Origin of the sequence: Mucilaginibacter xinganensis, assembly GCF_002257585.1 — a bacterium.
GTDB classification, from domain to species: Bacteria; Bacteroidota; Bacteroidia; order Sphingobacteriales; family Sphingobacteriaceae; genus Mucilaginibacter; species Mucilaginibacter xinganensis.
The window spans coordinates 230,687-346,029 of the sequence record NZ_CP022743.1 but is presented as its reverse complement, the minus strand read 5'-3'; the positions used below and the strand labels follow the sequence as shown (position 1 = coordinate 346,029).

Genomic DNA, 115,343 nt, shown 5'->3' with positions numbered 1-115,343 from the left:
AAAAAAAGCCGTGTGTTATTGTAGTTCATGGCGGATCGTGGAGCAGCGGCGACAGCAAGCAATTGCCCGAACTAAACAGCTACCTGGCCGAAAAGGGGTATAACGTTGCGGCTATAAATTACCGGATGGCGCCAAAATATCAAACGCCGGCCCCTGTTGAGGACATTAAAGCCGCTATGATTTACCTTAAAAAAAACGCGGACGCGCTGCACATTGATACGAATAGTTTCTTTTTACTGGGCCGCTCCGCGGGTGCGCAAATAGCCTTGCTTGCAGCTTATACCCTTAAGGAGCCGGCAATAAAAGGCGTAATTGATTTTTATGGCCCGGCAGATATGGTATGGGGCTATTCAATTCCTTCAAACCCATTGATAATGGATTCGCGGAAAGTTATGGATAATTATATTGGCGGCCCTTACAGCAAGGTGCCTCAAAAATACGTTGCCTGTTCGCCATTGGAGTTTGTGGATAAACAATCGCCGCCAACCCTTATTATTCACGGCACAAATGATGTGCTGGTATCGTCTGAACATAGCCGCCGCCTTGATTTAAAACTACAGCAAAACGGCATTGAGCATTACTGGCTTAAGCTGCCATGGGCAACCCATGGCTTTGATTATAATTTGAATGGCCCGGGCGGCCAATTGTCAACCTACGCGGTAGAGACTTTTTTAAATGCCATAAGTTCTCAAGCCCAATTAAAGGAGAACAAAAAAGAAAAAATGATAGTCACTCAATGATGAATACCCATAAAACTGCGATAATAGGCACAGGCATAGCCGGGATGGGATGCGGGCATTTTTTGCATAAAAGTACCGACTTAACCATTTACGAGCAAAATGATTACGTTGGCGGCCATACCAATACCGTAACTGTTGATGAAGAAGGAAAGCCTGTGTATGTTGACACCGGGTTTATGGTTTTTAACTTTGAAACCTACCCGAATTTATGCAAGTTGTTTGATGAAATAAAGGCGCCGATAAAGAAAACGGATATGTCGTTCAGTGTGCAGCACATGCCAAGCGGGCTGGAATATAGCGGATCGAGCGTTAACCACTTATTTGCGCAGCGAAAAAATATATTCAACCTGAAATATATTAAGATGCTGAAACAGATTGGCCGGTTTAATAAGGAAAGCATGAAGATTCTGGATGATCCGAAGTATGCGGATTATTCGATAGGCAGATATATTAAGGAGTTTGGGTTTGGCGAAGAGATGCTTTGGAAATACCTGGTGCCCATGAGCTCGGCGGTATGGTCCACCCCGATGAAACAAATGTTGGATTTCCCTGCGGTGACCCTGATCCGTTTTTTCCTGAACCATGGTTTTTTAGGTTTGGATACCCAGCACCAGTGGTACACCCTTCAAAACGGGAGCCAGTCATACCGCGAGATCCTCATCAAGCCATTTAAAGATAAGATAAAAGTAAACCGCAAGGCCCTGAAAGTGGTACGCGAGAATGGGAAAGTCACGATCCACGCATCGGACGGCTCGCAGAAAACTTTTGACAGGGTGATTATTGCAGCACATGGCGACCAGGCATTGAGGATGCTGGAAACGCCAACCGCCGCTGAACAGCGGCTGCTGGCCAATTTTAAATACCAGTATAATAAAGCCGTTTTACATACCGATAAAAGCATAATGCCAAAAGCTAAACTCGCATGGAGCAGCTGGAACTACAGCATTAAGATGCAGGAAGGGGAACCTACACCCACCACCATTTACTGGATGAACAGACTGCAGGGCGTATCCGAAAAAAAGGATTATTTCGTTTCTATCAACCCGCATGATGGCCTCGACCCAAAAAAAATAATCAGGGAGCTGGATTATGACCACCCCTTGTTTGACGTGCCTGCAATAAATGCCCAGGCCGAACTGCATCAGCTGAATGAAAATGGGCCGGTATATTTTTGCGGCAGCTATTTTAAATATGGCTTTCATGAAGATGCATTTGCCAGCGCGGTTCAGCTCTGTTCGCAACTTTTGGGGAAGAAAATTTATCAGTAATACGTCAGCCACATAGGTAACTACACCTCAAAATATATATTTTTCCGTAAATTACATCATGAATTCCTGTCTCTATAAAGCCCGCGTAATGCATAACCGGTTGGCGCCAAAAGCACACCGGTTTCACTATGACGTGTTTATGTTTTACCTGGATTTGGATGAGATTGATGTATTGAGTAAACGGTTAAAATTTATGAGCCGTAACAGGTTCAATCTTTTTAACTTTAGGGATCAGGATCATCTGCAGTTACCCCGGGAAAACCCGGATAAATCAAAAAATACCAGGCAGCACCTCACAACGTACCTGCAAAGCAATGGGGTTGACATTGGGAATGGCCGAATAATGGTTTTAACCAATCTTTGTACACTGGGCTACCAATTTAACCCGGTATCGTTTTATTTTTGTTATAACGAGCAAAACCAACCGGTGTGCGCTGTTGTTGAGGTTTGCAATACCTTTTTGGAGCTGAAACCGTATTTTTTAGGCGCAGAAGCAAAACAGGATGAGGGTTTCCAATTGAATACGGGAAAGTATTTTTATGTTTCGCCGTTTATTGAAATGGATACTAATTTTGATTTTAACCTTCAGATTCCCGGCGAAAAGCTGCAGGTGAGGATAGATGATTATGATAAAGAGGGAAAACGCTTTTTTATCAGTACGTTAAACGGCGTTCGTAAGCCGCTGACCGATTCAACTTTGCTGCGATACTTTTTAAGCTTCCCGCTTATTACACTAAAAGTGATTGGGCTTATCCATTGGCAGGCGTTGAAACTATGGTTAAAGAAAATTCCATATCATAAAAAAGATGATGACCTGCATCTTCAAAAAGAAGTGTACAGGCCTTATAATTGACATCAAATTTGTACCTTAATAAAACTTTTAACCGATTAGTTTACGTAATTATTACAATAGCAAATTTGCAGACACTTTAAACCATGGCTAATACTATTTCAATCGTTAAAAAAAGCGGCTTTTACCAGGACCTTGTTTTAAAATTCCTGTGTAAAATGGATAAAGGAACTTTATACCTTACCTTGCCCGGTGGCGAAGAAATTATAATTGGCAACGGAGAAGGGAACATCAGCGCAAACATTGTGGTTAATGATGACGCGTTTTATAAACGTATAATTTTATTTGGCGATATAGGTTTCGGCGAAGCTTATGTTGAGGGCCTTTGGGATACTGATAATATTACCCATGTTATAAATTGGGTGTTGCTTAACATTGATAATGCACCCGGCGTTTCCGGCAGTAAGGTACAGGCGCTATCGCTCAACCTGCTCAAACTATATAACAGGCTTTCGCATTTTAAACGGGCCAATACGGTTGAAGGATCGCGCAAAAACATTTCAGAACATTATGATCTGAATAATGATTTTTTTGCCAGCTTTCTTGATCCTACCATGACTTACTCCAGCGCATATTTCTATAAAGATGGGCTAAGCCTTGAAGAGGCCCAATTGGCCAAGTACGACCGTTTATGCCGCCAGCTTCATTTAAAGCCAGCCGACCATGTGCTTGAAATTGGCAGCGGCTGGGGTGGCAATGCCATATATATGGCAAAAACTTACGGGTGCAAAGTAACTTCGTTAACAATTTCTGAAGAGCAGCACAAACTTGCAGTTGAACGTGTTGAGGCCGCCGGATTAAGCCATAAAGTAAACATCCTGCTAAAAGACTACCGGTTGATGGACGGCACTTTTGATAAGATTGTATCTGTTGAAATGCTGGAAGCGGTCGGGTATGATTTTATGGACGTTTACTTCAAGAAATGCCACGAATTGCTGAAGAAGAACGGCATTTTGGCGATCCAGGTGATTACCTCGCCCGATTCAAGGTTCGAGAGCCTTAGAAAAGGGGTGGATTGGATCCAGAAGCATATTTTCCCAGGGTCGTTATTGCCCTCTGTGGGAGCCATCAACAAATCAATCAACCGCACCGGCGATCTTACCCTGGTTGACCTGAAAGATATTGGCCTTGATTATGCAAAAACCCTTAAGTTGTGGTACGAAGCCTTTAACGCTAACCTGGGTAAAGTAAAAGCACTGGGTTTTGATGAAACTTTTATCCGTAAATGGAATTATTACCTGTGCTATTGCGAAGCAGCATTTGCCATGCGTAACATAAATGTAATGCATTTGGTGTACGCAAGGCCTAATAATACAAGCCGGTAAACGTTGCCGTGGGTAAATTAAAACGTGTTGCAGCTTACTTTCCGCCCGCCGGTTCTTTATCCGGCTTCTCCTTAAAGCGTGTAAAAAATAAAAACGCGATCATGCAAAGGGCAAAGCCGCATACGCCGTTAAGGCGCAGGCCATAGTCATGCCCCGGATCTTTTCCATAAACAGTAAGGAAAGCAAATAAGGCAATACCCAGGGTTTGCCCCATTTTTACAAACAGGTATTTAACCGCAAAAAACATCCCCTCGCGGTTCTCGCCTGTTTCAATGGCATCTTTTTCGGCAATTTCGGCAAGTATGGCATTTGGCAAAATCCCCAGTGAAGCCAGCGGAAAAGCAGCTAAAAGCACCAGGGTAAAAACCTGTACTTTTGGTGATAGCGGCAGTTTTCCCAGGAAGTAGATCATCGCAAATATCAGGCTTAACAGGGCAAATGAAAACAACACAATAGGTTTCTTCCCTATTTTTTTCGACAAATAATTAATCAAAGGATAAAAGACCAGCGATACCAGCACCATTACCCCCATTAATAAACCGCCCATTGATTCGGGCAAGGGGAGTAATACCGTAATAAAGAATAACAGCCCGCTTGATATGATGCTTAACGCCATGTAAAACGAAAAGTCAGAAATCAGGTAGTATTTAAAATTGGGCTGGCTAAACGTTTTGCGGATAGCAGGCAGTATAGGCAGGTGCGAGGGCTTGCTTTCAGAGTACTTTTTCTCATCAATAGCAAAAACAGGCACCAGCATTATTAACCCCGCAAAAACACAAAGCCCCCATATGGTATATTGAACAGCCGTGTCGCGGTTGGCTACATGAAATCCGGACTGTACAAGGTCAGCAAAATTATTTACCAGGGCGCTTATAATAATGCCAATAACAAACCCAACCTGTTGGAAAGACGACAGCTTAACCTTTTCGGCGGCTGTGCTGGTAAGTTCGGGTAGCAGCGCATTGTAAGGAATTATGTAAGTGGTTACACTCATGAAAAAAAAGATGAGTGTAAACGTTAACCAAATTGCATTATCAATACTTTCTGTTTTTACCAGCGGGCAAAAGGTAAGGGCACAAAAAAGAATAGCAGGTAAGATGGCCCATTTCATAAATGGAATGCGACGCCCGTTTTTGTTATTGCTTTTATCACTTAAAGAAGCAATAAACGGATCAAAAACAGCATCGACAAGTCGCCCCGAAGCTGCAATAAGCGACATAATATTAAGCACTCCGAATAGCAAAAGCTGTGGTACAAAGGGAGTAAGTCCTGAGCTTGATGGTGGCAGGTAAAAATAGGGCAGCATCACAATAATGATATTGGTCATGATACTCCAGCCAATCATCCCGCAGGCGTAGGCTAGCTGTTTAGAAAAAGGCAGTTTTTCACCCGGCATATATCAATTAAATACAATAATAACATAAATATTGAGTGAATGCCTAAATACTATTTCACACCGCAACACTTTTGTTAACATACATTTATGGATGTAGCCAAAAACACCGCAACCCGGCACCTAATTGATGCCGGGTTACGTAAAGTGGTTTAATTGTATGCTGATCTGTTACCTATTTGTTAGCTGCTAATTATAATCCCGAATAATAATCATATCCTGCTTCGGCCCAGTAATCGCGCGGGCGGGTATTACTGAAGGTCATATTGCCAATGCGTTTAAGATTTTTTATGCCGTATTTAACGGGAATGATGAGGCGTAATGGCGCTCCATGCTCCAGGGGCAATAGTTTATCATTCATCTCGTAGGCCAGCAGGGTTTGCGGGTGCATGGCACTTGGCATATCCAAACCAACGTAGTAGGTTTTATCAGGCGTTTCCATCCCCACGTATTCCATTTTAGCATAATCATCCAGCTGATAGTGCTTTATAAAATCGCTGAATTTTACACCGCCCCAGTGCGAGATCTGGTCCCATCCCTCCACACATTTAAAGTCATAAATAATTTCGGTTTTCGGCAGGGCCATTATCTCCTGTAAACTAAGGTTCAGTACCTCTCCGCCTTTTTTAACCACGTTTAAAGTCCATGTTGCAGGGTCGAATTTTTTGGCGGCTTCAATGCCAATATCGCTGTTAACGCGAATATGCCTGGCCGCCATTGATTTCGGATAGGTTTTAACGAGGTGATTGTTGCTGAACACCCTTCTGAAAATCAGCTCGGTTTTGTTCAATGCCCTGCGCAGCGGTTTGTGCGCACCTGCCGTAATGCCACCTGCTGCTTCCTGGGGCGATTTATACAACCACCGCCAGCCGCCATAAGCGCCACCAGCCAATACGGTAAAACTGGCAAACGAGATAAAGTTGCGCCTGTTAATTTTTTGCTGAACGGTAAGTTCCTTCTTTTTTTGGTTTTTATTTGGATTGCTCATCGTTGTTTGTTTTTTCAATAGCGGGGATTGGTGTTTCATTAACTACTTCAAAGCCGGAGATAACAGACCGGAAATTATTCCATCCTGCCAGCACAACCTGCACAATATGAATCACAAAAAAGAAAACATAACCCAGGGTTAAAGCAAAATGCAGGATTCTGGCAAAATGATAACCTCCGCAAAGCCACGTTAAATAATAAAATTGTACCGGCTTATAGATGGCCAGGCCGGTAACCAGCGAGCCAAGGCCCATAACTATGATTGCGGAATAAGCTATCCGCTGCGCGGCATTGTATTTTTTTTGAGGGGGTGCCATTTTGCGGATATGCAGGTCATGCAATAAAACCTGCCAGGCCTCTTTGAAGGAATTCTTTTTAGGCACCAGCTCCCGCCAGTCGCCGGATATGATGGTATATAAAATATAAAAAACCCCGTTCAGCGTAAAAAACCACATAAACAGGAAATGGAACGCCATCCCTTCTGCCAGGCGGTGCGGGATTTTTAAATAGCTGTAAAACCATTCGGGAAAAAAACGAAAAAAGGTATGGCCAAACAGGGTAAAACTGTATTCGTCATTTCCCCAATAGATGAGCATGCCGCTCCAGATCATAATGGTGAGGATGGGAAAGTTTACCCAATGGCACCACCGCATGGCTAATGAGTGTTTTTCTTTTATGGCTTTCATGATTTCAATTGTGACGGGATGATTTATAAGCACTTTTGGTTAGTTTGCATGCAAACCAACCAAAAGTAAAGATACTTAAATAATACTATTTCATTTCTTTTACCGCTGCCGAAGCAATGGCGTTAGCCGAAAACGAGGCTCTTGCAGCGCCTGTAATGGCACCTGTTGTCCTGTTTTGTAGAAAGCCGATAACTTCCCAGTTTTTTGAATCAAAGCCATGTGGCAATTCTATATTGGCTGTGCCGTTGTTTGCGGCCAGTGCTACCTGCTGTAATTCGCGCACAATTTGAACATGCGATAACGTGCGGCCGTCATTTTCGCCGCGCGTTACTTTTGATGTTGCTGCTTTTTCCAAAACGGCCACCTGTAAAACGGTGTTTTTATCCGCACCTTCAACAGTATAATTAAGGCTTGCCTGTTTTTGATCAATCGCCGAAATGTTCAATTCAACCTGTGCCGATGATAATTTTTCCAGATTGGTACGGATAGCATTACGCAGGGTTCCTTCTTCCGAACCAACAAACTCTGTTTTACCGTTTACAACTATTTGCGGAGTATAAACGCCCTGCAGGTTTAAATACCTTGAATATTCACTTTGGCGTTTTGAAAAATCGGCTGAGCTGAACTGGTCCTTCCAGCCCAAGCGGTTCCAGTAATCAACGTGGAACGATAAAATATAAACAGGCTTGTCTTTACTCTCTTTTTCAATTCTGGCAACCAATGCATCAGCGGGCGGACAGCTGGAACAGCCTTCGGAAGTAAACAGTTCAATAACCGCAAAGCCCTTGTTTGCGGCGGCAGCTTTTTTTAATGGCTTAAAATTTATAAAAGCTGTTGAGGCCAAAGCTGCGGCTATAAGTACGGCAACCAGGCTAAATGTTTTAATCGGTTTCATATATTATAATTTGATTTACGTTTTTGCTGGTTAGTCGGATGACTTTTGTTTTCCTTACAATAAATTTTGTTTTATTTATTTTTTATAAAATGCGGGGAATTAATTGGAATAGGCGCGGCTATGAAATAATAGCTTGGCTAAGTGAGGGAGACGATATTTTCGGCGGGTTTAATTATATCCGGATCGGGCAAGTTGGATATAAGTTGGCTGAGCACAGAATATTTTGCGCAACAGCAGTTTTCAAAACTCTTAGGCGTTTCGCAAGATCTTCTCCATCTTTCTCCCCTTCGCCAGTTCATCCACCAGCTTATCTAAATATCTAACCTGTTGCGTCAACGGATTTTCAATTTCTTCTACACGGTACCCACAGATTACCCCGGTGATGAGGCCTGCATTAGGATTGAGCGATGCCCCTTGAAAGAATGTTTCAAAAGTTGCTTTTTCTTCAATTAGTTCTTCCAGTTTCTCATTATTGAAGCCGGTTAGCCATTCTATCACCTGTTGCAGCTCCTCTTTTGTTCTTCCTTTCCTCTCAACTTTTGCAAGGTACAAGGGATAAACCGAGGCGAAGGTCATTTTTGCAATACGTTCATCATGTGTGTTGGTGTTGTTCATAGCTGATAGTACGACTTGATCCACTTACCAAAAATACCTATAAAAGAGTTGATGATCAAAATATTCACCAAAGAAGAAATAACGAAGGATGGCAGCATCTAACTTCTTTTCCGTCATTTGAATTGTTTGATGGGTTACCGGGTTTAAGACTCAATATCCTGCTTTATTAAGATAGATTATTCAAATACGATACGGTCTCAAATTTTCTTATTTATCTGTAAGGTTTTAGCTACCTTAACGACTAAGTGTAAACAACTATAATACAGTTTTGGTAATAAATAAAATACAGCGAAATTCAATTTGTGAAATCCGGATTAATCCGGGAAAATTACATGCTATTTAATTTTTATGGATCATCAACTTAATCCGCATCACTGGGTGGCGGCACATGCCGATTACCTGTTTGGCTTCGCTATTACCCGTATTAATGATGAAGAGCTCGCAAAGGACCTGGTGCAGGAAACCTTTTTAGCCGCGTTACAGCGTGCAACGCATTTTGAAGGTAAAAGCTCGGAGCGAACCTGGCTTACCGCTATCCTAAAAAATAAAATAATTGATGTGTACCGTAAAAGATCGTCGGGGCTACAAAACAAAACAGTAGCGGAAGCAGAAAAGGAGCAAAGTGATTTTTTTAATGCGGATGACGGGCACTGGACCAGGGAAAGCGGGCCTAAAGAGTTTGGGATAGAGGAGAAGGACAGTTTGGAGAGCAAGGAGTTTGAGCAGATAATGAAAAAATGTCTTCAAAAGCTTCCGGCTTTATGGATGGCCGTATTTACCATGAAGCATATTGATGAAGAAGCGACAGAATTTATTTGTACAGAGTTAAAAGTAACAGCAGCAAACTTTTGGGTGATCATTCATCGCGCCAAAATCAATTTAAGGGCTTGCCTTCAGCGTAACTGGATTTAAAACGTAAAACTATGAGCTATTTTAAAAGGGTTATATATAACTGTAAACAGGCTACTTTACTGATAGAAAAAAAGTCAGCGGGAAGGTTAAGCCTCAGGGAGTCCTTTGAACTGCGTGTTCATTTATTGGGCTGCTCATTTTGCCGCATCTACAAAAAACAAAGCGGGGTTATCAATGAGATGGTGCAGCAACTTTTCCGCAGTTCCATGCAGGCAGACAAAAAGCTTGATGATAATTTTAAAAAAGATCTGCAACTGAAAATTGAAGAGGAATTGAACAAGAATTAATCATTTGTCACTAATTATTACTGTCCCTGATTCATAAAATTCGAATAAATCACTGCAATTAGCATTTCTTTAAAAATACTTTGTAAGGTTAATGAGTTATGCCCGACTAAGGGGGAAATAACACTTAAAAAAACTAAAAAAAACAAAGTATGAAATCAATTATTTCCAGCGCAGTTTTAGCAACTGCCATTGTAGCTTGTCTTGCATTAAACACGCTTGCTACCCCGGTAACGCATTCATCTTCAAGCCATCCTGTTGCTATTAGCGATACCGGCAAAATGGAAAAGAAGATGGATAAAATGGGAAAAATGGACAAAAAGATGGATAAGATGGAGAAAAAGAAGATGGACAAAATGTCAAAGGGTAAGATGAAAATGGACAAGAAGATGGATAAAATGAAGAAAGATACTTCAGGTAAAATGTGAGTTGTTTTTGTTTGATAGGCGCGGGGAATGTTTCCCCCGCCTTACTTTAGTACTAAATAACGTGAATTCTAAATAAATATTGATGAAACGTGTTTATTATCAATAACTTACATCTCCTTATTGCTTAATAAAAAGCAAATGTGCTGATAATCAGCATGTTTCACAGCGTTCCGGGTGTTCCGCATGCGAAAATGGAACGCTCCGGCGGCGGGAACACACAAATTAACCTCATCTAAAACTACAATTGCACGCGGCTGCAGAGAGGTTTAGTTGTCAGAGGACCTTTTGCTTATATCGAACTCCCATTAAATATTAAAACAATGAAAAAATATATACTTATTGCCTTAGTTCTGGGCTTTTGTTTACCGGGAATGGCGCAAACCGCCCTTAAAAGCGGCACTCAGGCGCCTGCATTTACAGCTAAAGATAACACCGGAAAAAATTTGGATCTGAAGGCATTGCTTAAGAGCCACAAATCGGTGGTGTTATTTTTTTACCGTGGCCAGTGGTGCCCCTATTGTAATAAACACATCCAGCAATTGCAGGATTCGTTGCAGCTATTAACCGCAAAGGGAGCTTATGTAATTGGCGTGACCCCCGAAACAGGTGAAAATATTAATAAGACCATCGAAAAAACGCACGCCTCGTTTTCAATCATCCAGGACAAGGATAATTCTATTATGAAAGCGTATAATGTAAACTATACGGTTGATGCCAACTTGTATGCAAAATTAAAGGGTTATGGCGTTGATCTTGAAAAAGGCAACGGCAATACAGACCATGTGCTGCCTGTGCCGGCTACCTATATTATTAACAGCGCCGGAAAAATTATATTTATGCACTTTGACAAGGATTATACGCAAAGGCCATCTGTTAGCCAAATAGCAAAAAATTTATAATAGATATGGATTTTACGGATTGAGTTAAATTAACACTAACTCAATTCGTAAAAGTCCGGCCTCACTACAAACAAAACAGGGATTTACCGCGTCTTTAATTTTAGCGTATCTTCAACTCCCGGGTTGTTAACTCGTCAAGCTCCTGTGGGTTATGGGTTACTATCAGCACGGTTGTACCCAACCCGGCAAAAAGTACTTTCAGATCAGCAATCAGCGCCATTTTATTTTGAGGGTCAAGCGCCGAAAAGGGCTCATCCATCAGCAAGAGTTTTGGCTTATTGGCCAATGCCCTTAAGATAGCCAGGCGCTGCTGTTGTCCGCCTGAGAGGTATTCAGGTTTATGATCAACAAAGGGCTCCAGCTTCCCAAGCAGAAGTAGCCGGTTTATCCAGGTGTCATCGCCGGTGGCATATTCCAGGTGCTGTATAACGGTCATATTCGGGAACAAGGCATAATCCTGGAAAACAAATCCGGGCATTCGTTTTTGCGGCGGCAGGCTTATTTTTTGTTCGGTGTCCAGCCAGGTTGTGCCTTCAACTACAATTTTACCTTTTTCGGGATTGGTGAAGCCGGCAATAGTTTTTAAAAAGGTTGTTTTACCCACACCAGAGGGTCCATATATTTTAATGATACTGCCGGATGGAAAAATTTCTTTTACCTGCAATACCTGCTGCCCTTTATAAGCCTTTAGTTTTTTTTCTATCTCAATACTGATCATTCCAAAGGGCTTTTTAACTGGTATTTATTGAAGATGAATACCGTTATCACCAAAACAAAGGTAATGGCGAACAGAATAAGCGAATAAACGTTGGCGGTGTGGTAATCCATTTGCTCAACAGCATCATATACGGCGATAGAAGCAACCCTTGTAACGCCGGGGATATTGCCTCCTATCATCAATACCACACCAAACTCGCCAAGCGTGTGGGCAAATGTTAGTACAATAGCTGTTAATAATGGTGGTTTTATATTGGGCAAAAGCACCCGAATAAAGGTTTGCCACCGGCTTTTACCCAGGCTATAAGAGGCCTGCGACAGGGAAACAGGCAACTGCTGCAGGGCGGATTTTATAGGCCCTATCATAAAAGGCATACTGTAAATTACGGATGCCAGTACCAACCCCTTAAATGAAAACACAAACTGCACGTTAAAGGTTTCTTCCAGCCACTTACCCAGTCCCTGCTGCGGACTGAACGCCAGCAGCAAATAAAACCCCAGTACGGACGGCGGCAAAACAAGCGGCATGGTTATGATAGCTTCTAACATGATCTTGAAAAACGACCGCCCTCTTGAAAGCCACCAGGCAACCGGCAAACCGATAATCAGCAGTAGCAGGGTTGTTACACCCGCTAATTTTAGGGTAAGGTATATGGGGGTCAGATCCATTCAGAATTACAAAACAGTTATTTGATTAATTTAAATGGTACCCATACTTTTCAAAAATAGTTTTTGCTGCCGGGCTTAAAATGTAATGGTAAAATTTTTCGGCAGCGGGGTTAGCTGCTCCGTGTTTCAATATTACCATGCCCTGTTCAATAGGCGCATATAGTTTTGGGTCGATGATCTTCCAGTACAAGGGTTTTTTATTGGCCGGATCTTTAACCAGTGCCTGCGTTGTAAAGCCAACATCAACCACCCCGGTAATAATGTAAGTGTTTATTTGTGCTATGCTTTCGCCGGTCACAATCTTCTGTTTAATATCGTCTAAAATTCCTTTTTTCTTCAGCGCTTCTTCAGCTGCTTTACCGTAGGGGGCTATAGCCGGGTTGGCTATGGCTATTTTTTTTATCCTTTCGGTCAGCAGTACGCGTTCCCAGTTCTCAAACCCAATATCCTGGCTGCTGCAAATAACAAGGCTGCCTTGTGCGTACACGGCCGGTTTTTTGGCGCTGAACCCTTCCTTGAAAAGTAATTCGGGAAACGACATGTCGGCAGATAAAAACACATCATAGGGTGCTCCGTTTTTTACCTGGTTGGCCAGGTTGCCTGATGAGCCTGAAATTGCATCGATAGTGATACCCGTTTTGCTTTTAAAATCGCTTTGCAATACTTTAATAACAGCCTGCAGGTTGGCCGCAACGGCTACTTTTAAATTCTGCGCAAAAACCGGCGACACCAGGAACAGGCAGGCCGCTAATAAAATTTTCACCCTTTTCATGGTATTGGTATTTAGTTGTTTGCTTTGTGTTTAGCTTAACCGGCGTCAATATTCATTTTTATTAAAAGGCACTCAAAAAATCAGGCGTCAATTTAAATTTAAGAAATATTGGCCAAATGTATGTATTTGATAATAGTTAATAATACTATATTAGCAATATCCCGAATTTCAGGAGACAAAATTACCTGTAAATTACCCGGGCAAAACCAATTTATAACGCAGACTTCTGCTTTCGCATCATGCTCCAAAACATCAAACTAATTGCTTTCGCATTGCTGGCCCTGGCTGCATTTTCGGGCTGCAGTAAAAAGGCTACATTACAAACCGCGACCGTCCCTATAGCGCCGGTAACCCCGCCTTTAAGTGTAAAATCAGACGTAGCCATGTGGTTAACCAGAGCCGACCAAGCGGCGTTGTTAGCAAAGCAAAACGCTGTGCTTGATTTTAACAGCACCATCAACTCTAACCCCACCATTAGCATTGACAGCGCAATAACCTACCAGGGTATTGATGGATTTGGCTTTACTTTAACAGGGGGCAGTGCCGATGTTATAAATACCCTTCCTGCAGATAAAAAAGACGACCTGTTAAAAGAACTGTTTTTAACTGACAGTACGCATATCGGGATCAGCTACCTCCGCATTTCTATAGGTGCGTCAGACATGAGTGCTACAGATTTTACTTATGATGACCTTGCTGCGGGAACGGATGTAAACCTTGCTCAATTTAGTATCGATAAAGAAAAAGGAGCATTGATTCCCTTATTAAAAAGCATTCTTGCTTTAAACCCGAAGATCAGGATCCTGGCCTGCCCGTGGACCGCGCCGGTATGGATGAAAATAAATACGATTGGCAATAATGGATTTACCGGCGGCAGTTTAAACCCGGTTTATTACGATGCATATGCCACTTACTTTGTAAAATATATTCAGGCGATGAAGGCTGAAGGGATTACAATAGATGCCGTAACCCCGCAAAACGAACCCTTAAACCCAAACAATAATCCTGCTATGGTAATGCAGGCTAATGAGGAAGCCGCTTTTATAAAAAACAGCTTAGGCCCACAGTTTAAGGCGGCAAATATAGCAGCTAAAATTATTGTATATGACCATAACACCGACCGTACTGACTACCCGATAGCCGTTCTGGGCGACGCTGCCGCTAGTGCGTATATTGACGGTTCAGCTTTTCACTTATATGCTGGCAGCATCAACGGGCTAACAACGGTGCATACGGCATATCCCGGTAAAAACATTTATTTTACAGAACAATACACCCCTTCGACAGGTGCTTTTGCGGGCGACCTTTCATGGCATGTTACCAATTTAATAATTGGTGCCACAAAAAACTGGAGCCGCAACGTGCTGGAATGGAACCTGGCCACTGACGCCGCTTATGGCCCGCACACCAACGGCGGCTGCTCCACCTGCCTGGGCGCAATAAGCATTAGCGGGGGCAGCGTGTTATCACGCAACGTGTCTTACTATATTATTGCGCATGCTTCCAAATTTGTACGGCCAGGTGCAGTACGCATCGCCTCGTCCGACCTTTCATCGTTACCTAATGTGGCCTTTGAAAACACGGATGGCTCAAAAGTGCTTATCGTATTTAATACCACAGCCGGCAACCAGATTTTTAATATCGCATTTAACCAAAAAAACGTTACCAGCACATTACCGGGCGGCGCTGTCGCAACGTACGTGTTTAAGTAATTCATTATGAAAAAATTAATTTTAATTGCTTTTATCGGGCTGTTCATTACGCCAGCTACGCTTAATGCGCAAATCCGCAAGTTTATTACCGTTAAAGGGAAAGAGGTAATAGGAACCAACAACAAGCCCTTTTTAATGCGCGGTACTAACCTGGGCAACTGGCTTGTGCCTGAGGGCTATATGTTTAAGTTCAAGAATGTAAGTTCGCCAAGGCTTATTAACCAGGCACTTACCGAAATACTGGGGCCTGATGATATAAAGGCCTTCTGGAAAAAATACCAGGATAGCTATATAACTGCTGCTGACATTCATTTTTTAAAGGAAGCAGGCATGAACTCTATTCGCATTCCGTTTAATTACCGCCTGTTTACAGCCGAAAGTTATATGGGACAAAACAACCCTAACCGGGGCTTTGAGCTGCTGGACAGGGTGATAGGCTGGTGCAAAAAAGAAGGGCTATTTGTTATTTTAGATATGCATTGCGCTCCAGGTGGACAAACCGGCGATAATATTGATGATGGCGATGGGTATCCTTTTCTGTTCAAAAGTAAAGCCAGCCAGCTCTTAACTATTAATATTTGGCACCGCATAGCCGCGCATTATGCCGGCGAAACTACCGTAATGGGTTACGATTTGTTGAATGAGCCTATCGCGACCTATTTTAAGGCAGAGGATTTTAACCCGTACCTTGAACCGCTTTATAAGGAAATTACCCGCTCAATCCGGATGGTTGATAAAAACCATATCCTGTTTTTGGGTGGCGCACAGTGGGATAGTAATTTTAAGGTGTTCGGCAAGCCTTTTGATTCAAAACTGGTGTACCAGTTCCATAAATACTGGACAGAGCCAACCCAAAAGGTTATCCAGGATTATATTGATTTCAGGGACAAGTACAATGTGCCCATTTACTGCGGCGAGACCGGTGAGAACAAAGACGAATGGATAAAAACGTTTAAAGATCTGCTTGAAAAAAATAATATTGGCTGGCATTACTGGCCGTACAAAAAGCTGGATAACACCGCTGGTATTATCACCTTTGATGTGCCCGCCGGGTACGATAAAGTAATTGAGTATACCGAAAAACCCCGCTCAACATTCGAGGAAATCCGTAAGGCGGCACCCGAAGAGAGGGAGCAACTGGTAAAGGCGTTATACGCATTTATAAATAACAGCAGGTTTGAAAACTGCCATCCCAATAAAGGATACGTGGAGGCGCTGGGCTTCAAGGTGAAGTAGAAACTGGTTAACCCAAAAGAGTGCGGCTGATGCAAGAGGATCTCGCATCAGGCGGAAATACGCCGGTGCTGCTGTTAATCAGGAAATTGCCCCCTGGTCCAATAATAAGAAGTAATTGTAATGGGCGCTATTGCGCTTTATACACCCGAACATAGTCAACGTACATTTTTGCCGGCAGTTTACCCTGGTCAACTGTTTGTCCGGGGAAGTCGCCCGCAACGGCAAGGTTTAACAGGATAAAAAAAGGAAGGTGGAATGCGCCGGTATTATTAATGTTTGCAGCAATGTTGGCGGTCACAAATTGTTTATCGTCAACATACCACCGGATTTCTTTTTCATTCCATTCTACCGCATACAGGTGGTAGTCGCCCGGCGTTGCGGTAGTGGTTTTATCTCCATACTGTACGTGGCCGCCGCCGCCGTTCCAGTGTATGGTGCCATATATTAAATCATCGGCATTTATATGTTCCATAATATCAATCTCGCCGCAGTTGGGCCATGATAATGCTTTTATATTTGATCCCATCATCCAAAACGCAGGCCACAGACCATTTCCAAGCGGTAGTTTTATCCTGGCTTCTATCCTTCCATATTTAGCCGAAACTTTGTTGAGTGTATTCATCCTGGCCGAGGTGTATGATGCTCCGCCAACAAATTCCTGTTTTGCGGTTATAACCAGGTTCCCGTTTTCAACGGTTGCGTTGGCGGCCTGGTAATATTCTTTTTCGTTATTTACGCCGGTGCCGGTTTCCATGTTCCATTGGGAGGTATCAACGGCCGTTCCGCTAAACTCATCTGACCATACAAGCTTGTAAATTACCGGGGTATCAGGCGTAACGGGTTTTTTATCGGGCGGCATTGCGGTAATAGGGCCCGTTGTGTCACTGTTTTTTTGGCAGGATGATGCAAACAGCACCAGTATAACGCCAGCTAATGCCAGGGCATTACAAAATCTTTTAAGCATAAATAATAATTGGTTCAATAAAGCTAACAAATAAGATCAGGATAAGGAAGATAATGGATCAGAAAAGTATATAAAATACCTGACAGACCCCTAACGCTTAACACCGCGCGCTAATTCTCCTGCTTTTTCTTAACGGTTAATAAAATGATCCCGTCCGAAAGCCTGGCCCCCGGGATGCCGTTAATTGCGTTTTAGCTGGTGACGCACTTCGTTTTAATCCTCGTCTTGCGAAAAGTGTTTTTGATCCAATCGTTTAGTCGCTTTTGCACCAAGGCTTTTTATCTTTTCTGCCGTGCGGGTTAAATTGCCGTTTCCTTCTACAAGCTTATTGAGTGCACTGTCATAAGCAGATTGGCTCAGTTTAATGTTTTTGCCTATTCCTTCCATATCCCCAACAAACCCCACAAACTTATCATACATCACACCGCTTAAGCGGGCAATCTCCAGCACGTTTCGGTTTTGCCGCTCCTGTTTCCAAATGCTGGCTATGGTACGCAAAGTGGCAAGCAGGGTAGAAGGGCTTACAATAACTACGCGTTTATCCCAGGCATCGCTAAAAAGTTCGGCATCTACCTGTACCGCAAAACTGAACGACGATTCTATCGGCACAAAAAGCAGTACAAAATCGGGCGAGTTGATTTGATACAGGGCATGATAATTTTTTGCTGACAACCCATTTACATGCGCCCGGATCGACTCCACATGTGCTCTTGAGTGGATTTTTCGTTCTTCGTCCGTTTCAGCATTTACCAGCCGCTCATAAGCTGTTAGTGACACTTTCGAATCAATAACCAGGTGTTTGTCATCGGGCAGGTCAATAATGGCGTCAGGCTGCAGTCGTGTGCCGTCCGCAGTGGTGATGCTGGCCTGCAGGCGGTATTCCTGCCCTCTCACCAGCCCCGATCGTTCCAGCACTTTTTCCAAAATAACCTCACCCCAGTTGCCCTGCTTTTTGTTATCGCCTTTTAAGGCGCGGGTTAAATTTTGCGCCTCACTGCTGATGAGCTTATTCAGGTCCATTAGTTGGGTGATCACGCCTTTCAGTGTATTGCGCTCGGCCGCCTCCATGTTGTAAACCTTCTCTACCTTATCCTCAAAAGCTTTAATGTTTTCTTTAAGCGGGTTTAAAAGGATATCGAGGTTGCTGCGGTTGGTTTCAATAAATTTTTGTGATTTTTCATCCAGCAGCTTGTTGGCGATGTTTTGAAACTCCAGCTGGAAATCTTTCCTGATCTGGTCCACTTCTATTTTTTGTTCCTGGATCTTTTCCTGCTGCGATTTATAATACGCGCGTGCGCTCTCTAACGATTGATTGGCGGCCGCCAGTTGTGACCGTTCATCTATCAATTCATCCAAAAGGCGGTTCTTTTCTTCTTTTAAGAGGTGTGTGATACTTTCTTTTTCAACAATTAAACCTGCAGCATATTGTTCAGCGCGGGCCAGCTCAATTTGTAGCGATTGGTTGTCGGTTTTTAAGCGCAGTAGCTCCTCCGCCGAGACAAGAGCGGTGGAACCGGGGCGCTTTAAAAATAAAACAACCGCAATTACAAGGATTATAAGAGCAGCAATTAAGATATACACGTCCATTTGATAAAAATATTAGCAAAAATAAACTAAGATCTTTAGGATTAAAAGACTTTAGTTTAATATCGGCTAAATATCTTTTAGTCTTATGGAAGTCCACGTTTGTCCGAATAAATTTGCCTCGCCGGTTTATGGAGTAGCCTTTTCTACACGTAAGCCAACATCGCTTACCTCGCGCAACGGATTATCGCGCATGTTTTGTTCGATAACAAAAGTATAAGTTCCCTTAGCCGGGAATTTGTAATTGATTAGAAAAGGAACCAGGTAGCTGTATAAATTGCCGGATCCTTTGCCCAGCCATTCACCATCCTTGTTCGCCAGCTTCATTTCGTAACGCCTGGGTTCAGTGGTTTTTTTATCAGGCCCGGTTTGCGAAATCAGCACAAAAAGGTTTGAGTATTTATAGTCGCCGGTTACCCTTAGGTTCATATAAACGGTGTACGCCTGCTGCGTGTCTTCAATCTTAACAGCAAAGCCGAAACGGTTAAGGTACGTCCAATTGTGGTCTGGCACCTCGGTGTTTTGGTCAATAATGCGGTTTGGGTCAGTACAGCCTGCAAACATCAGCAGGCTGGTGATAAGTGCGCAATAAAAGAAAATTAACCCCTTTTTCATTACTCTTTACCTGGCTGATTCCCCTGGTTATTGTCAGGGCGGTTTTGATTATTTCTGTTTGGATTTGGGCGGAATTTTTTATGCCTGTTTGGATTACTCCCTTCCGGACGGGCACCTTCCGGGCGATTACCTTCCGGACGGTTTTGAGGCGGACGATTAGCCTCGTTGCGGTTGCCTTCCGGGCGGCCTTCGTGCACACGTGGCGGCCTCTGGCCCTGTGGCTGTCCGGCACCTGCATCCTGGCGCGGTGTATTATTGCCGCCCTCCGTTTGCCCGCCGGGGCGCTGCCCCTTGTTCCGGCTTTTGTTTTTCTTTTTATTCCCCTGATTCTGATTGCGGCGTTCGTCAAGGCGGGTTAAGCTATCCTGGCCCACTACGTTCTCGTAATCTAAAACCTTAACCGGTTTGGTCTCCAGCTCAACAACTTCACCTAAATCAGGCGGGATAACCCCTTCGCGGTTCATTTGCTGGATTTCTTTAACGCGGGCAATTGGCAGCGGGATCCATGATTCTTCTCTCGGGTAGCTAAACCACATCAGTTTTTTAAAGATATCCGTTTTTTGTAAACGGGCATCGCCTCTTTCTGTCTTTAATACGTTCACGTTATCGGGGATGTGTTTTAACGCATCCATGTAAGTGTCCAACTCGTAGTTAAGGCAGCATTTAAGCTTACCGCACTGGCCGGCCAGTTTTAGGGTATTAAGCGAAAGGTTTTGATACCTGGCAGCAGAGGTTGATACCGTTTTAAAATCAGTAAGCCAGGTGGAGCAGCAAAGCTCACGCCCGCATGATCCGATTCCCCCCAGGCGGCTTGCTTCCTGGCGCATTCCTATCTGGCGCATTTCTATACGGATCCGGAAGGTTTCAGCCATTTTTTTGATCAGTTCCCTAAAATCAACGCGTCCTTCGGCGGTATAATAAAAAGTTGCTTTGGTTTTATCGCCCTGGTAATCTACGTCGCTCAGCTTCATGCTCAGGTTTAGCTCCAGCGCCAGCGTACGCGATTTGTGCATGGTTTCCCATTCCAGGTCCTTGGCCGCTTTCCATTTATCAACATCGGTAACAGTAGCCTTGCGATAGATTTTTTTTACTACATCTTCTTCCCTTACGCGGCGCTTCACCATCTGCATCCTTACCAGCTCGCCGGTAATAGAAACGTGGCCCACGTCATAGCCACCGGTAGCAGCTTCAACCACCACCAATTCGCCGGCCTCCAGGTATATGTTGTCAGAATTAAGAAAAAACTCTTTTCTTGAACCTTTAAATTTAACCTCGATAACGCCAAAAGGCTTATAATTTGTCGGCATGTCCATGTGCGACAGCCAATCGTAAACATCTAACTTGCTGCAACCGTTAGTAAGGCATGAGCCATTACTTTTGCAGCCGGCGGGTGAGCATCCGCCCCCCGTTGAACAACTTCCGCATCCCATAATTAATTCGGTATATATTGTGTCCGCTCAGCACGGATCGTTTTAAAGCTAAGTATTTTTATAATCTGTAAAGATACATCTAAAAATAAAATTTTAGGGTTCCCATTTCTTTCCACATGATAATGAGCTTTTTCCAGTTCTGCAACTATCGCCTGCGCCTCTTCAACTATCATCACATTCGTCATTTTTTGTGCAGTTTCCAGCTCGTGGGCGGGTAAATGCACCAGGCTGCCCGCGCCGGATAAAAGCAGGCAGCACTCCCGTAAAAAGTTTACACCGTAGCGTAAAAAATTCTTCTGGTTTTCGCGTCCCATCTTCGCTGCCTGGTCTACAAAGCTCATTACTTCCAGTCCTTTATTGGCAAAACAAAGCCTCAGCCACTGCACAAACTGCACGTGGTAACCCTTGTTATCGTATTGTAACATAGTTAGGGCCTCTGTTAAGCTGCCGTTGCTTAAATAAGCAATTTCAGTAGCTGCATCCCCGGTTTGATTATGATGTTCAATAAGGTATTCTTTTATCTCATCAAATCCTAAAGGCGGAATTTTTATCAGTTGTGTACGGCTTAAAATGGTATTTAAAATCTGGTCCTGGTTTTGTGCAACTAATAAAAATAGTGTATTGGGTTGCGGCTCCTCTATAATTTTAAGCAGGGCATTACCCTCCTTATCCAAGTATTCCGGAAGCCAAAGGATTAGTATTTTATATGGCGATTCAAATGGTTTAAAGCTCAGCTTTTTGATGATCTGGTGGCACTCGGCTATATTGATGTTGGCCTGTTTGTTTTCAGCATCCAAATATCCGCGCCACGTGTCAAGGCTTAAATAGGGGTTAGCTATAAATGCGTCCCTCCATTGTTCAATAAAGGAAATGGCCGTATCGTCTTTATGTTTAGCAAAAAAGGGATAGGAGAAATGCAGGTCGGGATGCATCAGTTTCTGATACTTGCGGCATGATGAGCATTCGCCGCATGAATCTGTCTCCAGCTTATTTTCGCACGATAGATATTGTGCGTAAGCTACCGCCAGTGGCAGGCTGCCCGATCCGCCCGGCCCCAAAAACAGTTGCGCATGACTAACCCGGTTCTCCTTTACCGAGGTGATCAAGCGTTGCTTTATGGCATCCTGTCCAACTATTTGCTTAAATTGCATTGGTGCAAAATAGGGAATAGATACGAGATGTAGGATAAGTGAGGCATAATTTTCTGGATCGGCGCCGGGATTTATACAGGCAACAGGAAGTTGGGCCCCGATTTAAAAAGGTAAATTCAACAAATAATTAAGATCAGATGATATGATGAAAGGCGTTTAAAGCTTCTTTTTTCCAGGTTAAAATATCTGATGAATTCAACTTATCTTTGTCGTATGCACTCCGTAATCCCCAATATCCAACCTCTAATATCTGTACCCCAATGCGGATAATGGCTTTCGATTATGGCACCAAACGCATCGGGATTGCCGTTACCGACCCGATGCAGATCATAGCTACAGGGCTTGACACCATTCACCCCCTGCAGATCATTGACTACCTGAAAAAATATTTTCAAACCGAGCAGGTGGAACGCTTTATTGTTGGCGAACCGAAACAGATGGATAATACCCCTTCCCAATCGGCTATTCACGTTAAGGGCTTTGTAAGTCTCCTTAAAAAAACGTTTCCGGAAATTCCTGTCGAAATGCTGGATGAACGCTTTACCTCTAAAATGGCGTCGGCAACCATAGCCCAAAGCGGCATGAACAAAAAGCACCGGCAAAATAAGGAGCTGGTAGATACCATATCGGCAGTGATCCTGCTGCAATCCTTTATGGAAAAGGACAGCTTTTTTTAGGCTAAGCAGTTTTTCGGGAATCGGCGTTATTTTTCACCGGCAATTTGTGGCCACATTGCTGCATTTTAAGGTAAAAATGCCTATTTTCACAAATCACACTCAATCCTGCAAAATGAAAAAAACTTTTACCCTCGCTTTTCTCGTTCTATCAGCAGCAGCAATTGCACAGCAAAAAACAATTTCAGGTTTTACCGAAGCTTCGGCCGTCAAAGAGCTGCAGGCCGAACAGGCCTTTGACGCTTCTTTAAGCGCACCCCGAATTGGTGCAACCATTAAGGAACTTTCCGCAATTCCGCACAACATTGGGTCGCCGGGCAGTAAGGCTGTCGCCGAAAAGATCCTGCAGAAATACAAAAGTTACGGGCTTGATGCCCATATTGAAACTTATACGGTGCTGTTTCCTACACCAAAAACACGGTTGCTTGAACTTACTGGCCCCACTAAATACAGCGCGCTGTTAAAAGAGCCTGCACTAAATGAAGATGCTACCTCTAACCAGACCGGTCAATTACCAACGTATAACGCCTGGAGTGCTGACGGCGACGTTACAGCGCCGCTGGTGTTTGTAAACTATGGCCTGCCTGATGATTACGAAACACTTGCCAAACTGGGCGTTGATGTTAAAGGCAAAATTGTGATAGCTAAATACGGCCGCTCATGGCGCGGTATAAAGCCCAAGGTAGCCTATGAACATGGTGCGGTTGGCTGTATTATTTATTCAGACCCGAAGGACGATGGCTATACCGCAGGCGATGTGTATCCTAAGGGCGCCTATAAAAACGAATATGGTGTACAGCGTGGATCGGTAATGGATATGGTTATTTATCCCGGCGATCCGCTTACGCCGGGTGTGGGTGCCACAAAGGATGCCAAGCGACTGGACAGGAAAGACGCTCCGACGATATTAAAGATCCCCGTGTTGCCAATAAGCTATCATGATGCACAGCCTTTGCTGGCAGCACTGGACGGCATCGTTGCCCCGCAGCCATGGCAGGGCGGCCTTCCTATCACTTATCATCTGGGTGCAGGAAAGGCCACAGTGCATTTGAAGATGGAATTTAGCTGGGATATGGTTCCTGCCTACGATGTTATTGCAAAAATAAAAGGCACTAAATGGCCTGATGAATGGGTGATGCGCGGTAACCACCATGATGCATGGGTGAACGGAGCGAGCGATCCTATCAGCGGCCAGTCTGCTATGCTGGATGAAGCCAAGGCGCTGGGCGACCTGTTAAAAACCGGCTGGAAACCAAAACGCAGTATTGTTTACTGTTCATGGGACGGGGAAGAACCGGGGTTACTGGGCTCAACAGAATATGTTGAAGGGCATGACAAAGAATTACAGGAAAAAGCGGTTGTTTATATCAACTCTGATGGTAACGGACGTGGTTTCCTTGGCGCAGGCGGTTCGCAGGCATTAGAGCCATTTATGGACGAAATTACCCAAAATGTAAATGATCCGCAAACGAATGTAAGTATCTATGATCGCAAAAAAGCGCATGAACTGGTTAGCGCGGCCTCAGTAAAAGATAAAAAAGAAATACTGGACAGGAAGGGTGGCAAACTGGAATCATTAGGTTCGGGTTCTGATTATTCCTCATTTTTGCAGCACCTTGGCATCCCGACGTTAGACCTGGGCTTTGGCGGCGAAGACGGCGGTGGCGAATATCACTCTATTTATGATTCGTTTGACGACTATCGCCGGTTCAAAGATTCGTCATTTAACTACGGTGTTGCGCTGTCAAAAACAGCTGGTCACGCGGTAATGCGGATGGCCAACGCCGAGTTGCTGCCGTTTGATTTTCGCAACCTGCAAACTACCGTGAGCAAATATGTTACTGAGCTGGGTGAACTGGTTGATAAAACGCGCGAAAACACTGCAATGGATAATCAGCTGATAAAATCAAACGACTTTGCCCTGGCTGCCGATCCAACCCAGCACGAAAAATTACCGGTTGCAAAAGACAGTGTACCCAAACTGGATTTTACCGCCTTAAAAACTGCTGTTGACACGCTAAAGAAGGTGGCTGATAAGCTGGCGGCCAGCTGGACAACAGCATCACAAGCCAAAGGCAATAATGATAAGTTGAACAAATTACTTTACCATGCCGAGCAGCAATTACTGTCTGCCGACGGCTTGCCACGCCGGCCATGGTACAAGCACACTATTTATGCGCCGGGCTTTTATACCGGATATGGCGTTAAAACCCTGCCGGGCATCCGTGAGGCCATAGAGCAGCGCAACTGGAAAGAAGCGCAGGATCAGATAGGTGTAGTGGCCAATAGTATAAACAACCTGGTGGGATATTTGAGCGCCGGCATTTAATGTAAACTATTAAGGGAGCGCTGGTAAATACAGGGCTCCCTTAATTATTAGCTTAAGTCAGAAATCTTCCGTATTAACCGGTGAAGGCTGCCAGTGCTTTTTCAATCCTTTCAACGGTTTCTTCCCTGCCCAGCAGTACCGCAATATCAAATACATGCGGGCCAAATTTACCCCCAACCAGCATAATGCGGAAAGGTAACATTAGTTCACCGGGTTTAATCCCTTTCTCTTCGGCTAAAGCTTTAAATGCAGCTTCCAGTTCAACCGGCTCAAATACCGCAGTAGTAGTTACCGTGGTTATGAAAGTATTAAAGAAATCCGTTTTGGCATCTGTCCATTTGGGTTTTACGGAGTTTATATCATATGCTTTAGGCTGCTCAAAAAAGTATCCGGACTGCTGGTAAAAATCAGGCAGTAAAACACAGCGATCTTTTACTTTATCAATAATTTGCAGCAGGTATTCATCATCAGTAACCACAATTCCCTTTTCTTCTAAAACCTCTTTTACTATCGCCTTTAATCTTTCGCCTTTAACCTTTTTTATCCACTCCGCATTAAACCACTTTGCTTTCTCGAAATCAAACTTCGCCCCGGCTTTGCTTACGCGGTCAATAGAGAATTTTTCTATCAGTTCATCCATCGTAAAGATCTCCTGGTCTGTGCCATCGTTCCAGCCAAGGGTAGCCAGTAAGTTTAAAAAAGCTTCGGGTAAAAAGCCCAACTCGCGAAAGCCTGGAGTAAGCTCACCCGTTTTGGCATCAAACCAATTCATGGCATAAACCGGGAAACCCAGTCGTGCACCATCGCGTTTGCTGAGTTTGCCGTGGCCGTCAGGTTTTAAAATCAGCGGTAAATGTGCCCATTGCGGCATGTCGGCCTTCCATCCCAAATACTCCCACAGCAGCAAATGTACCGGAGCAGAGGGCAGCCATTCCTCTCCGCGTAAAGCATGTGTAATTTTCATCAGGTAATCATCAACCACAACAGCCAAATGATAGGTAGGCATGCCATCGGCCTTTAACAATACCTTGTCATCAACCGTATTGGTTTCAAAACTAACATGGCCGCGAATCATATCATTAAAGCTCACCCGTTCATCAGCGGGCATTTTTATACGGATAACATGGGGGGTATGCGCATTAAGCAATTGATCAACCTCATGTTCCGTTAGTGATAATGAATTGCGCAGCCCACTACGATAGGCCTGCCCGTATTGAAAGTTAGGGATCTCCCTGCGGTTTTGTTCCAGTTCTTCAGTCGTATCAAAAGCATAATAGGCGTGGCCTTCCCGTACCAGTTTTTCAGCATATTCGCGGTATAACGATTTGCGTTCGCTTTGGCGGTAGGGTGCAAAAGGCCCTCCAACAACCGGACTTTCGTCCGGGGTTAGGCCGCACCATTGCAGGCAATCTAAAATATATTGTTCAGCACCTTCCACATACCGGCTTTGGTCGGTGTCTTCAATCCTTAAAACAAAATCGCCGCCATGTTTTTTGGCAAAAAGATAATTAAACAACACGGTGCGTACACCCCCCAGGTGCAGGCCCCCGGTAGGGCTTGGTGCAAACCTAACTCTAACTTTTTTATCAGACATAGTGGGGCAAAGATAGGGTTATAGTCCGAAACACAGAAAATACCGAAGCCGGAAAGTGCTTAACTGCTGAAAGTTGATGGTGGGTGATGGAGGGGGCGTGATTAAACATTGAAATAGGGATACATTTTCTCTTTTTCCGACTATCGTACTAAATACGTATTTTGGGGCCCATATAAGAAAGCTGTTTTCCAAACGTTCCATCTTGCGGACATTCGGATATCTCATCTTTCGGACTTCTTACACCCATGAATCCATATCAACAAAAAAGACGCTGGAAATACTCATTGCTCACCTTTGCAGTAGTTATTGCCAGCGGGTCATTATTATATACCAGCTATCTTGTGCGCAATATCGCCAAATCAGAACGTACACGGGCAGAAGTGTGGGCACTAAGCATGAAACACTTGCTGATAGCGGACGATGACGATTTCTTAGGTTATGTAATGTCAGTTCGGGATAGCCTAAGTGTACCTGCTATTGTTACCAATAACAAAGGCGATGTGCAGTTTACCCGCGGGCTTGACCCTACTAAAACACATCTTAAATTAGAGGCCGAAAATAATAAAGCGAAAACGTACGACCCTGAATATTTTAAGCGTGAGCTGGCCTATATGCAGGATCAGCACAGGCCCATAAAGTATAAAGTTTATGGCGAGCAATGGCTGGTTTATTATAAAGATTCTCCATTGTTAACCCAGCTTAAGTTTTTCCCCTATGTGCAGCTCTCGGTGATAGCCATATTTTTATTGCTGGCTTACACGGCGTTCAGCTCGTCGCGAAAGTCTGAACAAAACCAGGTTTGGGTGGGGCTTGCAAAAGAGACTGCCCACCAGTTGGGCACGCCTATCTCTTCCTTAATGGCATGGATTGAGCTGATGAAAGAAAAATTTAATGCAGAAGACGATTCACTGATTGCCGAAATGGAGAATGATGTGAAGCGGCTTGAAATTGTTGCTGATCGTTTTTCAAAGATAGGATCTACACCCAAGCTGGAAGAACACCGGGTTTATGAAGTGGTAAAGGATTTTGTTGATTATTTTAAGGTTAGGATAAGTAAAAATATAACCATTGAGCTGTTGGGGAACCCGCATTTACAGGCCGGCTTAAATGTGCCGTTATTTGATTGGGTGTTGGAGAACCTGCTTAAAAATGCGGTTAATGCAATTGAGGGCAAAGGGTCAATAATTGTAGAGATATCTGGCAACAAAATTAAAAAGCAGGTTTTTATTGACGTAACCGATACCGGGAAAGGCATCCCCAGGTCAAAGTTTGATACGGTATTTCAACCGGGTTATACCACCCGCAAAAGAGGCTGGGGATTGGGGCTTTCGCTAACCAAGCGAATGATTGAGGTGTACCACAACGGACAGATCTTTGTGCGCGATTCGGAACTGGGCAAAGGCACCACCTTTAGAATTGTATTAAAAAACACACGATATGATAAAGAGACCAAATCCTGATGAGTATTCGGAATTTGCGGCGCGGTATGTAAACCTGGTAGGGGATGGCCCGATACTGGAAATTTTGGAACGCCAAAAAGAAGAAAGCCATAATTTATTTACCAGCTTAAGCGCTGAAAAGGCAGCTTACGCTTATGCCGATGGCAAATGGACCATTAAACAGATTGTGGGCCATATGGCTGATACAGAAAGGGTTTTTGCTTACCGTGCACTTGTTTTCTCGCGCGAATCGATAACTCTGCCGGGGTTTGACCAGGATGTTTATATGGAGCAGGCGACTTTTAACAGCCGCCCGCTTGAAGACCTTGCAAATGAATTGAAAACCGTTCGCGAGTCAAGCCTGTATCTTTTACGCTCATTAACAGAACAGCAATCAACGCAGAAAGGGATTGCCAGCGGCAGTCCGTTTTCTGTAAGAGCGTATGCTTATATGTTAGCAGGGCACGAGCTGCATCATATTAACATTTTGAAAGAGCGGTATTTGTAAAGAATATAAGGCGGTGAAAACCGGAGACGTATATGTTAAACAAGCTTTCCTGGCCCCCTCCCTTTTTTCCCGGTTCTTATTCTTCCAGCTTATTCTTACCATCTTTCTCCGCTTCTTTTTTCTCAATATGATAAGAAAGGAATAAGCCAATGCCGCCAAATATGGCAATTAATGAAAAGTATATCGCAGCGTTATCATCGTTGTCAAATTCGCCGGCCATGTGTTTAAATACCGTATGATCCAACAGGTAAGCTAAAAACAAACCCGCGCCCGCGCCGATAAGTAATAAGCCCCATTTTAAATTTTGAAAAGGTGCTGATTGGGGCTTGTAACGGCGGGGGTCCATGCCGCGTTCAATCATTGCCATTCTTTCCCGTTTGGCAAGGTAAACAATGCCAAAAATCATTGCAAACAGGGCTAGCGGTACTATAATTGCCACCATTACTCCAAGTTCTTTTGCGTGATCTTCCATGATATTTAATTTTTTAAAAGTTAATAAATGTTTTTGTTTTAAGCACCAATGCGGTGTATTTGTGAGCTATGACCACATTGTTTTTGAAGAGGTTACAGTCTTGTGAGAAAAAGTTTGCAGTGGGTAGTAAAAATAAGAGTAACATCGTTAGGGGCAGTGGTACTCTTATCGGATTAGTATTTAAGGCGTTAAGAAATTCACCTCGAACTGCAACAGGAAAAATGGTGCTACCTGAACTCCTGTCGTGTGTATTAATAAAACCATAACCGCTACTGAATACTGCATCTATTAACTAATTTTACGCAAGGGTGTAACCTCCATCAAAAATACATCGTCAGAGAGCTATAATAAATGCAGAGCAAGCTTTCAGATATAGAGTTGATAGACCAGGTACTGGCGGGAAACCAGTCGGCATACGCTGATTTGGTTAAGCGGCACCAGCGCTTTGTGTTTACCCTTGCCTTGCGTTTTGCAAAAGGAAGGGAAGATGCTGAGGAGATTGCGCAGGATTGCTTTATAAAAGCCTACCGTTCCCTGGCCTCTTTTCAGCGGCAATCAAAATTCAGTACATGGCTTTACAGTATAGTATATACAACCGCCATGACGTTTTTACGAAAGAAAAGAGTGGATACCGATTCAATAGATGACGAAAACACTTATATACAGGTAGAAAGCCGATCATCTGCGTACGATGTCAACAATGCAGAAAACAGGTCAAGGTCGTTTTACCTGAACCAGGCCATTGAACAGCTTTTGCCGGACGATGCCGCTATAATTACCCTGTTTTATAAAGGCGAACAATCGCTGGAGGAAATTGGGCAGGCATTGGGGATGGAAACCAATACGGTAAAGGTGAAATTATTCAGGGCGCGCCAGCGTTTAAAAGAGAAACTGGAGCGCAATTTAAAACATGAAGCTAAAGAACTGATATGAATAGCATAGAAGAAACACTTTGGAACTATATTGATGGCTTTTGCACAGCGGATGAGTACGAAGCGGTCACTAAACTTATTGCCGCCGACGAGGCATACCGGCTTAAATACCACGAACTGCTCGCGCTTAATAAAGCGTTTGACGCCATTGAACTTGATGAGCCGCCAATGGCCTTTACTTACAACGTTATAGAGGCCATCCGTACGGAGCAGGCGCAGGTGCCGCTTAAGGCAGCTATTAATAAGCGCATAATTATGGGCATTGCTTTGTTTTTTGTGTTCACACTTACGGGATTTATTATTTATGCAATTACCAGCATGGATTGGTCAGCTCAAAACATACCCGATATTGCTGCTAAAGTGCCGGCCGGGTTTAAGATGCCTGAATTAAGTGCCCATATCTCGAAACCGCTGGTTGAGGGTTTTATGTTTTTTGATGTTGTGCTGGCCCTGTTCCTGTTCGATACTTATCTGCGGCGCAAAAATGTTTCCAAACAGGTAAATTAGTGTACCAAATAGGCAACAGGTTTTTTACAGTTCTGTACACTATGTATAAACAAAGGGAATCAGCGCGATCAAACTTTACGTTTGTTTTTCGTTAAATTGTCATAAACAAATTGGTCGCGCATTATTGGTACAGTAATTGATAAATAGTGTTCAGACTGGCACTCGCCAGTTCAATTGTGATAAGGTTTAGGTTGAAAGTCCCCTGCAGCAAGTGCGGGGGGCTTTTATTTTTTATACACTTTACTTTTTCAATTATTTTCAGTCTGATACTTTATCAGAGTCAACTACAATTAATAACTTAGTACAAAAATTCAAAGATGAAAAAATGTTACATATATGTACTTGCTATACTTTTAGCAGGAATAACTTTTAAAACCAAGGCACAGGCACCCCGCATTCCTGAAGCAAGCCCAACTCAAACCATCATCCAGGATTTCGGCTTAGGGAAAGTTACCATAACTTATTCAAGACCCAGTGTTAAAGGACGAGTGATTTTTGGCGGAATAAATCCGTACGGGGAAGTATGGCGGACAGGTGCGAATGCAGCAACCACCATTACTTTTACCGAAAACGTTATTATAGAAGGCAACCATGTACCAGCCGGGACTTATGCCTTGTTTAGTATTCCAAATAAGGACGAGTGGACAATTATACTTAACAAAACAGCCAAACAATGGGGCGCGTATAGCTATAAAGAAGCGGATGACCTTTTACGGTTTAAAGTAAAACCTATTTACATGGCCGAGAAACGCGAGAGTTTCACCATTCAGTTCGCGAATGAAACCACACACTCTTCAGATCTATACCTGGTTTGGGATCACACGGCTGTTGCCATCAAGTTAAACACAGATGACGATGCCAAAATAACAGCTAATATTGATGAACTGATGAAGGGTAACCGCAAGCCTTACTACTTTAACGCCATACAGTATTATTACGAAAATAATAAGGACATGAATAAGGCACTTGCCTGGGCATTGGAAGCTGAAAAAGTTGAACCAACAGGTCCCTGGTTCAAATTATGGGAAGCCCGGATCCGCCTTAAAATGGGCGACAAAAAGGCAGCAATCCTGGCGGCTCAACAGGGCGTTGACCTCGCAAAAGCAACTAACGATGACGAATATGTAAGGTTAAACCAGGCGGTGATTGAGCAGGCTAAGAAATCAAAACTATAAAGAAATTTCCGGGCAACGGAATTGTTTGATAGTTTAAAAGTGAAAGGTAAAACGCCTTTCACTTTTTTTTTGGCGCATTTGTTAAAAAACAACATGAGCATTATAAGATCATTAGGAATATTTTTACTGGCCGGGATTTGCGAAATTGGCGGCGGATATTTAACCTGGCTTTGGCTAAAATCAGATAAGCCAATATGGTATGGAGTTTTAGGAGGGATAATCCTGGTGCTTTACGGCGTTGGTGCAACGTGGCAAACAGCAAACTTCGGCCGGGTTTACGCAACCTACGGGGGAATATTTATCGTTATGGCACTGCTTTGGGCCTGGAAGGTTGAGGGTTTTAAGCCTGACAAATATGATATTATTGGTACTGCTATAGCTTTAATTGGCGCCTGTATAATTATTTATATGCCAGGAAAGTAGTTCGGCTATAATAATAGCATTATTGCGTTTTTACTGTGAAACTGCCGGGGCTTGTTTATCCGGGAATAGCGGGTTGATTACCAGCGCTATTGCGATCACTAAAATACAGCCGATTGCGTTTAGCCATAAATAGGCCACCTTGTCAAAATATCCCAGCGTACATACCAGCAATTCGGTAATTACTGCAGCTATAAAAACCGCATTGCCTCTTACCTTTTTTAAATAGAAAGCGACAACAAAAACACCCAGGATGGTGCCATAAATATAGGAGCCAAGTTTGTTAACAAATTCAAGTAAATTACCTACTTTACTTGCATACAAAGCCATTAACACGCAAATAACACCCCAAAATATGGTGGCGAGCCTTGATGCAAGTAAATAGTTTTTATCGGTAGCCCCCGGGTTAATGATCCTTTTGTAGATATCAACCACGCTGGTTGACGCCAGGGAATTTAACGCACTGGCCGTTGAGCCCATTGAAGCCAAGAAAACAATGGCTACCAGCAAACCAATCAGGCCCCTTGGCAAAAAATGGGTTACAAAATTCAGGAAAACATAATTTGTGTCGTCCTCATTGGCTTTTGCATTATTTTTCTTCATAACGGCGATGGCCTCCTTTCGGATATCTGCCGATTGCTTATCTGCAATTTTTAAAGCTGCCTGGGCGTTGTTTATTTGCGCGTTGTTTTTACTATCCAGTGCCTTTATCAGATCATCTGCTTTGTTTTTTCGCTGTTCAAATACTGCGGTATATTGGTCCTCCAGCTTATTATACTGCCCGGAATAGCGGCTTTTTTTAACCTGCTCAACTTCGTAGCGATTGAAGAACATTGGTGCGCGGTTAAATTGGTAAAATGCGAAAACCAGGATGCCGATCAGCAAAATCAAAAATTGCATCGGAATTTTCAGCAATCCGTTCATAATTAACCCCATTCGGCTTTGCCCTACTGAACTGCCGGTTAAATACCGGCCAACCTGGCTTTGGTCTGTGCCGAAATAGGAGAGCTGTAAAAAGAAGCCGCCAATAAGGCCACTCCAGATGTTGTATCTGTTATTGACATCAAATTTCCAGTCTATTACATTCATGCGGCCAAGTTTGCCGGCAAGTTTAATAGCCTTTGCAAAACCAACTTCGTGAGGTAATAGATGCACAACCATAGCACCGGCAAAAAACATCCCTAAAAATATAATGCTCATTTGTAGCAGCTGCGTGTATGATACAGCTTTTGTACCCCCATAAACTGTATAAAAAATAACGAGGCTGCCAATAAAAAGGGTGGTGTAAACCGTGTTGATGTTTAATATGGTTGATAGGATAATAGATGGCGCATAGATAGTGATGCCGGTTGAAAGGCCGCGTTGTATTAGAAAAAGAAAAGCAGTAAGTGCCCTTGTTTTAAGGTCGAAGCGGTTTTCTAAAAATTCGTAAGCGGTATAAACCTTAAGCCTGTGAAATATGGGGACAAATGTAACGCATAGCACAATCATTGCCAGCGGTAGCCCAAGGTAAAACTGAACAAAGCGCATCCCGTCTGAATAGGCCTGCCCGGGTGCTGATAAAAAAGTAATAGCGCTGGCTTGTGTAGCCATTACAGAAAGCCCTACATGGTACCATCGCAATGTGCGGCCACCCATAAGGTATTGGTCGATATTTTTGTTAGCTCCGCTTTTCCATATACCATAAATTACGATGGTGAGCAGCGTAACGCAAAGAACGATCCAATCAACTAAGCTCATTCAAAAAGGAAGGTAATGAGCCAGAAAATAAAAATTAGCAGAACCAGCCAGCCGGCGACAATGCCGTAAAACTGGTTCCAGCTACGAATAAATGAGGGCAGTTCCGGATCACGCGTTGCCACGGCCCCTAACGAAAACGTTCAGGAAAAAACCGGCAAATAATAAACCAACAATTCCTAAAATAGGGATCAATATAAAAGTTGTATCAATAACTACTGCAGTAAAAATACCGGTAAGCAAGCCAACAAGGTAATATATGTAGTCGTAGCTTTTTTCTTCTTCTTCGTGGTGTGCCATAATGCTTTGTATGTTATGGGGCAAAAATAGCTGATTAATTGATGGATAACAATAGTGTGATATTATATTTTACTGTTCCCGCAGCCATTTAACCATGTGCGGAAAGCCGGGCGTATTCAACTCAACGGCTTTTTTTTTCTCATAGGCCATGCCGGCGTATTGCAGCAGCGGTAGGCCCACATCATAGCCGTCAGTAAAGTTTTTAATAATATGAGCGCCTCCCCCCTTATAGCCATTTTCGTGAAATACGATTGTTGGGTCTATTTTAAGGTGCACACATGCTGCATATGACCAAGCCTGCGCCATAATTTCGCCTCCCTGGTGCAGGTCGTTTTGAGGCAACGTGTCGTCCATTTCATTGCGGACATCCGGTGTCATAGTCGCAAGGTGTCCGGCCTCATGCAATATATCGCCGGGATATAAAAGTTTCTTTACGTCAACCACCAGGCTGCCTTTTTCTATTTTTAGCCCCGGTAAAAACGTAGGGCCTTCTATCGGCTTAACGATAACAGACAAGCCAATTTCTTTTAGAAAATTAAGAATGATATCAAGGTAATCGGGATCCATTATAAATAATGCTGTTAAGGAATAGCCTGCGCTTTTGGTTTGCTCAGTAAGTTTATAAATAGTCTGTATGCGCCCGGAACCCCCGCCGGCAATTGCCTGAAAAATGCGAGTGAAGTATAAATAAAACGCCCTTCGCCATAAGCTCCTGTTATCAGTGCGCCATTGTTTGGCGCTTCGCCCGGGTCGTTCATTTGTAATACCTGTTTATAGTTGGGGGCAATATCATTTACAAAATACAGTCCACGTTCCTGGATCCAGCCATTAAAATCATCCTGGGTTATTTTATTGGGATAGTTTAAAACCGGATTTTGTTCATCGAGAATTGTGATCTTTGCATTTTCGTCGGTAACACGCTGGTTTACCGGCTTAAAGGGATAAGGGCCAATTTGCTTGGTAACCAGGCCGCTATTGTTATTGTACTGGATCAGTAGGTTTCCGCCATTTTTAACATATTCCAGCAGCTTCGGCTGCTCAACAGCGAGGCGCTCATTTACATTGTAAGCCCGCACTCCGGTAACTATTGCATCGTAACCGGAAAGGTCGCCGTTCATGATCTCTTTTTCAGTCAGCTCATGCACATCATAACCTACCTGCCGCAATGCCTCGGGCACAAGGTCGCCGGCGCCGCTAATGTAGCCTATTTTTTTACCTGCTATTTTTAGGTTTATATCTATCAGTTTGGCTTGCGACGGCGGGAATAAGGTAATATTAGGGATATGATCATATTTTATATGCTGAACGCCCATTGAAAAAGCTTTCCCGTTAACGGTTGCAACTGCTTCCAAAACCGACGTTACAGGGCGGTGCTCTGTTGGGCTAACTGTAAAAGCCACCGTCCACTCATCACCTTTGGTTTTGCCCGAAAAATCAAATTTTTCAGGAACGATTTTCCAGCCCGCCAGCGATTTTAAGCTTATGCTGCCGTTGCTGTTTGTGTAGCTCCTTAGTTTTATGGTTACTGTTTGCGGATAGCTATTATTAAAAATATAATCCTGGCTGGCAATGTTGGCGGTTACCGGAGGAGCTATTTCAACAGGCTGATAGATCTCGCCGTTAACCGGTGTTACATATTTGTACGCCAGCCGGCGCTCAAACCGAATAGCTTTACCTTCAATAATAAATTCAAAAGTAGCGGCAGGCAAGTCTGGATTTTCCGGGTTGCCGACATATAGCTGCCCCGGAATATTATAAGTGCCAATGCTATGTGCAGTTTCAAGCCAGTAAGGCTGTGTAATTTTATCAGCTAATACTGTGCTGTTATAAGTTTGCAACTGGTTTGCCGGGATCACCAGGCTGTTAAATTTAGTTTCGGTTTGGTTTACACTAATGCTGTTTAACTTAACCTTATTGCTGTAACGATCAATTACCTGTGAACGCACATGAATACTATCGCCCAAAGCATAGGCAGGTTCGGCAACATAGCTTTCAAACCATAAGCCGGCACAGGATGCAATAAGGTTATCAAGCTCTTTTGCTTTTTGTGCACGCCAGTACACATCGCCAATTTTCTCTATTTTCCCAAGTAACTTCACCAAAGCAGGCACCGATTGTTCGGGATTATCGGCATCAAAACTTTTACTGATAATGTTTATTGCAGCATCAATGCTTTCGCCATCCTTTACCCTTTTCCAGGTAGTGTTTACGCCGTCCATTAAATCATTTTGCGGCGCATCGCCCAAAATGGTTTTAAAATACTCAAATGATTCGCCGCGCTGCCTTGCCGAACCAAAGCCCTGGGTTTTATGGTTACTGCGGCTCTCGGCAGCCAGCTCGCCATAGCCTTTACCCAGTGAAGGGTTATAAACGCCAACGTCAATCTTAAACTGGTCGGGGCTGGTGGTATTTGTGGTGCCAAAATTAAAGGTGTTCCAAAGTAAACGCCTGGCCTGCCACGGTTGCACATATTGCAATTGTTCAGGAAAACGTTTCGGATCGGCTGCAGCTGTAAAAGCTTCCTGCGCCAGTATCGCCGATGAGGTATGATGCCCGTGGCCTCCCTCGCCTGTAGTTGGGAACCGGCAGATAATTACATCGGGCCTGAACTTGCGGATCACCCAAACCACATCACTTAAAACCTTTTCCTTATTCCAGATCTTTAAAGTTTCTTCCGGCCCTTTCGAAAAGCCGAAATCGTTTGCCCGGGTAAAAAACTGCTCGGCACCGTCAACTTTCCGGGCTGCTAAAAGTTCCTGTGTTCGGATCAGCCCTAGCAACTCGCTTTGCTCGTTGCCTAACAGGTTTTGCCCGCCATCGCCGTGCGTCATAGAAAGATACCCCGTGCGGTAATGTTTTTCCTGCGCCAGGTAAGCCAGCAGCCGTGTATTTTCATCATCAGGGTGAGCTGCTACGTACAACACGCTGCCCAAAACATCCAGCTTTTTAAAATTCTGACGAAGGGTGGCGATATCAGCAGGCGGAGCAGTTTGGGCAAAAGAAAAAGAAGTAACAAACAATAAGGCGGCAATAAGTTTAAAGCGGTTCATATAAACAAATATATTGAAAGAAGTGGAAATACTTCGAAGCAGGAAAAGACCACAAGTCAGAAAAATAAGATTGTTACGAACGTCTGACTATTGCATGCTTAAATCATCGTTTTACCGGCGGCGCTAATTGCCGGATAATACCTTTATTGGTATGCTGAATATTATATCACCAGTAAAACAATATTTATTTGTTTTTTGTTAATCAAACGATTAATTATTTAACATTGATTATCAGTTGTTTACACAAACATTACATAAATATGATACTATCAATCAATCGTTTGATTAATTTTGCTCAACGAAAGAAATGGATAAAGAAAAGATAGATAAGAAAGACCACATTCTCGATGTTGCTGAAAAGGTTTTTTCAGAACACGGTTTTGATGGCGCTTCTACCCGGTTAATATCCGGAGAAGCAAATGTCAATATGGCAATGCTTAACTACTATTTTGGCTCGAAAGAGGGGTTATTTATTGCCGTTGTAGAGCGTAAAATAACTTCTTTTCAGGACATTTTACAAAATATAGGCAATGCCAGTGACATGAGCCCGTGGGATAAAATAGAGCGCTATATTGAAATATATGGAGAGAAAGTTGTTAATAACAACTGCTTCCAAAAGCTATTATACCGCGAAATGGGCATAAACCGACGGACGGACCTTTCTGATAAGCTGCGCAGTATTCTGATGGTAAATGTGGGTGAGCTTACTAAAATACTGGATGAAGGTGTAAGACAGGGTGATTTTAACGCGGATGTTGATGCCGCAATGGTGATTGCCACGCTTTACGGGACAAAAAACTATTTGCTAAATACACCCCTGATGGCAACTACGATGCTTGGTTTTGATATACAAGACGACAAATTAATGGAGGAAAAGCTAAAGCCACGGATAAAAACGTATATGAAACGACTTTTAAAAGCTTACTTAATGACTGACAATGACAACACAAAATAATAACACCGACCTACAACCCTTAAAAAGCACGTTGAAAAACTTCGTGCGGATCCTTATTCCTGCCATACTGCTCACGTTGTTGCTTGGCGCAGCTGCAAAAGCGCAGGACAGGGTGATTACACTTGACGAAGCCATTAAGCTGGGACTTGATAACAGCAAGGTTTTGAAGCTGTCAAAAAGTAAAATAGACCGTGCTGTTTCGCAGTTTAACCAGGCAAAAGACCAGGCGTTGCCCACCGGCAGTGCCAGCTTTGATTATAATAGGGCTCAGATCCCGGCAAATAAACTGGTTTTGGGCGATCAAAGTCTGTCGTTGCCTAAAAGTGCAAATGCCTACCTGGGAATAGTATCGCTTAATGAAACCATTTTTGGCGGTAATAAGCTAAAGTATGCAAGGCAATCAACAACGCTTCTTACCGAAGTTGCGCGTTTAGATGCCGACAATGATAAAGACCAGATCACGTATGATATTATAAATGCGTACTATAACTTATATAAAGTTTTGCAGAGCAAAAAAGTTGTTGAGCAAAATTTGAGTTCAATTGATCAGCAAATCAAGCAATCGCAACGTTTTTTTGACCAGGGTTTGGTTACCAAAAACGATGTGTTGCGTTTTCAATTGCAGCGTTCAAATGTTGAGTTGAACGGGATTGATCTTGAAACCAACCGTAAGATCATAAACTATAACCTCAATGTTCTATTGGGTTTAAATGAGGGTACCCAGTTAACAATAGCGCAAATAAATGAAGCGGACAGACAGGTTGCTCCGCTTGCTAATTACCTTGACACCGCAATGAGTAACCGTGTTGAGTTTAAACAGCTTGATTTGCGTACAAAGGTGGCTGAAACCAGCATCAAGAACATTCAGGCTAATACCCTGCCAACATTAGGTGCATCCGTAAGTGGCTATTATGTGGATGTTTCAGCAAACCCGCTGCCCAAAAGCGGCAGCTATATAACACCTATCACCTTGGGCCTGGGATTGAAATGGAATTTCTCTTCACTATGGACGAACAAAAACAAGGTGGCTGAGGCTAAGATTGACCGCGAGGAAACCATCATCAATAAAAGTATTGAACTTGATAACGTAAAAAAAGAAGTTAACCAGGACTATCAGAACTATACGATGGCTTTGGATAAGGTAAAGCTTTTACAAACCTCAATTGACCAGGCCGGCGAGAATAACAAGATACTGGAATCAAAATATAAAAGCAATATAGCGTCGGCAACAGACCGGGCAGACGCTGAAACACTACTGTACCAGGCACAGATCAATCTGGAATTGGCAAAAGCCGATGCAGGCCTGGCGTACTACACACTTTTAAAATCAACCGGAAAACTAAACAAATAATAATCACAACCAAACAATTCATAAAATGGCAAAGGCACAAGAAACACAAGAAAACGAACCGAAAAAGAAACCAAACAAGGTACTTCCCATTATACTGGGGATAATACTTATTGTGGGTGTTATTTTCGGTATCAAAGAATATATTTATTACGGTAAACACGTAGATACAGACGATGCGCAGATTGACGGCGATATAAGCCCGGTAGTTGCCCGTGTTGGCGGTTATGTTGACAGTATCTATTTCCAGGAAAACACCCATGTTAACAAGGACCAGGTACTGGTAAAAATTGACGATCACGATTACAAAATTAAGTTGGAGCAAGCGCAGGCTGCCGAAACAGGTGCAAGTGCAGGCATTAACGTTGGCCAATCACAAATTTTTGCAAATGCAGCCAATTCTTCAAGTGCAAGGGCCCAGGTAGCCTCTGCAGCAGCAAGACTTGAAAAAGTTAAAAAGGATTATGACCGTTACGCAAACCTGGTAAAGGATGGTTCAATTACGCAACAGCAATTTGACCAGGCAAAAGCGGATTTGCAGGTAGCACAGGCTAACTACAGAGCAGCGCAGGATCAGTATAAAGCAGCGCAGGAACAAGTTGGTACTACCCGCAGCCAGTTGCAGGTTACGCATACAGGTGTAAGCCAGAAACAGGTTGATGTTGATTACGCCAAATTACAACTTAGTTATACCATTATCAAATCACCGGCCGGCGGCATTGCTTCAAAAAAGAATGTACAGGTGGGCCAGTTGGTACAGGCAGGACAAACTTTGTTCTCCATTGTTAATGATAACAGCCTTTACATTACTGCCAACTTTAAAGAAACACAGCTTGATAAGATCCGTAACGGTCAAAAAGTAAATATTGATATTGATGCCTATCCTGATCTGAAACTGCAGGGAACTGTTTACAATTTTGCACCGGCAACCGGCGCTAAATTTTCTTTGCTGCCGCCGGATAATGCTACCGGTAACTTTGTAAAGGTTGTGCAGCGGATTCCGATTAAAATAAAGATCAGCGGATCAAAAGAAGATTTGGACAAACTGCGCCCGGGCATGAGCGTAAATGTATCTGTAGTAGTGAAAGACTGAGTTTAAGTCAGGGGGCTTAAGTTTAAGCGGGCGTCAGATTTTTCTGGCCATGCGTTACGGGCTTAAGCACAAATAAAAAACTAATAAAATGGCTGAAACTGGCTTTAAAAAATGGATCATTACTATTACGGTTATCGTGGCTTCGTTATTGGAGCTAATTGATACCACAATAGTAAATGTGTCGCTGCCTGTCATCCAGGGAAACCTGGGTGCCACACTTGAAGACGTAGCGTGGGTTGTTACCGGCTATGCCGTTGCAAACGTAATTATACTGCCAATGTCTGGCTGGCTGGGAAGCCGGTTTGGGCGCAAGCAATATTTTATTACATCTATCATCGTATTTACCATTGCCTCGTTTTTATGCGGCAATGCGACCAGTCTTGACGAACTGGTTCTTTTCAGGATCATACAGGGTGTTGCAGGCGGAGGGTTAATTTCAACCTCGCAGGCTATTCTGGTTGAAACCTGGCCGCGCGAACAAATAGGTACCGCCACAGCATTATTTGGTTTGGGAGCGGTTGTCGGGCCTACTGTAGGGCCAACAATAGGCGGCTATATAACTGACCATGCCTCATGGAGATGGATATTTTATGTAAATATTCCCGTTGGAGCTGTTGCTGCATTCTGCGCCTATACCTTTGTGCGCGAAACACCAAAGGAAGGAAAAGGGAAACCGGTTGACTGGTGGGGTATTGCCCTGCTGGCAGTAGCCGTTGGGAGTTTACAAACCATCCTTGAAAAGGGAGAGTCGGAAGACTGGTTTGCAAAAACATACATCTTGGTACTTACCGTAACCGCTGTAATAGGAACCATATGCTTTATATGGCGCGAGCTGAGTATAGAACACCCAATAGTTAACTTTGGAATCATGCGGCATCGAAGTTTCTCGGTGGGGATGTTTACGTCCTTTGTGCTGGGCTTTGGGTTATATGGATCGGTGTTTGTGTTCCCGGTATTCTGTCAAAATTTATTGGGATTTACCGCCCAGCAAACAGGCGAATTGTTATTTCCGGGCGGGTTATGTACCATTATCATGATGCCATTTATTGGCAAAATGTTAAATAAAGGAATTCCGGCGCAGTTTATGGCCACCGCGGGTATGTTTTTGTTCTTTGTGTTTACCACAATGCTCAGCAATTCAACCCTTAGTACCGGACAGGGCGACGTGCTGATCCCGCTTTTAATAAGAGGTGTAGGTATGGCATTGTTGTTTGTTCCGCTAACTACACTGGCCATTGCCGACCTGAAAGGACCGGAACTTGGGCAGGGAACCGGGTTAAACAACATGATGCGCCAGTTGGGCGGCTCATTTGGTATCGCCGTTTTAACAACTATTATTCACATTCGTTCGGGAATTCACCGCGACAACCTGATTACAAACGTTAACCCGTATAATCCGGCGTTTACCGAAAGGCTCAACATGCTGACACATGCCTTTATGGCGAAGGGAAAATCGTTGTTAGACGCGACGCACATGGCTTACGCCGCTATTGAAGGTGCTGTAATAAAGCAAACGCTATTGTTAACTTACGATGATGCCTACTGGATTTCCGGACTCGTAATGCTATTCTCAATCCCGCTGCTTTATTTGCAGCCATTTAAGAAAGCAGTAAAGATGCCTGTGGATGCCCATTAACGACAAAAAGCTGTTCATTGTAACATGAACAGCTTTCCCCAAAAAACTACAATTAAAATTTTATTTTCACCCCGGCAACAAATTATAACCTCTGATTCCGGGAGCTTAATCTAAGGTCTAAATGTACAGTTTTTTAGGTGAAATACGCAAATTTTATTGGCGATAGAAATAGGATTTATGAAAAATAAATGAAATTTAAGCCAGATGAAGCAGGGAATAGGTTTGGTTTTATCTATAATTTAAAGGTTAATTTTTTTTTCGAGAGCCTTTTGCCTCATTTTTAACCTGTTAATTAAGCATAACACACATAAAAATTAAAATTTTATAAAAGCACTTGTGTAAAACAAAAAGGTGCGTATATTTGCAATCCCAAACGGAGTGGTAGTTCAGCTGGTTAGAATACATGCCTGTCACGCATGGGGTCGCGGGTTCGAGTCCCGTCCATTCCGCAAAAGAGCCATAAGGCTTATAAAAACGCTTAGATTTCAGGTCTGAGCGTTTTTTTTTGCCTCAAAATTGCACAAAATGTAACACATAATCAGATCACCAATATATTTATTAAGGACGCTTCTGCTCAGATTCAAAGTTTTGTTTAACAAAATTACAGTCCTGAACCAGCAATTCCATCTACCGATGCCGTGACATCGACCGCTGCTAATTTCGGCTGTTGTTGAGAATGTTTACATCAAAACCGTGCGGGATTACTTGGTTTGTCCAGCCTTAAAGAACAGAATGATCGCTACAACCAGCGTAAAAACAGTATACCAATCAAAGACAAGCCACTCTGCATTTTTAGCGAAACCAGATTCGGCAGCAATATTATTAACTAAAATAGGACAATAACATAGTCCGAAATCTTTCGCTATAAATGAAGAGCTCCGTCTCCTAATTAGTTTACGTGGCGGTTTTTATTTGATAGGATTTTATTAATTCCCGATCAGCTTTCCAGGATCGGATGAGGGGCAGGCTTCCTTTCGGAGGTTGTTTAATTATTTAAAGGCAACCTGAAGCAAAAAGCACTTCCCTTGCCCTGCTCGCTTTCAATACTGAAACTGCCTTTGTGTTTTTTAATAATTTCTGCAGAAATGTAAAGCCCCAGGCCAACCCCCTGGAAAAGCAGGGCTGTTTCGCTAACCCGGTAAAAACGCTGAAACAACTGATCAATGTCTTTTTTAGCAATACCTATTCCATAATCCCGCACCTTAACAGCAATATTATTTTCTTCCAGTTCGGCACTCACAAGTACCTGGCTGGCATTTGGAGAGTACTTAATGGCATTGGTGAGCAGGTTAATCAACACCTGTTCTATCCTGAACTGGTCACCGGTATAGAAAATATCAATTGAGTTTTCCAGGCGGATCTCATGTTTAACGGAGCTTAGCTGGATATTAGCGATGCTGTTGGTTAAGGCATCAGGAAAATAAAATGCCGCAACGTTAAGGTCTATTTGCCCGGAATTGATCTTGGTCACGTCCAGCAGGTCTTCTATTAATTTCTCCAGGCGTTTTACGCTGTGGTTGGCATTTAATATAAAGGGATAGTTTTTATCGGTTTTGCTGGTGGTTCTTTCCAGGAGCTGGTATATGGCTTTAATGTTGGTTAGCGGTGTTTTAAACTCATGACTCACGATATTGAAAAACTCATCCTTTTTGGCTTCAGCCGCAGCCCTCCTGTCTTTTTCCAGTTTCTGAACCAACAATTCCCGGTTGGCGACAATAAGTTCAGCCGCGCGCTTCCCTTTTTCTTCATCCTGGAAGCCTAATTCTTTAAGGGCAATGATCAGTTCGGCGGCCCGCTTTTCTTTTTCTTCGTCCTGGAAATCCAGTTCTATATTAGCCAGGATCAATTCGGCTGCGCGTTTCCCCTTTTCCTTGGTCTCAAAAATCAGTTCTTTGTTGGCGATTACCAATTCTGCCGCGCGTTTTTCCTTTTCCTTATTTTGAAAAACAAGTTCTTTGTTGGCAATAATCAACTCTGCAGCGCGGTCTTCTTTTTCCCGGTTTTGAAAGATAAGTTCAGTATTGGCCAATATCAGTTCAGCCGCGCGTTTTTCCCGCTCGCGATTTTGTACCTCCAGCTGGGTGTAAGCTATAACCAGTTCAGCAGCACGTTTTTCCTTTTCAGCATTTTGAAATATAAGCTCCTTGTTGGCGATAATCAGCTCGGCGGCCCGCTTGGCTTTTTCTTCGTTCTGAAAATCCAGCTCCATATTCGCTATCCTCAGCTCTTCAGCACGTTTGGATTTTTCTTCATTTTGAAAATCGAGTTCAATGTTAGCGAGGATCAATTCCGCTTCGAACTTGGCTTTCTGCTGGTTAGCTGCAATTAACTGATCTGAAAGGGTCTTGATATTCATAGGTGGTTAGCAAGGTACCGTTAATATCGCGCTATTACTATTATAATGGAAAATAGTGTAACCAATTGTTAAACAGGCTGTTTTGTTAGCCTTTCATTCCTGCCGAATTGGGGGATTCAGGGTCAAATCATTTTTACCTGATGTTTTTACGAATACGGCTCAGCGAGGTAGGCGTTACACCAATAAACGAGGCAAGGTACTTTTGGGGGATCTTTTGAATATAGGGCGGCTGGGTTAGCAAATTAAGGTAACGCTGCTCTGCCGAGTCGCGCTGTAAGGCGGTAAAGCGGTCGAGCAAGGTTAGCATGGCATCTTCCCAGAAACAGCGCATCATTTCCTGCATCTTTGGATGTGTATGATATAGTTTATTGAGTTCGGTTTTAGGCAGGTATAAAATTTCACTGTCTTCAATGGCTTGCAGAAAATACCCTGAGGGCTTTTCGCTTATAAAACTGTAGATGTCAATAGCAGATGAGTTTTTGAAGGCAAACCAAACAGATACCTCAATCTCATTGGCAACATAATATAAGCGCAGGCAGCCTTCCTGCACAAAAACAAGGTCTTTGCAGGTATCACCTTCACTTAGTAAAAAATCGTTCTTTTTAACTTTGCGGCTTTTAAACCGGCTTACAATGTTATCAAGTTCGGCAGTTTCAAGTTGGGTATATTGGGTAATAAAGTTTTTAAGCCCGGCAGACATAGCGTTTATATAGAATTTTTAAAGATAGCGCTAAGGGTTTATAAATGGAAATCAACGGGGCCCTCTTCTTTAATTAGACGGAAATCTTTGCGAACCCTGCGCCGGTTGCCGGCTCAAGGTTCGCAAAGCGGCTAATTACTTGCCGTGTATATTGTAAAAGTTATAGTCCGTCATCGGCGCATCAGGAAAGCCCAGGTTGCGGCCAATAGTAATGATTTGGCCGCGATGGTAGGTGCCATGGTTCATTACCTGCATAATATATTCAAAATTCTGGAAATCACACTGGAACCAGGGACTGATAACCAAGTTGTTTGCCTCCAGGGCTTCATCGGTCATTGACTCAACATAGTCTGCTAATTCATCCGAACTTTCAACCAGGCCGGCAATTGCTTCTTCAATTGTGCCGTTAAATCTTTCAGCTACTTTTGGTTCGGCCTTTTTTATTACCGAAAGCCAGTATTGCTGAACATCCAGGATATGGGCAATAGTTGCCTTTATAGAGTTAAAGCTGGAGGGCACTTCCTGTTCCAAAATATCAGCAGGTTTGGTCCGCAACCAGTTAACCAGGGTTACATTAGCCCAAAGGTTGTAGCCGGCATAATTTTTCATTAAATAAACAATCGACGATACGTTGGTATCAATAGTTAATTCCTTCTGTTTCATAATAGTGTTGTTTTGATCTTTACAACAAAATAACCATACGCCGTTGACAACCCTATGTCAGCAGGGAAACAGGAAAGGAAATAAAGTTTGATTTTATTTATGTACGGCCTTAAACATTAAGCTAACGGCACCTACATCACTCTTTTCGTACTATCTGGCTGTTCACTTCTATCTCCTTAAGCAAACCGGAGGCATTCGCTGTACTCCCAAATGCCTTGTCAGGGTTGTTTTGCGAAAGCTTATCGAGATCGTTTTCGGTTTGGTCCAGCTGTTTAAACAGCGTATTGATCTCTTTTAAATGAGAGTTAAAGAATTTTGCCTTGTTATTATAGGTGTCAATTTTATAATTATTGGCAGCAGCCACAGATGTATGTGCGGTATCGGCAGCCATGATGGCGTAAGGTGATAAATTGTTCACCGTGGTTTGGATAGGAACAATAGATGGGTTTGCGTCCTTGGCGTCAGGCACCTGCAGCGTAAGTTTAACCGGATCGGGGTTGTAAGCTACCAGGCTTTTATACTCGTCCGTTATAGCGTCTATAATTTTATGTTCGTTTGAACGGGTTTGGGAAATGATCTGGTTCCGGATATTCTTTTTAAAACTGTTGAACAGCAGGGAAGTAAAATCATACGCCTTAGTGCGCAAAACAGCATTTTGCACCGAATAATAATTACTCAGCGTTTTATTCTTGGTGTACATTAAACCAAGGTTAGTGCTAAATACCTGCGACGGCACGCTTAATGTTACATCTGTTTCATTTCCAAAGTTGTAATACTGCTTGCCATAGATCTCCATGTCGTCCAACCGCTCATACGACGAAAGAAAATAAAGCCGGTAACGCTGGTACTCCTGGTCGGGGTTGTCAATTTGTGCATAGCAGTTCTGCAGAAACGTTTCAACGGCTTTGTCATTAAAAACCTGGTAAATATCTGCATTGGGTGATGGCTTCCATCGGATTAGCGAGAGCCTGGCTTTAAATTCAAGCTCAGCAGCATTGTTTACCCTTAACGAGTCGAACATTTTTGCTACAAAGTAAGCCACCTGTGCGTTGGCCATACCTGCTTTCCCTTTGTTTACCATGGCGTAAAGGCTGTCCTGTATGGTAAGGTAGTTCTCGCTGTTGTTCCAGAACGAGGGTTCAAGGGGCGGCAGCAGCAACTTGTTGGTCTTTATATCAACAAAAATAAAAGTGCCCAGCGGGTAAATGTTCTGGAAGTTCTTCTCAAGCATTGATAAACTGCTCATAGAGGCAGAATCCATTTTAAGCAGGAAATTAAGCACTTTGTTGCGCTCCAGTTTTACACTCAGGCCTTCCAGCGACTCAAAGTTAGACGATTGTTTTTCGGGGATGATAATGGGTACGTACGTTACCTTTTTGTCATTCTGCAGCAGCGCGGCATAATCCCTTTTAACGGTGACAGACGTTTGATCTTCCGCATCCTGCCCGTAAAAAGCAATGGAATCGCCCTTATTTACCGAAATTTCCTTTATTTTTTCTTCGCCGGGATTTAGTTTCAGTAAAGTCTTTAATTTAAACTTGCCATCTGCTTTTGTGATCTTATAAAATACAGCAACGTTGGTTTTAGCGGTGTTCTTTATTCTGAATTTAAAGCCGGTAGCATGGCTTAGAAACGGGAGCCCTGTTAATATGACCAGGAATAATTTTGGTAGCAGGGTGAGGTTAGCTTTCGGGGTAAATAAAGCAGAAACGTTCATTTATAGTTATTTTTTCACAAGTATGCTATAATAACGCTTGCCGGCGGGGTTTAGTTTTAAGCCGGCATGTACAGGCAGCTATACCAGCAGAATACTCATATTAAAACACAAAAGCCGCCTGGTACAGCGGCTTTTGTAGTAAAAATATTACAAAGCTTAAAAGTTGGTTTTAAAGTCTTCTGCTGTTTTGCCCACCTTTTCAAGTGTACTATCAGCAAGTTGTTTTACCTTATCCAGCCATTCCGGTGCGTTATCTGTAAGGTCCTCAATAATTGAGCGGCCATCTGCGTTCTTTTTTGTAATGTAGTTAATGCCCAGTCCTACGGCAGCGCCTACTATCATATATTTTAATATGCTCATGATTTTATAATTTTTTAAATAAACGGTGTTTAACCGATAATGTTTTAACCGGAAAGTATTCCATACATCCTTCCGCTAATTTCTTTATAAAACATGTGCGGGTGTCCTGCAAATAGTTAAATCAAGGAGAAAAGCGGGAGCCGTGAGTTAAAAAACAGAATCAGGGCCTCCACTTAAATGATTGTGCATCAATGGCCCGCATGGTGCAAAGTACACCGTTTAAATGGTCGTACTCATGCTGCAAAAGTTCAGACAGCGCGCCATCCATGTTCCATTGCTGCGGCGTCCAATTTTCATCGAGGTAGTGTATGGTTAATGACTGGTGCCGTTTTACCTTTACCAGCAAGTTCGGAAAACTCATGCAGTCGTCCCACAACTCAAACATGCCGGTGCTCAGGTTGCTCAATTCCGGGTTTATAAATACAACCGGTTTATCAATATTCATATAAATAACCCGTTTCATAATACCCAGCTGCGGGGCGGCAATGGCGCGGCCAAAATTATACTTATGCCTGATCTCCTGCATAACATTATGCAGGTCGGCTACCCAGGTTTTTACAAGGGGGAGTTCCGCTTGTAAAACAGGTTCGCAGGTTTCATAAAGGCGGGAATCGCCAAGCAGCAAGAGGTCTTTAAGGGTTTTCATTTACTTTATCAACAGCCTTTATAGTAAAAAGCACTGCATTTAAAATTATGCATTTTACCGTAGTCACGGTTAAAAAAGCACAAAAAAAGGGAACAGGCATTAACCTGTTCCCCGGGAGCAGCGAGTGCTGTTAATATTATTTCATGCTGGCTTTGATCTTGTTGATCGCATCCAGGTGAGTTTGTACTATGGGGGCTGTTTTTGCTGCAAATGCCTTTAGCTCGACATCTTTACAATCTTTAGCGGCCATATTCATCAGGTCAAGCGTTTTTTTATGTCCGTCAACCATAGCGTCAACGTAAGCCTTATCAAAGTCCTTGCCCGATAGTTTTGAAAGGTCTTCTAATTTCTTTTGATGATCAGCGTCTGGAGCAGCCGGCAGGGTAATGTTTTTTGCTTTGGCAATAGCCATCAGTTCATCATTTGCTTTGCCATGGTCAGCAACCATCATATCAGCAAAGCTTTTCACCTGTGCATTTGCTGCTTTGGTTTGTGCCAGTTTGCCCAGCGCAACTTCGGCCATGCCGCCGTTGGCCGCATCGGTAGCAAATTTAGCGTCTTCGGCAGTAACAGCTATGCCACCGGTAGCCGCAACATTGGTAGTGGTGTCTTTAGTTTTGTTTAAACTGTCGGCGTTTTCTTTAGAGTCTTTCGGCCCTTTACAACCCTGGAACGCATAGGCTGCAACAGCGATCATGATCGCATAACTTAACTTCTTCATAGGTATATAGTTTGTGTTTTTATAATTATAATTAACTTAACAAGCTATATATCACAAAAGTTTTAACTTAAAAATAATATTTAATTACAATAGGTTTAACTCAGCTCTTTCATTAGTTTATCAAAAGCTTCCCGCAGTTCTGCAAGTTCAGTTTCCAGTTTAGTTACACGCGCTTCCAGGCCGCTTTTAGTAACCGGGGCATCATCATTAAAATCATCGTCGCTTATATCAGGTATGCCGCTTAATAAATGGGCATAGCGGGCTTCTTTTTGCCCCGGGCGTTTTGGCAGTTCCATTAAAAAGGGCAGTTCCTCGCTGCTAAGCCTTTCCAGTTTTTCCTGTACTTCTTCTATCGATTCAAACTCATACATGCGGCCCGAATTGGTATTTATTTCGCCCGGGGTTTGCGGTCCGCGCAGCATCAGTAAACAAATGATGGCAACTTCGGCAGGCAGTACCGGAAATACGATGGCAAAATTGTGTTTGTATTTTACGCTGCGGATGGACCCGCCGGTTGCTGTTGAAATAAGTCCGCGCCTTTTCAGTGTGTTTAATGCGGTGGCAACGGTATCCTCATCATAATTAACCACAGGCTTGCGCGACGTTTTTTGATTACAGGCAAGCGTAAGGCTGTTAATGGTCATAGGGTAATAGTCGGGTGTGGTTTTGCTTTTCTCCATTAATGAGCCAAGCACCCGCAGTTCAACGGCATCAAGTAAGGGTAGGGTTATTGGTGAATCCATGCAGCTAAGATATATATTTTTGACTGCGGATGCCTGAAATTCAATTCGGGGACTTTTATTAAATCAATTAACGCATCGGTTGATTAAATCACTCCGACTTCCAAAATAATCCCGTTACTTTGCATTGTTATGTCGCTGTTCATTGCATCGTTAAATTCCGGGAGTAACGGTAATTGCTATTACGTGGGTAATGAGCATGAGGCTATATTGGTTGATGCCGGTATCTCCTGCCGTGAAACAGAAAAACGGATGTTGCGGCTGGGTTTATCCATGCAAAAGGTAAAAGCCATTTTTGTATCGCACGAGCATTCTGATCATATCAACGGTATTCCTGGCATCGCAAAAAAATACAAACTGCCGGTTTACATTACACCGCCAACATTGCAAAGAGGCGGGCTGCAGCTTGATGAGCAACTGGTGATCTCATTCGGGCCTTTTGAAACGGTAACTATCGGCGATCTGCAGGTTACTGCTTTCCCCAAACAGCACGATGCCAGCAACCCGCACAGTTTTTTGATTACCTGCCGGGATATTAAAGTGGGGGTTTTTACCGATATCGGCGTGGTTTGCGAAAACCTGGTGCAACATTTCAGCCAATGCCATGCGGCTTTTCTTGAGGCCAATTATGATGATGAAATGCTTGACAAGGGCGGCTACCCCTATCATTTAAAGCGCAGGATCCGCGGGGGGCATGGTCACTTGTCAAACAAGCAGGCGCTTGACCTTTTTATGGCCCATAAGCCGCCGTTTATGACCCATCTGCTGCTGTCGCACCTTTCCAAAAACAATAACGATCCGCACCTTGTGCAGGAGCTGTTTGATGGCTGTGCGGGCGGTACAAATATCATTGTAGCTTCGCGCTATGTGGAAACTGAAGTTTATTATATAAGCAACCCGGCAGAAAATAAGGGGGTGCCTAATGGGCGCAAAGTGGCATTCAAGTCTCAGCAGATCTCGTTGTTCTAAACAATACGTCCGCGACCTGCGGGAGCGGTTTAAAAAACTTAAATCGCGTTCTTTATTTCGTCCATAACCGACTGGTGCGAACTAACACGGCCGCTTTTTATATCAGCAAGGTTTTCCTGGATGGCTTCCTTCAAATCAAAGTCACATTGCAGCTCAAATAATGCGTTTTGCAATAGTGTTCTTTCCCTTTTATCCAGGTTAGGCAGATGGGCAATTATATCTTCAACATTCATATTTTTCTAATATTTATTGATCCGAAAATACGATTAAATTTTTAAAAAAGCACCCCTAACATGATTGTGACTTCCGGGTGGCAAACAGCCTGGTTTGCAGTATGTGATACTGCCGGCTTTTTTGTGACGATGCTAAGTGGTTAACGGATAGCACAGTATGCCGGGGGCAACTGACAGCGGCTACAGGCGTCCCAAAACAAGATCAGCAACTTCTTCACCAACCAGGCTTCCCATTGCTACACCCATTCCGTTGCATCTTACCGCACAAAAAACATGGGGCTCCACCTGCTTTACAATCGGGCGGATGTCTTCGCCGAAACCCATAATTCCGCTCCACCAGTAATCCACCTCAAAATCCTGCCCGGGCAGGATCACCTCGCTTAAATAAGACAACAGTTTGTTTTTGACCTTATCGGTATGCCCAAAATCCCAGGTCTCTTCAGCGGTATAATCAAGGTTGCGCCCGCCGCCAAAAAGCACCCGGCCATCAATATTTCTGAAATAATAGTACCCTTCATTAAAATGATAGGTGCCTTGTAGCTTTAGCCCGGGTATTGGTTTGGTTACTAATACCTGTCCGCGTCCCGGCGTAACATTAAGCCCCGGAAAAAGCTGGTTGGCAAAAGCATTGGTCGCTAATATTACTTTGCCCGCTTTAAAATTTCCCTGCGAAGTAGTAAGCGCCACCCTTTTCCCGTCATTTTCAATGTTTTTTATGTCGCACCCATTTAACACCATTACACCAGCACTATATACCTTATTTAATAAGGCTCGCATCATTTTTCCAGTATGCAACTGGCCTTCAAAAGGGTTGTAGATCATGGCACTAACTCCCCGGAAGCCAAAATCTGCTATTTTGGCATTGGCTACTGAATAAATGTTAGGTTTGCCTATTGCCTGGTGCAGCAGCTTGTTAAAATACGTTAATTGTTCAATACTCTCCGCCGCCTTTTCAGTTTCATTGTCCATAAACAGTTCATAGCCTCCATGCTGCCGGAAGCCGATATTGTCATCGCCTAAATTTTCACGCAACTTTTGCAGCCCCCGCCATTTATAGTCAACCATGCGCAGCACTTCGGCTTCAGATGATTTTTTAAGATAATCCATTTGCTCGGAAACTGTTCCAAAACAGGCAAAACCGGCATTTTTTGTGCTGGCGCCGGTGGGTAAAAAGCCGCGCTCCAATACCAATACATTCAGGGTGGGTTCCTGCTTTTTTAAGCGTAAAGCGGCGCTTAAGCCTACAAGGCCGCTGCCTATGATAATGATATCCGCATTGTCAATAAATGCGGTTCGTTCCCAGTATGAAAATGTATTTGCTTCCACGTCCCTTTTATTTTACGGAATACTTTTTGATTATTCATTTAAGCACAAAGGCTTAAGCTGCGTTATCAAAAATATATAAAATCCGGCGCTTTAATTGAAGCCGTCAGCTAAACAAATTACAATCTAAAAAATGAATGGACTATCAATAATCACAGGGTTTATCGGCTATAATTCAGCCTGGTTTTTAATGATCGTAATTGCAATAGTTAGTTTTATTGTTCAATGGCGGTTTAAAAGCAAATTTAAGCAATATGCAGAGATGCCATTACTGTCTGGTTTGTCTGGCAGAGAGGTAGCGGAGCGGATGCTGCGCGACAACGGCATTTACGACGTGCAGGTTATTTCTGTTGAAGGTGAGTTAACCGATCATTATAATCCCGAAGATAAGACCGTTAACTTGAGCCAGGATGTTTTTTACAGCCGCAGCGTGGCATCAGCAGCGGTGGCAGCACATGAATGTGGGCATGCCGTTCAGCATGCAAAGGCCTACAAATGGCTTAGCCTGCGCACGGCAAAGGTTCCTATTATTAATGTAGCATCAACCTTAACACAGTGGACGCTGTTTATAGGCGTTATGCTGTTGTTTTTTGTGCACAGCCCTTACGTGCTGGCGGTGGGCGTTGCTGCGCTGGCGGTGGTTACCACTTTTAGTTTTGTAACATTGCCGGTTGAGTTTGATGCCAGTAACCGCGCGCTGGCCTGGCTTAACAACAATTACAACGTTATGCAAACCCGCGAAGAACATGAGCAGGCAAAAGATGCGCTGTGGTGGGCCGCCATGACTTATGTAGTTGCGGCCTTAAGTGCGCTGGCTACACTGTTGTATTATGCTTCCCTTTTGTTTAACCGCAGGGATTAAGCCGGCCTATTATTCATTTACCTGAATGAGATTAGAGCCGCATTAAAATTTGACCGGAAATTCTAATTGAAATCTAATGCGCTGGTAATTAACTTAGTTCGATTATTGATGTCTTATTTGTAAAATAAAAAATATGAAAAAGACCATCAAATACTTCATGATCGGTATTGCGGTTATGATAAGTTCTCCAAAACTATTTGCGCAGATAAGCATTGGAATATCTGTACATATTAATCCACCGGCATTGCCGGTTTATTCACAGCCGGCCTGCCCTGTTGAGGGCTACCTTTGGGTGCCGGGCTACTGGGCCTGGTCAGGCGATGCTAATGACTTTTATTGGGTTCCCGGCGTATGGGTAAGCCCACCGCAGCCCGGTTTGCTATGGACACCCGGCTATTGGGGTTATGAGGGCGATCTATACGTATTTCACCGCGGCTACTGGGGCCGTCACATCGGTTTTTATGGCGGGGTAAATTATGGGTACGGTTATAGCGGCAGCGGCTTTTACGGCGGCAGATGGGAGGGTAATTCCTTCAGGTATAACACGGCTGTTGTAAATGTGAACAATACCGTTGTTCATAACACCTATATTGACCGCACGGTCATAGTTAATAATACAACTGTTAACAACGTAAGCTATAATGGCCCCGGCGGCGTTACTGCCAAACCGCGCCCGGAAGAGGTGAGGGCAATGAATGAATCGCATATTCAGCCCACCGTACAGCAGCAATCGCATGAAAAGGTAGCTCAAAATAACCCGGCCCAGTTTGCAAAGGCAAATAATGGCAGGCCCGCTACCACAAGCATGAACAAAGTTAACGGACGCCAGTTTAACGGCGAAGGCAGTAATGCAAGAGCAATGTCCGCCAGCGATAAGGCTGCTGCTGCGCCACACAACGCTCAGGCAGCCGATGCGGCAGGAAATACAAATAATAGGCCGTTAAATGGGCAGGCGCAAAGAACCAGGCAACCAGCCGGTTCGGTTGTTAATAACCGCGCTGCCAGGCCCTTTGGCCAGGTAAAAGCAAATGCTCCGGCAACTCATAACAGGATGCCGGCACAGCGAAAGCCGGTTCAACGGCAGCAAGAAAGGCCTGTTGAAAAGCCCCGCGAGTAGCGCTGCACTCATAAAGAATTACTAAATAATAACAGAAGGCTGTTCCTCATTTTGTATGGAGCAGCCTTTTTGTTATTTTAGTATTCATCCCAAAGACAAACATTTATCAGGGACTATTTGTATGTCTTTTTATTATATCTGCATGAAAAAAATTGCTTTACTGCTTATCCTATTAAGCAATGTGGGCACCATCCCGCAGCTTGCTGTTGCCGCAACGCGCAAAGTCACTCCTTCTGCCGAAGTGTTACAAGACTCCGCAACCGTGGTACATAAAAAAAAGCGTGTTATAAAACGGCAATTCCGGGCCACACGTTCGCAGCGGATGCAAATGCAGTTACGACAGGCGGCTAAACACAATAAGGAAGCGCAAAGGGAGGAGCGTTTGCAGCAGCGAATAAAAAAGGATACCAGCAGGTAAACCCGCCTAAGGCAGCCTCAAATTAATAAAACATTATTTGCTGCGGATTGTAACTTAAGGGCGCTTATAAATTCAGCGCTGTTAAATTAAAATCACCCCTATGAAAAAGAGCATCAAAGTTTTTATTCTTCTTTGTATGGTATGTTTTACCATACCCCCAATATATGCACAGGTAAGTGTGAGTATAACGGTGGGCACGCCGCCACCGCCTTTAAGGGTTTATGAAATGCCGGAATGCCCTGCCGATGGGTATATCTGGCAGCCGGGTTACTGGGCCTACGATAATGATGAAGGCGGGTATTACTGGGTGCCCGGTGTGTGGGTTGCCCCGCCAAACCCCGGCTTGTATTGGACCCCGGCTTACTGGGGTTATACCGGAAGTGTTTACGGGTTCCATAGCGGCTATTGGGGGCCACATGTAGGTTTTTATGGCGGCATCAACTATGGCTACGGCTACAGCGGGCATGGCTACGGCGGCGGACGATGGGATGGCGACAGGTTCCGTTACAACACCGCTGTTGTGCGCGTAAACAGAACAATTATTCATAACACCTACATTGACCGCACGGTGGTACGCAATACTAACGACCGCAGAAGCTTTAACGGGCGTGGCGGCGTAACGGCAAGGCCAAGGCCGCAAGAACGCGTGGCTATGAAAGAGCGCCACGTTCAGCCAACACCAAATCAGATCTCGCACCAGGAAGCAGCACATAAAGAAAGGAATTCATTTGTAAAGGCCAGGCCGGCAGCTAACCGGCCCAATAACGCGGTGAGGCCGGGTAACAACACTAAGGCTGCCAGGCCGCAGGGTAATCAACGCCAGGCACAGCCCGCTGCTAAACAACAGCGTACGGCACAGCCGCGTGTTCAGCAGCAGCGCGCGCAGCAGCAACGTGTGACCCAACCCAAGCGGGCGGCACAGCCACAGCGGGCACCACAACCACAACAACAACAACGTGCACCGCAACAGCAGAGAGCGCCACAGCAGCAACGTGCACCACAGCAACAACGTGCACCGCAACAGCAGAGAGCACCACAACAACAACGTGCACCACAACAACAACGCGCGCCGCAGCAGCAACCGCATAATGCGCCCCGCCCGGAACATCACAGGTAAAAACAGGGGACAAATAAAAACCCCGGCTGTTTATAGCCGGGGTTTTTATTCTATATCTTTTGATTACATTAATTCATTCTGTATGGGGCTATAAGGTAAAATTCAGGGATCTGCACATTAAACAATTGATCATCCATTAAGCGCGACATCTGGTACTCGCCTTTCATGCTGCCCATGTCAGTCTTTAAGTTGCAGCCCGAAACATATTCATGCACCTGGCCGGGTTCAATTACCGGCTGCTGGCCAACCACTCCTTCGCCTTCAACTTCGCGCTTTGCGCCGTTTGAGTCAAAAATATACCAATGCCTGCCTAACAACCTTACTGCATAAGTACCCATGTTCTCTATCTTTACCTTATAAGCGAACATAAAGTGATCATTTGCAGGGTTTGAATATTCGGGCTGATAGATGGTCTCTACTGAAACTTTAACGCCGTCTGTAATAGTGGTAACCATATCCTAAGTTTCTTTGAATTCAAATATATATTATCCGGTCAAATATCAAGCCATATTTGAAACTTTTTTTTTATGTTACATGCTATTGACCAATTGTTTATGAAATATAAGGGATAAATGGAGCACAGGGCGAAATGGCGGGGATAGCCTTTCAGTACCGTACTTCGTCCTCAAACGCGGCGTAGCGCGGGTTTTGGCTAACTTCTTCCAATATCTCCGTCACCTCTTCCAGTGTTCCTGCTGTAACCAGGCGCATGCGGTATTCTTTAAAGTTTTCAATTCCTTTAAAATAATTGCTGTAATGCCTGCGCATTTCAAAGATCCCGGTTTTAGGGCCTTTCCATTCGATGGACTTTTGCAGGTGGGTGCTGCAGGCGTCTATCCGCTCGGCAATGGTGGGCTTATCCAGGTATTCGCCGGTTTTAAAGTAGTGCTTTATCTCGCGGAAGATCCAGGGGTAACCGATTGCCGCGCGGCCAATCATCATTCCATCCACGCCAAATTCCATCCGCCATTCGGCCGCCTTTTCAGGAGAATCAATATCACCATTCCCAAAAATGGGAATTTTTATCCTGGGGTTCTTTTTGATCTCGCGGATCAGGGTCCAGTCGGCAACGCCCTTATACATTTGTGAACGGGTGCGGCCGTGAATAGTTAATGCTTTTATGCCTACATCCTGTAACCGTTCGGCAACTTCGTAAACATTTTTTGTATTGTCATCCCAGCCCAGCCGGGTTTTAACGGTTACCGGCAGGTGCGTTGCTTCAACCACGGCCTTGGTCATGGCCACCATTTTATCAATATCCTGCAGCAGGCTTGCGCCTGCACCGCGGCAGGCCACCTGCTTTACCGGGCAGCCATAGTTGATGTCCATCAGGTCGGGTTTGGCAAGGGTAGCAATCTCGGTAGCCTCGCGCATGTGATCAATATCACTGCCGAAGATCTGGATCCCAATGGGGCGCTCATACTCAAAAATATCGAGTTTTTGCCGGCTTTTTGCCGCATCACGAATTAGTCCCTCTGATGAGATAAATTCGGTGTACATCATATCCGCCCCATTTTGCTTACACACGTACCGGAAGGGAGGGTCGCTCACATCTTCCATCGGCGCCAGCAAAAGCGGAAATTCACCTAAATCAATATTTCCTATTTGTACAGACATCAGTTATCTTCGTGCAAAAATACGTATTTTAAGCCGGATGATAATAATTCCATATAAATGGTTAACTAATAATGACAATGAACTGTATCCTGCAGCGCAGTTTCTGATTTTTATCTTGGTTTTTTTAATCATGTTATTTATCGGAAATGTAATAGGTATTGGAATTGTAACGGCGGTGTATGGTTTAAAAACGTTAATGGCCATCAGTACCTTATCGGTTACGGCTCCGCATTTTGCCCCTGCGTTATGGATATTGCAGATAACAGGCACCACCATCCCCATATTTGCCGCGCCGGTTGTGTTTGCCTGGCTTTTAACCAACCAGCCGCGTTATTATATCAAGACTGATTTTAGTTTTCCGTGGGCACTGATGGTGATCATTTTCGCCCTCATGTTCTTATCCAACCCGTTGATTGAACTGTTGTCAAATATCAACCAAAAAATGGTGCTGCCGCCCTGGTTAAAGTGGATGCGCGAAAGCGAAGACAGTGCCCAAAAGGTGATGGAAGCCATACTGAAGATGAACAACATCTGGGACGTGATTGTAAATGTGCTGATGGTTGGCCTGCTAACCGCAATTGCCGAGGAGTTTATGTTCCGCGGGGTGATCCAAACCATTTTTGTGCGCTGGACACGCAACACACATGCCGCGGTATGGATCACCGCTATTTTGTTCAGCGCTTTTCACATGGAGTTTTTTGGATTTTTACCCCGCCTGCTGCTTGGTGTTTTCTTCGGATATTTTGTAGCCTGGAGCGGCAGCATCTGGACCGGTGTTTGGGCTCATTTTATAAATAACGGCACTATTGTTATTGTTACCTATCTTTTTCAGAAAAAAATAATTAACGGCGACCCAAACGATCAGCACCTTTTTAACAACCTGTGGTACGCCATAAGTTTTGTAATTGTTATAGCTTTGCTTTTTATTTACAGAAAGATAGCCGCCGCAAAAGATCAAATACCAGTTTACTGATGGAGAAGAACTGGGTGAAAATATATACTTCCACAAATTATTATCAATCAGAAATGGTGAAACAGGCACTTGCCGGGCAAGACATAGAAACCGTATTATTAAACAAGCAGGACTCGTCACACCGCACCTTTGGCAATATTGAAGTGTATGTGCACCAAAGCAACTTTAGTGATGCCATTGAAATCCTAATTCTGAATCAAATTATTTTATGAAAACACGCGCTATAACCGGGTTCTTTTTTGTTGTTGTTATGCTGGCTTCGGTTTTGTGCGGCCGTTACGTATTCAGCGCATTTTACCTGCTGGTTAGTATTTTATGCCTGCATGAATTTTATAAGCTGATAGGCCAAAGCGGGGTAAGGCCCAATATGCAAGCCGGGATGCTTAACGGGGTGCTGGTTTTTGTGTTTGTCGCGCTGCAGTATTATACCAGCGAGGCCCGTTTCCTGTTGGTGTTGCTCACCTTTAGCATGGCGCTTATTTTTATACAGGAACTGTACAAGCCATCGCCCGCGCCGTTTACCAATATTGCATTTACCTTTTTAGGCATCATATTCACTGTTGTACCTTTCAGCTTTTTCCATGCGCTGGCATTTGTTAATGGTAGTTTTAATTTTCATTTCCCGCTTGCGTTTTTGCTGATGCTATGGACCAATGATACCGGTGCTTACCTTTCGGGCAGGTTTTTAGGAAAGCATAAACTTTTTGAAAGACATTCGCCTAAAAAAACATGGGAAGGGTTTATTGGCGGCGTGCTGCTTACTGTAGGCACAGCTACTATCCTTTCGCATTATTTTACGGATGTGCACTGGCTGCAGTGGGCTTCCATGGCGCTGTATATCAGCCTGGTGGGCACCTTTGGCGATTTGGTTGAATCCATGCTTAAACGCAGCATCAATATCAAAGATTCCGGCAGCATTTTACCCGGCCACGGCGGACTTTTAGACCGCTTTGACGGACTTTTACTCGCAGCGCCGCTGGTATTTGCCTTTTTATACCTGTTTTTTATCTAATTTTGTAACAAACAACACGTTTACCCCAATGATGACTTTTCATAAAGAAGGATATACTTCCTTAGCCATTTGTATCCTGTTCATATTTGTATTGAATTTCCTGGTATCCTTTTACTTTCCGGAGGCACATGTATTGAAATGGATCGTATATATCCTTTCGTTTTTTCTTTTTGTAACCATCGTGCAGTTTTTTCGCAGTCCGAAGATCACTATTGATGCGCATGACAAATATGTGCTTTGCCCGGCAGACGGCAAGGTTGTAGTAATTGAAGAAACCGAAGAAACCGAGTTTTTGAAAGACAGGCGCATCCAGCTTTCGGTTTTTATGTCGCCGATAAATGTGCATATTAACCGTAACCCTATTGCCGGAGTGGTAAAGTATTTTAAATATAACCCGGGCAAATACCTGGTGGCCTGGCACCCCAAATCATCAACAGAAAACGAGCGTACCACCATTGCCATTGAAAACAAGGCGGGGGTAATTGTATTGTTCCGCCAGATAGCAGGCGCACTTGCACGCCGGATTGTATGGTATGTAAAAGAAGGCGATGTAGTTGAACAGGGCGAGCAGTTCGGCTTTATTAAGTTCGGATCGCGGGTTGACGTATTTTTACCGCTTGGCACCGAGATTAAAGTGGAACTTGGGCAGGTAGTAAAAGGCGGAAAAACCATCCTGGCCGAGTTGGCCGACAAACCCGCTGCCGTTAAAACAACCGCTGCCAAAGAAGCCGCAACAAGCGAAGCTGACGATGCTTTTGAAAAAGTAAAAGCCGCCCGCCCGGTTAAAAACACCATAAAGAAATAAGTATAATCTTATTAAAAAAGGCTTAACAACTTTGTTGCTGTTGAGCCTTTTTTTCTGCAGTTCTGTTTGGTAAGGTAATGGTTGGAGATTACGGCGGATAAATAATAAAACCAGGAGCGGTATTTATTGTTGTGCTGATACACCAACCATCATCTGTTATGAAAGCGTTACCCCTAACTTTCGGCCTATTATTCTCTTTATCGGTATTTGCACAAAAGCACAAAGCATTGCCCCACGGCATGATTTACGGCGCAAAGCCGGATACCACCACCACACAGCAGGCCACTAAACTGGAAGCGTTTATGGGCATAAAAACCCGGATCAGCACCACGGTAAAAGGGCGGGTGCTAAACGTTACCAAACAAAAGGGCGGCTGGTTCACCATTGATGCCGGAAATGGAAAAGTGATAGCGGCGCATTTTAAAAACTATGACGTTACCATCCCCCGGGCATTAAAAGGCAAGTATATTATTGCCGAGGGGGTGGCTGCCAAACAGTTTATAGCCGATGACATGCAGCACCTTGCCGGCGATACCGCTATAGGCAAAAAACAGCACAGCGTTAATGCGGATGCCAAACACAAGCTTACCTTCGAGGTAAAGGGATTGATGGTGCAGTAACAAACCTTCGGCTGATCAATTTTCGTCAACAAGCTTATTAAACCCTGTGAGGCGCTTAATTAAGCCTTGAATGGCGCGTTACTACCGATGGTTCCAAAAAAAAGTCGCGGCTGAAATAGCCTTTTATCTTTTCGGCAACTTCGGCGCGGTTTACCGTTGCGGCATTGCGGCGGCAGTTGCGGTAATGCTCTTTCGAGATTTTTTCGGCCAGGTCGCCCAGGGTTTTTACGGGCATCTCTTTGCCAAACTTACCTGCAAGGATCAATCCGGCCAGCGAAAGCACAATCCCCGCACCGCTAATTGTGGGCCAAAAGAATAAACCGATAACCGCAGCGCCAAGAATCAGCGAAAAAATAAAAACTACCGAACCTTTGGGCTTCAGCAGGTTTATTTTAAAGCCCAGTTCCTTTTCAATTTCGTCAATAACCTGTAAACGCGTATCGCGGGGAAAGATCTCGTCAAGCCGGGTTTGTGGCTTTATCATTCCTTTGTCGGCAGCTATGGTGGTATTTATCGCATTCCGGAGCATGTAAAATGCATGCTGCGTGCTGCAGGCTTCCGTGTTTTTGAGCTTAAGCTTTTTAACAACGGCATCGCAAAGGCCACCAAAGGTTTTAACATGTTCCAGGTCATCGTGTTCAAACCTGATATCAAATGAGCGCTGGATCTTCATCAGCACATCATCAATTTCACCGGCGTCAAAATTATTTAAATTAATAACGGGGTTATTCTTAAAGTTAACTTTCAAAACAAATTCACTAAGTGAAACCATAGCTTACCGGCGCCAAAATAACGCCGGTAAACTTTAACCGGGTAGTACAAACTAATACTACCTGCTCAAGTACATTGATTTTTCTTTATAAAGATGCCTGAAGTAGGGGTCCTGCAGGTTGGGTATAAAGCGGATAGCCTCGCCGGTTGATTTCATTTCGGGGCCAAGCTCCTTATTTACTTCCGGGAATTTATCAAAACTGAACACAGGTTCTTTTATGGCGTAACCCCATAATTTGCGTTCAATGGTAAAGTCTTTTAATTTATTTACGCCCAGCATTACCTTGGCGGCAATGTTGATGTAAGGCACATCGTAAGCTTTGGCTATAAAAGGTACCGTACGTGATGCGCGCGGGTTAGCTTCTATCACATACACCTTGTCGTTTTTAACCGCAAACTGGATGTTCAGCAAGCCTATTACATTAAGCGCTTTTGCTATTTTAACGGTGTATTCTTCTATCTGCGCTATTACATTGTCCGACAGATCGAACGGTGGCAGTACGGCAAATGAATCGCCCGAGTGGATGCCGGCCGGTTCTATATGTTCCATAATGCCCACAATGTGCACATCGTCGCCATCGCTAATCGAGTCAGACTCTGCTTCGGCGGCGCGGTCAAGAAAGTGATCTATCAGTACACGGTTGCCGGGCAGGTTTTTCAACAGGCCAACCACCGCTTTTTCAAGGTCCTCGTCATTAATAACAATACTCATGCCCTGGCCGCCTAACACGTAGCTTGGGCGTACCAACACCGGGTATCCAACTTGGTGCGCCACTTCAAGGGCCTCTTCGGCGCTTTCGGCCACGCCGTATTTTGGATAAGGGATGTCAAGCTCTTTCAGCAGGTCGCTGAAACGGCCGCGGTCTTCGGCAATATCCATATCGTTAAATGAGGTGCCGATGATCCTGATGCCATGCTCGTGCATTTTCTCCGCCATTTTTAAAGCAGTTTGCCCGCCAAGCTGAACAATTACCCCGTAAGGTTTCTCCAGCTCGATGATCTCGCGCACGTGCTCCCAGTAAACCGGCTCAAAGTACAGCTTATCAGCCATGTTAAAGTCGGTTGATACGGTTTCAGGGTTACAGTTGATCATGATGGCCTCAAAGCCCGATTCTTTTGCGGCAAGCAAGCCATGCACGCAGCTGTAATCAAACTCAATACCCTGACCAATGCGGTTAGGGCCCGAGCCTAATACAATGATCTTTTTCTTATCTGATACGATGGATTCGTTCTCGCCCTCGTAGGTAGAGTAGTAGTAAGGGGTTTTTGCGGGGAACTCTGCGGCGCAGGTATCCACCATTTTGTACACCCGGCGAATGTTCAATACCTGCCTGCGCTGGTAAACATCCTCTTCGGTAACGTTACCCAATATGTAGGCAATCTGCGTATCTGAAAATCCTTTTTGTTTCAGCAGGAAGAAGAAATCTTCAGGGATGTTATTCAATGAATATCTCCGGAGTTCGTTCTCCAGGTTCACCACTTCCATTATCTGGTTCAGGAACCAGCGGTCTATTTTGGTAACTTTTCTTACCGATTCAATAGGTACACCCAGGCTCAGCGCATCATAAATGTGGAACAGCCTGTCCCAGCTTGGATGCTCCAGGCTGTGCATAATTTCTTCCAGGTTGCGGCTTTGGCGACCATCAGCCCCTAAACCGGCGCGGCCGATCTCCAAACTCTGGCAAGCCTTCTGTAAGGCTTCAATAAAGCTGCGGCCAATGCCCATTACCTCACCAACAGATTTCATCTGCAGGCCAAGCTCGCGGTTGGCGCCTTTAAATTTATCAAAGTTCCAGCGGGGGATCTTCACGATCACGTAATCCAGCGTTGGCTCAAAATAAGCCGAAGTTGTTTTGGTGATCTGGTTTTCTATTTCGTCGAGGTTGTAACCTATGGCCAGCTTTGCAGCTATTTTGGCGATAGGGTAACCGGTAGCTTTTGATGCCAGGGCCGATGAGCGCGATACCCGCGGGTTAATTTCAATGGCGATGATGGCTTCGTCGGCGGGGTTTACCGAGAACTGCACGTTACAGCCGCCGGCAAAGTTGCCAATGGCGCGCATCATGCGGATAGCCTGGTTGCGCATATCCTGGTAGCAGCGGTCGCTCAGGGTCATTGCCGGGGCAACGGTGATCGAGTCGCCGGTGTGGATGCCCATCGGGTCGAAGTTTTCGATAGAGCAAATGATGATCACGTTATCGTTACTGTCGCGCAGCAACTCCAGCTCGTATTCTTTCCAGCCTATTACCGCCTGTTCCACCAATACCTCGTGGGTTGGCGATGCCTGCAAGCCTTTGCTTAGCGCTGCGTCAAAATCTTCTTTTTTATGTACAAAGCCGGCACCTTTACCCCCCAGCGTATAGCTTGGGCGAATCACCAGCGGGAAGCCGATTTGCTGTGCAGCTTCTTTACCTTCTAAAAACGAGTTGGCAATTTTTGAAGTAGCCACCCCAACGCCAATATCCACCATTAACTGGCGAAAGGCCTCGCGGTTCTCTGTTTTCTCAATGGCAGCTAAATCAACCCCTACAATTTTAACCCCGTATTTTTCCCAGATGCCGCGTTCGGCAACCTCAATACAAAGGTTAAGCGCAGTTTGGCCGCCCATAGTTGGCAATACGGCGTCAATTTGCTGTTCCTTTAAGATCTTTTCAATACTGTCGCTGGTTAGGGGCAGCAGGTACACATGGTCGGCTATAACCTTGTCTGTCATTATGGTAGCAGGGTTGCTGTTAATGATAGATACGGTTATCCCTTCCTCTTTTAAAGAGAGGGCCGCCTGTGAACCGGCGTAATCAAACTCGCAGGCCTGGCCTATAATAATAGGGCCTGAACCAATAATTAAAACGGATTTTATGGAAGTGTCTTTTGGCATGGGCTATTTTGTATTCAGAAGAATATGCCTGGTGCGAAATGCCAACTTAAAACTTCCGAAATTGATGGTGCAGCATTCCGCAATTCGGGTATCTTCTTGTCGGGGTGCAAAGATACGTTTTGTAAGAACATTTTGCTATATTTTTTTGAATTAGTTGGTTTGGGCGAAGGGGTGGGGTTTGGCGGATGGAATTGGGTGGGTTTTGGGAGGGGATTTGGGCGTTTCCCCGCTGGTAGAAGCGGGGCCGCGCTTTCTGCTCATACGGCTGCAGGCCTTAGGCGCGCGAGGCCGGTATCCGCGGCAATCGCTAACGCGGAATCTTCAGAGTGTAGGGCGTATTTATAATAAGGTTGAAACACTACTCGCTACTATATTACCCTTGTTTTCTCAAAACTAACTCCTGTTAATTTTTCTTTTTGTATGGCTTTTTTAAGTACCTCATTAATATATAAACCAGATGTAATTTTCCAGAGATCATGAGATTGTGGTATATGGAATATAGCAAAATGGTTAATCTTTAATAAGGAAAAAAAAGGCCTAATGATAGCGTCGGTATTTTCAACGAACATTGTCTTTTCCATGTCAAGAACGTCCAACATTTTTTCAAACCTTGGTATATAATATTCCTTTTGTTCACCATTACCATTTACTTTCGCGGTAATCCAGTCAATGCCTTCTTTTCCGGTTAATGATTTGTCGACAACATCCTTTAGTTTGTCTGAAAAAAAGGGCCATGCCAAGCTATTTGGCAAATAGTCTAACCAAATTTCGTTTAGCCCAGTCAAATCATCACTCTCTATTAACCCGTTCTTGCCAACAGACAACTTTACCAGATACAGTTCAAATGGCATTTTACTTACCCCATTCAAATCTTGTATTAATTCATGGTTTAGTTTTGTCCTTTGGGGAGCAAAAGCGCTTGCCACTTGCCGCTGTTCTTTACTGCTGATTAAATAATAATGATTCATAATTTGTTTTCCCATTTATGCCCTTGTTGGTGTTGTCACCAACAAATTGGATGAGGCTTTTTTATTTGAGAATCAGCAGCATGAAGTCCATCAGAAGCCACACCACAGCTTAACGTTTTGTTGGTGACAACACCAACAAGGGCGTAAGGTTGAATTATAAAACGCACTCAAATATTCCTACTACTTCTAAGTCAACCAACTCATCATCAGTTAATACTATGTCTTGGTGCGCTTGATCGTTTGATAGCGGTTTCAATACAATTGATTCATGATACCATTGCCCGTCGGTAGCATTTTTTTTACTTGTATATTCCTTTACTGTATATCCTGAACCAAAGTCAGAATCCTGAATATTAGAATGCCGAACCAAAACGATTTTACCATTTCTCGATCCCCCGCCGTCTCGTCTAAACAAACAAAGAGAGCCATTTGGGATAACTTTATTCATTGATTCACCAATTACTGTGCATGCAAATAATTCCCTGGACGGCTTATATTTTGCAGGCAACAGTACCCAGTTATAGCTTTCAGTGTTAACTTGCTGTAAGTCACTAAAATATCCTGCTGCTGCTTTTAAGTTGAAGACCGGTACTGAATTTACAAATGGTATTACCTGGTCATTATCTAAGTAGGTAGCTAAAGGATTGTTTTTGTGGTTGGCTTCAATATGTTTCTCGAAATACTCTCTTAAATTTTTATCACATACATAAAGATAGGTGCCTTTTATTCCCCTTAATAGTATTGTTTTATATATGTTTAGGATAAAACTTTTTAATTCTAAAGAATCCTTAATTGACAATTTTCCGTTTTTATCATGGTAGTTTTCTTTTAAAATTACGATTTCATTTTTTGTTTTATCGTAGGTAATCTCATGTCCAAAAATTACTCCCGCATAGTTTAAATCATAACCTTGAGTTGTATGGATACAGCCTACCTCTTTTAGGGCGTTTGCAGAATTTATGAAATCATCTGAAACGCTGTTCCATTGTAATTTGTAACCATCAATTACAATATCATAAACACTTTTGTCATTTTTCGAAATCCATGGCCAGGAATATCCGGCTATTAGTCTAGACAGTCCACTTTCCGAATCTCGCAGGTTTATTTCGTTGACCATGGCTTCAACTGAATCAAAAAGAACGAATTCATAATCCTGCGATTGGAAAGATGTTTGCGTTTCACCAAGTTTGCAAGTTAAAAGGTCTTTAACATATTTGACGTAGCCATTCCCGCCTTTTACCCTAAATTGAGACTTCAGGGGAACAATCTTTGTGGATAGTGACGATTTAATCTTATCAAAATCAATTTTCTCTACATCCGAGGGTTTAATCGACTGATTTTCATCGTAAAGAAATATTGCCTTGTCTGATTGCTTAACCGCCCAGTCCAATTCGCTGCAATGGTTTTTATCAAGACCAAGTTTTTCGCATACTACATCGAACGCATGAAAATAAGTTCCCAAATTCACCCTCCTTCTCAACCGATGCGACTCATCAACCAAAACAATATCATATCTCCCCTTAGCCAAATCCGCGGGGCCGATTACCATATTTGCGTTTAACCCTTTTATGTTTTTAAATACCTTCTTCAATGTATTCCTAAACGAAGCCATCGGGACGACAAGAGCCATCCTTGGATTAGGATATACTTTTTTTAATTCAAAAACTGTTTGAATAAAATCCAACTCATCATCTCCGAATTCTTTATAATTAAGTTCCTCATAATTCGAATTAAGAAGCTTGAATAAAAATGTTGCAAGTATGGTTTTACCTGTTCCCGCACCGCCTTCTGCTATAATATTTTTAGTATCGTTATCGAGCAGGCCTTTAAGTATAATTAATAACCCCGCCCGCTGGTCAGCAGTAAGGCTTTTATAAGGCGAATATTTAAATAGGTCAGAGTTATTAATGTGAGCAATAGAATGCTTGGTTAAACCTTCCGCCCTTAAATTATTCCAGATCAGGTTAAAAATATCCCAATAGACTTCTTTTTTTTGGTAGTAGTTGTGGTTAGCCAGGCCGACATTGCCATTTATTAATTTATACTGACCATCGCCGGCCATATATTTTATCAAATTTGATTCTATATCAAGAGTGGCCGATTTGTTGAATTTTTCGCTGCTAATTAAATGAACCGTTGACAGAATGTTTTTAGCGTTGCTCTTTAAATGGGCAGCCATTCTTGAATAAGTGTCTGTTGTTTCACCAACGTAAGCTTCTTTAACATTGCCGTCACTTAAAATGTATACAATTGGCCATAGATCTTTTGCATAATGAACATTTTGAAATTCATTAAACATAGTGGCGTTAAACTCATACTTTTTTATTTCAAAGGGCTTATTTAACATTATAGCTCATTATATTTCTTTGCATTGCCCTTTGCCTTATGTACAGGATATTTATCCGCATTCTTTTGAATTTTGCTCATCATTATTTGGTTAATATCAAGATCATATTTATCCGCCAATAATAAAGCGTAGCCCAAAACATCGGCAAGTTCGTCTTTGATTTTTTCTACGTTTGCGTCGTCAGCATTTTTCCAAAGAAATAATTCATTTAACTCAGCAGCTTCTATAGATAATGCTAAGGCTAAATCTTTACCATTATGAAACTGCGCCCAGTCGCGCTCATCCCGGAAATTTTTTAGTTGCTCTTGTATTTTCTTCCAATCATCCATAAAAGGTGGCTTTGCTAACAAAATGGACAGGTTTAACGAAAGGTGAAATTACTATTAATGGCGGGATTTTCAAATGTATTCTGTCGCATCCCGTGGAGCCTGGTATTTCGCCCTAGTGCGGATACTTGTGCCTGCCCCTGCACGGCTTACTTAGTATACCGGCGATCACACTCCACTCCTATATCGCTGCAAACCATCGCAGGGTCCTCTATGAGAGACCCTGCGGAGACGGAACCCAGCCAACTAAAACCTACTCCTTATGCACATCCTTAAACTTCAGCATATCCAGCAGCTGGAGTTCTTTATCCATATCAAAACCGCATGATGTGGTAAATTCTTTTGGGTTGCTGTAGGTGCCAAATAACATATCCCACCAAACAATGTCGCCGTAATTGCTGGTATGCTTTTCATATTCATGGTGGATGCGGTGCATTTCGGGCCTTTGAAAAATATAGCCGATCCATTTGGGGGTTTTAATATTGGTATGATAAAAGAATTCGCCAAGCGCAGTACACAAGGTATAGATTGCGCCGGCTTCCGGATTTAAGCCCAGCAAGGTATAAACCAGCAGACTACCAATGATTGAATTGACGGTCATCTCCAAAGGGTGTTTGTAAAATGAGGTGATTACCTCAATGCGTTGTGCGCTGTGGTGGATCTGGTGAAAATGGCGCCACAGATAATCGCTTTCATGGCGCCACCTGTGCCACCAGTAAAAAATAAAGGTTGCTATAAAGTAGGCCAGTACACCACCCAGCCAGTTGGGCACCTGCTGTGATAGCTTAAAAACAGACCATGCCGACAGCCATTTTTCCCAACTGTAACCGGCGGCAACCACCACCAGTAATTGAACGAAATTTATGGCAAGCACACGGATTGTCCAGGTGGGTACTTCGGGCAGCTTCCAGCCGGGGGTAAGCCTTTCGATAAGGAAGCAAAGCGCAAATGAGGATAAGATAATGATAAGCATGATTTCTCTTTTTTTGTTTCATCAAATCTCGCTGCCAAACAAGGCAATAAGTTTTGACTAAAGTCAAAAAAGTCTTGAGTCAGATAGCCGCAAATGGACTTTCGTCCTCGCAGGGTCTCTTGAAAGGGACCCTGCGCCGCTTGCCAGGTATGCGCGGGATCATACTCCACTCATGTATCGCAGCAAACCATCGCAGGGTCCTCTATGAGAGACCCTGCGGAGACGAACAAGGCAATAAGTTTTGACTAAAGTCAAAAAGTTTATTTACGTCCTCTTATTCTGCTCAGTGTCTCCTGTTTGATGCTTAAGTAAGATGCTATTTGCCCTAAAGACGCCTTTTGAAGAATGCCCGGATAATCTGCAAGCAGTTTTTCATACCGTTGTTTCGCACTATGGGTTTGCAGGTTGATAGCTCTTTCTTCGCTGCGGATATAATATTGTTCGGTAATTATCCTGCCTGTTAGGTTAAATTCCGGATGTTGTTTATAAAGTAATTGCAGCTGGTCCCAATTGATGGACTGCAGGGTGCAATCTTCCAGCACCTCAATATTTTCAAAAGAGGGCTTCCTTGAAAAAAAGCTGTAAACGGAGATGATGAAGTCGCCTTCGCCCATAAACCAGGTAGAAAATTCGTTGTTCCCTTTGTGATAATAGGCCCGGATAAACCCTTTTTTTATGAAATAGATGCGTTGCGATACCTGCCCCTCTTTTAGTAAAAGGCTTTTCCGGGTGAAATGCTCTTCTACTAAACAGGCCCTTATCTCATCCCGGAGATTTTCAGATAATATTGCGATGCTGTTAAGGGTATTTAAAAGACTGGCAGTTTCCATATCAACGTTTAAATTACGGCAATTTCGCGAAATTTTATAACTCAGGAGACAAGTTATATTGAACAGGTAATAGGGCGTCCTACGTAATATAAAGTTCCGGTAAGGGCAGGGTTTGTGAGTTCGGCACATGAATACTGGTATAGCAGTGCTAACCCGGAAAGTCCACTGAAAATCATTTGTTGACGTCAGCGGAAAGCTGACCGGGGATTGGGTTCAATCGGGGCGCTTGAACCGGCGTGAGAATTGGCTCTTCAGGTAATCAAATCACCTTTGGTTGTAAAGATAACGGCTTAACATTAAGTGTATTGCGTTTCAAAAAATATACTTAAAAATCAATATTTTTTTGGAATTTCCCCGGTATTTTTGAGCTAATCAATTGTACAAATGCTATGCACAGTCCATTTTTTCAGACTTATTTTCACGGCACCAAAGCGGATCTTAAAATCGGCGACCAGATCAAAATCGGCCAGAACTCCAATTATGGCCAAAAAAACTATGCCAAATATATTTACCTCACCGCAACACTGGACGCGGCGGTTTGGGGCGCAGAACTGGCACTTGGTGACGGGCCCGAAAGAATCTATTTGGTAGAGGCCACGGGCGCGGTTGAAGATGACCCCAATTTAACTGACAAAAAATTTCCTGGTAACCCAACAAAATCTTACCGTTCCAAACATCCATTCAAGGTGGTTGGCGAGATTACAGTTTGGCAGGGACATCCGCAGGAACAAGTTGATGCTATGAAAAACGGTTTGGCAAAACTGAAAGAACAGGGTATCGAAGCTATAGAGGATTAGTTATTGTCCCCGCGGGGTCTCCTGAAAGGGACCCGGCGCCGCTTGCCTGGTATGGGCGGGATCATACTCCACTCCAGTAACGCCGCAAACCATCGCAGGCTCCTCTATGAGAGCCCCTGCGGAGACGGGAGGCGTAATCTCACCCAATTCTCGCCCCTTCATCGTCATTGCGAGGCTGGTTGCCTGCAACAGCTTCGAAGCAATCGCTACGCCATCCTTGCATGGGCGAAAAAAGCCCCATGGTTACTAATCAAGCCGCCGTTGGTTCACCATCAGCATAAAGGTTGGTTGATTGTCCTTTGTAGAGGTTGCTTCGTTCCTCGCAATGACGTGATGGAGAGGTTTGGTATTAGTGAAATATGTTGATTATCAATTGTTTACGCGAATTTAATCCTGCATAAATAGTTAATACACTGATAATCAGTGTGTTTCACAGCGTTCCGGGTGTTCCATGTGTAAAATGGAACGCTTTGCGGACGTGTGGAGCGATAAATCTGCACTAAATACCGGTTTTCGCACGGTTTACTAAAAAAAACAAATAGTGAAACACGCTGATTATCAGGCTATTCAATTTTGTAAAATAGCTAAGTAGTTAATAATCAACGTGTTTCACTTTGTTCCACCCGTTCCGTTGTGCAAAATGGAACGCTTTGCCGGGAAAATCGGGTTAAAGGTTTTTCAATTCACTTAAATCTCCATTAAAAATATCCAGGTCCAAACTGCCGCCTTCCGCGCCCGGGATAGATGCGTTTTCGGAGTATTGCCAAATGGCGTATTTGGTCCAGCCGGGCTGTGGCAGGCCGGGTTGCTGCTGCTGGTAAGCCGGGATCCAGAGCGGGTTGCCGCTAAACTCGGTAATGCCGTTAAAGTATTCGTTCCAAAAACTTTTAGCGGTATAAATTACAGGGGTGCGGCCGGTTTGTGCGGTAACAATGCTGAGCCAGTCGGCTATTATTTGCACGCAGGTATTTTTGTTGTGTAAAATATAGTTGTTAAGCGAATTGGTTTCTGCGTCGTCGCTGCCCACCTGCCATTCCACATCCAGCGCGGGCGGCAGTGCGCCGGGGGCCGAAAATGAGGGCCAGCAAGCCAGAAAGTTATCTGCCTGTACCTGCGCCGAATCCTGGAAGGTTAAAAAATGGTAGGCCCCGTATAAAAGTCCTTTTTGTTTAATGGCAGCAATATTGGTATTAAACATTGGGTCTTTATAGGTAGCGCCCTGGCTGTATTTATTGTAAACAAACTGGATGTGGGGCGATAAGCTGCTCCACCCAATTGTGCCGTTATGGTGGGAAATGTCCATGCCCTGCGGGGCCAGGTTGTCCAAAGCGCCCCAGGTTGCAGGTCCTGCCACGCCGTCAGCGGTGAGCCCCTGGTCGGTTTGAAATTGTTTAACGGCAGCCTCTGTTCCCGGGCCGAAGCTTCCGTCAACAGTGCAGTTATAGCCCAAAAGTGAAAGTGCGCGCTGCAGCATGGTTACCTCGCCGCCGCGTGATCCGTTTGAAAGTGTGTTCATAATAAGCTGTTTAGGTAAATAGAAATATAGATTAAATATAAAGCAATAAATTACTTGCCGCAACAATTTTTAAAAACATCTTTAAAAAAAATAATCCTTTGGGTTATTCCTAAAGGATGTAGGCCACGGGGATAGCATGAAAGCAAATTAGCGCCACAAAATTTTAATTGCCAAATAGTTGAAAATGCCAAATTTTAACTCAATATTACGTTAAATTTATATGCGGGTTCGCCGCTGCCTAAATAAACCAGGGAGAGATATAATTATGAAAAGGAAAGTTTTATTTATTTCGTTTATTTTACCGGTGTTGCTGAGCAGCTGCGCCATGATGCAGTCTATTGTAAAATCAACTTTCCCTTATACCACCACGATTGTTATTCCTAAAACATCAAAAACCGGCAGCGAGCTTTCGGTAACCAGCATGGCCACCAGTTTTGACCAGGATTTCAGGAAAGACGGCAATAACGGGGCTAAAATAAGCGAGGTGCGCATGATCTCGGCAAAGCTGGAATCGAAAGATCCCTCCGATTTTAATATCGGTAATTTAGCAATGGTAAAAGTTTATATGGCCAAAGCCGATGGCAGCGAAGAAGTTTTGGTAGCCTCGCGCTCTGATATTACCGCCGGCGTGGGCAATACGCTGGTATTGGATATTGACAATTCTGCTTTTTTAGACCAGCGGGCACGTGAGCCGCAGATAAGAATAAAAATGGTTTACAAGCTGCGCAATCGTATTAGCAACGACGTGAGCCTGCACGTAGTACTGGGCCTTGGTGCTTACCCGGCAAATTGATCCGCTAAGGGAGTTATGGGCAATAATTTATTTTATTAACTTATTATCGTTATCCGGGAAAACCAGTATGGGCTCATATTTACGCGCCTCTTCACTCTCCATGTACCCGTACGACATAATGATCACTATATCTCCCACTTGGGCAAGCCTGGCGGTTGCGCCATTAAGGCAGATGGTACCCGTGCCGCGTTCGCCTCTTATTACATAGGTTTCAAAACGGGCGCCGTTATTATTATTTACAATCTGCACCTTTTCATTAGCTATAATATTAGCCGCATCCATCAAATCTTCATCAATGGTAATACTGCCTACATAGTTCAATTCGGCCTGTGTTACCCTTACCCGGTGAAGCTTGGATTTTAATACTTCAATTATCATGGGGCAAAGGTAGAAATAATTGCTGATAGTGATTAGTGGTTAGCGACCAGAGATTAGTCAGTAATGTGCAACCTTTTTGAAACTGATCAACTAACCACTTGCCGCTAATCGCTGGTATCTGCGGCACACCAAAAAATATTTGGATATTAAAACTTAAATCACTTATCTTCGTTTTAGACAAAAGCAAGACTATGTAGGCGCTGCCGATATAGTCTTGTTTGTTTTTTAAAGAATGTCATCGCGTCCTTCTTAAACGGAAGGGCGGTTTTTTTTGGCAACCAATGGAACTTATTATTAACAAAATTTAATTTGTGCGTTATGGCAGAGGTAGCATATTATACCAAAGAAGGATTAGAAAATTTAAAGAAAGAGTTACACGAACTAAAAACTACTGGCCGGACCAATATCAGTAAAGCAATAGCCGAGGCTCGCGACAAAGGCGACCTTTCGGAAAACGCAGAATACGATGCTGCGAAAGAAGCACAGGGACTTCATGAAGCAAAAATTGCAAAAATGGGCGAAATGCTGGCCAACGCGCGCCTGCTGGATGAATCAAAACTGGACACCTCAAAAGTATTGGCGCTATCCATCGTAAAAATCAGGAACGTTAAAAATGGCGGCGTAATGAGCTACCAGCTGGTTTCAGAAAATGAAGCCGACCTTAAATCGGGCAAAATATCGGTAGCATCGCCAATAGCAAAAGGCTTATTAGGTAAAAAAGTAGGCGAAACTATTGAAATAACCGTACCCGCCGGTAAAATGGAATTTGAAATAATGGAGATCTCAAGATAGTTGATTAAGTTAGATTGGGTTGATTAAGTGAGCGGTTTTTTTAGTCCGAAAGTCGGTAAAGACCGGGAGAGGCTACAATAAGGCAGTGAAATTTTTAATTAACTTTATACACTTCAAAACACTCCGGCAAACTTAATCAACTCAGTCAAACCCAATCAACTTAATTAACAAAAAAATGACCATCTTCTCAAAAATAGTATCAGGTGAAATACCTGCTTATGTAGTAGCTGAAACTATTGATTTCTTGGCTTTCCTTGATATCAATCCGCTTGCTGAAGGGCATGTGCTGGTGATCCCCAAAAAAGAAATTGATTATATTTTCGACCTGGACGATGAGCTGTACACCGGGCTACAAATATTTGCTAAAATTATTGCAGGGGGAATTAAAAAAGCCATTCCCTGTATCAAGGTTGGCGTAGCCGTTATCGGGCTCGAAGTGCCTCACGCGCATATCCACCTTATCCCCATGAACCACGTAAGTGATCTGAACTTCTCGAGGCCTAAATTAACTTTTACCCCTGAGCAGCTGGAGGCAACAATGGAGAAAATAAGGGAAGCGCTGAAGATTGAGGAATAATCCGGTTAAAGAACAAACCTACTGCTCATCAGTAGTATCGGCATCGGCTGCTTTTTTAGCGGCCATTGCCAATACGGGTTTGCCAATTACTTTATAATTGCCTTCACCTTTTAGTATGGATGCCATCATCTCTTTATCCTGCATCACCTTCACAGCTTGGGCAAGTTCCTTGTCGTACTTAAAATTAGCTTCGTAGCGCCCTTTTTCGTAATAGTAGCGTGAGGCTATTTCATTCTCCAGCACCTGCTTTATTTCGTCTTTATGCAGCTGAAGGTCGTTCTTTTTGCTGGTGGACATTTTAGCTTTTAAGGCATCGTATTCGGCTTGAATTTCACCAAACTGTTTTTCTTTGGTGGTTTCCGTTTTCAAGGTAGCCAGTACTTTTTCTGAGGCGGTGTTGTAACTGTAATTCTTGCCGTCTAAAAACTTAACAAAGTCTGCATAGTCTGCATCGCTCAGGCTAAATTTTTTGCTGGCGTCAATGCTGGTGTGGGTAGCACGGTAACGGTTGGCAAAATCAAATACAAACAATTTGCCTACCAATGCCTGTGTAACATTGGCAAACCGCTCCTGTTTAACAAAAATATCAGGGTAAATACCACTGCCGTCATAAACAGAGCGGCCGTTTTTGGTTTTAAACTCGTGGATAAGTGAATCCGCAACTTTAACCACACTGCCGTCATCCTTGCGGTGGGTGTAATCAATCTCCTGGATGCAGCGGCCTGATGGTACGTAATACTTGGCGATGGTGATTTTTACCAGGCTGTTGTAGGGCAGGTTAAAAGTTTGCTGAACCAGGCCTTTGCCATAGCTGCGCTGACCTATAATAATTGCACGGTCGAGGTCCTGCAGCGATCCGGCAACAATTTCTGATGCCGAAGCGGAGCGGCTGTTTACCAGCACTACCAGCGGTAGGTTTGGCTCCAGCGGGGCGCTTGCCGTATTGTAGGTGAAGTTTTTCTCTTTAATTTTTCCTTTTTGCGATACAACCTCAACATCTTTTGGTACAAAAAGGTTAACAATTTTTACCGCTTCCTGTAAAATGCCGCCGCCGTTTGAGCGCAGATCAAGGATGATGCCGCTGGGATTGTTCTTTTTAATAGCAGTAAGGGCGTTGGTTACCTCATCGGCAGAGTTTTCAAGAAATTTATCCAGCTTAATGTAACCCATATTGCCGTCAACCATGCCGGAATAGGATACGTTGGGCTGTTTAATTTCGTCGCGCACCAGGTTTTTCTCAACCGGGGCCGGGTCGCTGTCCCGTTTAACAAGCAACTTAATGTTAGCGCCTTTTGCGCCTTTAAGCAGCAGGCTTACCTGGTCGTTGTTTTTACCGTCCAGCACAATGTCATTTATTTTTACCAGCTGGTCGCCGGGGCGGATATCGGCTTTTTGAGCAGGGAAGCCAAAAAACACGTCAGATACAAATACTTTACCGTTGCGCGAAAAGATACCCGCACCTATACCGCCGTATTGTGTACTAACGTAATGCAGTTTATAATCTTCAATTTCTGATTCGGGCACAAATTCAGTATAAGGGTCGAGGCCGTCAAGCATGGCATCCACGCCAGTCTTGATCATTTTAGCCGAATTAATATCATCAACGTAGTTAATATTAACCTCTTTGTACACGGATGCAAACACGTCCAGGTTTTTTGACAGCTGGAAAAGATCGTCCTTAAAACTCCATGTGCACAAAGCCAGCATCACTGTACCGGCAAAAAACAGCTGCCTTTTATACCTGCTCACAATCACTTTACCCTTATTCATCCTTAAACTTATTATTAAAATATAAAGCTACCAAAAAAGTACAACAGTTTTTATATCCGGCTGTTTTACAAACGGTTATTGTCAATATTTACTAACGCCTTTTTTAAGGTAAATAGTACATAAGCCCTGTCGCGGTTAACCAGATCCATTAGCCGGGTAATAAGGCTTTCTTCCTGGCCTTCGGCATATTGTAACTGCTCGTTGGTGAGGTGGTTATATTTACGTTGGATCTTGATTTTAACGCGTTCCCATTCTTTATTGGTAATACTGATCTCAGCCATGATTAATTTATTTTCAACAAAAATATAAAAATAGAACGTGCCCCGCAGTAATTTTTTGGCAAGGCAATTGTTAAGGCATTGTAATTAATTGATAAAATAACCGTTTGGTAGTTTAATTATGAAAAACAACGGAGCCGCTTGCTCTACCTGCAGCGGTTTCAAACGTAAACTTAAATTAAAATTTATGAAAAAGGTTTTATTGAGTGCAGCAATACTGATAGCAGCATGCATCAGCGCGCAGGCACAATTCTCATTGGGAATAAAAGGCGGTGTAAACTTTTCGAAGATCAACACCGATAACTTAAGCTCATCAACCCGCACCGGATACCAGGCCGGTATTTTTACCCGCTTTGGCAGCGCGCTTTACTTACAGCCCGAGCTGTATTTGAGCGGAACCGGAGGCGATTTCCATTCGAACGATAACTCGGTGAGCGGGAATGCGCATTTTACCAATCTGAATGTACCGGTGTTAATCGGTCACTCGTTTGGTGCAAAAAACTTAAATTTCAGGGTAATGGCGGGTCCGGTTTATACATCAATATTAAGTAAAAACCTTTCGCAAAGCCTACAGGATGCCTATGCCGATTTTGGACACTACAAAAGCAGCACGCTTGGCTTCCAAGCCGGCGCTGGTGTTGATATTGGTGCCATTACTGCCGACTTGCGCTATGAGGGCGGCTTAACCAAAATAAACTCTGACTTTGGCCAGCGTCAAAACCTTTTTGCATTAAGTATTGGATTTAAGATCCTGTAATCAGATTGAATCGGGGTTGCAGCTGTTGAAGGTAGCAACCCCATGATATAGAAAACGTCCCGGCTGTAACAACCGGGACGTTTTTTGTTAATGTATTTACCTAGCCGCGGCTACTTCTTCATTTCTTCTTTTATCGCCCTTAAAAATTCATTGGCATGCTGCGAGCCAATGATATACACCAATCCGTCCCTGTCGGTAAGGTGGATGGCATCCCTGCCGGCAGTGTAAAATCGGATAGTGCCCCTGGTATGAAGGTTATAAACCGGGTTATTAAAAAGATACCTGCTGTACTCGCCTTTTTCGGCCTTCACAATGCTGTTCAGATCTATTTTTACAAGCCGGGTTGTCCACAGGCCATTAAGTAAAATGCTTTTGTTCTCTATCCGGGTTCTGAAATGAAGTAAAAACCCCATTATGATAGATATGATAATAATAGCGAAACCAACAATAACCAGCAAGCCGCCGTTGCGCTCGCGCTCATCTGTAAAAAAATAAGCGGCAAAACAAAACATAGCTAACACCAAGCGAATAGTAATTGGAATAAATTCCCTGCCGAGGTATTGTTTTTCAATAAAAGCCGGTTTCTCTGTCATTTTACGCTGATGATTGATAGTGTGTTGATTTGAAGATGAGCTGGTTTTTAACGCTTATTAATGGTTTTCATTTTCATATCATCAAATATTCAAGTTAGCCAATTCGAATATAGTTACTTTTTTAGTGTTTGCGGTAACTTTGTACTGATCGTTAAGCCGGTAACCACCTACCCAAACAATGTCGCCGTTGCCATTTACAATTAACGGGATCTCGTCTTTAAGGTGCAGCGGCACTTTCTGATCAATAAAAAAGTCACTTACTTTTTTCCGGCCTTTCATTCCCAGGGGGGTGAAATGGTCGCCCGTTTTCCACGGCCGCAAAGTTAAAGGATATATCAACAGATCGGCATCCGTTGACACCGCCATGGGGTTGTTTTTTACAATAAGCGGACTTTCATCATGCAAAATGGCCAATTTATAGTGGCCGTAATCAACATGCCTGTCATGCAGCGCAATCAATGTTTCGGGTTGTTTTTCGTTTTTTTTAGGAGTGATGATCAGATGGGTACGGTCTAATATCAGCTTAAACCCTGTTGTTTCGAAAACCCTGCCCGAATGTTTGTTTAATGACGAAATCAGATCATCAATAAGCGTATCGTTAACGCCGAAATCCTGCAAAAGGTTAAAAAGCAGCAGGTGCTGCGGCTTCAGGACCCTTAAGTCCTCCAGTGGTACCCTGATCTCGTTTGCATGGGCTACGAACAGCTGCTGTTTCAATTTGTCGACCCGCTCATTTAATAGTAACTCCAGCTCTCTGAAATGTTTAAGGTTGTTGTCAAAAGTTTTTTCCAGGCCGGGGTTAAGCTGTTTCAACGCAGGGATAACCTCCAGGCGGATTTTATTGCGCGCATATTTAACCGAAGCATTGCTGCTGTCTTCCCGGTAAGGTAATTGCAGCCGGTTAACAAGGGTGAGGATTTCATCACGGGTTAAAAAAAGCAATGGGCGCACCAGCAGACCATTTTTTGGCAAAATGCCGTGCAGGCCCGCAATACCGGTACCGCGTGTAAGGTTTAACAATATTGTTTCAATTGCATCGTTTTGATGGTGCGCAAGCGCAATAATCGAATAATCAGCTTGTTGCCTTACCTGTTCAAACCATTGATAACGCAGGGTGCGGGCCGCCATTTGGGTTGATACCTTTTCGTCGGCGGCGTATGCTAAGGTGTCAAAGCTGATGTTGTGAAACGGTACATCAAGTTGTTGCGCCAGCTGATAACAAAATTGCTCGTCGCCTGTTGATTCGTCATCGCGCAACTGAAAATTACAATGTGCTATGCCAAAGTTAAAGCCTGCTGATTTAAGCAAATGAACCATGATGACAGAATCCATACCACCGCTTACTGCAGCAAGTATTTTACTGCCCTGCGTAAAAAGGTTGTTTTGCTCAATAAAATCAGTGAATTTTTTAACGGGCAGCATCCATCAAAATTATTAATTTAAAACCCCAACAAAAAACTAATTTTGCCGACGTGAGGAAATATGTTTTATTCTTTTTTTTATTGTGTGCAGCCGTGAACGCTATGTGCCAAAAAAAATCAGTAGTTAACCTGATCAAATCAAAGGAAAGCTACGGAATAAAACTTAATGGAAAGGACCTGGTGAAGGTTTACCAGGGAACCTTCAGGCAGGATTTTTCGACCTTAAGTTCAGACAGCGCCTACTTTTACCCGCAGGATAATGCCTTTGATGCCTTTGGACACGTGGTTATTAACCAGGGCGATACGCTTAACATATATTCAGACAAGCTAAATTATAACGGTAACACAAAAATTGCCCTGCTTACTGACAATGTAAAAATGGTAGATAAAGATGCTACCCTTACTACCAATTACCTTACTTATAACACCGCTACGCGGATTGGCACTTATGTTAACGGTGGTAAACTAGTGAATAAGGATAATACGCTGCTCAGTAAAAATGGGTATTACTTTGCCTTTTCGCACGATTCATATTTCAGATACAATGTATCGCTCACCTCGCCGGATGCTTTAATAAAGACCGATACCATGCGGTATAATACCAACAGCAAGATAGCATACTTTTATGGGCCCACCCACATTTACGGCACCAAGGCCGAGAAAGGCAAAAAAGATAAGGACACGCTTTATACCGAAAACGGCACCTATAACACCGTTGTGGAGCAGGCCGCTTTCGGAAAAAACAATTTATATACTTCCGGAACAAAATCGTTAAAGGGAGACAGTTTGTTTTACGATAAAATAAAAGGCTACGGCCGCGCCGTTAAGCATGTTACTTTTACAGACAAGGAACAAAAAACTACCATAAAGGGGAATTTAGGTATATACTTTAAAGCCGAAGAGCGAACGGTAATGACCGAAGACCCTTATATAATTATTGTAACGGAGAAAAAAGACACTGCAAAAACTGATTCGGCAGCCAAAGCCGATTCGATCCGAAAGGTGGATACTTCATTCAAAATAAATCCGGAAAAAAGTAAAAGTGCCATTAATATGGCTAAGCTGATTAAACAAACCCTGCCGGGTAAGGCAGATACCGTTATCAATACCCGGCAATTTAACCCTGATTTGGTAAGGAATAATAAATTAAAGGCAGACTCGATATTGAAAAAGCTGCCCCTGGATACCGGCAAGCTGCATAAGCAAATTGATGCTGCGATAAAGAAAGCACCTGTTGATCTGAAAAATATTAACATGAAAACTTTGCAGTCGAAAGTGATCCCGATGGTCTTCAAGGCAAAAAACATTAATAAGGAAGATATCATCCCCCTTCGTGCAGGGCAACCTCATCTTCAACCGGAGATTAAAGCGCCAAAGGATACCAGCCATATTAAGCGCGATTCGGTTTACATGTCGGCAGATACTATTGAAACGCAGATCCTTACTTATAAGGACCTGAAGATATACCAGGAAAAGCAACGCCTTGCACATATAAGGGACACCACTTCAAAGCCAAAGTCGAAGATCCCGGAGTCGAAATTTTTAACGGGGAAACTGGCCGGTGTGCCGCTTGATACCACATTTCGCCATCCTGAGTTTTTTGGGAAACCGAAGCAGGCTCCCAAAAAGCCACCTGTTGTTTTAACTAAAAAACAGCTGATGGCTGACAGCCTGCGAAAAAAACGCCTGGACGATTCTATTACTACGGCCCGTAAGCTTGAGCCGAGCGATACCGCACGCATCCGCATTGTACTGGCACATCATAATTTTAAACTCTTTAAATCGGACATGCAGGCCAAGTCCGACTCTATGTTTTACAGCAACAGCGATTCAACCATCCGCTGCTTTGTAAACCCGCTGATCTGGACGGAAGGCTCTCAACTCTCCGGCGATACCATTTATTTGCAGATGAAGCATAAAAAAATGGACAACATGGTGATGTTTCCGCATGCCTTTATTGTAAATATTGAAAAGGGCGATTCCGTACACTTTAACCAAATAGCCGGAAAAAAAATGCGCGGTTATTTTAAAGACGATAAGTTGCACCAAATTTTTATTGATGGCAATGCGGAAAGTATTTACTTTAACAGGGATAGCGGAAAAACAGAGGTAAGCGGCATGGAGCGTTCTTTAAGTACAGGTATCCGGGTTAATTTTGAAAAGAACCAGGCAACCAACATCGGGTTTTATTTAAAGCCCGAGCACAAATACACGCCTATAGCCAAAGTGGTTGATGATGATAAAATTTTAAAAGGCTTTATCTGGAAACCGAAGGAAAGGCCGGTATCAAAAGAGTCTATCATCCCGTCATATAACCGGAAAGCGGCAGCAAAGCAAGCCCGGGATAACGCGAAAAAAGGTAAAGTGCCGGATAAAAGCCCGCCGGGTGTAAAAGCCGTGAAGGATAGTGTTAATAATAAGTTGCAAAATCTGCCCGGCGTAAAAGCAGCAAGGGATAGCCTGAATAAATTACCTCAGAAATTACCGGGCATAAAAGCGGTTGGCGATAGCCTGAACAAAGCGCTGTCAAAATCACCTGCGCTAAAAGCCGTAAAAGATAGTTTATTGAAAGCCGCACCTGTTAAGCAGCCGGTAAAAGATAGTGCTATAATAAAGCCACCCGCAGTTAAGAAGCCGGGGAGCAATTGAGTTTAAGTGCTATACGGCCCGCTTGTGAACGATATAGGTTTTGCGGCAAAAAGTGCAATAATATTTCCTGATCTCCAGGAAAAACAAAAAGGTTTTAATAAGCCAGCCCCTGTGTCTTTTGCATGTAAAGTCTTCACCGCACGATGGACAAAAATGGATATGATTTAGTTTTATAACGGTTTTCAAGAAAAGTATTTTCCAGTTTTTACGTTAAAAAGCAGCTTTTGGTTTTACACTGGCTACCATTCAGCGGAATAAAGCCGCGCAGCAGGGTCAAAACAGTTATTTCCCATTCAAAAACGCAATTAGCTTTTCCATTGCTTTAGCGCGATGGCTTATGCGATTCTTCTCTTCCAGGCTCATTTCGGCAAAAGTGACGTTGTAGCCGAGGGGCTCAAATATAGGGTCGTAACCGAAGCCATCGGTCCCTGCGCGTTCTTGTCGGATAGTGCCCTCTGCGGTGCCTTCAAAAAAGTGTTCAGCACCATTCCAGATCAAAGAAATAACGGTGCGGAACCGTGCGCTGCGGTTATTTTGTCCGCTTAGCCTGGTAAGAACTTTGTTGATATTGGCCTGGTGGTTGCCGTGTTCGCCGGCATACCGGGCTGAGTAAACGCCGGGTTCGCCATCCAGCGCATCAATTTCAAGTCCACTGTCATCGGCAAAGCAATCCAGCTTAAATTCTGTATGAATATAATTGCTTTTTATGGAGGCATTTTGGTGGAAGGTAGTGCCGGTTTCAGCAATATCATCCAAACAACCGATATCATCCAGGCTCAATAATTTTATCTGCCCATCAATTTTAGCTGAAACCTCGTGCAGCTTATGGGCGTTATGGGTTGCAAAAACTAACTGGTGCATGGTGTTATAATTGTTTCATTTGTTCCCAAAATGCTTTTTTACTTTCAACGCTGTCCATCATTTCGTCAAAACTGAAGGTTAACAACACCGGATAGCCATTTAATTGCAATAGCTTATTTAGTTCAAAAGCTTCGAGCCCGGCAGGCCGGCTGCTTTTGCCAAGTAAAAGGAGCTTTTGGGGTTTGAAAAAGCCCGCCAATGCAGCAAATTCAGCATCTAAATATTTCGCCCTGTTAAAAATGGCTACGTCATCGCGGCTAAATCCCAACCGGGTAAGCGTACTTTCCAGCGCGGCAAGGTGTTTCTCGTGCATGTAGTCATGCTCCGGATAATGAACAATAACCAGGAAATTCTTTTTGTGCCCGCCCAGGAAATGGAAAGTTGCCGGTTCGGGTTCAGCCACGGGCGGCACCGAAACCGTGCGCTTATATTCGGGCTCCGGTTCAGCAACGGCATTCGCCGGGTTTGAACCAGCGGGCGCAGAATATGCTTCCTTATCTTTATTCAGCAGGTAAATGTCGTCCTGCATAATAAAACTGAAAGCGGTAGGGTTTTCTATGTTCATTGTTCAATTTATCGGAGATATTTAAATCCTGTTTTTAGCCGGTTAATTCCTGATTGTCATTACTGTAAAAATAGCGATACAGCGTACTCAGAAAGTACAAAGATGCCAAAGCCTGATTGTATTTAACAAATTTTAACCAAAAGTAACTAAACAGTTTGAGGCATTATGGGCATATTCGCACAATTATATTCGGTTTCAATTAATTGCCGTTATTTATAACGTGGTAATTCATAAATTTTACCGAAATTCGAAGGTTTTTAACCCCAACAAAATTTGGGGTGTTTAATTAGCATATATAAGGTACATGAGAAAGTTTGGGATAGCCATTTTTAGTATTATTTTATTTATACAGGCAGCAAAGGCGCAGCAAAAACACACGCTCGACAAAATTGCCGGTGTGGTGGGAAGCAGCATTATCCTTCAGTCGGATATAGAATTAAAATATGCAACCTATATTGCCCAGGGTATGCAACCGAATCCGGCCTTTAAATGCCAGATTTTACAGCAGCTGTTAACACAGAAATTATTGGCTGCACAGGCGGTTATTGATAGCGTTGAAGTTAAAGACGACGAAGTGGACGCTGATGTTGATCGCAGGATGCGCGGAATGATACAACGTGCAGGCGGACAGGACAGGCTGGAACAGTTTTTAGGCCGGTCGGTTATTCAATACAAAGACGAGATTCGTCCGGATATTAAAGAAGGATTAATTGCGCAGAGAATGCAGCAAAAAATCACCTCGAACATAAATACTACCCCGCAGGATGTTAAAAAGTTTTACGACGGAATCCCTAAAGACAGCTTGCCTACCTTTAACAAGGAAGTTGAAGTGGGCGAAATTGTATTTAACCCAAAATTGAATGCGGCCGAAAAAGATGCGTATAAAACAAAGGCAGAGGAGCTAAGGAAAAGGATTTTAGCAGGTGAAGATTTTGGAGCGCTGGCCCGCCTTTACTCGCAGGACCCCGTTTCGGCCCCTAATGGCGGCGACCTTGGTTTTAATGACCGTACCGCATTTGTTAAAGAATTTACGGCTATGGCTTTTAAGCTTAAAGCCGGAGATATTTCTCCTGTATTCGAGTCGGATTTTGGTTTTCACTTTTTACAGGTGATTGAACGCCGGGGCGAGCAGGTGCACGTACGCCATATAGTGATAGTGCCAGCTGTTACCCAGGAAAGCTTAAACCGAATAAAGGGAAAGGCCGATACCGTTTATAATTTGCTGATAAAAAGCAAGGCAACCGATTTCTCATCTGCCGCTGCGTTTTATTCGGATAATAAAGACACTAAGTTTAATGGCGGAATGATGTTAAATGCAGATAATGTGGAGGCTCGTTCCACTTACATCCCAACAGATAAGCTGGATCCGCAGGTTGCTCTTGTTATTGATACCATGAAGGTCGGCGGTATTTCAAAACCGTTTTTATTTACCGGCGCCGACGGCAAAAGTGGCTACAAGATCCTTTACCTGAAATCAACCAGTAACGCGCATAAGGCCAATCTTGATCAGGATTATCCTAAATTGAAAGAATATGCCAACAATTCAAAGATCAACCGCACAGTAAGTGAGTGGTTTGAGAAAAAAAGAAAAGAAACGTATATCCGCATAGATTCACAATACCAGGGCTGCCCAACTATAAAAGATTGGAGTACACCGTCATCTGTACCGGCAACTGCTGAAGTTAAACCTTAAAATAAAATATGCAACACCGCTCGGAAGTGGAGGCTGCTGACGCTTTAAGGCAGGCTTACCAGCAAATAAGTGCTGAAATAGGTAAAGTAATCATCGGTCAGCAGGAGGTATTAAAGTTTGTGCTCATTTCTATTTTTAGTAATGGGCACTGTTTGCTGGTTGGCGTACCCGGCCTGGCAAAAACACTGCTGGTTCAAACAGTTGCACAGGTGCTTGATCTTGATTTTAAGCGCATCCAGTTTACCCCCGACCTGATGCCTTCAGACATCATTGGTTCAGAGATCCTCGGTGAGGACCGGAATTTTAAATTTATCCCGGGCCCGGTTTTTGCAAACATCATTCTTGCGGATGAAATTAACCGTACCCCCCCCAAAACGCAGGCGGCTCTTTTAGAGGCTATGCAGGAAAAGGCAGTTACCGCGGCGGGGGTTACCCATCGTCTTTCGCAACCTTTTTTTGTATTGGCTACGCAAAACCCCATTGAGCAGGAAGGCACTTATCCGCTGCCCGAAGCGCAGCTGGACAGGTTCATGTTCAACGTGGCGCTAAACTATCCAAGTTTTAGCGAGGAGCTGCAGGTAGTTAAAAATACCACCAGCACCAACAAAGTTGAAGTGAATAAGCTTTTAAATGCGGAGCAGATCGTTTATTTCCAGCAGCTGGTGAGGAATATTCCCGTTGCCGATAATGTATTGGAGTATGCGGTTAAACTGGTAGCCAAAACGCGCCCGCATGGCGAGTTTGCCAGTGCATCGGTTAAGCGTCTTTTAAACTGGGGCGCTGGCCCAAGGGCATCACAATTTTTAATTTTGGGCGCCAAGTGCCACGCGGTGATCAATGGCAAGTATTCGCCGGATATTGAAGACGTGCAGGCAATAGCAAAACCTATATTAAGGCACCGCATTGTACGCAGTTACCACGCCGAAGCAGAAGGTTTATCTGCCGACGATATCATTGAACAGCTTTTTTAAGGATTATTTCCGGATGTAAGAGGTCTTAAATCAGCAATGCTGACTCAAGACCCGACAGTAAACTTCATTCCTCTTATTTCTTGCCGACAACCATTTCTTCCAGGGCATCAATCCAGGTTGGCGAATCGTTCAGGCTTTCTACCAGCTGGATGTGTTCTCCGCCCAGCGCTTTAAACTCTTCGCCGTATTCTTCGGTAACTTCATAAACGGTTTCAAGGCAATCGGCAACAAAGGCAGGGCAAAATACCAGCAGTCGTTTTTTTCCTTCTTTGGCCAGCTGCTCAATAACTTTGCTGGTGTAGGGCTGTACCCAGGGATCGTTACCCAGGCGCGATTGAAAACAAATAGTATATTTTTCTTTGGGAAGGTTTAATTTCTCAGCTATCAGCCGCGCGGTGTCATGTGACTGTGCCGAGTAGCAAAGCTTGTTGGTATCGTTCAAAGTGTTGCAGCACCCTTCAGATTTTAGGCAATAATTGCCGGTATGGTCGCACTTAATCAACTGTCTTTGCGGCAGGCCGTGAAAGCTAAACAGGATGTGATCGTAAGTTTCCGGATTGTACTTTTTACCGTTGGCAGCAAAGGTTTCTATCATCAACTCGTTGTCATGAAACGAGTTTACAAATGAGATAGACGGGATAGTTTGCCAGTCTTTAACCAGTTCCATCACTTTGTCATAAACCGAGCCGGTGCTGGCTGATGCATATTGAGGGAACAACGCGATTACCTGGATGCTTTCAACCAGTGATGCTTTTAGCCTGTCTAAAGCCGAGGCAATTGAGGGGCTTTGGTAGCGCATGGCTAATTCAACCTGGTATTCGCCGCCCAGCCGCTGCTGAAGCGCCTGGTGCTGTAGTTTGCTATAGTGAAGCAGGGGCGAGCCGGTTTCTTTGTCCCAGATATGCCGGTATAATTTTGCGGATTTAGGCCCTCTGAACGGAACAATTATCCCTTTAACTAAAAGCGCACGGGCTATGGGATTGATATCAATTACCCTTGCATCCATTAAAAACTCATCGAGGTATTTACGAACATCCCCTGTTGAAGGACTATCAGGCGTACCAAGGTTAACAAGCAGAACTCCCTTTTTACTCATATTATTTTGTGACGTAAATTTAATAATTACAGCCCAGAGATTTGAGCTTAGTTGAAAATAGACTTTAAAGGTGTAAGAATTGACAATTGCATGTATTTATCAATAGACAGCGCATATAAAAAGCAAGGTAAGCTGCCGGGTTATAGTTTTTCTAAAGCAGCCTTCACATCCTGCATCAGCCACATTGGGGTTGAGGTTGCGCCGGCAATGCCTACCGTGTCACCAATAGAAAACTCGCAATTTTGCAGTTCGCTTACGGATGAAATGAAATAGGTATTGGGGTTATGCTTGCGGCACACCTCGAATAAGACCTTCCCGTTTGACGATTTTTGCCCTGAAACAAATACCACCTTATCAAACCTTGTCGCAAATTTGGGCAAATCCTTATCCCGGTTTGATACCTGCCGGCAAATGGTATCATTAGCCTTAAGGTTATAGCCGCGTTCCAATAGCTGATCTTTGATGTTATAAAACTTCTCCATGCTTTTGGTAGTTTGGCTGTAAAGGGTAATGTTTTCAGGTAATTCCACGTTATCCAGTTCGGCAATGTCCTGAAAAACCAAGGCTTCATTGTTGGTTTGCCCCTGAAGGCCCACAACTTCAGCATGCCCATGTTTTCCAAATATCAGGATCTTCTCGTTGGCGTCAAATGATGTTTTGATGCGGTTTTGTAATTTAAGCACCACCGGGCACGATGCATCAATAAGCGTAATTTTATTTTCTAAAGCTGTACGGTAGGTATCGGGCGCTTCGCCGTGTGCGCGGATCAGCACCTTTTCGTTACTAAGGCTGGCCAGGTCGGCATGTTCAATAATCCGGAGACCTTTGGCTTTTAGCCGTTCAACCTCTTCGTCATTATGCACAATATCCCCAAGGCAGTAAAGGTACCCGTCTTCGGCTAAGATCTCTTCGGCCATATCAATGGCGTAAACAACACCAAAGCAAAATCCCGAATCCTGGTCAATAGTAACTTTTAACTGGTAATCTCCCATGATACTGCAAAATTAATGAAAAATGTTCATTGGTTCATTAATTTACAGATGCTGGGTGCACCAACGTTCATAGTTATATGATATTTCCTAACCCGCCGTGGCCATTTGCTGTTGTAACGTTAAAACAATAAACTCGCCGGGCCTTACAATGGCTATCTTTATTACAACGTTCATAAAACTGTCGAGTAAATCATCCGCTGTCATGGTGGTGCCTAATCCGCAATTCACAGAAAATGCATTTGAAGCGGTAGCACCCATCAAGCCTCCCTCTTTCCATATCATAGTTAGAAAGTTGCCAATCGCAGCCGTTAGGGCCACCCAGGTATTTTGAGTGTTGGGTTGAAAAACATAAGCCCGCATAGCAGCTTTGCATGACTGTTCAATCATTGTTACTGTTCTTCTTACCGGCAGGTACTTCCAGTCATCGCTGTTTCCGTCAAGCGTTCTGGCACCCCAAACCAGGATGCCGATCCCACTGAAACACCTGATGGCATTAATTGATTTGCCTGAAACTGCATCCATATTTAAACCGGCTTGCTGGCTGTCTGACAGGGTTAAAGGCAATGATACGGCGCCGGTTACTGATGTATTTGCCGGTGCCTGCCAAACACCACCCATAGCATCAACGGTTGTAATTATCCCGGCAATAGCACCCGACGGTGGTAATATATTTGCCAGGTTTAAAATATTGTTGATGATAAGCGCATAAACACTGCTGGCGGTACTAAGGGCACTGCTATACTGTTGTGCAGTTAAAGCGGGGGCTTCTGCTGTTGATATGCTGTTTATGACCGACGCTGCAGCGGGGTTAGGATTGTCAGCAGGATTTAAGAGCAGGGCCAGCTGTTTTATATCGCCGCCGAAAAGGTTGGTATAGTTGATCTCTCCGTCTTGCATAATAGTAGTGCCAACAAAAGGATAATATGCTGTGCCGTAATCCAGCCCGGTTGTGCCGGTATTGGTTCTGAAAGTGTCAATATCATTATTGAACAGTACCGGATCAGGGCTTTTTCCGCCTATTATATCAAAAATGCTGATTGCCGTTTGCATTTCTGAACATTGTAAAAGCATTGCCTGCATCAGTAGGCCATTGTCAGCAACAGGCAGCAATGTTGCATCGGGGCAGATATACATGGTAGGCTCCTGCTCGGCTTTTAACAGGCTGATACCGTTTAGCAAATCATTTAGCTGAACGTTCGGATTTACGATCTGCTCATCCGGTCGCGCGGGATTTCCGGAAGGGGCAGCGTATGCTCCGACCGACACGATATAGGCGTCGCCGCCACCATTCCGGTAAAAAAGCCGGATGCTGTTATACAGGTAATAAATGGTGTTGGGATCGGGTAAAAAGGAATAATAGCAATTATCAATTACCATATAATCATTACCGGCAGGCTTGCTCTTTTGCTGCACAAGATAATACTGGGGGTTATATTGCTTCACCGGCGAGGCGGCAGCAGGGTCCTGGGGCAGGCAATATATGGATTGGAAATCGGCAAAAGATGTTATTTTTTGAGGGATATTTAAATATGAATTTCCCTGGTATGATGCTTGGGGCGTATATCCTACGAAAGCGGGAACAGCAGTAGCAACCGGAACAACCGTGTTTTGGAAAGCACTTACGTTGTTTACATATACCCCGGGCGTTTTTCGATTTGATATAAACATGGGTGAAAGGTTAGGGTTAATCATACAAAAATACCTTTTCCCTTTTAAAACTTATAAATAAAACTTCATACTTTTCTTCCTTTCCACTCATTTTTTCCGGTTAATTGCTTTTGGATAGATAAAAATGCGATAACAGCCATATTTATTATTTGCACAGGGTGTAAAATAATATTTAACAACGCATTTTGCCCGGCCATAAACGAAATCATAATACGGGAGAGTAAGATGAGTCCAGCCATAAACAGTATCAGGTTAAAGTTTAGCGTCATTAGCACAATCATGGGTCCGCCAATAAGCACTGAAATATAAATTAATAAGCCGGGGACGCTATAGCTGAAGGCAGCAAGCGCATTTTTACTGAACCCGTTTATCGCCTCACTGTAACTTCGGTACATACGGCAGCGGATCATGCCGTTTGCCAATAAAACTTCGCCACGGTAGCCGGCCGTCTTAACCAGCCGCATAATTTCGGCGTCTTCAACTACTTTATCTTTAGCAAGTTCGTGCCATTGCCTGTTGCTGTAAGCGGCGGCGTCAAAGAGCATAAACTGACCGCATGCTGTAGCCGCGGACGGGTTCTTTGTTAAGAAGACCAGGCGTATTGGCAATAAGTTAAGTAATAAAAAATGCAGCAGGGGCACGGTCGCTTTTTCCCCGGCGGTTTGCATCAGCTGGTTGGGGAATAAGCTTAGTAAACCTAACCCGTTAATATACATGCGATGTATGCTGCTGTTGATCAAATGATTGCTTATGACAACGTCGGCATCTAAAAACAAAAAAAATTTCCCCTTTGCCTTTTTTGCAAGCTGGTAACAGGCATAGTTTTTACCAAGCCACCCTAAAGGCAAATGATCTCCTTTTATTACGCTGAAATTTGATTTGCCGGCAGCATAAGCAGAACAGATTTCAAAAGTGTCGTCAGATGATCCGTCATCATAAATAATCACCTCGTAATTTTTGTAATCCTGTACGCTGATTGACTGCAGCAGGGTTAAAATATTATGGGCTTCGTTCCGCGTCGGAATCAGGATAGAAACCAGGTCGGTATAGCGCCTGTTTACCCGGGTTAATTTAGGGTTTGAAATAAAATTAAAAAGCGTCACCGTAAAACGCAGTACAATAAATAATAAAGTAACGGATATAATTAGGATCACTTTTATTAATTCTTTTTGTTTTAAAGTTTCTTTTCAGTAACCAGTACATTTTTTGCCTTAAGCAAACTATCGCAGCCTGAATATGATCAGGCCGTCCCTAAAGCTAAATTGATCTGCTAATTCCGGGATGTTTTTGTTCGCCTTCAATGGTGTTAAATAAATACCCCGGGTTTTGTGCGATCTAAAAATTTAACATGTTGATGCACGCGCCAATAAATTGTACTGTTTTTAGGCGCTAACATTTGGTGCAAGTTAAATATATATGAGTGAATTTTTTCACTTCCGGTATTTCAATCAAGAACAGGGCATCTTCTTATCAACAAAAATCAATTAAAAATGACAATTCATGTTGAAAGTGTGCAATTGCAAAGACGTATCATCCACATATTGATAGCGTAGTTATACGCTTGTAAACCAACTGAATATCGTCTTTATTTGACTTGTTGTCCGGCATTATATAAATGTCTCACAAATGCCCGGATCGCATGATTTTCAAAACACACAAATTAAAAAATATGAAAAATTTTAACATTTCACTCTTTACTTTTATGGCTGCTGTCATAATTTTCACATCGTGCGGCAAAGATGGCGCAGTAGGTCCGGTAGGTCCGGCTGGTGCTGCAGGCCCCGTAGGTGCAACCGGTGCTGTGGGTGCCACAGGCGCTGACGGTACAAAAATTTACTCTGGCACTGGGGCGCCCGCAGCCACGCTGGGTGCCACCGGCGATTTCTATCTTAACACTTCAAACAGTGATTTTTATGGGCCTAAAACCAGCGGAGGATGGGGAACAGCCACCAACCTCAAAGGTGCCACCGGCGCAACGGGTGCTACTGGCGCCACCGGAGCAGCAGGAACCCCTGGCTCCCAAATCTATAGCGGCACTGCGGTACCTGCATCATCATTAGGTGCAGACGGCGATTATTATTTAAACACGGCCAATTATTTATTTTACGGACCCAAAGCAAGTGGTGCCTGGCCCGTACCTATTAATCTTAAAGGAGCCAAAGGCGACCCGGGAACAGCTAACGTGATATACTCTGATTGGTACACCCCGGCTACTTATGCAAAGACAACTATTTTTGGCACAATTAACTTCACAACTGACATTGCGGCCTTAAAAATAACACAGGATATTTTGGACAAGGGTACGGTTTTGGTATATGGCAAGCTTAACGGGTATAACCCTGTTATATGGCCTACCGACCAGGTGAGTCAATTACCCATTGCAATTAACTATATGAGTGGCACTACGCCTAACCTTGACACATGGTCAGCGCTTTGCACCTTAGGGAACGTAAGAATAAGCTTAACCAGCAGCACAAATGCTTATGGCAGCATATCAAACGCGCACCAGTTCAGGTATGTGATAATTCCGGGCGGCGTTCATACTTTAAGTGTTGTAAACCTGAAAAACTATAAAGAAGTACAGCAGGCACTGCATATAAAGGACTAATATGTAATTAGTTGTTTGTTAAATTATCATAAAGTACCGGGGGCCTGCGTCTCCGGTATTTTACTTTTTAATAAAATTCATAATAGTCGCCGTAGCCCCGGTAAGCTTCTTTACATAAGTTGTAAGTGCCTTGCCTGCGTTAGCGTAAAATATTGGATCATTAACCAGCTTGTTGGTTACCGTTATTAACTCCGCTTCGGAAGCTATGCTAAATCCCGCCTGCAGACCGATCAAATCATGAGCCTCTTTAAACTTTGAATATTCCGGCCCAAAAATTACCGGTAAGCCAAACGCTGCTGCTTCAAGCGTATTGTGAATACCTGCGCCAAAGCCACCGCCAATATAAGCAATGTCGCCATACTGATATAGCGATGACAGCATTCCAATGTTATCAATGATCAGTGTTTGTTCACCAAGAACGGGAGCATTAGCGATTTGGGAATACCTGATTGCTGAACCCGCGGGTAACAGTTGTGCAAGGCTTTTTATTTTTTCTTCACTGATCTCGTGCGGCGCAATAATAAACTTCCATTCAGGGTATTGCTTTACCAGCGTGGCTATCAGTTTTTCATCGGGTGGCCAGGTGCTGCCGGCTATAAATACTTTGTGCCCATTTTTAAATTCGTGAATAGCGGGGATACTTTTGGGCTGCTGCGCATTGGCCCATACCCTGTCAAACCGGGTATCGCCGCTTACGGTAACATTATTGATGTTAAGCTGCCGCAGCAATGCCATTGACCGCTCATCCTGCACAAAAAACCAGCGAACAAAGCCCAGCATTTGGCGGTGCAGCCCTCCATACCATTTAAAAAATACCTGCCCCGGCCTGAAAATTCCCGAGATAAGGTACAATGGAATTTCACGGTGGTGCAGCTCTTTAAAAAAATGGTACCAGTATTCATACTTGGTAAAAATGGCCATTTTGGGCTGTATGGTGGCTATAAAGTCTTTGGCGTTTTGCGGCGTATCCAGCGGTAAATAGTACACGGCATCGGCGAGAGGGGTGTTTTTTCTAATTTCGTATCCTGATGGTGAAAAAAAAGTGATTACTATTTTATTGCCGGGATATAACGTTCTCATCTGTTCCAAAACCGGCCGGCCCTGCTCAAACTCGCCAAGTGATGCAAAATGAAACCAAATACAACCGGGAAAACGTATAAGTGCTTGATTTTTTCGGCCACTTATCCAAAGTCTGGCCTTTAAGTTGAAAAAGGAAGCTAAGTAAACTGCAACGAAATATAATCTAACCCCGGTGTTATATAGTAAGCGCATTTTAAAATATGAATTATTAACTTCGCGGGGATAAATGTAGTCACAATAAAAATATTTATTTATGAAAATTGCTGTTATAGGAACGGGCTACGTAGGCCTGGTTACCGGAACGTGTTTAGCCGAAACCGGTAATGAGGTGGTGTGCGTGGACATTGTTGAAGAAAAGGTAAACAAGATGCGCGCAGGCGAAATGCCGATTTACGAACCCGGACTTGACCTTTTATTTCACCGGAATATAAAACAGGAACGATTAACATTTACAACTAACCTTGCCGAAGCTATTGCGCCAGCTAAGGTGATATTTTTAGCGCTGCCAACCCCTCCGGGTGCTGATGGCTCTGCAGACTTGAGTTATGTGCTTGGCGCAGCAAAAGATATTGCAAAAATAATTACAGAGTATAAGGTGATCGTAACCAAATCGACAGTGCCGGTTGGTACTGCTGATAAAGTTAATGCCGTAATGAAGGCCAATACCGATGTGCCTTTTGCCGTGGTTTCAAACCCTGAATTTTTGCGCGAAGGTGTTGCTGTTGAGGATTTCATGAAACCTGACAGGGTTGTTATAGGTACTATGGACGAGAAGGCCCGCCAGATAATGGGCGACCTTTATGCGCCATACGTGCGCCAGGGAAACCCTATCCTTTATATGGATGAGCGTTCATCAGAACTTACAAAATATGCTGCAAATTCGTTTTTGGCTACCAAAATTACCTTTATGAACGAGATTGCCAATATGTGCGAACTTGTTGGTGCCGATGTGGATATGGTAAGAAAGGGCGTTGGGGCTGATGCACGTATCGGTAAGCGCTTCCTATTTCCGGGTGTTGGATATGGCGGCAGCTGTTTCCCTAAAGATGTTCAGGCGCTGGCAAAATCGGCAGAAGAAAATAAATATGAGTTTAAGATCCTGAACTCGGTAATGGAAGTGAATGAAACGCAAAAGAAACGCCTGGTGGTAAAAATGCGCGAACATTATGGCCCGGGGGGCTTAAAAGGAAAAACCTTTGCCCTTTGGGGACTGGCCTTTAAACCGGAAACCGACGATATTCGCGAGGCGCCTGCCTTATATATTATTGATGAATTGCTGGCAGAAGGCGCTAAGGTGGTTGCGTATGACCCCGAAGGCATGCCAAATGTTAAAAAATTATTGGGAGATAAGATTACTTATTCGAACGACAGATATACTGCCCTTGAAGGTGCCGACGCTTTACTGATAGTAACGGAATGGCCCGTTTTCAGAACGCCGGATTTTGAGTTTATGAAAGAAAAGTTAAAAGCACCGGTAATATTTGATGGCCGTAACCTTTACGACCTTGACAGAATGAAAGATTGCGGTTTTTATTACAACAGCATCGGGCGTAAAATAGTTGGATAATGGCAGAACGTAAAAGAATATTAATAACCGGGGCAGCGGGATTTTTAGGCTCGCACTTGTGCGACAGGTTTATAGCGGAAGATTATCATGTTATCGGAATGGATAACCTGATCACCGGCGACCTGAGAAATATTGCGCATTTATTTAAACTTGAAAACTTTGAGTTTTATAATCATGATGTTTCCAAGTTTGTGTATGTACCCGGCGATTTGCATTACATCCTTCACTTTGCTTCGCCTGCGAGTCCTATTGATTATTTAAAGATCCCTATCCAGACTTTAAAAGTTGGATCGCTGGGCACACATAACCTGCTTGGGCTGGCCCGCTCAAAGAATGCGCGGATGCTGATAGCCTCAACATCTGAAGTATATGGCGATCCGAGCGTAAACCCGCAGCCTGAAGAATATTGGGGCAACGTTAACCCGGTTGGTCCGCGGGGTGTTTATGACGAGGCAAAGCGGTTCCAGGAAGCCATTACTATGGCTTATCATACCTTTCACGGCCTGGAAACCCGCATTGTGCGCATATTTAATACCTACGGGCCGCGTATGCGGCTTAATGACGGGCGTGTGTTACCTGCTTTTATAGGGCAGGCCCTGCGTGGCGAATCATTAACCATGTTTGGCGACGGTTCACAAACCCGCTCTTTTTGTTATGTTGATGATTTGGTTGAAGGTATTTACCGCTTATTATTCAGTGACTATAGTCAGCCGATGAATATTGGCAACCCGGATGAAATAACGATTCGTCAATTTGGCGAGGAGATCATTAAGCTAACCGGTACCGATCAAAAACTCATTAGCTTGCCATTGCCTACGGACGACCCTAAACAACGCCGCCCGGATATTACCAAAGCTAAAAGCATTTTAGGCTGGGAGCCAAAGGTTTCGAGAAGCGAAGGTTTGAAAATTACTTACGATTATTTTAAGTCGCTGCCTGAAAAGGAAATACAACATAAAGATTTTAAATACTTTAATAAAAACTAATGGCTAAGATATTAGTAACAGGTGGTTTAGGTTACATTGGCTCGCATACAGTGGTTGAACTGGTAAGCGCAGGGTATGAACCCATAATAATTGATGACCTTTCCAACTCAAATATCAAGATCCTTGATCAGCTGAGCAAGATCATAGGGTTTAAGCCCGCCTTTTACCAATTTGATATTTGTGATGATAAAAAGCTGGCGGAGTTTACCGCGGCTGAGCCGGACATTGATGGCATTATTCATTTTGCAGCGTTTAAAGCCGTGGGCGAATCTGTTCATAACCCGTTGAAGTATTACCGTAACAATATTTATTCACTCGTTAACTTATTGGCGGCCTATAATGGCAAACCGGTGAAGTTTGTTTTTTCATCAAGCTGCACCGTATATGGCCAGCCCGATATTTTGCCCGTTACTGAAGATGCACCGGTTAAACCGGCGCAATCGCCTTATGGCAACACCAAGCAAATAGCCGAAGAGATCTTAAAAGATGCCGTAGCTGCCGGCAATGCACAAAAAGTTGTTGCATTAAGATACTTTAACCCGGTTGGGGCGCATGAAACCGCGCTGATTGGCGAACTCCCTAACGGTGTTCCGCAAAACCTGGTGCCTTTTATAACACAAACAGCCATTGGCAAACGCGAAAAAATTACTGTTTTCGGGAATGACTATAATACCAAAGATGGCAGCTGTGTTCGCGACTATATTCATGTGGTTGACCTGGCGAAAGCGCATGTGGCCGCTTTAAAATTAATGGCTGGTGATAATTTTTCCGGTTACGATGTGTTTAACATAGGCACAGGTAATGGCAATACAGTTTTGGAAATAATAGCCGCTTTTGAAAATACTACCGGCGTAAAGCTGAATTACGAAATAGGCCCGCGCCGTAACGGAGATGTTGAAAAAGTTTGGGGCGATGTTACCAAATCGTCAAAAGTGTTGAACTGGACGGCAGCGCTGGATATTGATATTATGATGGCATCTGCCTGGGAGTGGGAGAAATATTTATCGCAAAATCCTTCGTAACTTTATAATAACTACAAACGGTTGTGAGTTGGTATTATAATCAATTGCAGCCGGCAATATATAAACTACCTAATGAAAAAGATAATTATTACGGGAGGAGCAGGGTTCATCGGGTCGCACGTGGTGCGCCGGTTTGTTAAAAATTATCCCGCTTATACCATTATTAATCTTGATAAGTTAACTTATGCCGGTAACCTGGCTAACTTAAGAGATATTGAGAATGAGCCAAACTATCGTTTTATAAAAGGCGATATTGTTGATATTGAGTTTATACAAAAGCTTTTTGCTGATGAACAACCCGATGCCGTCATACACCTGGCTGCCGAATCGCACGTGGACAGGTCAATTACTAACCCGCTTGAGTTTGTGATGACGAACGTTGTTGGTACGGTAAACCTGTTAAATACCGCACGGCAGGCCTGGAAAGGCCGATTTGACCAAACCCGGTTTTACCATGTTTCAACCGATGAAGTTTATGGCTCATTAGGTGAAACAGGGATGTTTACCGAGGCAACCGGATACGACCCGCATTCGCCCTATTCAGCTTCAAAAGCAGGATCAGACCACTTTGTGAGGGCATATCATGATACCTATGGCCTCGATGTGGTGATCTCTAACTGCTCAAATAACTACGGCTCTTTTCATTTTCCCGAAAAACTGATTCCGCTGGCTATTCATAACATTAAGCAAATGAAACCGGTGCCTGTTTACGGCAAAGGCGAGAATATTCGCGACTGGCTATGGGTTGAGGATCATGCAAGGGCGATTGACCTTATATTTCACCAAGCCAAAGCAGGATCAACCTATAATATAGGCGGACATAACGAATGGAAAAACATTGACCTGATAAAACTGTTGTGCCGGATACTTGATGGTAAACTGAACAGGAAAGCAGGAGAATCGGAAAGCCTGATTACTTTTGTGACAGACAGGGCAGGGCACGATCTGCGTTATGCCATTGATGCATCAAAACTTAAAAATGAATTGGGTTGGGTGCCTTCAATTACATTTGAAGAAGGGCTTGAAAAAACGGTGGACTGGTACCTTAATAATGAAGAGTGGCTTAATGACGTTACTTCCGGTCATTACCAGCAATATTATGTAGAGCAATATAACAACCGCTAAAAATGTTTGGCTTATTTAAGAAGAAAGAGGAAAAAAAGGACATCACCTTTGACTATAGTTCAATAATGGTTGACATGCACTCGCATGTGCTGCCTGGCATTGACGATGGCGCTCAAAACCCGCAGGAGTCTGTCTTTTTGATTAAACAAATGATGGCCATGGGGATAAAGAAAATTATTGCCACCCCGCATATAATGATTGATTATTACCGGAATACACCCGAAACCATTAACGGGGCGCTTGAGGTACTTAAGAAAGAACTGGTTAAAGAAAATATAAACATTGAGGTGCAGGCAGCTGCCGAACATTATTTTGATGAAACCTTTGAAGCCAGGGTTAACGATGGTAAGCTAATGATAATTGGTGATAATTACGTGCTTTTTGAATTTTCATTTATTAACAAGCCCAGCAACGCAATTCCTGTAATTCAACGACTTAGAGACCTTGGATTTAAGCCGATTTTGGCCCACCCAGAAAGGTATCCCTACATGGATATTGACCAGTTTAAGCAACTGCATGACTGGGGTGTTGATTTTCAATTGAACACGATATCATTAACAGGGTACTACGGGCGGGAGGCTAAAAAAATAGCCGAAGAAATGATAGACCACCAACTGATCAATTTTATATCGAGCGATATGCACCACCCGCGGCATGCCGAAGCATTAAAGCAGGCTTTAAAAATGCCGTATCTTGAAAAGGTAATGTTTGATTACCCGCTAAAGAATACCTTGTTGATGTAATTTCGGAATCAGGATGTTTGATTTCGGATTTATTTAATTTACAAACCGGGAGTTAACTGCCGGATATTTGAATAACAAATGCAGCGTACGCGCTGTATTCCTCGTACAAACCGAATTTCGGAAATTAACACTACTCGTATCTTAAGGCCTCAACAGGGTCAAGTCTCGACGCTTTTTTAGCGGGATAAAACCCGGATATTAAGCCGATAAAAGTACACAGCGCTATTGCACCGAACAGCCACCGCCAGGGTGTTACAAATGTTCCGCTAATGTTTACGGCTATCAGGTTCCCTATGGCCATCCCTAATATAATACCGCCAACGCCGCCTATTAAACAAATTACAATAGCCTCTATTAAAAACTGCTTGCGGATGATGGAAGGTGTAGCCCCCAGTGCTTTACGCAAACCTATCTCGCGTGTACGCTCCGTTACCGAAACCAGCATAATATTCATTAAACCTATAGCTGCACCAATTAAGGTGATGATACCGATGGTTGCCCCGCCAATAGTCATATAGGAGAGCTGGCCCGATAATTCCTGCTGAATAGAGTCACTTCTTTCTATTTCAAAATTATCAGGGTCGGCTACATTAAGGCTGCGAATATTTCTGAACAGGGAGGTAGCCTCGCCAATGCTGGCATCAAGTATTGCCGCGTTGCCTACCATAATGGTTATGGTAAACGAAGGGTTTGTGGTAGCTACTATCTGCTTGGCTTTTATAACCGGGATAACGCAAAACTTATCGCCTCCAAAACCAGCGCTCGATCCTTTTGATGCGAATACCCCGATTACCTTGAACTGATTGGTGCCAACAAATATCAGTTTGTTTATCGGGTCGCCGTCTTTAAAAAGCTTCTTTTTTATTTCGTTGCCAATAATAACAACGTTGGTTCCATGCTCCAGTTCTGAAGCGGAGAAATTGCGCCCAAACGCCAGTTTCTGACCGCTGGTTAATAAATAGTTTTCGTTTGATCCGCTTACCGAAATATTAGGGTTGGTTTTCTGATTGCCATATTTGGCAACTGCCGTGCCTGAAACATTTAAATTTATGGCAATAACCGCCGGCAATGTGAATTTTTTCTTCAACCTGTCGGCCTGGTCGTAACGGATGGACGGGTAAACCTTCCGGTGGCCGCCGTTTCCAAAGTTTAGGCCCTGGCCCCTGTTTTGAATGGTGAAAGAGTTTGCGCCAAGGCCCGCAAATGCATCATTGGTAAACTGCTTTACCCCTTCAATTGCCGTTAAAATACCCACCAGCGCCATAATGCCAATAGCAATAATTAAAGCGGTTAGCGAGGTGCGCAGCCTGTTGCCCGCTATTGACTGTAAGGCTATAGAAATATTTTCTTTAAAGGTGGTTTTTACGGCCATGGTTTAAAACTAACAAAAAACTTGCTGATAAGACTGTGGTACCCACTTGTTTGTTACAGCTATGCAGCAGTTAATGTTGGCGGGTTAAAAGCCCCGGAAAATTAATTACGGATTAAACCCGGCGGTTATGCCAAAGCCGAAGGTAAGCTGAAGTAAAATGTTGTGCCTTCGCCCATAATGGTTTCAAACCAAACCTTTCCGCCTGCATTTTCAATGGAGTTTTTAACAAAGGCCAGCCCGAGCCCTGTCCCCGAGCTTTTGGTGGTAAAATTGGGCTCAAAAATCTTTTCCCTTAAATTTTCAGGGATCCCGTTGCCGTTATCTTTTAAGGTAAGCAGGATGTTTTTGTTGGTTACCAGGTAGTTTATTTCAATTATTCCCATCCTGTCTGCCGGGGTAGCTTCAATGGCATTTTTTAACAGGTTATTAAAGCAGCGTAACAACTGATCGCGGTCGGCATTAATTATAAAAGGATTTTCGGGGCTTTGATAAACAATTTTAATATTGTCCATTTGTTTAAAAATAGTAACGGCCTGTGTCAATACATCAAAAACATTTATCGGCTCCAGCTTGGTATCCGGCATTTTTGCAAATGCCGAAAACTCGGAGGCGATGTTTGACAAGCTTTCTATCTGCTCAACAAATGATTTGCTGAACCGCTCAAATTTCTGATCAAACTTCGGGTCCTTATCCTTCCATGATTTATCAAGTAACTGCAATCCCAGTTTAAGCGGCGTAAGGGGATTCTTAATTTCGTGCGCTACCTGCTTCGCCATTTCGCGCCATGCGCTTTCCCGCTCGCTCTGCGCCAGTTTTTGCGCGCTCTGCTCCAGCGCAGCAATCATTTTATTATATTCCTTTACCAGCGCGCCAATCTCGTCATTCCGGTCCCAGCGAATCGGCTCGTTCTTTTTGCCATAAGTTGTTTTACTTAAGCTTAACTGGATGAAATTTAACGGCGCAGTGATCTGCCTTGCAATAATCACCGCTAACAGGCCAATGGCTATAAAAATTAAAGCATAAACATTGATCATTATATTCAATAACGATCCGATCCGTTCTTTATAATCGGCCTCATTGCTAAAATAGGGCAATTGCAAATAAGCTATTGTTTCATTTTTCGAGTTTCGCAAAGGCACATAAGCGGCTTTATAATTGAGCCTGCCAATAATTTCATCATTAACAAACTCCGAGCGTTGAAACTTACTCAAATAAATAAATGCCCGGGCATTCATCCGCCTGGATATCAGGCCTACTTCGTAAATTTTCGGCTGCGTATTGATCAGCTCCAGTCCATTGGTATCAAACAAAGTTAGGTCGGCTGAATAGGTGTTGGCAAAATCATTAAAATCAACCTGGCTTTCTTCGCTGATATTTGAAAGGTATTTACTGTAATTACTGCTTTCAAAAGCGCTTGCTATGCGGGTTATTTTTTCACGTATGGTTTTATCCTGCTGGGTTTGGTATTGTGTGCTTATAGAGAAAAAGGTGATAAAACCCACCAGTATTAGGGTGGCAACCACCGTAACAATCATTGAAAACTGGATGCGGGTTTTATATAATATCAGGTCGAAATTCATTCTGAAATTCCACTTGATCCTGTCGTTCTTAATGTTGAAAATTTTTATCCTGATCCATAGCCAGCCGCTTAGCAATATCATACAGCCAAACAGCAAAAACACCACAAAAAAGAAGGTCATTGAGGTAATGCCCAAAAACAGCATGTTTTGTTCGCGGCTAACCACAATTAAATTGCGCTCGCCCGGCTTATAAATTAAATGGTTGTAATTGGTAAAGCGTGAATACCATTCATTATTATTTCCCCTGGTGGTTTTGGTAATGTATTTATTTAACTGGCCCTGCAGGTTATTATTTTCGAGGTTATAAACGTAGGTGCCGCTTTGGGTAACCAGTTTACCATCGTTATAAAAGGCATAGGAATAGTTTTTAAATTCATCTTCCCTGGTTATCTGTCCGTCAATTAAAAGGTCTGGAAAAGAGGCATAGGTTTGCAGTGGTTTTGATTTAAGTTCTACAACTATTGTCCCCAACTTTTTATCATTTTGGGCAATCGGTAAAATGGCAAAGTAATTTTGAAATCCGAAGGATTCATTAACGCGGTAAAAGAAATCGGAAACTTTAAAGGAACTATAGAGTACCAGGTCTTTAAAAACCGCCAGCGAGTAATTTTTATCGTTTGATAACGGGCGGTCTTTTTCATCAAACTCATGTACGTTAAAATCGTACTTGGAGAGGTAGCCGTTAAAGTATAATTTCTGCAGACGGGTTTTAATATAATTTGAGCTGCGTAATGAGTCGGTAAAATATTGAGTAATAGATGGATCAGCTATTAATTGCGGACCAATTTTTTTAAATATCAAATCAGCGTTCCCATCGTCGGGCACTTCCAGTTTCTGGATAAAGGCCTTCCGGGTTTCCTTCTCTTTAACCGACTCGAAATGGTTGAGATTGATAGCGGCGATTAATGAGCAAACTAAAATAATGAATGATAGCGAAATGGCATTTATAGCGCCATTATGATACCTGTAGGCGTATGCCCTTGCTAAAACAAGTACCGCTAAAAATAAATAAAATGAGGTAAAGTCCTGGTGCCAATAAGCAATACCTGTAGCAAGAAAAAACGCTATAATTATTACCAGAGCCTTGCTTATAGCCGGGATAGGGAGCCTGTTGATTATTGTTAAATATATTTCATTTAAAAGGTAAAACAACAGGAAGCTAAAGCAAAGCATTACAACCCCTACGGCGCTATAAAAAGAAAGGTTAAGCACGTTGCTTACATCAAAGCTTATTTTTGAGTTGATAACCAGCCCGTAAAAAAGATCTAATAGTAACGTTGCAACTATAATTAGTATGGTAATGCCGGCTGCTACCAGTAAGTAACTTGCCGCTTTGCTTTTGACGTTTTTAAACAGCGGGCGCCGCTTTTGATATATAAAACTTACAAACCATGTAGTAGCTAATATATTGATGCAAAAGTCGCCGAGGGAACGGAATGCCGGGCTGGACGCATAAAGCGCCGGGTTGAAAATGGTAAGTTTATAAGTAAAATCCGGCCAGTTATACTGTAAGTTGATCCACCTCGCCAAAAAAATAAAGGCTGCTAATACAGCCAGCGCTAATACCAAAAGGCCTTTTGAAGCTATATAGTCACAAATATTATTAATCAGTACACAAAAGCAAAGCAGCGTTAACAGCCATATCGTTACCTCGTAGTAAAAAAAAGAATGGTTAACCTCACCCTGCTTTATTTTAACTGCAAACAAAAAAGAATTATTGGAGCTACGGATTTCATAAACATTTTTGTCCATAAAATCGGCTATTTCAATGTTGCTATCGGTGGTCAGATCAACAGCAAACCGGTTTTGCAGGTATTCATTTTGAAATGCGTAATTAATTTTCACCGGGATAAAAAAGATAGCCGAAAATGCACCTTCGCTCTTTTTTATGACCTCGTAATATCCATTTGATTCTTTGCGGAAAGAATACCCTTCTTTTATGGAAGCGGGGTATTTGGGGACAACTTTTACCCCGCTCCAAAAACTAAGATTATTGTTTTGCAAGGTTACAAACCAGATATTGTTTTTTGTGGTGACTTTGGTGATCAGGTCTATTGACGCCTGGGGAGAGTTTTGGAGGTGTTTTAACTTGTCAAAGCTGGCCTGGTCTTTAATAATGCCGTTAACAAAGGCTTCTTTTTTTTTAAGGTTACTTTCAAGAACCTTAGCTGTTTGGTCGAGATTGGTTACGGGTGTGTAGGTTTTACGAACAATAACTGCCGTTAAAAGTAAGCTGGCGCATAAAATAGCCAGCATTAACCGAATTTGCCCTGATTTAGCCAATGAATATTAAATAATTTCAAATGTAACCAAAATTACAGCCGGAAGTTTTTTGTCTTAAGCTTAAAGTTAAAAATAAATAACTTTAAGCTTAAGACGGGTCATTAAGAGCGCAGCAAGCGCTACTGTATGGCTGCGCTTTCAGTAGGCATGTGGCGGTCAACTTTTTTAACCAGTCCCTGCAGCACACTGCCCGGGCCAACCTCGGTAAATGAAGTTGCGCCGTCTTCCATCATGTGTTTAACGGTCTGTGTCCAGCGGACAGGCCCTGTAAGCTGGGCTATTAAGTTATGTTTTATCATTGCCGGGTCGGTATATGGTTTGGCATCAATGTTTTGATATACCGGGCAAATGGGCTCGTTAACTACGGTATTTACTATAGCGTGTTCCAGTTCAACCCTTGCGGCCTCCATTAAAGGTGAGTGAAATGCGCCGCCAACATTTAACTTAAGTGCCCGTTTTGCACCGGCGGCCGTAAGTTCTTCGCAAGCTTTATCAACTCCGGCTATAGTACCTGAAATTACCAGCTGCCCGGGGCAGTTATAATTTGCAGGCACAACAATATCACTAATGCGGTGGCAAATATCTTCAACGGTAAAGTCATCAAGTCCTATAATAGCGGCCATGGTTGATGGCTGTATCAGGCAGGCTTTTTGCATGGCATTGGCACGTGCCGCTACCAGGCGCAGGCCATCTTCAAAGGATAAAGACTTGCAGGCAACCAGTGCGGAAAATTCGCCGAGCGAGTGACCTGCCGCCATTTCCGGTTTAAAATCATCGCCCAAAACACTGGCTAAAATAACTGAATGTAAAAATATAGCCGGTTGTGTAACGTTGGTTTGCTTAAGGTCCTCATCGGTACCATCAAACATCAGGTCGGTAATGCGGAAACCAAGTATTTCATTAGCCTGTTCAAATAAGGCACGTGCCTGTTCCGATTTTTCGTACAGGTCTTTACCCATACCAACAAACTGGGCACCTTGCCCCGGGAATATGTATGCTTTCATGCTAGAGACTAGAGATTTGTTAATTAGAGATTAGTTGATTTTGACAGATTAGAAATTTGTTAATTAAAGATTAGCTATATCAAATTTAGACATAACCTATAAAAAAACTAATCTCTAATCACTGATTTTTAGTCCTTAGCCCAACTTTGCTGAGATAAGGTTTAAAAATTCCGTTCTTGTTTTTTCTTTTAAAAATTCGCCTGTAAATGCTGATGTGGTGGTAACCGAGTTTTGTTTTTGAACGCCGCGCATGCTCATGCAAAGGTGGCGGCACTCAATAACTATACCTACGCCCCAGGGGTTTAAGGTATCCTGGATACAATCGCGGATCTCGTTGGTGAGCCTTTCCTGTACCTGCAGGCGCCTTGCAAAAACGTCAACCACGCGCGGAATTTTACTTAAGCCCACTACGTGCCCATTAGGAATGTATGCCACGTGCGCTTTTCCGAAGAAAGGCAGCATGTGGTGTTCGCACATGGAATATACTTCAATATCTTTCACTATAACCATCTGGCTGTAATCCTCCTTAAACATTGCTGAATTAAGGATCTGTTTCGCGTCCAGATCGTACCCCTGCGTTAAATACAGCAAGGCTTTGGCCACGCGCTCAGGTGTTTTTAACAAGCCTTCGCGTTCGGGGTTTTCGCCAATTTGCTTTAAAACTTCGAGGTAATTACCAGAGAGGCCGGCAATCAGATCGGGGTTATAACGGTCTATTTTTACATAGCCGTCAATGCCTTCATCCCTGTCGGGGATATGGTTTTCGTTACTCATGTTCCAGGATTAATCACCAAAATATTCCGCAGAATTATTTTCGGTTTCGTAAAGTTTAACTGAATGCAGAAATACGCCTTCGTTTGCTTCTATCGGCGCTTTTAACTGGTTAAAGATCTCGATGCAAAGCAACTCGGTAGATGCCATTTTGCCGGCCATAAAATCAACATCTTTGTTCAGGTTTTTATGATCCAGCTTCTCGATCACATAATCGTTAATGATCACTTTCAGGTCCTTTAAATCAATAAGATAACCGGTTGCATGGGTGATCTCGCCTTTTACGGTAACCAGCAAATTGTAATTATGCCCATGCCAGTTTGGATTGGCGCATTTGCCAAAAACTTCAGCATTTTGTTCGTCGCTCCACTCCTCGCGGTACATCCGGTGCGCCGCATTAAAGTGTTCTTTGCGTGTAATATGTATCATCATAACAAATAATGGTGCAAATATACAAAACAAAATCAGGCGTTATGGTTTATCTTAGCTGTCAAAAAAAAGCAATATGCGAATATTGATTGTTGTGGCTACGGAAGCAGAAGTTGCACCCTTGATCTCGGAATTCCGAATTCCGGCACCGGAGCCGGAAGAGGCCGGGGCCGGATGCCAGCCGCTAACGGCCGATTGCCAGCTCCTCACAACCGGTGTTGGTATGGTCGCTACAGCATTTGCATTGGGTCGGCATTTATCGGCAAACAAATACGACCTGGTACTTAATCTCGGCATTGCAGGCAGCTTTGACCGAAATATTGCTTTGGGCGATGTGGTAGAAGTAACCGAAGATACCTTTGCAGAGTTAGGTGCTGAAGATGATATGAATTTCCTGCCGATTGCTGACATGGGTTTCGGCGAGGCTACCTGGTACCCTTCAAAAAAGCTGGCCGACCTTTACAACCTCTTTAATACATTCAATCTGCCACAGGCAAAAGCGATAACTGTAAATACCGTTCATGGCAATGAGGCATCTATTCAAAACGTGGCCGAAAGGTTAAGCCCACAGATAGAAAGCATGGAAGGCGCTGCTGTGTTTTACGCCTGTAAACAGTTTGATATGCCTTGTATGCAGATCAGGGCTGTGTCAAATTACGTGGAAAAACGCAACCGCGCCAACTGGAACATAGGGCTCGCCATAAAAAATCTGAATACCTTTGCTGTTGAATTTTTAAAGCTGTATGCGTGAGGAGTTGATTGAGTTGGATTGAGTTGATTAGGTGAGTGGTTTTTTGTCTGCTTAATCAACTCAATCCAACTCAATCCAACTCAATCCAACTCAATCTAACTTAATCAACTTAATACATGAAACTATCCCTCGGCTTTTCGCCCTGCCCTAACGATACCTTTATTTTTGATGCCATGATCCATCATAAAATAGACACGGAAGGCCTGGACTTCGAAGTGTTTTATGATGACGTGGAAACCCTGAACCAGAAAGCCATGCGCGGTGAGCTTGACATTACTAAGCTCAGCTACCATGCCTTTGCCTACGTTGCCGATAAATATGTTTTGATGGACGCTGGCAGCGCGCTGGGTTTTGGTGTTGGTCCGCTTTTGATCTGTAAAGATGACCCCGAACAATTAGTCTCTGATCTCCGCTCGCTAACTGCTAATCCTAAAATTGGCATTCCCGGCAAATACACCACCGCCAACTTTCTTTTAGGGACCGCATTTCCCAATGCAATCAATAAGGTTGAGCTGGTGTTTTCGGACATTGAAAATGCAGTGTTGGAAGGCCGGGTTGATATTGGCCTTATCATCCACGAAAATCGTTTTACCTACCAGGACAAGGGCCTCAAAAAAATTATTGACCTTGGCGACTACTGGGAAAAGGAAACCGGCTGCGCTATTCCGCTGGGCGGCATTGTTACCAACCGTAAGTTGCCGGCCGAAGTTCAGCATAAAATAAACCGGGTGATCCGCCGGTCGGTTGAATTTGCTTTTGAAAACCCAAAATCTGGCCTTGAGTTTATCCGTTCGCATGCGCAGGAGATGAGCGAGGAAGTGATGTATAAGCATATTGAGCTGTATGTAAATAAGTATTCCGTAGATTTGGGCAATGAAGGGAGAAAGGCGATCAGGCTGCTTTTTGATAAAGCGCTCGAAAACCACATTATCCCGGAGGTTAAGGAAGACATATTTTTGTCTGAACCGGGATTAAAAGAGAAATAATTAGTGAAATCGACCTATACAAGAATAGAAGAATTTGCCGAAGGCCAGCTACTGCTGGTAAATAAGCCGTATAACTGGACCAGTTTTGATGTGGTAGGAAAGATCCGCAATTCCTTTAAACCATTAAAGCTTAAAGTTGGGCATGCCGGAACGCTTGATCCGCTGGCTACCGGGCTGCTTATTATCTGTACCGGCAAAATGACCAAACAGATTGATACCTTTCAGGCGCAGGAAAAGGAATACACCGGCACCATGATACTGGGTGAAACCACGCCCTCCTACGATATGGAAACCGAAGCGGATCAGAAATTTGACATCAGCCATATTACCGGGCAACAAATTAAAGATACCTGCGCACAATTTTTAGGCGAAATAGGACAATACCCGCCGGCGCATTCGGCTATAAAAATTGACGGCGAGCGCCTTTATGAAAAAGCCCGTCGCGGCGAAGAGGTGGAGTTAAGGCTGCGCACCGTTACCATAACTGAATTTGAGATAACCGGCATCAGCCTGCCCGAAGTAAATTTCAGGGTGGTATGCAGCAAGGGCACGTACATTCGCTCACTGGTAAACGACTTTGGCAAGGCGCTGAATAACGGTGCGTTCCTTTCAACGCTAAGGCGTACGCGCAGCGGCGATTACAAAGTTGACGATGCCTGGGAAGTAATGGAACTGGTAAACACAATAAGAGAATTGAAAGTGATCTCACCCGTTATAGAATAATGATTTCACAAATTGATAAATGAAAATCTACCATAATATTGATGAATTTACGCGGTTAAGCAACGCGGTAGTTACCATTGGTACTTTTGATGGCGTACACACCGGGCACCGGAAGATAATTGCTGATTTAAAAAAGCTTGCCGCCGATACCGGGGGCGAGACGGTGCTGCTTACCTTTTTTCCTCATCCGCGAATGATATTGCATCCCGAGGATGAGAGCATAAAAATGATCAACACCATTGATGAAAAGGCTGCAATGCTGGAAGAGCTGGGGATAGATCACCTGATCATTACGCCCTTCTCGCGCGATTTTTCAAATCAAACTGCCGAAGAATATATCCGCGATGTGCTGGTGAATAAGATCGGTACCAAAACCATTGTGATTGGGTACGATCACCGCTTTGGTAAGGACAGGCAGGGCGGGCTTAACGACCTGTTGCGCCTGGGGCCTGTATATGGCTTTAACGTGGTTGAAATTCCGGAGCAGGATATTTACGAGGTAGCCATCAGCTCCACAAGGGTAAGGGAGGCATTGCTGAATGGCGCAATTGAGCTGGCCAACACTTTTTTAAGTTATCCTTTTTTTATAACCGGGAATGTTGTCCGCGGCGACCAGATCGGAAGGACCATCGGCTATCCGACAGCTAATATTGTAATTGACGAAAAATATAAACTGATCCCGCTCGATGGTATTTTTGCTGTAAAGGTTAAAACAGGCAACGAGGTGCATAAAGGGATGGCTTACATTGGCAGTCGCCCTACCGTTAACGGGCATACCCGCAATATAGAAGTGAATATTTTTGACTTCGATAAGGAAATTTACAATCAGCAGATCCGCATGGAGTTTCACAATTTTGTACGCGATGATATGAAGTTTGATTCACTCGACGCATTAAAAGAGCAGATAAGGAAAGATAAGCTGGATGTGGTGGCATTGTTGGGGGACGAGTAGGCTATACTCCGTAGCGGATTTGGTATTCAGCTCTTTATGTGGTTTAATATTTTGAATATCGCAATAGTTATTTAACTTGCAGGTAATACCATGGTCTATGGACCAATGACTATGGAATAAATATGGCTAAACTTAACTTAGATAAACAGGAAAGCGAATTCTTAAGCCGATCCATTAAATACTGGGAGGATGAGCAGTTAATTGATGCCGGCGTAGCCGAAAGCCTGCGCAGCTCCTACGAAGTTAAGGGGTTCGACTGGATGCGGCTGGCAAAATATTCGTTTTGGATAGCCCTGTTCTGCGGCGTCATAGCGGTTGGCTCCCTGATAATTGATGACAAGGTAATCACCTGGCTTAAAAAACTATATTACACACCCGATATTGCCATTAGCATCCTGGCAGGTATTGTTGCGGTGCCGCTGTTTTATTTTGGCAGGCGCTGGCAAAATAAATATCCCGAAAAGGTTTTCAGTAACGAGGCTATTATCTTCACGGGTGTGTTGTTCACTGCATGCTGTATAGCGTACCTGGGGAAATCGCTTGATAACGGCTCGGGCCATTATTCGCTATTATTCCTGCTTTCGGTATTTGTTTACGGTGCCTTAGGCTGGCAAATGGATTCGCGGCTTATCTGGCTCTTTGCCCTGGTATCATTAGGCAGCTGGTTCGGCACCGAAACAGGTTATCAAACCCGGTGGAGCGATTATTTTTTGGGAATGAACTACCCGTTAAGATTTGTGCTGTTTGGCCTGGTATTATTAAGCAGTATTTACCTGTTAAAAAACCGTAAGTGGTTTGATCGTTTTTGGGAACTTACCTACGTGGTGGGGATGCTTTACCTTTTTATGTCGCTGTGGTTACTAAGTATTTTTGGCAATTTAGGAAGTATTGACAGCTGGTGGCACATCCGGCAGGTGAGCTTGTTTTACTGGGGGATCATTTCCGCAGCCGTAGCCGCAGGGTTTTTATTTTACGGCTTAAAGACCAAGGATGTAATTGCCCGCGAGTTTGGCATCACCTTTCTGCTCATTTTTATCTATACCAAATACTTCGAGTACTTTTGGGACCATACCAACAAAACCTTGTTCTTCGCCATACTGGGCGCATCATTCTGGCTGATTGGGCGGAAAGCCGAAAGGATCTGGAATGTCAAAAAAGTTCATGGCTAATGGTACCTTTAGCTATTCATCACCAATTTTGGCTGCGAACCGCGAACTACCCCCGGTGAACCGACAATAAATATACCTGTTTAATAATGTGATATGCCGCAAAGGCAAAGAAAAGGATGGCGATACTGGTATTCACCAGCCGGGTGCTTAAGGCGAACTTGCTTTGAATATACTGGGCAAACTTTGCATAAAGGAACAGTGCAAGAAATGCACCTGCTGCCGCACCTATACTAAAAATCACTAAAGCTAATTTCCCGTCTTCAATCCATTGATGGGTAATGAGGTACGTTCCGGTGATCATCCAGAATGGAACCTGCATGGGGTTTAAAAAACCAAGCAGGATGCCGTACCTGATACTTTCGCGGTCGGAGTAGTTTGTTTCGGGTGGTTTTTTGCGATTGATCCATGTGATGGCACCCATCACACCAAACAGCACCACCATCACCCAATCAATAATGGTATCCAGCTTTACCTCTGCACTGAGCCATTTGTCAGCGTGCATAATGAAGTAGGTAAAAAAGAATTCAACAGCAGAAAAGGAAATGATAAACATGAGCGCCTGCTTCATGCCCCGGTTTATGGTAATCTGTACCAGGGTAAGGTTAATATTCCCCGGCGGGATATAACCGATAAAGTTTGCTATCAACCCGATAAAAAATGTTAAAAATATCATCGTTTAAAAATAGCGGTGTTTTTATTTGTCGTTTTGAGCAGGAGCGAAGAATCTTATACGGCGATGAACGCAGAACAGGTATGTCGGATAAGATTCTCCACTATGTTCAGAATGACAGAGGCTTTTTACCTAATCTCTCGTATCTATTCTCTGATTAACTACCCTCTAATTAACTAACCACTACTCCTCCACCATCTCGCTGTTCGGGCTGCTTACTTCGGGCACTTCCTGTTTAAAATAGCGCTTCTGAAATATAAGGATAGCAATTACACCTACTGAGATTGATGCATCGGCAAGGTTAAATATAGGCTCAAAAAATTCAAACGACTGCCCGTGCCATACCGGGAACCAATCAGGATAAGTGCCTTTAATTAAAGGGAAATAAAACATATCAACCACGCGCCCTTCAAATAAGTGCCCGTTTTGATACAGCAAGCCGTAAAAAGTAGAGTCGATAATATTGCCCAGCGCGCCGGCAAATATCAGCGCCACGCACATAATAAGGCCGCGGTGATATTTGTTTTTAATAAGGTAAACCAGGCCATAGCCAATGCCGCAAACCGCAACAATACGAAATAAGGTTAATACCAGCTTTCCTATTTTGCCGCCAAGCTCCCATCCAAAGGCCATGCCATTATTTTCAGTATAGCGCAGCATGCCGTGGCTTCCCAAAAAACGAATTTCGGAATCAAACGACATGTGTGTGCGTACCCAGGTTTTTATTACCTGGTCAATCAACACAATAAAAGCAGCAACAAGAAAAGGTTTGGTGTAGGCTGCCTTCATTTATTGCTTTAATTTTGCTTCCATACTTAAAGTAGTATGCGGTACAGCACGTAAACGTTCCTTAGGGATCAGTTTACCGGTTTCGCGGCAAACACCGTAGGTTTTGTTCTCAATTCGTACCAGGGCTGCCTCAAGTTGCTCAATAAACTTTTTCTGACGTGCCGCTAACTGGTTAATCTGTTCTTTTTCAAGTGTTGCTGATCCGTCTTCCAGTGTTTTATAAGTACCGGCAGTATCATCAGTACCATTCGCATTTGGTGAACTTAAAGATGTTGCAAGGTTGTTTAGTTCTTCTTTGGCACTGCTTAGCTTTGCCAATAAAATACCTTTAAATTCCTGCAGGTCTGATTCTGAATACCTGGTTTTTTCGTTTTCTTGTTTCATTTATATTTTACTTATAGCAATCAAAATTTCATTTCCGTCAATCTCAACCAATTCTCCTTCATTAAGCTCATTATCAAGCACAATGCTTTCCGCCAAAATTTCGGCGCAAATATAGGATAAATTATTGTTTACAGCTTTGCTGATAAAAGGGTGGTTACTTAGCTTAACATTTATCCTGTCGGTCACTTCAAATTCTTTCCCTTTTCGCAGGTTCTGGATCCGATTGATAAGCTCGCGTGATATGCCTTCCTGTTTCAACTCGTCGGTTATAGTAACATCTAAAGCCACGGTTAGTTTTCCCAAATTTGCAACCTGCCATCCTGTAACATCTTCGGCTATGATCTCCACGTCCGAAAGGTTGATCAAGTGCCGGGTAGGCAACAGCAAATCACCATTGTTTTCAAGCGCTGCAATATCATCCTGGCTTAAATTCCCGATAGCTTCGGCAACGGCTTTCATATCCTTGCCCACCTTAGCACCAAGGGCCTTAAAGTTTGGTTTGATCTTCTTTTTTATAAAGCCGGCGGTATCTGTAATGTACTCAATGGCTTTAATGTTGGTTTCGGAAAGAATCAAGTCTTTAACCTGCTCAATCTGGCCCTCAAATTTCTTATCCAGTATGGGCAGCAAAATTTTGCTCAGCGGCTGCCTTACGTTGATGCTCACTTTTTTACGGAGCGACAACACCAGCGAGGAGATATCCTGTGCCATCTGCATTCTTTCTTCCAGCTCGGCATTTACCAGGTCGGGATGATATTCGGGGAAGTAAGCCAGGTGAACCGATTCAAATTCCTCTTTTTGGGTGATGCTGTTAAGGTCGGTATATAAACGCTCAGCAAAGAACGGCGCAATGGGCGACATGAGTTTGGCAATGGTAGTTAAGCAGGTGTAAAGCGTTTGATAGGCCGACAACTTATCCTGCGGACTGTCCGAACGCCAGAAACGCCGGCGGCTTAACCTTACATACCAGTTGCTTAAATGCGCATCCACAAAATCCTGGATAGCGCGGGCCGCTTTGGTAGGCTCAAAATCGGCATAAAAAGCATCCACCTCTTTGCTTAAGGTATTCAATAAGCTGATGATCCACTGGTCAATTTCAGGGCGGTCCTTCAATGCTATCTCCGCTTCGCTGTAAGTAAACCCGTCAATATTGGCGTACATTACAAAAAAGGTGTAGGTGTTATAAAGCGTACCAAAAAATTTACGGCGTACCTCGTCAATACCTTCAGGGTTAAACTTCAGGTTATCCCAGGGGGCAGCATTGCTGATCATGTACCAGCGCGGTGCATCGGCACCAAACTTCTCAATGGTCTCAAACGGGTCGACGCCGTTTCCCAGCCGTTTGGACATTTTGTTGCCGTTTTTATCCAGCACCAATCCGTTCGAGATCACATTTTTAAAGGCTACACCCTTGTTGCCAACCTCTTCGTTTATCTTTTTAATCTCGTCGCTGGTTTCGCTCAACATTACCGCTATGGCATGCAGGGTAAAGAACCAGCCGCGTGTTTGGTCAACACCTTCGGCTATAAAATCTGCCGGGTAGGCATTTTTAAATTCCTCTTTATTTTCAAACGGGAAATGCCATTGCGCGTACGGCATGGCGCCGCTGTCAAACCAAACATCAATCAGGTCGGGTTCGCGGTACATTGGCTTGCCGGTTGATGAAGTTAAAATCACATCATCAACGTACGGGCGGTGCAGGTCATCAATAACAAAACCGGCAGGCATTAACCCTGCTGCTATTGATTTTTCAATTTCAGCGGTCAGATCAGCTATCGAGCCGATACATTTTTCTTCACCACCGTTTTCCTCGCGCCAGATG

Annotated in this window: 110 protein-coding genes, 1 tRNA gene and 1 pseudogene (2 of these 112 running past the window's edge); 52 read left to right on the top strand and 60 right to left on the bottom strand. The window is 43.6% G+C overall.

All coding sequences use genetic code 11. From position 1 onward, the window contains the following. The 4 genes from MuYL_RS01600 to MuYL_RS01585 all read left to right on the top strand — a co-directional run. A protein-coding gene (locus MuYL_RS01600; RefSeq protein WP_094568860.1) for an alpha/beta hydrolase crosses the window boundary here: on the top strand, positions 1-740 show its 3' portion. Its footprint begins 427 nt before the window's first position; the window shows 740 of its 1,167 coding nt (coding positions 428-1,167); its start codon lies off the left edge, out of view; its stop codon occupies positions 738-740. Continuing rightward, positions 737-2,008, top strand: coding sequence for an NAD(P)/FAD-dependent oxidoreductase (locus MuYL_RS01595; RefSeq protein ID WP_245845733.1), 1,272 nt, complete (start codon positions 737-739; stop codon positions 2,006-2,008). The genes MuYL_RS01600 and MuYL_RS01595 overlap by 4 nt, the downstream gene beginning before the upstream one ends. Before the next feature lie 58 nt (positions 2,009-2,066). Further along, the gene (locus tag MuYL_RS01590) at positions 2,067-2,861 is read left to right on the top strand and encodes a DUF1365 domain-containing protein (protein WP_094568859.1); all 795 of its coding nucleotides are present in this window, start codon (positions 2,067-2,069) and stop codon (positions 2,859-2,861) included. Between the two features lie 83 nt (positions 2,862-2,944). Next, positions 2,945-4,183 (top strand): SAM-dependent methyltransferase, encoded by a 1,239-nt coding sequence (locus MuYL_RS01585; RefSeq protein ID WP_170309715.1) that lies wholly within the window; start codon positions 2,945-2,947, stop codon positions 4,181-4,183. 34 nt (positions 4,184-4,217) lie between these two features. On the opposite strand, the gene MuYL_RS01580 is transcribed toward MuYL_RS01585, so the two are convergent. The 5 genes from MuYL_RS01580 to MuYL_RS01560 all read right to left on the bottom strand — a co-directional run bounded on the left by MuYL_RS01580 (position 4,218) and on the right by MuYL_RS01560 (position 8,759). Continuing rightward, a complete protein-coding gene (locus tag MuYL_RS01580; protein WP_094568858.1) occupies positions 4,218-5,579 on the bottom strand; it encodes an MFS transporter in 1,362 nt (453 codons plus the stop codon). Between the two features lie 190 nt (positions 5,580-5,769). After that, complete coding sequence (locus MuYL_RS01575; protein ID WP_094568857.1) at positions 5,770-6,564, bottom strand: molybdopterin-dependent oxidoreductase; 795 nt, start codon at positions 6,562-6,564, stop codon at positions 5,770-5,772. Continuing rightward, a complete protein-coding gene (locus tag MuYL_RS01570) occupies positions 6,548-7,249 on the bottom strand; it encodes a cytochrome b/b6 domain-containing protein (protein WP_170309714.1) in 702 nt (233 codons plus the stop codon). The genes MuYL_RS01575 and MuYL_RS01570 overlap by 17 nt, the downstream gene beginning before the upstream one ends. A gap of 85 nt (positions 7,250-7,334) precedes the next feature. Beyond that, complete coding sequence (locus MuYL_RS01565) at positions 7,335-8,144, bottom strand: DUF1223 domain-containing protein (RefSeq protein ID WP_094568856.1); 810 nt, start codon at positions 8,142-8,144, stop codon at positions 7,335-7,337. 249 nt (positions 8,145-8,393) lie between these two features. Next, positions 8,394-8,759 carry a DUF2200 domain-containing protein gene (locus MuYL_RS01560; RefSeq protein ID WP_094568855.1) on the bottom strand — a complete coding sequence of 122 codons (366 nt, stop codon included), beginning with the start codon at positions 8,757-8,759 and terminating at the stop codon, positions 8,394-8,396. 348 nt (positions 8,760-9,107) lie between these two features. Between MuYL_RS01560 and MuYL_RS01555 the strand changes: the two genes are divergently transcribed. The 4 genes from MuYL_RS01555 (at position 9,108) to MuYL_RS01545 (ending at position 11,282) form a co-directional block, all read left to right on the top strand. Continuing rightward, positions 9,108-9,671, top strand: coding sequence for a sigma-70 family RNA polymerase sigma factor (locus MuYL_RS01555; protein ID WP_170309713.1), 564 nt, complete (start codon positions 9,108-9,110; stop codon positions 9,669-9,671). A gap of 11 nt (positions 9,672-9,682) precedes the next feature. Next, positions 9,683-9,958, top strand: a complete 276-nt coding sequence (locus tag MuYL_RS01550; RefSeq protein WP_094568853.1) for a hypothetical protein — start codon at positions 9,683-9,685, stop codon at positions 9,956-9,958. Positions 9,959-10,107: 149 nt separating this feature from the next. After that, the gene (locus MuYL_RS23075; protein ID WP_157740534.1) at positions 10,108-10,383 is read left to right on the top strand and encodes a hypothetical protein; all 276 of its coding nucleotides are present in this window, start codon (positions 10,108-10,110) and stop codon (positions 10,381-10,383) included. A 320-nt stretch (positions 10,384-10,703) separates the two neighbouring features. Next, positions 10,704-11,282: a peroxiredoxin-like family protein gene (locus tag MuYL_RS01545; protein ID WP_094568852.1), complete on the top strand. Its 579-nt coding sequence runs from the start codon at positions 10,704-10,706 to the stop codon at positions 11,280-11,282. A gap of 100 nt (positions 11,283-11,382) precedes the next feature. Here the strand turns inward: MuYL_RS01545 and MuYL_RS01540 are convergent, their stop codons facing one another. The 3 genes from MuYL_RS01540 to modA are packed head-to-tail and all read right to left on the bottom strand — an operon-like array spanning position 11,383 to position 13,440. Then, positions 11,383-12,000: an ATP-binding cassette domain-containing protein gene (locus MuYL_RS01540; RefSeq protein ID WP_094568851.1), complete on the bottom strand. Its 618-nt coding sequence runs from the start codon at positions 11,998-12,000 to the stop codon at positions 11,383-11,385. Then, positions 11,997-12,668 (bottom strand): molybdate ABC transporter permease subunit, encoded by a 672-nt coding sequence (gene modB / locus MuYL_RS01535; RefSeq protein ID WP_094568850.1) that lies wholly within the window; start codon positions 12,666-12,668, stop codon positions 11,997-11,999. Before modB ends, MuYL_RS01540 begins: the two co-directional genes overlap by 4 nt. A 25-nt stretch (positions 12,669-12,693) precedes the next feature. Continuing rightward, complete coding sequence (modA, locus tag MuYL_RS01530; protein WP_094568849.1) at positions 12,694-13,440, bottom strand: molybdate ABC transporter substrate-binding protein; 747 nt, start codon at positions 13,438-13,440, stop codon at positions 12,694-12,696. 239 nt (positions 13,441-13,679) lie between these two features. Between modA and MuYL_RS01525 the strand changes: the two genes are divergently transcribed. Then, positions 13,680-15,152, top strand: a complete 1,473-nt coding sequence (locus tag MuYL_RS01525; protein ID WP_094568848.1) for a glycoside hydrolase family 30 protein — start codon at positions 13,680-13,682, stop codon at positions 15,150-15,152. Positions 15,153-15,158: 6 nt separating this feature from the next. Beyond that, complete coding sequence (locus tag MuYL_RS01520) at positions 15,159-16,388, top strand: glycoside hydrolase family 5 protein (protein ID WP_094568847.1); 1,230 nt, start codon at positions 15,159-15,161, stop codon at positions 16,386-16,388. Between the two features lie 127 nt (positions 16,389-16,515). On the opposite strand, the gene MuYL_RS01515 is transcribed toward MuYL_RS01520, so the two are convergent. The 5 genes from MuYL_RS01515 to MuYL_RS01495 form a co-directional block, all read right to left on the bottom strand. Next, positions 16,516-17,352: a glycoside hydrolase family 16 protein gene (locus MuYL_RS01515; protein ID WP_094568846.1), complete on the bottom strand. Its 837-nt coding sequence runs from the start codon at positions 17,350-17,352 to the stop codon at positions 16,516-16,518. A gap of 213 nt (positions 17,353-17,565) precedes the next feature. After that, positions 17,566-18,939, bottom strand: a complete 1,374-nt coding sequence (gene rmuC / locus MuYL_RS01510; protein ID WP_094568845.1) for a DNA recombination protein RmuC — start codon at positions 18,937-18,939, stop codon at positions 17,566-17,568. Positions 18,940-19,065: 126 nt separating this feature from the next. Further along, complete coding sequence (locus tag MuYL_RS01505; protein ID WP_094568844.1) at positions 19,066-19,551, bottom strand: gliding motility lipoprotein GldH; 486 nt, start codon at positions 19,549-19,551, stop codon at positions 19,066-19,068. Continuing rightward, the gene (ricT, locus tag MuYL_RS01500; protein ID WP_094568843.1) at positions 19,551-20,981 is read right to left on the bottom strand and encodes a regulatory iron-sulfur-containing complex subunit RicT; all 1,431 of its coding nucleotides are present in this window, start codon (positions 20,979-20,981) and stop codon (positions 19,551-19,553) included. Before ricT ends, MuYL_RS01505 begins: the two co-directional genes overlap by 1 nt. 2 nt (positions 20,982-20,983) lie before the next feature. Beyond that, complete coding sequence (locus tag MuYL_RS01495) at positions 20,984-22,132, bottom strand: DNA polymerase III subunit (RefSeq protein WP_094568842.1); 1,149 nt, start codon at positions 22,130-22,132, stop codon at positions 20,984-20,986. Between the two features lie 260 nt (positions 22,133-22,392). Between MuYL_RS01495 and ruvX the strand changes: the two genes are divergently transcribed. Both ruvX and MuYL_RS01485 read left to right on the top strand, forming a co-directional pair. Further along, positions 22,393-22,809 (top strand): Holliday junction resolvase RuvX, encoded by a 417-nt coding sequence (ruvX, locus tag MuYL_RS01490; RefSeq protein WP_094568841.1) that lies wholly within the window; start codon positions 22,393-22,395, stop codon positions 22,807-22,809. 112 nt (positions 22,810-22,921) lie between these two features. Further along, positions 22,922-25,135, top strand: a complete 2,214-nt coding sequence (locus MuYL_RS01485) for a transferrin receptor-like dimerization domain-containing protein (RefSeq protein ID WP_094568840.1) — start codon at positions 22,922-22,924, stop codon at positions 25,133-25,135. A 73-nt stretch (positions 25,136-25,208) separates the two neighbouring features. On the opposite strand, the gene gltX is transcribed toward MuYL_RS01485, so the two are convergent. Then, entirely contained in the window at positions 25,209-26,729 is a 1,521-nt protein-coding gene (gene gltX / locus MuYL_RS01480) for a glutamate--tRNA ligase (protein ID WP_094568839.1), read from the bottom strand. A 245-nt stretch (positions 26,730-26,974) separates the two neighbouring features. Between gltX and MuYL_RS01475 the strand changes: the two genes are divergently transcribed. After that, a complete protein-coding gene (locus MuYL_RS01475) occupies positions 26,975-28,189 on the top strand; it encodes a sensor histidine kinase (RefSeq protein WP_094568838.1) in 1,215 nt (404 codons plus the stop codon). Next, positions 28,167-28,676, top strand: a complete 510-nt coding sequence (locus MuYL_RS01470; RefSeq protein WP_094568837.1) for a DinB family protein — start codon at positions 28,167-28,169, stop codon at positions 28,674-28,676. The genes MuYL_RS01475 and MuYL_RS01470 overlap by 23 nt, the downstream gene beginning before the upstream one ends. Positions 28,677-28,752: 76 nt before the next feature. Here the strand turns inward: MuYL_RS01470 and MuYL_RS01465 are convergent, their stop codons facing one another. Beyond that, on the bottom strand, positions 28,753-29,148 hold the full coding sequence (locus MuYL_RS01465) for a DUF6249 domain-containing protein (protein WP_094568836.1): 396 nt from the start codon (positions 29,146-29,148) through the stop codon (positions 28,753-28,755). 351 nt (positions 29,149-29,499) lie between these two features. Between MuYL_RS01465 and MuYL_RS01460 the strand changes: the two genes are divergently transcribed. The 4 genes from MuYL_RS01460 (at position 29,500) to MuYL_RS01445 (ending at position 32,185) form a co-directional block, all read left to right on the top strand. Then, positions 29,500-30,081: an RNA polymerase sigma factor gene (locus MuYL_RS01460; protein WP_094568835.1), complete on the top strand. Its 582-nt coding sequence runs from the start codon at positions 29,500-29,502 to the stop codon at positions 30,079-30,081. Continuing rightward, complete coding sequence (locus tag MuYL_RS01455) at positions 30,078-30,587, top strand: hypothetical protein (protein WP_094568834.1); 510 nt, start codon at positions 30,078-30,080, stop codon at positions 30,585-30,587. The genes MuYL_RS01460 and MuYL_RS01455 overlap by 4 nt, the downstream gene beginning before the upstream one ends. Before the next feature lie 317 nt (positions 30,588-30,904). Beyond that, positions 30,905-31,762, top strand: coding sequence for a DUF2911 domain-containing protein (locus MuYL_RS01450; protein WP_094568833.1), 858 nt, complete (start codon positions 30,905-30,907; stop codon positions 31,760-31,762). A 93-nt stretch (positions 31,763-31,855) separates the two neighbouring features. After that, positions 31,856-32,185, top strand: a complete 330-nt coding sequence (locus MuYL_RS01445) for a YnfA family protein (protein ID WP_094572812.1) — start codon at positions 31,856-31,858, stop codon at positions 32,183-32,185. 30 nt (positions 32,186-32,215) lie between these two features. Here the strand turns inward: MuYL_RS01445 and MuYL_RS01440 are convergent, their stop codons facing one another. The 4 genes from MuYL_RS01440 to MuYL_RS01425 all read right to left on the bottom strand — a co-directional run bounded on the left by MuYL_RS01440 (position 32,216) and on the right by MuYL_RS01425 (position 37,269). Next, complete coding sequence (locus MuYL_RS01440) at positions 32,216-33,922, bottom strand: sodium:solute symporter (protein ID WP_094568832.1); 1,707 nt, start codon at positions 33,920-33,922, stop codon at positions 32,216-32,218. 108 nt (positions 33,923-34,030) lie between these two features. Beyond that, a complete protein-coding gene (locus tag MuYL_RS01435) occupies positions 34,031-34,219 on the bottom strand; it encodes a hypothetical protein (RefSeq protein ID WP_094568831.1) in 189 nt (62 codons plus the stop codon). 69 nt (positions 34,220-34,288) lie between these two features. Next, positions 34,289-34,786 carry a hypothetical protein gene (locus MuYL_RS01430; protein WP_094568830.1) on the bottom strand — a complete coding sequence of 166 codons (498 nt, stop codon included), beginning with the start codon at positions 34,784-34,786 and terminating at the stop codon, positions 34,289-34,291. A 14-nt stretch (positions 34,787-34,800) separates the two neighbouring features. Further along, a complete protein-coding gene (locus MuYL_RS01425; protein WP_094568829.1) occupies positions 34,801-37,269 on the bottom strand; it encodes a PIG-L family deacetylase in 2,469 nt (822 codons plus the stop codon). A gap of 307 nt (positions 37,270-37,576) precedes the next feature. Between MuYL_RS01425 and MuYL_RS01420 the strand changes: the two genes are divergently transcribed. The 5 genes from MuYL_RS01420 to MuYL_RS01400 all read left to right on the top strand — a co-directional run bounded on the left by MuYL_RS01420 (position 37,577) and on the right by MuYL_RS01400 (position 42,750). Further along, positions 37,577-38,224 (top strand): TetR/AcrR family transcriptional regulator, encoded by a 648-nt coding sequence (locus MuYL_RS01420; protein WP_094568828.1) that lies wholly within the window; start codon positions 37,577-37,579, stop codon positions 38,222-38,224. Next, on the top strand, positions 38,208-39,575 hold the full coding sequence (locus tag MuYL_RS01415; protein WP_094568827.1) for a TolC family protein: 1,368 nt from the start codon (positions 38,208-38,210) through the stop codon (positions 39,573-39,575). The genes MuYL_RS01420 and MuYL_RS01415 overlap by 17 nt, the downstream gene beginning before the upstream one ends. 25 nt (positions 39,576-39,600) lie before the next feature. Then, the gene (locus MuYL_RS01410) at positions 39,601-40,665 is read left to right on the top strand and encodes an HlyD family secretion protein (protein ID WP_094568826.1); all 1,065 of its coding nucleotides are present in this window, start codon (positions 39,601-39,603) and stop codon (positions 40,663-40,665) included. Between the two features lie 88 nt (positions 40,666-40,753). Continuing rightward, positions 40,754-42,301: a DHA2 family efflux MFS transporter permease subunit gene (locus tag MuYL_RS01405; protein WP_094568825.1), complete on the top strand. Its 1,548-nt coding sequence runs from the start codon at positions 40,754-40,756 to the stop codon at positions 42,299-42,301. 375 nt (positions 42,302-42,676) lie between these two features. Continuing rightward, positions 42,677-42,750 (top strand) — tRNA-Asp (locus MuYL_RS01400). 536 nt (positions 42,751-43,286) lie between these two features. Here the strand turns inward: MuYL_RS01400 and MuYL_RS01395 are convergent. The 8 genes from MuYL_RS01395 to MuYL_RS01360 all read right to left on the bottom strand — a co-directional run bounded on the left by MuYL_RS01395 (position 43,287) and on the right by MuYL_RS01360 (position 50,207). After that, positions 43,287-44,657: an ATP-binding protein gene (locus tag MuYL_RS01395; RefSeq protein WP_094568824.1), complete on the bottom strand. Its 1,371-nt coding sequence runs from the start codon at positions 44,655-44,657 to the stop codon at positions 43,287-43,289. A gap of 133 nt (positions 44,658-44,790) precedes the next feature. Beyond that, complete coding sequence (locus MuYL_RS01390) at positions 44,791-45,357, bottom strand: Crp/Fnr family transcriptional regulator (protein WP_094568823.1); 567 nt, start codon at positions 45,355-45,357, stop codon at positions 44,791-44,793. 135 nt (positions 45,358-45,492) lie between these two features. Then, positions 45,493-46,020, bottom strand: coding sequence for a DinB family protein (locus tag MuYL_RS01385; protein ID WP_211710221.1), 528 nt, complete (start codon positions 46,018-46,020; stop codon positions 45,493-45,495). A 136-nt stretch (positions 46,021-46,156) separates the two neighbouring features. Then, complete coding sequence (locus tag MuYL_RS01380) at positions 46,157-47,737, bottom strand: hypothetical protein (RefSeq protein WP_094568822.1); 1,581 nt, start codon at positions 47,735-47,737, stop codon at positions 46,157-46,159. Positions 47,738-47,893: 156 nt separating this feature from the next. Beyond that, positions 47,894-48,097, bottom strand: coding sequence for a hypothetical protein (locus MuYL_RS01375; protein ID WP_094568821.1), 204 nt, complete (start codon positions 48,095-48,097; stop codon positions 47,894-47,896). 160 nt (positions 48,098-48,257) lie between these two features. Continuing rightward, positions 48,258-48,743 (bottom strand): peptide deformylase, encoded by a 486-nt coding sequence (locus tag MuYL_RS01370; RefSeq protein WP_094568820.1) that lies wholly within the window; start codon positions 48,741-48,743, stop codon positions 48,258-48,260. Between the two features lie 136 nt (positions 48,744-48,879). After that, the gene (locus tag MuYL_RS01365; RefSeq protein WP_094568819.1) at positions 48,880-49,464 is read right to left on the bottom strand and encodes a DUF4142 domain-containing protein; all 585 of its coding nucleotides are present in this window, start codon (positions 49,462-49,464) and stop codon (positions 48,880-48,882) included. Between the two features lie 95 nt (positions 49,465-49,559). After that, positions 49,560-50,207 (bottom strand): YceH family protein, encoded by a 648-nt coding sequence (locus MuYL_RS01360; RefSeq protein WP_094568818.1) that lies wholly within the window; start codon positions 50,205-50,207, stop codon positions 49,560-49,562. Positions 50,208-50,336: 129 nt separating this feature from the next. Here MuYL_RS01360 and MuYL_RS01355 point away from each other — a divergent pair, with 129 nt between their 5' ends. Beyond that, positions 50,337-51,173: an MBL fold metallo-hydrolase gene (locus MuYL_RS01355; protein ID WP_094568817.1), complete on the top strand. Its 837-nt coding sequence runs from the start codon at positions 50,337-50,339 to the stop codon at positions 51,171-51,173. A 38-nt stretch (positions 51,174-51,211) separates the two neighbouring features. Here MuYL_RS01355 and MuYL_RS01350 read toward each other — a convergent pair whose 3' ends face one another. Both MuYL_RS01350 and MuYL_RS01345 read right to left on the bottom strand, forming a co-directional pair. Beyond that, positions 51,212-51,406, bottom strand: a complete 195-nt coding sequence (locus MuYL_RS01350; protein WP_094568816.1) for a hypothetical protein — start codon at positions 51,404-51,406, stop codon at positions 51,212-51,214. Between the two features lie 180 nt (positions 51,407-51,586). Then, complete coding sequence (locus tag MuYL_RS01345; protein WP_094568815.1) at positions 51,587-52,732, bottom strand: NAD(P)/FAD-dependent oxidoreductase; 1,146 nt, start codon at positions 52,730-52,732, stop codon at positions 51,587-51,589. Positions 52,733-52,862: 130 nt separating this feature from the next. Here MuYL_RS01345 and MuYL_RS01340 point away from each other — a divergent pair, with 130 nt between their 5' ends. From MuYL_RS01340 to MuYL_RS23495, 4 genes are all read left to right on the top strand, one after another. Next, positions 52,863-53,591, top strand: coding sequence for a zinc metallopeptidase (locus MuYL_RS01340; protein ID WP_094568814.1), 729 nt, complete (start codon positions 52,863-52,865; stop codon positions 53,589-53,591). A 133-nt stretch (positions 53,592-53,724) separates the two neighbouring features. Continuing rightward, positions 53,725-54,708, top strand: a complete 984-nt coding sequence (locus MuYL_RS01335; RefSeq protein WP_211710219.1) for a YXWGXW repeat-containing protein — start codon at positions 53,725-53,727, stop codon at positions 54,706-54,708. Positions 54,709-54,850: 142 nt separating this feature from the next. Beyond that, complete coding sequence (locus MuYL_RS01330; RefSeq protein WP_094568813.1) at positions 54,851-55,126, top strand: hypothetical protein; 276 nt, start codon at positions 54,851-54,853, stop codon at positions 55,124-55,126. A gap of 100 nt (positions 55,127-55,226) precedes the next feature. After that, entirely contained in the window at positions 55,227-56,243 is a 1,017-nt protein-coding gene (locus MuYL_RS23495; protein ID WP_211710217.1) for a YXWGXW repeat-containing protein, read from the top strand. Between the two features lie 68 nt (positions 56,244-56,311). Here MuYL_RS23495 and apaG read toward each other — a convergent pair whose 3' ends face one another. After that, entirely contained in the window at positions 56,312-56,698 is a 387-nt protein-coding gene (gene apaG, locus MuYL_RS01320) for a Co2+/Mg2+ efflux protein ApaG (protein ID WP_094568812.1), read from the bottom strand. Between the two features lie 151 nt (positions 56,699-56,849). Further along, a complete protein-coding gene (gene dusB, locus MuYL_RS01315) occupies positions 56,850-57,860 on the bottom strand; it encodes a tRNA dihydrouridine synthase DusB (RefSeq protein ID WP_094568811.1) in 1,011 nt (336 codons plus the stop codon). 130 nt (positions 57,861-57,990) lie between these two features. Between dusB and MuYL_RS01310 the strand changes: the two genes are divergently transcribed. The 5 genes and pseudogenes from MuYL_RS01310 to MuYL_RS01290 all read left to right on the top strand — a co-directional run bounded on the left by MuYL_RS01310 (position 57,991) and on the right by MuYL_RS01290 (position 61,270). After that, on the top strand, positions 57,991-58,833 hold the full coding sequence (locus MuYL_RS01310; protein ID WP_157740532.1) for a CPBP family intramembrane glutamic endopeptidase: 843 nt from the start codon (positions 57,991-57,993) through the stop codon (positions 58,831-58,833). Then, complete coding sequence (locus tag MuYL_RS01305; RefSeq protein ID WP_094568809.1) at positions 58,833-59,045, top strand: putative signal transducing protein; 213 nt, start codon at positions 58,833-58,835, stop codon at positions 59,043-59,045. Before MuYL_RS01310 ends, MuYL_RS01305 begins: the two co-directional genes overlap by 1 nt. Beyond that, positions 59,042-59,845: a phosphatidate cytidylyltransferase gene (locus MuYL_RS01300; protein WP_094568808.1), complete on the top strand. Its 804-nt coding sequence runs from the start codon at positions 59,042-59,044 to the stop codon at positions 59,843-59,845. Before MuYL_RS01305 ends, MuYL_RS01300 begins: the two co-directional genes overlap by 4 nt. Positions 59,846-59,876: 31 nt before the next feature. Next, positions 59,877-60,530: pseudogene (locus MuYL_RS01295) on the top strand (phosphatidylserine decarboxylase family protein); the annotation flags it as partial. Positions 60,531-60,808: 278 nt separating this feature from the next. Further along, complete coding sequence (locus tag MuYL_RS01290; RefSeq protein WP_094568807.1) at positions 60,809-61,270, top strand: DUF4920 domain-containing protein; 462 nt, start codon at positions 60,809-60,811, stop codon at positions 61,268-61,270. Positions 61,271-61,325: 55 nt separating this feature from the next. On the opposite strand, the gene MuYL_RS01285 is transcribed toward MuYL_RS01290, so the two are convergent. From MuYL_RS01285 to MuYL_RS01250, 7 genes are all read right to left on the bottom strand, one after another. Beyond that, complete coding sequence (locus tag MuYL_RS01285; protein ID WP_094568806.1) at positions 61,326-62,042, bottom strand: POB3 family protein; 717 nt, start codon at positions 62,040-62,042, stop codon at positions 61,326-61,328. A 57-nt stretch (positions 62,043-62,099) separates the two neighbouring features. Further along, the gene (gene carB, locus MuYL_RS01280; RefSeq protein ID WP_094568805.1) at positions 62,100-64,916 is read right to left on the bottom strand and encodes a carbamoyl-phosphate synthase large subunit; all 2,817 of its coding nucleotides are present in this window, start codon (positions 64,914-64,916) and stop codon (positions 62,100-62,102) included. A 368-nt stretch (positions 64,917-65,284) separates the two neighbouring features. After that, positions 65,285-65,899, bottom strand: coding sequence for an imm11 family protein (locus tag MuYL_RS01270; protein WP_211710214.1), 615 nt, complete (start codon positions 65,897-65,899; stop codon positions 65,285-65,287). 139 nt (positions 65,900-66,038) lie between these two features. After that, positions 66,039-68,231, bottom strand: a complete 2,193-nt coding sequence (locus MuYL_RS01265) for a DNA/RNA helicase domain-containing protein (RefSeq protein WP_094568803.1) — start codon at positions 68,229-68,231, stop codon at positions 66,039-66,041. Beyond that, positions 68,231-68,560 carry a nucleotide pyrophosphohydrolase gene (locus MuYL_RS01260; RefSeq protein ID WP_094568802.1) on the bottom strand — a complete coding sequence of 110 codons (330 nt, stop codon included), beginning with the start codon at positions 68,558-68,560 and terminating at the stop codon, positions 68,231-68,233. Before MuYL_RS01260 ends, MuYL_RS01265 begins: the two co-directional genes overlap by 1 nt. A gap of 250 nt (positions 68,561-68,810) precedes the next feature. Further along, positions 68,811-69,530 (bottom strand): sterol desaturase family protein, encoded by a 720-nt coding sequence (locus MuYL_RS01255; protein WP_094568801.1) that lies wholly within the window; start codon positions 69,528-69,530, stop codon positions 68,811-68,813. Positions 69,531-69,790: 260 nt separating this feature from the next. Continuing rightward, on the bottom strand, positions 69,791-70,360 hold the full coding sequence (locus tag MuYL_RS01250; RefSeq protein ID WP_094568800.1) for a Crp/Fnr family transcriptional regulator: 570 nt from the start codon (positions 70,358-70,360) through the stop codon (positions 69,791-69,793). Between the two features lie 389 nt (positions 70,361-70,749). On the opposite strand from MuYL_RS01250, the gene arr reads away from it, so the two are divergent. Beyond that, the gene (arr, locus tag MuYL_RS01245; protein ID WP_094568799.1) at positions 70,750-71,157 is read left to right on the top strand and encodes an NAD(+)--rifampin ADP-ribosyltransferase; all 408 of its coding nucleotides are present in this window, start codon (positions 70,750-70,752) and stop codon (positions 71,155-71,157) included. 667 nt (positions 71,158-71,824) lie between these two features. On the opposite strand, the gene MuYL_RS01240 is transcribed toward arr, so the two are convergent. Next, positions 71,825-72,673 (bottom strand): GH25 family lysozyme, encoded by an 849-nt coding sequence (locus tag MuYL_RS01240; protein ID WP_094568798.1) that lies wholly within the window; start codon positions 72,671-72,673, stop codon positions 71,825-71,827. Between the two features lie 265 nt (positions 72,674-72,938). Here MuYL_RS01240 and MuYL_RS01235 point away from each other — a divergent pair, with 265 nt between their 5' ends. Continuing rightward, positions 72,939-73,466 carry a hypothetical protein gene (locus MuYL_RS01235; RefSeq protein WP_094568797.1) on the top strand — a complete coding sequence of 176 codons (528 nt, stop codon included), beginning with the start codon at positions 72,939-72,941 and terminating at the stop codon, positions 73,464-73,466. Between the two features lie 27 nt (positions 73,467-73,493). On the opposite strand, the gene panD is transcribed toward MuYL_RS01235, so the two are convergent. After that, entirely contained in the window at positions 73,494-73,844 is a 351-nt protein-coding gene (gene panD, locus MuYL_RS01230) for an aspartate 1-decarboxylase (RefSeq protein WP_094568796.1), read from the bottom strand. A 318-nt stretch (positions 73,845-74,162) separates the two neighbouring features. On the opposite strand from panD, the gene greA reads away from it, so the two are divergent. Both greA and MuYL_RS01220 read left to right on the top strand, forming a co-directional pair. Then, the gene (gene greA, locus MuYL_RS01225; protein ID WP_094568795.1) at positions 74,163-74,636 is read left to right on the top strand and encodes a transcription elongation factor GreA; all 474 of its coding nucleotides are present in this window, start codon (positions 74,163-74,165) and stop codon (positions 74,634-74,636) included. A 175-nt stretch (positions 74,637-74,811) separates the two neighbouring features. Continuing rightward, positions 74,812-75,213, top strand: coding sequence for an HIT family protein (locus MuYL_RS01220; RefSeq protein WP_094568794.1), 402 nt, complete (start codon positions 74,812-74,814; stop codon positions 75,211-75,213). Between the two features lie 18 nt (positions 75,214-75,231). Here the strand turns inward: MuYL_RS01220 and MuYL_RS01215 are convergent, their stop codons facing one another. Beyond that, positions 75,232-76,983 (bottom strand): S41 family peptidase, encoded by a 1,752-nt coding sequence (locus MuYL_RS01215; protein ID WP_094568793.1) that lies wholly within the window; start codon positions 76,981-76,983, stop codon positions 75,232-75,234. A gap of 65 nt (positions 76,984-77,048) precedes the next feature. Further along, positions 77,049-77,264: a hypothetical protein gene (locus tag MuYL_RS01210; protein ID WP_094568792.1), complete on the bottom strand. Its 216-nt coding sequence runs from the start codon at positions 77,262-77,264 to the stop codon at positions 77,049-77,051. 184 nt (positions 77,265-77,448) lie between these two features. Here MuYL_RS01210 and MuYL_RS01205 point away from each other — a divergent pair, with 184 nt between their 5' ends. Next, positions 77,449-78,018, top strand: a complete 570-nt coding sequence (locus tag MuYL_RS01205; protein WP_094572807.1) for a porin family protein — start codon at positions 77,449-77,451, stop codon at positions 78,016-78,018. A 110-nt stretch (positions 78,019-78,128) separates the two neighbouring features. Here MuYL_RS01205 and MuYL_RS01200 read toward each other — a convergent pair whose 3' ends face one another. Next, positions 78,129-78,611, bottom strand: a complete 483-nt coding sequence (locus tag MuYL_RS01200; protein ID WP_094568791.1) for a hypothetical protein — start codon at positions 78,609-78,611, stop codon at positions 78,129-78,131. Between the two features lie 81 nt (positions 78,612-78,692). Next, positions 78,693-80,033: a tRNA lysidine(34) synthetase TilS gene (tilS, locus tag MuYL_RS01195; RefSeq protein WP_094568790.1), complete on the bottom strand. Its 1,341-nt coding sequence runs from the start codon at positions 80,031-80,033 to the stop codon at positions 78,693-78,695. Between the two features lie 101 nt (positions 80,034-80,134). Between tilS and MuYL_RS01190 the strand changes: the two genes are divergently transcribed. Further along, a complete protein-coding gene (locus MuYL_RS01190) occupies positions 80,135-82,681 on the top strand; it encodes an OstA-like protein (RefSeq protein ID WP_094568789.1) in 2,547 nt (848 codons plus the stop codon). 282 nt (positions 82,682-82,963) lie between these two features. Here MuYL_RS01190 and MuYL_RS01185 read toward each other — a convergent pair whose 3' ends face one another. After that, complete coding sequence (locus tag MuYL_RS01185) at positions 82,964-83,542, bottom strand: non-canonical purine NTP diphosphatase (RefSeq protein WP_094568788.1); 579 nt, start codon at positions 83,540-83,542, stop codon at positions 82,964-82,966. A 4-nt stretch (positions 83,543-83,546) separates the two neighbouring features. After that, positions 83,547-84,107, bottom strand: a complete 561-nt coding sequence (locus MuYL_RS01180) for a hypothetical protein (RefSeq protein WP_094568787.1) — start codon at positions 84,105-84,107, stop codon at positions 83,547-83,549. A 304-nt stretch (positions 84,108-84,411) separates the two neighbouring features. Here MuYL_RS01180 and MuYL_RS01175 point away from each other — a divergent pair, with 304 nt between their 5' ends. Beyond that, a complete protein-coding gene (locus MuYL_RS01175; protein WP_094568786.1) occupies positions 84,412-85,800 on the top strand; it encodes a peptidylprolyl isomerase in 1,389 nt (462 codons plus the stop codon). An 8-nt stretch (positions 85,801-85,808) separates the two neighbouring features. Next, a complete protein-coding gene (locus tag MuYL_RS01170) occupies positions 85,809-86,771 on the top strand; it encodes an AAA family ATPase (protein WP_094568785.1) in 963 nt (320 codons plus the stop codon). A gap of 73 nt (positions 86,772-86,844) precedes the next feature. Here the strand turns inward: MuYL_RS01170 and hemH are convergent, their stop codons facing one another. From hemH to MuYL_RS01150, 4 genes are all read right to left on the bottom strand, one after another. Beyond that, positions 86,845-87,867 carry a ferrochelatase gene (hemH, locus tag MuYL_RS01165; RefSeq protein WP_094568784.1) on the bottom strand — a complete coding sequence of 341 codons (1,023 nt, stop codon included), beginning with the start codon at positions 87,865-87,867 and terminating at the stop codon, positions 86,845-86,847. A gap of 140 nt (positions 87,868-88,007) precedes the next feature. Continuing rightward, positions 88,008-88,859: a 4-hydroxy-3-methylbut-2-enyl diphosphate reductase gene (locus tag MuYL_RS01160; RefSeq protein WP_094568783.1), complete on the bottom strand. Its 852-nt coding sequence runs from the start codon at positions 88,857-88,859 to the stop codon at positions 88,008-88,010. Between the two features lie 87 nt (positions 88,860-88,946). After that, a complete protein-coding gene (locus tag MuYL_RS01155; protein ID WP_094572806.1) occupies positions 88,947-90,527 on the bottom strand; it encodes a phage tail sheath family protein in 1,581 nt (526 codons plus the stop codon). 65 nt (positions 90,528-90,592) lie between these two features. Further along, positions 90,593-91,681 (bottom strand): glycosyltransferase, encoded by a 1,089-nt coding sequence (locus MuYL_RS01150; RefSeq protein ID WP_094568782.1) that lies wholly within the window; start codon positions 91,679-91,681, stop codon positions 90,593-90,595. 515 nt (positions 91,682-92,196) lie between these two features. Between MuYL_RS01150 and MuYL_RS01145 the strand changes: the two genes are divergently transcribed. Continuing rightward, positions 92,197-93,135, top strand: a complete 939-nt coding sequence (locus tag MuYL_RS01145) for a collagen-like protein (protein ID WP_157740530.1) — start codon at positions 92,197-92,199, stop codon at positions 93,133-93,135. Positions 93,136-93,195: 60 nt separating this feature from the next. Here the strand turns inward: MuYL_RS01145 and MuYL_RS01140 are convergent, their stop codons facing one another. Then, positions 93,196-94,407 (bottom strand): 3-deoxy-D-manno-octulosonic acid transferase, encoded by a 1,212-nt coding sequence (locus MuYL_RS01140; protein WP_094568780.1) that lies wholly within the window; start codon positions 94,405-94,407, stop codon positions 93,196-93,198. A gap of 61 nt (positions 94,408-94,468) precedes the next feature. Here MuYL_RS01140 and MuYL_RS01135 point away from each other — a divergent pair, with 61 nt between their 5' ends. The 5 genes from MuYL_RS01135 to MuYL_RS01115 all read left to right on the top strand — a co-directional run bounded on the left by MuYL_RS01135 (position 94,469) and on the right by MuYL_RS01115 (position 99,658). Continuing rightward, positions 94,469-95,782 carry a UDP-glucose dehydrogenase family protein gene (locus MuYL_RS01135; protein WP_094568779.1) on the top strand — a complete coding sequence of 438 codons (1,314 nt, stop codon included), beginning with the start codon at positions 94,469-94,471 and terminating at the stop codon, positions 95,780-95,782. Beyond that, positions 95,782-96,768, top strand: a complete 987-nt coding sequence (locus MuYL_RS01130; RefSeq protein ID WP_094568778.1) for a UDP-glucuronic acid decarboxylase family protein — start codon at positions 95,782-95,784, stop codon at positions 96,766-96,768. The genes MuYL_RS01135 and MuYL_RS01130 overlap by 1 nt, the downstream gene beginning before the upstream one ends. Then, on the top strand, positions 96,768-97,790 hold the full coding sequence (gene galE, locus MuYL_RS01125) for a UDP-glucose 4-epimerase GalE (RefSeq protein WP_094568777.1): 1,023 nt from the start codon (positions 96,768-96,770) through the stop codon (positions 97,788-97,790). The genes MuYL_RS01130 and galE overlap by 1 nt, the downstream gene beginning before the upstream one ends. Positions 97,791-97,862: 72 nt before the next feature. Continuing rightward, positions 97,863-98,915 (top strand): dTDP-glucose 4,6-dehydratase, encoded by a 1,053-nt coding sequence (gene rfbB / locus MuYL_RS01120; protein WP_094568776.1) that lies wholly within the window; start codon positions 97,863-97,865, stop codon positions 98,913-98,915. Positions 98,916-98,917: 2 nt separating this feature from the next. Then, a complete protein-coding gene (locus MuYL_RS01115; RefSeq protein WP_094568775.1) occupies positions 98,918-99,658 on the top strand; it encodes a tyrosine-protein phosphatase in 741 nt (246 codons plus the stop codon). Between the two features lie 130 nt (positions 99,659-99,788). On the opposite strand, the gene MuYL_RS01110 is transcribed toward MuYL_RS01115, so the two are convergent. From MuYL_RS01110 to MuYL_RS01090, 5 genes are all read right to left on the bottom strand, one after another. Beyond that, positions 99,789-101,030, bottom strand: a complete 1,242-nt coding sequence (locus tag MuYL_RS01110) for an ABC transporter permease (RefSeq protein WP_094568774.1) — start codon at positions 101,028-101,030, stop codon at positions 99,789-99,791. A gap of 125 nt (positions 101,031-101,155) precedes the next feature. Beyond that, positions 101,156-104,866: a sensor histidine kinase gene (locus tag MuYL_RS01105; protein ID WP_094568773.1), complete on the bottom strand. Its 3,711-nt coding sequence runs from the start codon at positions 104,864-104,866 to the stop codon at positions 101,156-101,158. 146 nt (positions 104,867-105,012) lie between these two features. After that, positions 105,013-105,897, bottom strand: coding sequence for an ACP S-malonyltransferase (gene fabD, locus MuYL_RS01100; RefSeq protein WP_094568772.1), 885 nt, complete (start codon positions 105,895-105,897; stop codon positions 105,013-105,015). A gap of 135 nt (positions 105,898-106,032) precedes the next feature. Beyond that, the gene (gene folE, locus MuYL_RS01095; RefSeq protein WP_094568771.1) at positions 106,033-106,671 is read right to left on the bottom strand and encodes a GTP cyclohydrolase I FolE; all 639 of its coding nucleotides are present in this window, start codon (positions 106,669-106,671) and stop codon (positions 106,033-106,035) included. A 9-nt stretch (positions 106,672-106,680) separates the two neighbouring features. Continuing rightward, positions 106,681-107,097, bottom strand: a complete 417-nt coding sequence (locus tag MuYL_RS01090; RefSeq protein ID WP_094568770.1) for a 6-pyruvoyl trahydropterin synthase family protein — start codon at positions 107,095-107,097, stop codon at positions 106,681-106,683. A gap of 76 nt (positions 107,098-107,173) precedes the next feature. Between MuYL_RS01090 and mqnB the strand changes: the two genes are divergently transcribed. The 5 genes from mqnB (at position 107,174) to MuYL_RS01065 (ending at position 111,678) form a co-directional block, all read left to right on the top strand. Beyond that, entirely contained in the window at positions 107,174-107,848 is a 675-nt protein-coding gene (gene mqnB / locus MuYL_RS01085) for a futalosine hydrolase (protein WP_094568769.1), read from the top strand. Between the two features lie 116 nt (positions 107,849-107,964). Then, complete coding sequence (locus tag MuYL_RS01080) at positions 107,965-108,834, top strand: menaquinone biosynthesis family protein (RefSeq protein ID WP_094568768.1); 870 nt, start codon at positions 107,965-107,967, stop codon at positions 108,832-108,834. 3 nt (positions 108,835-108,837) lie between these two features. Further along, a complete protein-coding gene (gene truB / locus MuYL_RS01075; RefSeq protein WP_094568767.1) occupies positions 108,838-109,557 on the top strand; it encodes a tRNA pseudouridine(55) synthase TruB in 720 nt (239 codons plus the stop codon). A gap of 19 nt (positions 109,558-109,576) precedes the next feature. Continuing rightward, positions 109,577-110,509, top strand: coding sequence for a bifunctional riboflavin kinase/FAD synthetase (locus tag MuYL_RS01070; protein ID WP_094568766.1), 933 nt, complete (start codon positions 109,577-109,579; stop codon positions 110,507-110,509). Between the two features lie 122 nt (positions 110,510-110,631). Beyond that, positions 110,632-111,678, top strand: coding sequence for a DUF2157 domain-containing protein (locus MuYL_RS01065; RefSeq protein ID WP_094568765.1), 1,047 nt, complete (start codon positions 110,632-110,634; stop codon positions 111,676-111,678). Between the two features lie 46 nt (positions 111,679-111,724). On the opposite strand, the gene MuYL_RS01060 is transcribed toward MuYL_RS01065, so the two are convergent. The 4 genes from MuYL_RS01060 to ileS all read right to left on the bottom strand — a co-directional run. After that, positions 111,725-112,351, bottom strand: a complete 627-nt coding sequence (locus tag MuYL_RS01060) for a LysE family transporter (RefSeq protein ID WP_094568764.1) — start codon at positions 112,349-112,351, stop codon at positions 111,725-111,727. 180 nt (positions 112,352-112,531) lie between these two features. Further along, positions 112,532-113,137 carry a lipoprotein signal peptidase gene (locus MuYL_RS01055; protein WP_094568763.1) on the bottom strand — a complete coding sequence of 202 codons (606 nt, stop codon included), beginning with the start codon at positions 113,135-113,137 and terminating at the stop codon, positions 112,532-112,534. Beyond that, a complete protein-coding gene (locus MuYL_RS01050) occupies positions 113,138-113,521 on the bottom strand; it encodes a TraR/DksA family transcriptional regulator (RefSeq protein ID WP_094568762.1) in 384 nt (127 codons plus the stop codon). Then, positions 113,522-115,343, bottom strand: the 3' portion of a protein-coding gene (ileS, locus tag MuYL_RS01045) for an isoleucine--tRNA ligase (RefSeq protein ID WP_094568761.1). Its footprint extends 1,559 nt past the window's final position; the window shows 1,822 of its 3,381 coding nt (coding positions 1,560-3,381); its start codon lies off the right edge, out of view; its stop codon occupies positions 113,522-113,524. It lies immediately after the preceding gene.

Excerpts from the sequence above, each read along its gene's own strand:
- MuYL_RS01405 (WP_094568825.1), top strand. The coding sequence starts at position 40,754 with ATGGCTGAAACTGGCTTTAAAAAATGGATCATTACTATTACGGTTATC.
- MuYL_RS01220 (WP_094568794.1), top strand. The coding sequence starts at position 74,812 with ATGACCATCTTCTCAAAAATAGTATCAGGTGAAATACCTGCTTATGTA.
- MuYL_RS01575 (WP_094568857.1), bottom strand. The coding sequence starts at position 6,564 with ATGAGCAATCCAAATAAAAACCAAAAAAAGAAGGAACTTACCGTTCAG.
- MuYL_RS01565 (WP_094568856.1), bottom strand. The coding sequence starts at position 8,144 with ATGAAACCGATTAAAACATTTAGCCTGGTTGCCGTACTTATAGCCGCA.
- MuYL_RS01340 (WP_094568814.1), top strand. The coding sequence starts at position 52,863 with ATGAATGGACTATCAATAATCACAGGGTTTATCGGCTATAATTCAGCC.
- MuYL_RS01450 (WP_094568833.1), top strand. The coding sequence starts at position 30,905 with ATGAAAAAATGTTACATATATGTACTTGCTATACTTTTAGCAGGAATA.
- rfbB (WP_094568776.1), top strand. The coding sequence starts at position 97,863 with ATGAAAAAGATAATTATTACGGGAGGAGCAGGGTTCATCGGGTCGCAC.
- MuYL_RS01240 (WP_094568798.1), bottom strand. The coding sequence starts at position 72,673 with ATGAACACACTTTCAAACGGATCACGCGGCGGCGAGGTAACCATGCTG.
- carB (WP_094568805.1), bottom strand. The coding sequence starts at position 64,916 with ATGCCAAAAGACACTTCCATAAAATCCGTTTTAATTATTGGTTCAGGC.
- MuYL_RS01290 (WP_094568807.1), top strand. The coding sequence starts at position 60,809 with ATGAAAGCGTTACCCCTAACTTTCGGCCTATTATTCTCTTTATCGGTA.
- MuYL_RS01200 (WP_094568791.1), bottom strand. The coding sequence starts at position 78,611 with ATGACAGAGAAACCGGCTTTTATTGAAAAACAATACCTCGGCAGGGAA.
- MuYL_RS01430 (WP_094568830.1), bottom strand. The coding sequence starts at position 34,786 with ATGGATCCCGATTACCTTGATATCATTCTTAATTTTCTAAAAGAAATT.
- MuYL_RS01485 (WP_094568840.1), top strand. The coding sequence starts at position 22,922 with ATGAAAAAAACTTTTACCCTCGCTTTTCTCGTTCTATCAGCAGCAGCA.
- MuYL_RS01440 (WP_094568832.1), bottom strand. The coding sequence starts at position 33,922 with ATGAGCTTAGTTGATTGGATCGTTCTTTGCGTTACGCTGCTCACCATC.
- MuYL_RS01090 (WP_094568770.1), bottom strand. The coding sequence starts at position 107,097 with ATGATACATATTACACGCAAAGAACACTTTAATGCGGCGCACCGGATG.
- ruvX (WP_094568841.1), top strand. The coding sequence starts at position 22,393 with ATGCGGATAATGGCTTTCGATTATGGCACCAAACGCATCGGGATTGCC.
- MuYL_RS01370 (WP_094568820.1), bottom strand. The coding sequence starts at position 48,743 with ATGAAAACCCTTAAAGACCTCTTGCTGCTTGGCGATTCCCGCCTTTAT.
- MuYL_RS01495 (WP_094568842.1), bottom strand. The coding sequence starts at position 22,132 with ATGCAATTTAAGCAAATAGTTGGACAGGATGCCATAAAGCAACGCTTG.
- MuYL_RS01580 (WP_094568858.1), bottom strand. The coding sequence starts at position 5,579 with ATGCCGGGTGAAAAACTGCCTTTTTCTAAACAGCTAGCCTACGCCTGC.
- MuYL_RS01180 (WP_094568787.1), bottom strand. The coding sequence starts at position 84,107 with ATGAACATAGAAAACCCTACCGCTTTCAGTTTTATTATGCAGGACGAC.
- MuYL_RS01475 (WP_094568838.1), top strand. The coding sequence starts at position 26,975 with ATGAATCCATATCAACAAAAAAGACGCTGGAAATACTCATTGCTCACC.
- MuYL_RS23075 (WP_157740534.1), top strand. The coding sequence starts at position 10,108 with ATGAAATCAATTATTTCCAGCGCAGTTTTAGCAACTGCCATTGTAGCT.
- MuYL_RS01270 (WP_211710214.1), bottom strand. The coding sequence starts at position 65,899 with ATGGGAAAACAAATTATGAATCATTATTATTTAATCAGCAGTAAAGAA.
- MuYL_RS01215 (WP_094568793.1), bottom strand. The coding sequence starts at position 76,983 with ATGAATAAGGGTAAAGTGATTGTGAGCAGGTATAAAAGGCAGCTGTTT.
- MuYL_RS01505 (WP_094568844.1), bottom strand. The coding sequence starts at position 19,551 with ATGAAAAAGGGGTTAATTTTCTTTTATTGCGCACTTATCACCAGCCTG.
- MuYL_RS01330 (WP_094568813.1), top strand. The coding sequence starts at position 54,851 with ATGAAAAAAATTGCTTTACTGCTTATCCTATTAAGCAATGTGGGCACC.
- apaG (WP_094568812.1), bottom strand. The coding sequence starts at position 56,698 with ATGGTTACCACTATTACAGACGGCGTTAAAGTTTCAGTAGAGACCATC.
- MuYL_RS01130 (WP_094568778.1), top strand. The coding sequence starts at position 95,782 with ATGGCAGAACGTAAAAGAATATTAATAACCGGGGCAGCGGGATTTTTA.
- MuYL_RS01255 (WP_094568801.1), bottom strand. The coding sequence starts at position 69,530 with ATGCTTATCATTATCTTATCCTCATTTGCGCTTTGCTTCCTTATCGAA.
- MuYL_RS01560 (WP_094568855.1), bottom strand. The coding sequence starts at position 8,759 with ATGAACAACACCAACACACATGATGAACGTATTGCAAAAATGACCTTC.
- MuYL_RS01570 (WP_170309714.1), bottom strand. The coding sequence starts at position 7,249 with ATGAAAGCCATAAAAGAAAAACACTCATTAGCCATGCGGTGGTGCCAT.
- MuYL_RS01390 (WP_094568823.1), bottom strand. The coding sequence starts at position 45,357 with ATGTCTGCCGGGCTTAAAAACTTTATTACCCAATATACCCAACTTGAA.
- MuYL_RS01540 (WP_094568851.1), bottom strand. The coding sequence starts at position 12,000 with ATGATCAGTATTGAGATAGAAAAAAAACTAAAGGCTTATAAAGGGCAG.
- MuYL_RS23495 (WP_211710217.1), top strand. The coding sequence starts at position 55,227 with ATGAAAAAGAGCATCAAAGTTTTTATTCTTCTTTGTATGGTATGTTTT.
- MuYL_RS01060 (WP_094568764.1), bottom strand. The coding sequence starts at position 112,351 with ATGATATTTTTAACATTTTTTATCGGGTTGATAGCAAACTTTATCGGT.
- MuYL_RS01175 (WP_094568786.1), top strand. The coding sequence starts at position 84,412 with ATGAGAAAGTTTGGGATAGCCATTTTTAGTATTATTTTATTTATACAG.
- MuYL_RS01395 (WP_094568824.1), bottom strand. The coding sequence starts at position 44,657 with ATGAATATCAAGACCCTTTCAGATCAGTTAATTGCAGCTAACCAGCAG.
- MuYL_RS01460 (WP_094568835.1), top strand. The coding sequence starts at position 29,500 with ATGCAGAGCAAGCTTTCAGATATAGAGTTGATAGACCAGGTACTGGCG.
- dusB (WP_094568811.1), bottom strand. The coding sequence starts at position 57,860 with ATGTCTGTACAAATAGGAAATATTGATTTAGGTGAATTTCCGCTTTTG.
- tilS (WP_094568790.1), bottom strand. The coding sequence starts at position 80,033 with ATGCTGCCCGTTAAAAAATTCACTGATTTTATTGAGCAAAACAACCTT.
- MuYL_RS01555 (WP_170309713.1), top strand. The coding sequence starts at position 9,108 with ATGGATCATCAACTTAATCCGCATCACTGGGTGGCGGCACATGCCGAT.
- MuYL_RS01305 (WP_094568809.1), top strand. The coding sequence starts at position 58,833 with ATGGAGAAGAACTGGGTGAAAATATATACTTCCACAAATTATTATCAA.
- fabD (WP_094568772.1), bottom strand. The coding sequence starts at position 105,897 with ATGAAAGCATACATATTCCCGGGGCAAGGTGCCCAGTTTGTTGGTATG.
- MuYL_RS01595 (WP_245845733.1), top strand. The coding sequence starts at position 737 with ATGATGAATACCCATAAAACTGCGATAATAGGCACAGGCATAGCCGGG.
- MuYL_RS01420 (WP_094568828.1), top strand. The coding sequence starts at position 37,577 with ATGGATAAAGAAAAGATAGATAAGAAAGACCACATTCTCGATGTTGCT.
- MuYL_RS01250 (WP_094568800.1), bottom strand. The coding sequence starts at position 70,360 with ATGGAAACTGCCAGTCTTTTAAATACCCTTAACAGCATCGCAATATTA.
- MuYL_RS01285 (WP_094568806.1), bottom strand. The coding sequence starts at position 62,042 with ATGGTTTCACTTAGTGAATTTGTTTTGAAAGTTAACTTTAAGAATAAC.
- MuYL_RS01550 (WP_094568853.1), top strand. The coding sequence starts at position 9,683 with ATGAGCTATTTTAAAAGGGTTATATATAACTGTAAACAGGCTACTTTA.
- MuYL_RS01205 (WP_094572807.1), top strand. The coding sequence starts at position 77,449 with ATGAAAAAGGTTTTATTGAGTGCAGCAATACTGATAGCAGCATGCATC.
- MuYL_RS01435 (WP_094568831.1), bottom strand. The coding sequence starts at position 34,219 with ATGGCACACCACGAAGAAGAAGAAAAAAGCTACGACTACATATATTAC.
- MuYL_RS01210 (WP_094568792.1), bottom strand. The coding sequence starts at position 77,264 with ATGGCTGAGATCAGTATTACCAATAAAGAATGGGAACGCGTTAAAATC.
- mqnB (WP_094568769.1), top strand. The coding sequence starts at position 107,174 with ATGCGAATATTGATTGTTGTGGCTACGGAAGCAGAAGTTGCACCCTTG.
- MuYL_RS01115 (WP_094568775.1), top strand. The coding sequence starts at position 98,918 with ATGTTTGGCTTATTTAAGAAGAAAGAGGAAAAAAAGGACATCACCTTT.
- MuYL_RS01415 (WP_094568827.1), top strand. The coding sequence starts at position 38,208 with ATGACAACACAAAATAATAACACCGACCTACAACCCTTAAAAAGCACG.
- MuYL_RS01545 (WP_094568852.1), top strand. The coding sequence starts at position 10,704 with ATGAAAAAATATATACTTATTGCCTTAGTTCTGGGCTTTTGTTTACCG.
- greA (WP_094568795.1), top strand. The coding sequence starts at position 74,163 with ATGGCAGAGGTAGCATATTATACCAAAGAAGGATTAGAAAATTTAAAG.
- MuYL_RS01360 (WP_094568818.1), bottom strand. The coding sequence starts at position 50,207 with ATGGATTCACCAATAACCCTACCCTTACTTGATGCCGTTGAACTGCGG.
- MuYL_RS01260 (WP_094568802.1), bottom strand. The coding sequence starts at position 68,560 with ATGGATGATTGGAAGAAAATACAAGAGCAACTAAAAAATTTCCGGGAT.
- MuYL_RS01080 (WP_094568768.1), top strand. The coding sequence starts at position 107,965 with ATGAAACTATCCCTCGGCTTTTCGCCCTGCCCTAACGATACCTTTATT.
- MuYL_RS01145 (WP_157740530.1), top strand. The coding sequence starts at position 92,197 with ATGAAAAATTTTAACATTTCACTCTTTACTTTTATGGCTGCTGTCATA.
- MuYL_RS01470 (WP_094568837.1), top strand. The coding sequence starts at position 28,167 with ATGATAAAGAGACCAAATCCTGATGAGTATTCGGAATTTGCGGCGCGG.
- MuYL_RS01375 (WP_094568821.1), bottom strand. The coding sequence starts at position 48,097 with ATGAGCATATTAAAATATATGATAGTAGGCGCTGCCGTAGGACTGGGC.
- MuYL_RS01350 (WP_094568816.1), bottom strand. The coding sequence starts at position 51,406 with ATGAATGTTGAAGATATAATTGCCCATCTGCCTAACCTGGATAAAAGG.
- MuYL_RS01465 (WP_094568836.1), bottom strand. The coding sequence starts at position 29,148 with ATGGAAGATCACGCAAAAGAACTTGGAGTAATGGTGGCAATTATAGTA.
- MuYL_RS01355 (WP_094568817.1), top strand. The coding sequence starts at position 50,337 with ATGTCGCTGTTCATTGCATCGTTAAATTCCGGGAGTAACGGTAATTGC.
- MuYL_RS01065 (WP_094568765.1), top strand. The coding sequence starts at position 110,632 with ATGGCTAAACTTAACTTAGATAAACAGGAAAGCGAATTCTTAAGCCGA.
- MuYL_RS01185 (WP_094568788.1), bottom strand. The coding sequence starts at position 83,542 with ATGCACCAGTTAGTTTTTGCAACCCATAACGCCCATAAGCTGCACGAG.
- MuYL_RS01520 (WP_094568847.1), top strand. The coding sequence starts at position 15,159 with ATGAAAAAATTAATTTTAATTGCTTTTATCGGGCTGTTCATTACGCCA.
- folE (WP_094568771.1), bottom strand. The coding sequence starts at position 106,671 with ATGAGTAACGAAAACCATATCCCCGACAGGGATGAAGGCATTGACGGC.
- MuYL_RS01365 (WP_094568819.1), bottom strand. The coding sequence starts at position 49,464 with ATGAAGAAGTTAAGTTATGCGATCATGATCGCTGTTGCAGCCTATGCG.
- MuYL_RS01190 (WP_094568789.1), top strand. The coding sequence starts at position 80,135 with ATGTGCCAAAAAAAATCAGTAGTTAACCTGATCAAATCAAAGGAAAGC.
- MuYL_RS01170 (WP_094568785.1), top strand. The coding sequence starts at position 85,809 with ATGCAACACCGCTCGGAAGTGGAGGCTGCTGACGCTTTAAGGCAGGCT.
- MuYL_RS01140 (WP_094568780.1), bottom strand. The coding sequence starts at position 94,407 with ATGCGCTTACTATATAACACCGGGGTTAGATTATATTTCGTTGCAGTT.
- MuYL_RS01425 (WP_094568829.1), bottom strand. The coding sequence starts at position 37,269 with ATGAACCGCTTTAAACTTATTGCCGCCTTATTGTTTGTTACTTCTTTT.
- MuYL_RS01380 (WP_094568822.1), bottom strand. The coding sequence starts at position 47,737 with ATGAACGTTTCTGCTTTATTTACCCCGAAAGCTAACCTCACCCTGCTA.
- arr (WP_094568799.1), top strand. The coding sequence starts at position 70,750 with ATGCACAGTCCATTTTTTCAGACTTATTTTCACGGCACCAAAGCGGAT.
- MuYL_RS01525 (WP_094568848.1), top strand. The coding sequence starts at position 13,680 with ATGCTCCAAAACATCAAACTAATTGCTTTCGCATTGCTGGCCCTGGCT.
- MuYL_RS01585 (WP_170309715.1), top strand. The coding sequence starts at position 2,945 with ATGGCTAATACTATTTCAATCGTTAAAAAAAGCGGCTTTTACCAGGAC.
- MuYL_RS01070 (WP_094568766.1), top strand. The coding sequence starts at position 109,577 with ATGAAAATCTACCATAATATTGATGAATTTACGCGGTTAAGCAACGCG.
- modA (WP_094568849.1), bottom strand. The coding sequence starts at position 13,440 with ATGAAAAGGGTGAAAATTTTATTAGCGGCCTGCCTGTTCCTGGTGTCG.
- MuYL_RS01310 (WP_157740532.1), top strand. The coding sequence starts at position 57,991 with ATGTTATTTATCGGAAATGTAATAGGTATTGGAATTGTAACGGCGGTG.
- MuYL_RS01590 (WP_094568859.1), top strand. The coding sequence starts at position 2,067 with ATGAATTCCTGTCTCTATAAAGCCCGCGTAATGCATAACCGGTTGGCG.
- galE (WP_094568777.1), top strand. The coding sequence starts at position 96,768 with ATGGCTAAGATATTAGTAACAGGTGGTTTAGGTTACATTGGCTCGCAT.
- MuYL_RS01235 (WP_094568797.1), top strand. The coding sequence starts at position 72,939 with ATGAAAAGGAAAGTTTTATTTATTTCGTTTATTTTACCGGTGTTGCTG.
- MuYL_RS01335 (WP_211710219.1), top strand. The coding sequence starts at position 53,725 with ATGAAAAAGACCATCAAATACTTCATGATCGGTATTGCGGTTATGATA.
- MuYL_RS01445 (WP_094572812.1), top strand. The coding sequence starts at position 31,856 with ATGAGCATTATAAGATCATTAGGAATATTTTTACTGGCCGGGATTTGC.
- MuYL_RS01055 (WP_094568763.1), bottom strand. The coding sequence starts at position 113,137 with ATGAAGGCAGCCTACACCAAACCTTTTCTTGTTGCTGCTTTTATTGTG.
- MuYL_RS01515 (WP_094568846.1), bottom strand. The coding sequence starts at position 17,352 with ATGCTTAAAAGATTTTGTAATGCCCTGGCATTAGCTGGCGTTATACTG.
- rmuC (WP_094568845.1), bottom strand. The coding sequence starts at position 18,939 with ATGGACGTGTATATCTTAATTGCTGCTCTTATAATCCTTGTAATTGCG.
- MuYL_RS01385 (WP_211710221.1), bottom strand. The coding sequence starts at position 46,020 with ATGAAACAGAAGGAATTAACTATTGATACCAACGTATCGTCGATTGTT.
- MuYL_RS01105 (WP_094568773.1), bottom strand. The coding sequence starts at position 104,866 with ATGCTGGCTATTTTATGCGCCAGCTTACTTTTAACGGCAGTTATTGTT.
- MuYL_RS01135 (WP_094568779.1), top strand. The coding sequence starts at position 94,469 with ATGAAAATTGCTGTTATAGGAACGGGCTACGTAGGCCTGGTTACCGGA.
- ricT (WP_094568843.1), bottom strand. The coding sequence starts at position 20,981 with ATGGGATGCGGAAGTTGTTCAACGGGGGGCGGATGCTCACCCGCCGGC.
- MuYL_RS01160 (WP_094568783.1), bottom strand. The coding sequence starts at position 88,859 with ATGGGAGATTACCAGTTAAAAGTTACTATTGACCAGGATTCGGGATTT.
- hemH (WP_094568784.1), bottom strand. The coding sequence starts at position 87,867 with ATGAGTAAAAAGGGAGTTCTGCTTGTTAACCTTGGTACGCCTGATAGT.
- MuYL_RS01110 (WP_094568774.1), bottom strand. The coding sequence starts at position 101,030 with ATGGCCGTAAAAACCACCTTTAAAGAAAATATTTCTATAGCCTTACAG.
- MuYL_RS01300 (WP_094568808.1), top strand. The coding sequence starts at position 59,042 with ATGAAAACACGCGCTATAACCGGGTTCTTTTTTGTTGTTGTTATGCTG.
- MuYL_RS01265 (WP_094568803.1), bottom strand. The coding sequence starts at position 68,231 with ATGTTAAATAAGCCCTTTGAAATAAAAAAGTATGAGTTTAACGCCACT.
- MuYL_RS01455 (WP_094568834.1), top strand. The coding sequence starts at position 30,078 with ATGAATAGCATAGAAGAAACACTTTGGAACTATATTGATGGCTTTTGC.
- gltX (WP_094568839.1), bottom strand. The coding sequence starts at position 26,729 with ATGTCTGATAAAAAAGTTAGAGTTAGGTTTGCACCAAGCCCTACCGGG.
- MuYL_RS01050 (WP_094568762.1), bottom strand. The coding sequence starts at position 113,521 with ATGAAACAAGAAAACGAAAAAACCAGGTATTCAGAATCAGACCTGCAG.
- MuYL_RS01410 (WP_094568826.1), top strand. The coding sequence starts at position 39,601 with ATGGCAAAGGCACAAGAAACACAAGAAAACGAACCGAAAAAGAAACCA.
- modB (WP_094568850.1), bottom strand. The coding sequence starts at position 12,668 with ATGGATCTGACCCCCATATACCTTACCCTAAAATTAGCGGGTGTAACA.
- MuYL_RS01155 (WP_094572806.1), bottom strand. The coding sequence starts at position 90,527 with ATGTTTATATCAAATCGAAAAACGCCCGGGGTATATGTAAACAACGTA.
- panD (WP_094568796.1), bottom strand. The coding sequence starts at position 73,844 with ATGATAATTGAAGTATTAAAATCCAAGCTTCACCGGGTAAGGGTAACA.